Genomic DNA, 115,343 nt, shown 5'->3' with positions numbered 1-115,343 from the left:
TCAGTCACCCAGCCGTGACAAAAGCCCGGTTCGCTCGATATGGGTGGTCGGTAGCAGGCGTCCCGGGCGCAGCGTCTCCACTTGGTGTGCGGCGGTATGGAACTCATAGATCAACGCGTCGACCCGGTGCTGCGCGGTGAACGGCTTGTCGTGGTACGCAGGTGGCAGCGCAACCGCGCCGCGCCGCAGTCTCGCGAGTGCGACGTTTTCGTCGAGTGGCTGGTCACGCGTCGTGTAGGCCTGGTCGGTCACGACGAATACGATCAGCCGGTAGTAGCCGTCCGGTGCGAAAAACAGCCCCCGTATGTAGTCGGTGAAACTGAAGTCGACCGCATCGTCGGGCAGCCGGTAACGACGATCGGGGCCGAGCGGTCGGCCTTCCGTGTCGATCCCTTCGAGCCGGGTCACGATCGCAAAGCCACCGGGCGCCTGGTAGTAGCCGAGTTCCGGATACCCGGCGCGCAGCAGCGCATCACGCAGCGTCTCCGCGACGTCGTACAGCGACGCCCGGCCACCGTTCGAGAAGTCGTGGATCGCGTCGAGGCGTGCCAACGAGGACGGGTCCTCGGGGGGCCAGGGATAACTCGGCAAGGGTGCGGTGACCTCCGGGCTTTCGACAGCCGCGACCTGTGCCTCCTGCCGCTGGATAGCACCGGCTCCGGATTCACCCGACCTGAACGCCGGGCGTTGCATGATGCTCCCTTGGCCGAAGCCTGCGCCGGGCTGGAGGTTGCCGGCCGTGCCGCCGATCGCGATATCGGCCGACTTCACGCTTGGCTGCACGGGGATGGGCGTGGCGGCGGCCGGCTGGTCGCCCGAGGTGGTCTCGGGCACCGTGCCCGAAGATTCGCCCGGCACCTCTTCCCTTTCTTCGACCGGCTGCTCGACGGCAGCGCCGGTCGGCGCTGCCGGTGCCGGGGCTACCTCGGCCTGCGCCGGGCGTTCCGCAGTGGCATCGGCCTGTGGCGCCGGCTCGCTGCCGCTCGGTGGCGGTGCCTTTGAACAACCGCTCAAAACGCTGAGCAATATCGCAAGCCACAGCGCGTGCACCCTGTGCAACCTGGCCTTGCGCCACCGGCCTGTCACGCAGTCCATGACCGACACCTCGTCTGGTCTCCTGTCCCGGGACTTTTAATTCTACAAGGTGTTTTCAGTCTAGCTGTAACTGTCCGTGTGCTGTGGGTGGCGGTCGAAAGGCAGACCGCGACCGGTCGGGCCGCGGCCTGCTGGGGTTGGGTCCGCTAGGGACCCGTCCAGGGGGACGCCTGGATCCGCTACAGCCGGTCCGTCGGCCGCGATGCCGCTGGAGCGTGCACGCACATGGCAGTACACAGGGTGCAGGGCGTCCGGCGCGATGCGAATTGTCAATCGGCTGGGGCGCCCTGACGGGTGGACGGGCCCGTGCGTCGCCGGATATCCACCGAGCGGTTAGACTTGCCCCGATGCGACCTGGATCATCGTGCCGATTCAGGATGGCATTCGTGCCATCCGCCACTCAGTCGGTCCTGCCCCGTGAATGACGCGCAGGTCACTCCATCGACCCATCCGGGTCCCTGGCCGATGTTTGCCGGGCTGCTCCTGGCCCTGAGTTTGTTGCTGGGCGGTGTTGCGACCATCCATTTCTACGTCGACTATCGGGCCGAGAGCACGCGCCGTGATACCAACGAGTCGCTGAATGTCGAGCTCGCCCGACAGGTGTTGGTCGCCGATACGGCCGCGGTGACCACCGACCTGATGTTCCTCGGCCGCCTCCTCGAAGGGCTCAGTTTTGACCCCTTGGTCGCTGAAGGGCGCCGCCTCTACCTGGCCGAGGTGTTCGTCACCTTCGCTCGCGAGAAGCGATTGTACGACCAGATCCGCTTTCTGGATGCGCTGGGCCGGGAGGTGGTGCGGGTCAATCTGGTCGACGGCGACGCGGTGCTGGTGGACAGCGCCGACCTGCAGGACAAGTCGAGCCGTTACTATGTGAGGCAGGCGCTGCGGCTCGGCCCGGGGCAGGTCTATCTGTCTCCGTTCGACCTGAACGTCGAGGGCGGCAAGGTGCAGCGGCCGCTGAAACCGATGTTGCGTTTTGCGACGCCGGTGTTCGATGACAGCGGGCAGCGCCAGGGCCTGGTCGTGCTCAACTACCTCGGTGCACGCCTGCTCGAACGCTTCCGCCGTGCCACGGCGAATATCGCTGACCACGTCCAGCTGCTGAACGGTGACGGCTTCTGGTTGAGCAGCCCGCGGCCGGAGCAGGAATGGGGCTTCATGTTGGGCCGCGACGAGACCTTTGCGAGCCGCTTTCCGCTCGCCTGGCCGCGCATCCGCGGGATGCAGAGCGGTCAGTTCGTCACCCCGGAAGGGCTGTTCACCGTCGCCACGGTTTGGCCCGCCGCGAACGCCGCCGGGGCACTGCCGGCCGGTCGCGTCCCAACCGCCGGTGGCGAGGTCTGGAAGGTCGTCTCGTTCATCCGCCTTGACCCCGCGGCGCTCGGTCTGCGCAAGTTTCTCGGTCGTCATGCGGGACTGTATCTCGGACTGCTCGGACTGCTGGGAATCCTCGCCTTTCTGCTCGCCAGCGCCCAGGTACAGCGACGCACCGCGGAGACGCAGCGTGCCTACGAGCGGCGCTTTCGCCAGACCCTGGAAGACATCGGCCTGGCCGCGGTGATGGTCGATACGCGCGGACGTCTGACGTTCTGCAACCACTACCTGCTGGAACTCACCGGATGGCGACGCGACGAGGTCATTGGCAGCGACTGGCTGGAGCGGTTCGTTCCAGTCGAACAGCGCGCATTGGCTGCAACCGTGATCGAGCGCCTCAGTGGGAGCGGCGAGATCCCGCCGGCATTCGAAGGCGAGGTCTGTACCCGCTCTGGTGACCGCCGCTTGATCGCCTGGAATACCACGCCCGCGCGCGACGCCCGCGACAGGGTAATCGGCCTGACCGCCATTGGTGACGACATCACCGAGCGCCGTGTCGCCGAAGACCAGGTGCGCAAACTGTCGCAAGCGGTGGAGCAGAGCCCGGCGATCGTGTTGATCACCGATCGCAACGGATGCATCGAGTACGTCAATCCGAAGTTCACCCAGGTGACCGGCTACACATTTGACGAGGTGCACGGGCGCAACCCGCGCCTGCTCAAGTCCGGCGAGACAGGTCCGGAGGACTACCGGCGTCTTTGGGGCGCGCTCGCCGCCGGCGGGGAATGGCGCGGCGAGTTTCACAACCGGCGCAAGGATGGTTCGCTGTACTGGGAATCGGCGGTGATCTCGGCCCTGCGCGACGCCGACGGCAACGTCACGCATTTCCTGGCGGTAAAGGAGGATGTCACCGAACGCCGACGCCTGCAGGAAGAGGTCGACACCCGCAACCGCGAACTCGCGCGCACCCAGGCGTTGGCGGCGATGGGCCAGATGTCGACGATGCTGGCGCATGACCTGCGCAATCCGCTGTCGTCGGTGAAGATGGCAGTGCAGATCCTTGGCAAGCAGGCGCAGGGGCGTGAGGCGCAGGAACTCGCGACGATCGGCCAGGAGCAGGTCCGTTACATGGAGGACATCATCACCGACATGCTGGTCTATTCGCGTCCGGGCGAGCTCAACGTAACCTGGTTGAGTGCCGACAAGCTGATCGCTGCGGTGATCGGCACCGTGCGCCGTCGCATCATCGAGTACGAGGTGGAGGTAAACACCGACTGCGCACCGGGCCTGCCAACCTTCCCCGGCGACTCGTCCAAGCTGCGGCAACTGCTGTCCAACTTGCTGGTGAACGCGTTTCAGGCGGTGGCCGGCCTGCCGGTCGGTCAGCGCCGCGTCGTCGTCAGCGTGGAGTTGGCGATGGATGCCGACGGCCGGCGCGTCTGTTTTCGTGTCTGCGACAACGGCGAGGGCATCGAGCCGCAGGTACGTGGGCGCCTCTTCGAACCCTTTTTCACCACCCGCACCAAGGGCACCGGGCTGGGGTTGACCATAGTGCGCCAGATCGCGGAACTGCACGGCGGCACGGTCGAACTCGTGGAGAATCGGCCGAACGGCACCTGCGCGGTGCTAACCTTGCCGCTGATTCCGGTGCAAGACGCACCGCGACGCCAGTTGCAGAGGGACGGGGAAACGACCGCATGACCGGCGTATTGGTGGTCGACGACGACAAGGCGAGCGCGCGCACGCTACAGCTGCATCTTCGGGCCCAGGGCTACGAGACGGCCGTGGCTCATGATGCCGAAACCGGACTCGGCGCAGCCCGCGATCTGCAGCCGGAACTGGTGATCCTCGACATCCGGATGCCCGGGCGATCCGGACTCGAGATACTGCCGGAACTGAAGGCGCTCGACCCGTCTCCCCACGTGATCATGATCACCGCCTTCCACGACATGGATACGACCATCGAGGCGATGCAGCAGGGGGCGGAGGACTACATCCACAAGCCGGTGGATGTTGACGAGCTGGACGCCGCCGTCGAACGCATCCTCAATGCGGAGCGCACCGACCGTCTGGTGCCGGCCGATGACAGCGCCGCCGGCCGATTCCAGATGGTCGGTCGCAGCCGGGCCATGAAGGAGGTGTTCAAGACCATCGGCCTGGTTGCACGCAGCAACACCACGGTTCTGATCACCGGCGAGAGTGGCACCGGCAAGGAGCTGGTCGCGCGTGCGATCCACAACGCCAGTGCGCATGCCGACGGCCCCTTTGTCGCGGTCAATTGCGCTGCGGTGGTCGAGGCACTGCTGGAATCGGACATGTTCGGCCACGAAAAGGGGGCCTTCACCGGCGCGCTCGGGCGTCAACCCGGCAAGTTCGCGCTGGCCGAGGGGGGCACCATCTTCCTCGACGAGGTCGGCGAGATGTCATCGGCAATGCAGGCGAAGCTGCTGCGGGTCCTGCAGTACAAGGAGTTCACCCCGCTCGGTGCCCAGATCGCGCAGCGCACCGATGCCCGGATCATCGCGGCGACCAACGTCGATCTCGCCGACCGCGTCGCCGAGGGACTGTTTCGCGAGGATCTCTACTACCGGCTGCAGGTGATCAACGTCCATCTGCCACCGTTGCGCGACCGACCCGAGGATATCGACGGTCTCGTGCAGGCGCTGCTGTCGCGTATCAACCGCGACCTGCGCAGCGGGATCACGCACATCGATCAGGCGGTGCTCGACTGTTTTGTCGATTATCCATGGCCGGGCAATGTGCGCGAGCTGGAGAACGTCCTGTTGAAGACTGCTGCGCTCTCTTCCGGCAGCACACTGACCCTCGAACACCTGCCCGACGAGTTGCGCCACAGCTGTTCGGCGTCCGAGCTGCCGCCGGCCGCAGCAACGTCGCAGGGCCTGGCCAGTCTGGCGGAGATGACGCACGAACACGTCGCCCGGGTACTCGAGGCGACCGCCTGGCACCGCGGCGAGGCCTGCGAGATCCTCGGTGTCTCCCGCCCGCGACTGCGCCGCATGATCCGCGAATACGGACTGGTGCCGCCGGACGGTATCGACGACGACTAGCGCCCCGGCCGATAGAACGAATCGTTCAATCGGCCCTGCGGGCCCCGCGCGGATTGAATGCCCCGTTCAGTCACTGGAACCCGTGTTGCGACAAAAATGCTGGAGCTGCGTGCCGGCCGCCAAACAAAAAAATATTAAACAACAATCTTTTAATTTCACGAATTGATCTATGTCAGCCGGACAATTACGACGTTTGTTGTCGGTATGAATACTGCCTGCTCCTGAGATGCAGCGGTGCGCGCCGGTTCATCGCGGCGGTGCCAAACCAATCGGGAGCAAGAAAATGAACAAGCTGATAATCACCATCCTGCTGCTCGTCGCCTGGAGCAGCCTGCAGGCTGCCGTGACCACGACCGCGCCCTCGGGCAAAACGGGTTGCCTGAGTTGCCACGACGGCATCGAAGACATCCGCGCCAGCGACTCGCCGATGATGATTCAGATCAAGGCGATCGGTACCGGCAACGGCGATCCGGCCGGCTGCGTGACCTGTCATGGAGGCAACCCGAAGGGCACCGACGTCGAGACCGCGCACAAGGGTTCCCCGGAAGGCCTGAAGAATGGCAACGGCCCCCAGGACTTCTACCCCGATCCCGGTTCCGTATGGATCGCCGACCGCAGCTGCGGCCAGTGCCACATCGATTACGCCTACCGCGTCGAGCGTTCGCTGATGAACACCGAGGCCGGCAAGATCCAGGGCAATCTGCACACCTGGGGTATCGCCGAGGTGCAGAATCACAAGGTGCCCTGGGGCAACTACGACGTGAAGGACACCGACGGCCAGGTCCCGCAGGTCGGCAGCGCCGAGTACAAGGAGTACATGACGGCGATGATCGCCGCGCATGGCGACCAGTTCCCGACAGAGCTGACCCAGGTCCCGCAGCCGTCGGTCGAGGAGATCGAGAACGATCCCAAGCTGGCCGGTTTCACCTATCAGCGCCAGCAGTGCCAGCGCTGCCACGTCGGTATCAAGGGCCGCGAGAAGCGTGGCGACTACCGCGGCATGGGCTGCTCCTCGTGCCACATCCCCTATGGCAACGAGGGCTACTACGAGGGCAAGGATCCGACCATCAGCAAGGACCAACAGGGCCATATGCTGACCCACAAGATCCAGGCGACCCGCAAGTCGAAGATCAAACACGGCGATGTCGAGTATTCCGGTATCCCGGTCGAGACCTGCAACTCATGCCACAACCGCGGCAAGCGCATCGGGGTCACCTACCAGGGCCTGATGGAGTTCCCGTATGGCTCGCCGTACAACGCCCAGGGTGGCAAGCAGCCCAAGCTGCACACCAAGCAGTATCTGTTCATCTCGGACGACCTGCATCACCAGATCGATTCACGGCCTGAGAACCCGAAGGGCGGCCTGCTGTGCCAGGACTGCCACACCACCGTCGACATGCACGGTGACGGCAACATCTTCGGGACCACCCTTGCCCAGGTCGAGATCGAGTGCCAGGACTGCCACGGCACCACCGAACAGTTCCCCTGGGAGCTGCCGCTCGGTTACTCGGAGGAGTTCGCCAAAGACCTGCCGCAGACCGAACGTGGTCTGACCAACGACCTGCTGCCGGAGACCGCCGCCTTTGCGACGACCTACGACAAGCGCGAGGGTTACCTGAAGACCGCACGCGGCAACCCGTTCGGCAACGTCGTCAAGGACGGAAAGAAGGTCGTGATGCACTCGGCGACCGGCAACGACTTCGAGGTGCCGCTGCTCAAGCAGCTCAAGCTCGACGACAGCTGGAAGTCACCCGATGCGATGGTCGCGATGAATGCGGTGGCCAAGCATAACGAGAGCCTCGAGTGCTATGCCTGCCACGCGTCCTGGGTGCCGCAATGTTACGGCTGCCATGTCCAGGTCAACTATGGCAAGGACAAGGACGGCAAGCCGTACCAGGACACCGACTGGCTGGCCGGCGGCTCGATCCGTGACGAACACGGGCAGACCGCAGAGTCGCCACTCGGCACGCACGGCCTGAAGTCGCCCGGCAAGGTGTTCGAGACCCGCTCTTACCTGCGCTGGGAAGAGCCGGTGCTGGGCATCAACGGCGAGGGCCGCGTGACCCCGCTGATGCCGGGTTGCCAGATCGTGTACACGGTCATGGACCGCAACAACAAGGTGGTCGCACTGAACCAGCTCGGCAAGTCGCTCGACGAGCAGCAGGAGCTCGGCCAGGAACGCGTCCCCGATGCGATCGACATGGCCCCGGTGCAGCCGCACTCGGCACAGCGCAAGGCGCGTACCTGCGAGTCCTGCCACAACAATCCGAAGGCGCTGGGTTACGGCATCTCCGGCGGCGTGTTCCAGACCCGCTACCCGGTGGATATCGTCGAGGACCTGATCGACCAGAAGACCGGCCAGGTCATCCCGGGTCGTCACGTGATCCAGATCCCGAAGATCGCCGACCTGGACTACGACTGGTCGACCATCATCAAGGATGGTCAGCAGACCCAGACCGTCGGTACCCACTGGCCGCTGTCCCGCGCGCTGCCGCAGGCGATGCGTGACGGCATGGAGCGCACCGGTCTGTGTCTCGGCTGCCATCGCGAGATGACCAACGCCGAGCTGTGGGCCAAGGTATCCACCCCGGGTACCCTGACCGACGCCGAGCACATCGAGATGCTCAACAAGTTGCTGAAGACCTACGCAGCGTCGAAGAAGTAACATCCCCCGCGTGGTGTCCCCGGTAGACTGCCGGGGGCGCCCTTCCCCCCACCCAGAATCGTCACCATGACTGCATCCTTACGTCTGTTTGCCCTGCTGCCCGTGTTGGCCGTGGCCTGCGCCTGCAGCGACACGAATCCACCGGCGGTGACCGAAGGGTCGGCCGCCGACCCCCTCCCCCCGATCGAGATGACCCCGCCCGCGGTGCCGACCGCGGTGACCGGGGAAGAGACGCGCCAGGTTGACGCCCAGCCGGCCGGCCCGCACGGCCAGCATGATCCGCACGGTGCACTGAGTCCGGACCGCCTGGTCAAGGTCGCGCTGCAGCACGAGAGCGAAGGCCGGTTGGAGCTCGCGTTGAAGACCCTCGCCGAGGGTATCGACAAGTTCCCCGATGCGGCCGAGCTCTATGCGGTGCGCGCCAGCCTGCGCCTGCAGATGCAGCAGGTCAGCGCGGCGCTCGCCGACCTGGAAAAGGCCGCCGCGCTGGATCCCGACGACCCGCAGGTCCGGGTCAACCGTGCCCAGGCCTATCGTGCGTTCGGCCGTTATCAGGAGGCGATGCAGGACCTCGACGTTGCGGTCGAGCGGTCGCCCGACCTGCTGCCGGCACGTTTCAACCGCGGCGCGCTGCACTATGCGCTGAACGAGTTCGATGAGGCCCTTGTGGATTTCGACCATTGCGTCGCGGTCGACCCGCACGCGCCTGCACCCTATTTCAACCGCGCCTCCACCTACTGGGAGCTCGGACGTGGCGATGAGGCGGTAAAGGACCTCGAGCGCTTCGCCGAGATCGTCGACAACGCCGAGTGGAAGAGAACCGCCGAGGAGCTGTTGCTGAACTGGCGCGCGGCCCTTGCCAAGCCGGTTGCGGCGGCGAAGACGGAGTCATGAGACGGCTGGCCGCATTGCTGTTGTCGTTGAGCCTGGCCGGCCCCGCGGCGGCAGTGGGACCGATGGCGGACGGCTTTGCCGCCCTGCTCGACGAGGCGGAACTGGTATTCGCACCACCGGCTGGCTACGTCGAGCTGCCGCCGGGACGGACGCCGATGCTGGACTACGAACGGGCGCTGCGCAGCCCGAGCGGCGATCTCGAGATCCGTCTGGCGGTGCGGCCGCTGAAGCGGCTGCGCATCGACTATGACGACCCGCACGGTGCGGTGCCCGATCCAAACCATATCTTTCCACTGGTGTTCGAGTCGCTGGCCTCGCGACTGGCCGGCGGCGGGCATGCGCCGAGCAACCCCTATCCCGTGGAGCAGGCACAGGCCCGCTTCAACGCCGACTGGGCCGCGGCGGCGGTGTTCGACACGGTCACCGACTTCGCGACGCAGCACACCCAGGGCCTGTTGCTCGCCCTGCACCGCAACAAGGTCTCGGATGCCTACGTGGTCTTTCTGTTCGACGACTACGCCGCCGTCAAGCAGCAGCTCAACGCGGCGATGCAGACCCTGACCTTCGCCCCGCGCGCACCGCCACCGGACGGCTCCGGCTGATCGCCGCGCGGCCCGCACGTGCCGGATTGGCGATAATGGGCACGTGAGCGCCGATTTCCGACACAACCGCTTCCTGCAGCTGGTGCTGCTGTGGCTGCTCGGCCTGTGGCTGGTGACCGCGATCGAGCCGTTCAACCGACGTGACTGGCTGCTCGAAAACCTGCTGGTGTTCGTCTACGGCGCATTGTTGCTGCTGACCTATCGGCGCTTCGCGTTCTCCAATCTCTCGTACGGGCTGTTCGCGGTGTTCATGAGCCTGCACTTGGTCGGCGCGCATTACACCTATGCCGAGACCCCGTTCGGGTTCTGGCTGCAGGAGGCGCTGGAACTGTCGCGCAACCATTACGATCGCATCGTGCACTTCGCGTTCGGCCTGTTGCTCGCCTACCCGTTTCGCGAGCTTCAGCTGCGCGCCATGGGCATCCGTACCGCGTGGTCCTACGTAATGCCGGTCGTCACGGTGCTCGGCTTCAGCGGCTTCTACGAGGCGCTGGAAGGCATCGTTGCGGTGATCGTCAGCTCGGAATTGGGTGCCGCCTATCTCGGTACCCAGGGTGACGAGTGGGATGCGCAAAAGGACACCGCGCTGGCGTTTGGCGGCTCATTGATTGCGATGGCGATCACATGGGCGTCGGTGCGGCGCCGGCGCGCGGGCCAAATACCGGTACAATCTGTGCGCGATTGAACGCCCTCTGCCGGGGCGTGCACGGAGGCCGAGCGGCTGGTTGCGGCACGAGACCGCGGACCGAGAGCCGAGAGAGGACGGAATATAACAAGCAATAAGAGTTTTAGGGGGTCACAGTGCCGGAACCCGAGCAACACATCAGTTATGACAAGACGATCGACATCGTGCGCAGCGCCCTGCCGCGCATGTCCGAACTCAAGATTCCGATCACTCCTTCCAACTACGCCGTCTGGTACGAATACCTGAACGCATCCAACCAGCCGTTGCGCGCCGAGATGGATGCGTTGCTCAGTCGTGACCAGCCGATCACCGACGCCGAGATGCGTGCCCTCTACCAACGCTATCTGGAGGAGCGCAGCGACAATGTGAGGCTGGCCAAGGCGGCGCTGGGGCAGATGCTGCATGCCCTGATGATGCACATCAACCAGGCCGACGGTCACTTCAGCAGCCTTTCCGAGGAGCTCAACGACGTGGCCCACGGGCTCGAGGGTGATCTGTCCGCCGGGGACCTGAACCAGTTGATCGACCGCGCAGTGCGCGCGACCAACGTCGCGCTCGAACACGGCGCCGAACTCAAGCACAAATTCTCCGCGTTGGCCGCCGAGATGCAGGAGATGCGCAGCGAACTCGCGCGTTCGCAGGAAGAGGCGCGCAAGGACCCCTTGACCGGTCTGCACAACCGCCTGGCGTTCCAGGAGCAGTTGGCCGACCTGGTCGAGTCCGCCGCCCAGGACGATCACGCGCCCTGCCTGCTGTTGATCGACATCGACCTGTTCAAGCAGGTCAACGACAGCCACGGCCATCTGGCCGGCGATCACGTGTTGCAGCGCGTGGCCGCGGAGATCAGTGGCTGTGTGCGTGGCCGGGACCTGGTCGCCCGGCACGGTGGCGAGGAGTTCGCGGTGTTGCTGCGCGATACGCCGCGATCAGGCTGCCAGGCCGTCGGCGAGAACATCCGCCAGCACATCGAGCGCAGTCAGGTCGCGTTGCCCGGTGCCCAAGCGGCGTCCGCAGTGGTCTCGGTCACCCTGTCCATCGGCGGTGCCTGGTATCGCGAAGCGGAGTCGATTGCGGCGTTCGTCGACCGTGCCGACCGCGCGCTGTACCTGTCGAAACGTGCGGGTCGCAACCGGGTCTCGTGGGAAGGGCGGCGCAACGACAATTGAGTGCGACCAGCCCGCGCTAGGCGAGGTCGGTGTCGGCGAAGCTCTCGGTGCGATAGCGGAACACCTGGATGTGTTCCGACCAGTGATTCGCTGCGAGACCCGCCTTGCGCTTCAGCTGTGTCAGGAAGTCGACCGGATCGGGCAGGCCTTCCCAGACCGAAGGCAGGAAGGTCCCGCGGCTGCGTCCGTCACGCAGTATGAGTCCGTCCACGCCTGGCTGCAGTTGGCCGATCAGATCGGCCTCGTCGGTGAACTGCAGCGGTTCCGGCGGGCTCAGGATCGACAGGTGGATCTCGACCGCGGGCCACTCAGCGCGGCTCAGCGGCGCGAAGCGGGGGTCCCGGAAGGCCGCGGCAAATGCGTTTTCGGCCACGTCCACGACCAGCGGCTGGACTGCCTCCAGATGGCCGATGCAACCGCGCAGCTGGCCGCGCAGCTGCAAGGTGACGAAACTCGCGCGCATCGCCTTGAGGGCCGGGTGATACTCCGACGCGCTCACCACGAGCGGGCGTCCGGTCTGCAATCCGTGTTCGATGGAGCGCCGCGCGACGTCCAGCAGCGTCGCCCGATGCGCGTCGGCGAGCCGCGGCAGGGCCTCCTCAGTAGAACGCGTAGGCGCCATAACCCACCACCCGCGATCGGTCGCCCGAGGTATCGCCGGAATTGCGCAGATCGAGTGTGCGCACCCGCCAGCCATGCTGCAGTGCGGATTTCAACAGACCACGAATCGGATAGGCGCCGCAGGCGTCGTAGGGACCGATCGCATCGCCCTGCATCTCCTCGATGTGTGCGGTCGTCTCGCGGTCGCGCTGCTGGCAGCTGCGATAGTCGTGGTAGTGGCTGAGGTCGGAGCTGACGACGATCAGCGTGTCGTCGCGCTCCAGCCGCTCGATCACGCGACTGACCTCGGCGCTGTCGGCGTCGCCGACGATCAGGGGTACCAGCGTGAATGCGTCGAGCACGTCCTGCAGGAACGGCAGCTGCACCTCAAGCGCGTGTTCTTCGGCGAATGCCTGATCGAGCCGGCCGACCGCGGGCAGCCGTTCCAACTCGTCGAGCGCCGTGCGGTCGACCGGGATGTCACCCAGGGGCGTGCGGAATGCGTCGGCGCTGCTGGTCGCAATGCCGCGAAAGGCGACACGATGCGAAGGTGCCAGCACCGCGACGCGGCGAATCTGTGCGGCCCATGGGCGCAGGGTCGCGTAGGCACTCGCGGCAATCGGTCCCGAATAGCGATAGCCGGCGTGTGGCGCGATCAGCGCATGCGGCCGCTCGGTCTCGGCAGCGGTTGCGCCTGATATCAGGTCTTGCACGGCGCTGCGCAGTTCCCGCGGGCTCTCCGGGTAGAAAAGGCCGGCGACCGCCGGCGTCTTGACGTGCGTCATGGCTGCCGTCCTGCGCTTGGTCTAGAAACAATATTGAGGCAGCTTTCCTGCAGCGCCCGATGCATCAGGCCTTCGGCGGCGGGTACTGCCCTGCGCTCAACCAGTACATGGTCCACCTTAAGGCGGAAATCAAGCCGGGAGGTTGCGCGTGATCAAAGACACCGTGCCGGGCCGCTATTGGCACATGCTCGACGATGGCCGTATCCAGTGCGATCTGTGCCCGCGCTTCTGCCACCTGAAAAAGGACGGCCAGCGCGGCCTGTGTTTCGTGCGCGCGCGCCAGGGCGACCAGCTGGTACTGACGACCTATGGGCGTTCGAGCGGGTTCTGCATCGACCCGATCGAGAAGAAACCGCTGAATCACTTCCTGCCCGGCACGCCGGTGTTTTCGTTCGGCACGGCGGGTTGCAATCTGGCATGCAAGTTCTGCCAGAACTGGGACATCAGCAAGTCGCGTGAGATCGACACCCTGGCATCGAGCGCATCCCCGCAGACGATCGCCGAAACCGCGCAGCGTCTGGGCTGTCGCAGCATCGCGTACACCTACAACGATCCGGTGATCTTTCTGGAGTATGCCGTCGATACCGCGATCGCCGCTCGCGAGCACGGACTGAAATCGGTCGCCGTCACCGCCGGTTACATCTGTGAAGAGCCGCGTCGCGAGTTCTTTTCGTACATGGACGCGGCCAATGTCGACCTGAAGGCCTTCACCGAGGACTTCTATCACACCCTGACCGGCGCACACCTGCAACCGGTGCTCGATACCCTCGAGTACATCCACAACGAGACCGACTGCTGGCTCGAGGTCACGACGCTGCTGATCCCGGGGCATAACGATGGCGACCGCGAACTGCACGAGCTCGTCACGTGGTTCCGCGAGAAACTCGGCCCCGAGGTCCCGCTGCATTTTTCCGCATTCCATCCGGACTACAAGATGACCGATGTGCCACCCACGCCGCTGGCGACATTGCAGCGTGCGCGCCGGATCGCGCTGCAGGCCGGTCTGCACTATGTGTACGTCGGCAACGTACACGACAGCGACGCCGACAGCACCTACTGTCCGGGTTGCGGCCAGCGGGTGATCGAACGCGACTGGTATCGCCTCGGCGAATGGAAGCTGGACGCCGCCGGCCATTGCGCGCACTGTGGTCATCCGATCGCCGGCGTGTTCGAGGCGCAACCGGGCGATTGGGGCGCCCGCCGCCAACCGGTCTCGATGCACGAGGCCGTCGCGGGCACCGCCGACTGAGTGACGGCATCCGGCCGGGCCCGATAGCGGTCGGTTCCGGCCGATTTTTGCCGCGGCGCGTCATCTGATGACCGCCGTTCGCATGCTGTAGGCTCTTTCCTACGAAAAGCGCGGTATCATCCGCCGCGAAACAGACAACAATTGCTGAGTGCAGGAAAGTTGCAGGAGGTCAATTATGTACACAACAAAAGGCACCCTGTGTTGCATCGCGCTACTGCTTACCGGAGCCGTGGCGCACGCAGGTGGAGTTCGTATGTACGGCAGCGGCGAGGTTCCGCAGGCCAGTGAGGTTGCGGATATTCTGAGCGGAGGCGCTGAAATGTCGCGGCCCAAGATGCGCGGCATCAGTCTTGATTCGGCGGTTCAGCCCAAGGTGCAGCAGGGGCCGAATCTGGAAAAAGTCGCCCAGTCGAGCAGCACCGTGGTCGGGTTGCCGATCGAGTTTGCGTTCAACTCGGCCGACATCCTGCCGGCGAATGAACCGCAGTTGGATGCGGTGGCCGAGGGGATCAAGATGACCGACGGAATCCGCGTCATGGTCGAGGGGCATACCGACGCCTATGGGAATCCGTCCTATAATCAAAGATTGTCCCTCGAACGCGCGAAGGCGGTCCGCGACTACCTGGTGAAACGGCACGGCATCAATGCCGCGCTGTTGGTTGTCGAGGGGCGCGGCGCAAGGGATCCGATCAATGCGGCAGATCCGTTTGCCGCGGAGAACCGCCGCGTGCAGCTGCGCGCGGCCAACTAGAGGGTTCGTACTGCTTCCGGGAGCCGGAAGAAACGAATGGGTGCAGGGACAGCGCCTTAGAAACGACCAGGAAAAGTCAGGAAGCCCACAACACCAATACCGTCTGAATGAGGGAAGGACTATGAAGAACAAGATTCGTGTATTGTCTGCCGCCGTCATGGCTGCAGCCATCGGAATCGGCGGCGCCGGCTATGCGTTCGCCGAGTCGAACGTGATCGGTAGCGTCAAATCCGATGTGCGCGTCAACCGCGCCAACCAGAACCAGTCCGGCCTGCTGAACAAGCAGGAAGCGACGATCGGCGGCGTGAGTGACTCGAACGTCATCGGCAGCGTCGATTCCAAGACCCGTGTCAACAGCATCAACCAGAATCAGTCTGGCCTGTTGAACAAGCAGGAAGCCAATGTCGGCTCGGTCAAGGACTCGAACGTGATCGGCAGTGTCAAGTCCGACACCAGCGTCAACCGGCTGAACCAGAACCAGTCCGGCCTGCTCAACAAGCAGGAAGCCAACGTCGGTTCGGTCAAGGGTTCGAACGTGATCGGCAGCGTCAACACCAACACCCGCGTCAACAGCCTGAACCAGAACCAGTCCGGCCTGCTGAACAAGCAGGAGGCCAACATCGGTTCGGTCAAGGACTCGAACGTGATCGGGAGCGTGAATACGACGACGCGCGTCAACAGCGTCAACCAGAACCAGTCCGGTCTGCTGAACAAGCAGAAGATGAGCATCGGCTCGGTCGACTGATCGTCTGATGACTGCCCCGGGGCATCCGTCCCGGGGCGCCCAGGGCATCCACTGCCCTGCCCTACAAGGCCTCTGCGATGCCTATTCGCTGTTTCCCCTGGCTGTTGCTCTGTTGCCTCACGACGTCACATGCGGGCACCACCGAATATCGTGGCGACGTGGATGCCGTCGATTCGTCTTCGCCGTCCGGTGCTGCGGACAGCGGCCAGGTCCTGATCGAGGAGGCTGACCGGTTCGGCAATCAGCGCACGCTGCGCATCGGTCACCCGGGCGGAACGATCACCCGATCCAGACCGTGCACGATCGCTGAGCCCGGGCCGACGATGAACTGCACCGGTCAGGACCTGCGTGGTGTGCAGTGGAAGGATCTGGACCTCTCCGGCGGCCAGTTCGATGGTGCCGACCTGCGTGGTGCCTCGCTGCGCGGTTCCCGGCTGCAGGATGCGAGCTTCAACGATGCACAGTTGGATGGTGCCGACCTCAGTGGTGCCGACCTGAGCAACTGCGCGTTCAACAATGCCCACCTGCGCGGTACCCGTTTGAAGGACGCCAGGCTGAACAGTGCGTTGTTCATGGACGCGGATCTCGACGGAGCCGACCTCACCGGGGCGACGCTGGTCGATACAGAGTTCATGGCAGCGCGGATGGATGATGCGACCTGGATCGACGGGCGCCGTTGTGCCGCCGGCTCGGTCGGCGAGTGCCTGCACTGAATCCCCGCACGGCACTGAAGTTGCCTGCCGGGTAACATTCCGCTGCACCCTTCCCCGTCGGCTGGCGGGCCCGCGTCAGCGCTCGACAGCGGCGTCTGGCAGCGCCCCCGACGTCTGCGCCTGGTGGTCGCGTGCCAGCAGCAGGTAGACGGCCGGGACCACGAACAGCGTAAACAGCGTGCCGATGCCGAGCCCCGTGGTGATCACCAGGCCGATGTCGAAGCGGCTCACCGCGCCGGGGCCGCTGGCGGTCAACAGCGGGACCATCGCCACCAGCATCGCCACCGTGGTCATCAGGATCGGGCGCAGGCGGATCGTCGAGGCACGCTCGATCGCGGCGCGTTTGTCGAGCCCTTCCTCGATCTGCAGCTGGTTGGCGAATTCGACGATCAGGATGCCGTTCTTCGCGATCAGACCGATCAGCGTGATCAGACCGACCTGGGTGTAGATGTTGACCGTCGCGAATCCGAGCGTCAGGAAGGCGAGTGCGCCGGCGATCGACATCGGCACCGAGACCAGGATGATCAATGGGTCGCGCCAGCTCTCGAACTGGGCTGCGAGCACCAGGTAGATCACCAGCAGCGACATGAAGAAGGTCAGCACCAGGGCGCTGCCCTGCTGGGCGAACTGGCGCGTCGCTCCGGTGTAGTCGAACGTGAAGCCGCGCGGGAAGACCTCGCTCGCAATCCGTTCCATGGCCGCCATCGCCTGTCCTTCGGATACCCCTGGCGCCATCAGGCCTTCCACGGTGACCGAATTGAGCTGCTGGAACTGACTGCGCTTGCTCGGCTCGACAGTGCGCTCGATGCGCACCAGCGCCGACAACGGCACCTGTTCGCCGGTTGCGCTGCGGACGTAGTAGTCGCCGAGCATCTCGGGGTTCAGGCGGAACATGCGTTCGGCCTGCGGTATCACCTTGTAGCTGCGTCCTTCGAGGCTGAACCGGTTGACGTCGTTGCCGCCGAGCAGGGTTGCCAGGTTGCGGCCGATGTCGGCCATCGTGATGCCGAGATCGGCCGCGCGGTTGCGATCGATCACCAGGATCGCCTTAGGGCGCGAGAACTCGACCGCCTTGCGCAGGAACTGGAACTGGCCGCTGGCCATGCCCCGCCCTACCAACTGATCTGCGACCTCGTCGATGTCGCGGAAATCGCTGTCGCTCTGCACCACGAACTGGAACGGCAGGCCGCTGCTGCCCGGCAGACTGGGTCGCGGGAAGACCGCGATCTGCAGGCCGGCGATCTGGCTCAACAGGGCCTGCACATCGGGAAACACCTCCATCTGCGAACGTGCGCGCTTGGCCGGCTGGTCCATCTTGAAGCCGCCGAACACCACGTTGCCCTCGCCGCCAAAACCCAACAGCAGGAAACTTTCCTTGTACTCCGGGACCTTTTCGAAGGCCGAAATGATCTCGCGCGTGTACAGCTCGTCGTATTCCAGTGAGGCCGTCTGCGGCGCCACTGCCTGAAAGAACAGGATGCTCTGGTCCTCCGTCGGCGCGAGCTCCGCCTTGCTGGTCACGAACATGAAGTAGATGCTGGTCAGCACGCCGAGTGCGAACAACAGGGTCGCCGGGAGATAATTCAGCGCACCCCTGAGACGGCGGAGGTAAAAGTTCGACAGACCGTCGAAGAAGCGTTCGACCCAGTGTTCGAAGCGGCCCTGGTTGCCGGCCGGTTGCAGCACCTTCGACGACAGCATGGGCGACAGCGTCAACGCAACCACGCCCGAGATCAGCACCGCGCCGGCCAGCGAGAACGCGAATTCGGTGAACAGGGTGCCGACCAAGCCCCCCATGAAGCCGATCGGTGCGTACACGGCGACCAGCGTGGTCGTCATCGCGATGATCGGCAGGCCGAGTTCGCGTGCCCCGTCGATCGCCGCCTGGAAGCGTGATTTGCCCATCTCGATGTGTCGATGCACGTTTTCGACCACGACGATCGCGTCGTCCACCACGAGGCCGATCGCGAGCACCATCGCCAGCAGGGTCAGCAGGTTGATCGAGAATCCGGCCAGCAGCATCAGAAACGCGGCACCGACCAGCGACAGCGGCACCGCGACCCCGGGGACTATCGCCGCGCGCAGGGAGCCGAGCGACAGGAAGATCACCACCAGCACGATCAGCACCGCCTCGATCAGCGTCGTGAACACCTCGTCGATCGAGTCCTGGATGAACGCGCTCGCATCGTAGGGGATATGCGCCTCGAGACTGGAGGGCAGCTGGCTGCGGACACCGGCCATCGCCCTGTGGACCTCTTTGGCGACGGTCAGCGGGTTCGCTCCCGGCGCCTGCGACACGCCGACGAAGATCGCCGGTTTGCCCTTGTACCAGGTCGCCGAGTCGTAGTCCTCCGAGCCGAGTTCTACGCGCGCGATGTCACGCAGACGTACCAGGGTCGCACCGCTGCTGCGCACCACGAGGTTGCGGAAGTCCTCGACATCGGCCACGTCGGTGGTGGCGCTGAGATCGATCACGGTGTACTCGCCGCGTGCCTGGCCGATGCCTGACAGGAAGTTGTTGGCGCGCAATACCTCGGCGACCTCCTGCGCGGTCACCCCGAGCGCCGCCATTCGCCGTGGATCGAGCCAGACGCGCATCGCGAAGGTCTTGTTGCCTATCAGTTCCGCCTTGGCGACGCCGGGCAGCGCCTGCAGCTTCGGCTGTACCACGCGCAGCAGGTAATCGTTGATCTGCGACGACTGCATCGCGTCGCTATAAAAAGCGAGGTACATCAGCGCAGTACGGTCGCCCGTCTGCGAGGTGATCACCGGGTCCTGGGCGTCTTCCGGCAGCACGTTGCGGCGGCTGGCGACCTTCGCCTGGATCTCGGCGACGGCATCGTTTGGTGGATAGTTGAGGCGCATATGCGCCTCGATCACCGACTGGCCCTGTCGGCTGGTCGACGACAGGTAATCGATCCCCTGCGCCTCCGCGATCGCCTGCTGCAGCGGCGTCGTGATGAAGCCCTTGACCAGCTCGCTGCTCGCACCCGGATAGCTGGTGCTCACCGTGACCACGGTGTCCTGGGTCTTCGGGTACTGGCGGACCTCCAGCGAACCGATCGCGCGCAGCCCGACGACGAAGATCAGCAGGCTGACCACGCTGGCCAGGACCGGACGCTGGATATAGGTATCGGTTAAGCGCATCAGTCCGCCTTCGCCGCGACGGCCGCGGTCGGCGTCTCGACCTTCACCGCCTGGCCGCTGCGCAGCTTGTTGTGCCCGGCACTGACCACCTGCTCGCCGACCTGCAGACCGGACACCACGGCGACCCGCCCGTCGCGGGTTGCGCCGATCTCGACCTGCCGCCGGGTGGCCACCGTCGCGCCCTCCTTGTTCTCGATCACGAATACCGAGTCGCCGTATGGTGCGTAGCTGATGGCCGTGCTCGGTACCGTGATCACGTGCTCTTCTTGCGGCAAATTGACGCGAATATCCGCGAACATGCCAGGTCTGAGTTGGTTTGAGGCGTTCTCCAGTTCACCGCGCACGCGGAAGGTGCGGCTGCCGACATTGACCCCGGGGTCGATCGCGGTGATACGGCCGGCGAAGGTCTCATCCGTATACGCCTGCACCCGGATATCGATCGTCTGGCCGACGGCGACCCGCGCCAATTCGCGTTCCGGCAGCGTGAAATCAGCGAAGATGGGGTCGAGTTTTTCCAGTGGCACGATCGGGGCGCCGGGTGTCAGGTATTCGCCGAGGTCGACCCGGCGGATGCCAAGCCGGCCATCGAACGGCGCGCGAACGCTCTTCTTTGCGATCAGCGCTTGCTGTGCCGAGACCAGCGCCTCGGCGTTGTCCAGGGTCGCCCGCCCCTCGTCGTAGTCCGATTTGGAGACGGACTTCTCGCGCACCAGTTTGGCGACCCGTTCGAACTTGAGGCGCGCGAGGGTGCGCTCCGCGACCAGGCCACGCAGTTGGGCCTGATCGGTGTCGTCGTCGAGTTCGAGCAGCAGGTCGCCCTGCCTCACCTGCTCGCCCGAACTGAAGTGGATCGCGCTGATCTGTCCGCCGACCTCGCTGGTGACTTCGATCCCGGCGACCGCAGTCAGGCTTCCGACCACCTGCAGAAACGGCTGCCAGGTCTCCTGCTGGGCCGGCGTGACGGCGATCACCGGTGGTGGCGGTCCGCCGGCCTGGGCCGCGGCCATCTGCTGCATCGATTGCTGCTTCCAATAGAAGATGCCGCCGAACACCCCGCCGAGCAACAGGATGACCATCAGTATGCGCATGAACATGGGGCGTCCTCGTCCGTCTGCGCTCAGCTTTGCCGAAAGCGGGGTGGCGTGCACCCTGCGGAGTCCGGGGTTGAGCGCGCAAGGTAAACTAAACGGTGTAGTATACCTGAGCAGCGCCGCACGCCATCATTGATTTCCTGGCGATTGGCGCATCGACGGCAGGCGAGGGTATGCGGGCAGCAAAGATCAGCGAGCAGAAGCGCAGCGCCATTCTGGCGGCGGCGCTGGGAGAGTTCGAGGCGAACGGTTACCGAGCGACCAGCATGGACCGGATCGCGGCGCGCGCGCGCGTGTCGAAACGCACCGTTTACAACCATTTCGCGAGCAAACAGTCGCTGTTCGAGGCGATAGCTGCAGAACTGGTCGAGCGGGTGCAGCATGTCAGTGACCATGGCTACGATCCCGCCCAAGGGCTGTCCGACCAGTTGCGCGACATTGGCAAACAGGTCCTCGACATGCACGCCGCACCGTGTTTTCTGACGCTTGCGCGGGTCACCCTGGTCGAGCTGATCCGTTCTCCGGCGCTCGCGCAACGCACTTACCAGCTGTTCCGCGCGCGCCAGACCGGCCTGGCGAGCTGGCTCGCCGATGCGGCGCGTGACCACCGGCTGGCGGTCGACGACCCGGTGTGGGCCGCCGATCAGTTCATCGGCCTGTTGAATGCGTTTTCGCTGTGGCCGCAGATACTCGGCGGTCAACCCGTGCCTGACGACGCCGAACGGTCCCGGATTCTGGACACCACGATCCAGATGTTCCTTGCCACCCATGGAACGCGCTGAGCGGGCAGGGAGTCACTCCGTGCCCGGGTCGCCGTTCACGCACCCGGACACTCCGCGCGCCGCCGTCGATCGCCAACCGGTGGTTCGCCCGGCGTGCCTCTCCCGGTCCGTCCGTCGCCTGTCGCACTCAATTGTAAGTAAACGCTTACTTATGCCAATTCCAAGAGAAATCGATAGTCGTGAATCGCCGTCCCGCCGGAGGACGCGTTTCGTCCCGACCACCTGCCCGTCTAAGGGTGCAGGTCGTCGACGGGCATCCGATGTCGGCATTCGCAGCGCGCAACGCCGCCCGTCGCAGCGCGGTCCCCGACTCTTCATATAGTGGTTTCCGATGTTTAGAAATAAGTGAGCGCATACTTACAAAAACTGGTTTTGACACCGGGACCGGGCCGACGCCTGCCATGGACGGAGTTCGCGAAGCGTTTCGTTCGCAGGTTCGACAGCGGCGGGAAAGTTTTTCCGCAACCCACCGATAACCCAATTATCTGACCGGGTCCGGGGTCGATCCGCTGTGGGCGGTTTTCGCCAGGGTCTTTCGACGCAGCCGGTCGAGCCCCCGCCGATTGCGTAAGGAGCGAAGCGACAATGCCGCAAATCGATGTGCCGCGCGTACTGCAGGTAATGGTCAAAAACAATGCCTCCGACGTCTACATGTACACCGGGGCCAAGATCTCGCTGAAAACCCCGAAGGGATTCGCACAGCTGGGCGAACCGTTGGAGCCGGGCGACGCGGAACGTGCGATCCGCGAACTGCTGACCGACGACAAACTGAAACACTTCGAAGAGAACGGCGAGGTCGATTTCTCGCTGTCGTACCGTGGGATCGGGCGGTTCCGCGGCAACGCGTTTCGCCAGCGCGGCGAGGCCGCCGTGGTCCTGCGGCACATCAACACCACGGTGCCGACCATCGAGTCTCTGGCGATGCCGAAGATCCTCGAAGAGCTGGTGATGCATCGCAACGGCCTGATTCTCGTCGTCGGTGCGACGGGATCGGGTAAATCGACCACGCTGGCGGCGATGATCGACCATCGCAACGCAAGCTCAGGCGGTCATATCCTGACGCTGGAGGATCCGATCGAATTCGTCCACGACCACAAGAAATCGGTCGTCGCACAGCGTGAGATCGGTACCGATACCGCGTCATTCAGCACCGGTATGAAGGCGGCGCTGCGCGAAGCCCCGGACGTCATCCTGATGGGTGAGATCCGCGACCAGGACACGATGGAATTCGCGCTCAAGTTCTCCAATACCGGCCACCTGGCGCTGTCGACCCTGCACGCGAACAATGCGACGACCACGATGGAGCGTATCCTCGGCTTCTATCCGAAGGATGGCCTGGAGGCGCAGGCCAAGCGCATCGCCCAGAACCTGCGGGCCATCGTCTGTCAGCGGCTCGTGCCGGCGGCAAACGGGGGCAAGGTCGCGGCGGTCGAACTGCTGATCAACACCGCATACATCTCGGATTTGATAAGTAAAATGGAGGTCGGCAACATCAAGGATGCGATCGAGCGCGGTGGGCAGTACAAGATGCAGTCGTTCGACCAGCACCTGGTGCAGCTGTACAACGAAGGTCGCATCACCGCCGAGACCGCGGTCGAATTTGCCGATTCAGCCAGCAACGTCAAGATCAAGATCAAGACCTCGAACGCCGGCAAGAAGGCCTCTGCCGATGTCGACTGGGGGCACAACCTCTCGCTGGAACCGACCGAAGGCGACCAGGTCGACGAGGTCGTCGCCGACTTCGGCAAGTTGTAACCCCGCCGCCCGGCAAGTCCCGGCAGGGCGGCCGCCTGTCCACGCGGGGTTTTGCTCTGCGCGTCGGGTTGCTATCTTACGCCGCCCTGTTGTCGGCGGTTGCATAGCATGATTGGTCCGTATCGAACCCGTACCCTGGTCCTGACGGCCTGCGCGTGGCTGTTGTCCGGCGCGCTGCCCGCCAGCCCGCTTCAGGGCAGTGAATGGAAGCCGCTGCGCATCGATGACATCGGTGTACCCGATGAAACGGTCGCCTTCGTGCAGTTTCGCAGCAAGGGCCGCCTGGTGGGCCATGGCGGCTGCAATCGGCTGTTTGCCGAGTACGATGCAAATGCGGGCAACATCTTCGTAGGCCCGGTCGCGGCTTCGCGGATGGCGTGCGCCGAAAGCGTGATGCAGCGTGAGGTTGCGCTCGCCCAGGCCCTCGAGAACGCGCGCACCTATCTGCGCCAGCAGGCGCAACTGGTGCTGTTCGACGCTGCCGGCAAGCCGATCCTGGAGATGCGCCAGACCGACTGGGACTGAGCCGTGCGCTGTCGGTGAGGGGCGCGGCTATACTTGGCGCGTTGCCCGGGAGATGCGAGCTCGCATGCCAACACGCCAAAGCGCCAGCGGTACCCAGAGCCACCCGACGACTGCAGTCCAAGACGTCCCCGATCTGCGTGACTGGCCGTTCGAGCCGACGCTCGCCCAGTTGCGTGCCTATGTCCCGCCGCCGCGCAATCTGCTCATCCTGGATCAGCAACAGGAGGGTGCCTGCACCGGCTTTGGCCTGGCGGCGGTCATCAATCTGCTGAATCAGCGCCGTCGGAATCGTACCCGTGTCAGTCCGCGGATGCTGTACGAGATGGCGAAGCTGCATGACGAATGGCCAGGCGAGGATTACGCCGGCTCGAGCTGCCGCGGTGCGATCAAAGGCTGGTTCAACATGGGGGTGTGCAGCGCCGCCCAGTGGCCGTACACGCAGGGCAATCCCGGCAGCCTCACAGTCGATCGCGCCAAGCGGGCACGCGAAAACACCATCGGTGCCTATTACCGCGTACAGCCTCGGATAGCCGACTTCCACGCCGCAGTAAACGAGGCGGGCGCGATCTTCTGTTCAGCGCAGACCCATGCCGGCTGGATGCGACCCGACCGACGCACCGGGGTCATTCCGTTTATCAAGGGACAGCAGGGCGGCCATGCCTTTGCGATCGTCGGCTACAACAGCAAGGGATTCTGGTTGCAGAACTCGTGGGGCAAGGGTTGGGGCAAGGGTGGTCTCGGCCTATGGCAATACGAGGATTGGCTTGAAAACCTGATGGATGCCTGGGTGTTCAATGTGGCGCTTTCCACGCCCCAGATATGGCATCTCCCGCAGCCCAACGGACTCAATCGCAGTGGATTGTCGATCCGCCAGAGCCTTGCGCGCAGCGAGATCGCCGGACATTTCATCCATGTCGACGACGGGCGGTTTCAGACCCGGGGGCGTTATTGGAGCAACGCCGATGATGTGCGTACCACGGCCCGTCTGATTGCCGGCAGCAGCGACAAGTACCAGCATCTCCTGCTGTATGCGCACGGCGGACTGAACTCGCCGAAGGATTCGGCACACCGGATCGCGGCGATGAAGGGGACCTTCAAGCGTAATGGGATCTACCCGTATCACTTCATGTACGACACCGGGATCATAGAAGAGCTCAAGGATGTCGTGCTGCGGCGTCGCGATGCCGCAGCGGAACGTGCCGGTGCCCTCGGCGACTGGACCGACCGGATACTCGAATGGGTGACGCGGATTCCGGGGCGCGCCCTGTGGCGGGAAATGAAGGATGGCGCGCGGCTGCCGTTCCTGCCGAAGCACGCCGGTAGCGAGACACTTGCTATCTGGATGAACGAACTCGCGCGCAGGCGTGACACCCCACTGAAGATCCACCTTTGTGGGCACAGCACCGGCGCCATTCTGCTGGCGTGGCTGTTGGAGGCGCTCGAAGACCTTGCGCCGACGTTGCGCGTCGCGAGTTGCACGCTGTTTGCGCCGGCCGCCAGCGTGGGCCTGTTCGAGAGCCATTACTATCCCTACCTGATCACCGCGCCTGGCAGTTTCGGCATCGACCGCATGCAGGTGTTGAACCTCACCGAACGCCTGGAGCGCGACGATACGGTCGCTGGGGTGTATCGCAAGTCACTGCTGTATCTCGTGTCGCAGGCGTTCGAGGAGGCCCTCCCGGAGGACATCCTCGGTATGCAACGCGACATGCAAAAGCTGCAGCGTAAAGACAAGATGGACAGGATCACCGACCGGTTCAGCGTGCACTATTCGGACGGTTCGCCGAACGACATCACCGAGGCCACCTCGCACGGTGGCTTCGACAACGATGCGGCCAGCATGAACAGCTTGCTGCGCATCATCCTCGGCGCGGATCCGCTACCGGAGCACCGTTTCAGCAAAGCGTCGCTCGAATACTGAGCGGGGGAGCATCGATGGCCGATTTCGAACAGGCATATGCGGCCACGTCGGCGCATCAGGGCGGTTATGTCAAAGTTCCGATCGACCGTGGAGGTGAGACCTATCGCGGCATCGCCAGAGTTCACCACCCGGACTGGGACGGTTGGCGGCGCATCGACGCCATGCGTCGCAAGGCCGGGTTCCCGCGCAGTCTGGGCCGTAGCGCGCCGCTCCAGGTCGCGGTCCGAACCTTCTACCGACAGGCGTACTGGGATCGCTTTCAGGGCGATGCACTGCCCGACCAGGCGGTCGCGAACGAACTGTACGATACCGCGGTCAATATGGGACTTCGCCGGGCAGTACGCTTCCTGCAATCGTCACTCAATCTGCTCAACCACGATCAGCGCGACTACCCGGACCTGATCGTCGACGGCTGGTTCGGCGACAAGACGCTCGCGGCCCTGGACACATTGCTGGCCAACGACTGCAGCGGCGAAGCGCTGATCAAACTGATGAACATCCAGCAGGGTGCGCGCTACGTGGAGATCATGGCCGGTGATGCCACCCAGGAGCGCTTTGCGCGCGGCTGGACCGAGCGCGCATGAGCGGGTCATGCAACCAGCCCGCAGGGGCCTGGGAAGGGCAGGGTGCCCGTCCCGGACTGATATCAAGATTGAGTTGACGATACCCGGCGCCTTCCGGCGTTCCGGGTGACGCCTCGTTCGCGCGTACCCGATACACCCCGAAAGTCGGCGGTCTTCGCCGCGACGGTCCACGATAACCCCAGCCGCGAAGATCGCAGCATTCCTGAGTCGCTGCCAGGGGCGCCAGGTCGGCGCGATCCTTCCCCGAGAAACCATCCGCGCGAGCGCCGATTGCCGTTCGCGCCGCCTGTTGCACGGGCGCCCGAATCTGGTGCGACACCCGGTGCAGAGCGCACCAATGCAGAGCGGCAACGCGATGCACAACCGAGACAGTCGTTTCAATTGTTCGTGTACGCAGGCACTTAGCGAACTTGGCACAAGCGCTGCATTGACCTGCGCAGCCGTCGCTTCGCCGGGCCAGAGAAGGCTCCGAACGCTGTACATGAAGCACCAAACGATTTGGCAGTTTGCCAGCGCGGGTCGTCGGTCGTGTCGAATCCAATCCTTAGGGGAGTAAATCGAACAATGAATCTCGCTAAACAATTTCGTCGCTTGTCGCTCGCCGTCAGTGCGGCGGCTGCCTTCGGGGCCGCTGGCGTAGCGCAGGCCGCGGATACCATCAAGGTCGGCGTCCTGCATTCGCTTTCCGGGACCATGGCGATCTCGGAGACCACGCTCAAGGACACGATGCTGATGCTGATCGACGAGCAGAACAAAAAGGGTGGCCTGCTCGGCAAGAAGCTGGAGGCCGTCGTGGTCGACCCGGCATCGAACTGGCCACTGTTCGCCGAGAAGGCGCGTGAGCTGATCGAAAAGGAGAAGGTTGCCGCGGTATTCGGTTGCTGGACCTCGGTTTCGCGCAAGTCGGTGCTGCCGGTGTTCGAGGAACTGAACGGTCTGCTGTTCTATCCGGTGCAGTACGAGGGCGAGGAATCGTCGAAGAACGTGTTCTATACCGGCGCGGCGCCCAACCAGCAGGCGATTCCGGCAGTCGATTACCTGATGGACCAGGGCGTCAAGCGGTGGGTGCTCGCGGGCACCGACTATGTCTACCCGCGCACGACGAACAAGATCCTCGAGGCCTACCTGAAGGCCAAGGGCGTGGCCGAGGGTGACATCATGATCAACTACACGCCGTTCGGTCATTCGGACTGGCAGTCGATCGTCTCGGATATCAAGAAGTTTGGATCGGCCGGCAAGAAGACCGCGGTGGTCTCGACGATCAACGGCGATGCCAACGTCCCGTTCTACAAGGAACTGGGCAACCAGGGCATCTCGGCCGAGGACATCCCGGTGGTCGCATTTTCGGTCGGTGAAGAGGAGTTGTCCGGCATCGACACCAAGCCGCTGGTGGGTCACCTCGCCGCGTGGAACTATTTCATGAGCGTGGAGAATGACAGCAACGACGCATTCATCGAGGCCTGGCACAAGTTCATCAAGAACGAGGCACGCGTGACCAACGATCCGATGGAAGCGCATTACATCGGCTTCAACATGTGGGTGGAAGCCGTCAAGAAGGCCGGCACCACCGATCCCGAAGCGGTTGGAGACGCGATCATCGGTGTCGCAGTGCCCAACCTGTCCGGCGGCCTGTCGGCGATGATGCCCAACCATCACATCACCAAACCGGTGTTGATCGGTGAGATCCAGGACGACGGTCAGTTCCAGATCGTATCGCAGACGCCGGGTCTGGTGGTCGGCGATGCCTGGTCGGATTACCTTCCGGGTTCCAAAGACCTGATCGCAGACTGGCGTGCACCGTTGTCCTGCGGCAACTACAACGTCAAGACCGCCAAGTGTTCGGGTCAGAACTACTGAGTCCTGACTGATACCTAACGCTGTGCAAGCGCGTGGCACCGGTGACCCGTACACCGGTGCCACACCCCTTCAACCAAAGAAGACACGACTCATGTTGCGAATCCTCGTGACGCTGCTGTTGCTGTGCCTGACACCCGCGATGTTGGCCGCCGAGATCGAGTCGGGTGACGCCACGCTCGATGCAGCGTTTGAACAGTTGCTCGATCGCGATTTCGACGTCAAGTCGCAGGGGTTGACCAAGCTCGCCGAGAGCGGTCACCCGAAGGCCGGTGATCTGCTGCGCGGCATCCTCGAAGGCGAATTGCGCTACCTGAAGCAAAACAGCCGCCTCGTATGGATGCAGTCGCGCGACGACGGCGAACATGCTGTCGATGCGCTCAACGGTGAAGACTACGGTGTCGTTAGCTCGCGCAAATTCAAGAAGTTCGCGATCAACAACGCGATGCGCGGACAGATCCGCGCGATGGCCGCCCAGTTGGAGCTCTCCGACCCCGACCCGGTCGTGCGCCTGCGCGCAGTCAACGCGATCCTGGAGAACATCGAACCCCAGCATGCGACGCTGTTCAGCGGCCTGCTGGAGAAAGAGCAGGACAGCGCTGTGCGTGAGGCGATGACATCCGTGGTGGCATTGGCACGCCTCAGTGCAGCCGACCCGGATACGCGTCGCATGGCGATCGCCGAGGTGGCCGACAGCCTGGAGCCTGCGGTGCGCAACGGACTGGCACGTCTCGCGGCCAGCGACCCGGACAGCGCCGTGCGCGCAGAAGCCGCTTCTGCGCTACAGCATATCCAGGACAAGGTCGAGATGTACGGCTACGTCGAAACCCTGTTTTTCGGTCTCAGTGCGGGGTCCGTACTGGTCCTGGCGTCGATCGGTCTGGCGATAACCTTCGGTGTCATGGGTGTGATCAACATGGCGCACGGTGAGCTGATCATGCTAGGCGCCTACACCACCTATCTGATCCAGCAGGCCATGCCCGAGATGATCGGCCTTTCGATCGCGCTTGCGATCCCTGCGGCATTCGTCGTATCGGGCGTGGTGGGCATCGCGATCGAGCGCGGTGTCATCCGGTTTCTTTATGGACGCCCGCTCGAGACGCTGCTGGCGACCTTCGGCATCAGCCTGATCCTGCAACAACTGGTTCGCACGCTGATCTCGCCGCAGAACGTCCCGGTATCCAATCCCGATCTGCTCAGCGGGTTCTGGCAGATCAACAGCGTGTTGTCGCTGACTTACAACCGCATGTACATCTTCATCTTTTCCCTGCTGGTGTTTGCGGGGCTCTACGCGGTGCTGAAATACACGCGCCTGGGACTCGAGGTGCGGGCGGTCTCCCAGAACCGCGCGATGGCGCGCGCGATGGGCATACGCTCGGCGCGCGTCGATGCACTGACGTTCGGTCTCGGCTCGGGAATCGCCGGAATCGCCGGCGTGGCCCTGTCGCAGCTCACCAACGTGGGTCCGAACCTCGGTCAGGCATACATAGTGGACAGCTTCATGGTCGTGGTGTTCGGTGGTGTCGGCAACCTGTGGGGCACGCTGATCGGTGGTCTCGGCCTCGGGATAGCCAACAAGCTGATGGAACCCTGGGCCGGCGCGGTGTTGGCCAAGATCCTCGTGCTCGTCTTCATCATCCTGTTCATCCAGAAACGGCCGCGTGGACTGTTCCCGCAAAAGGGCCGCGCTGCGGAGGGTTGAGCGCATCCATGGCTATCTTCCGCATTCTCAAGGGTGATCGCGGCGGACAGGTGTTTCTGCTGATTTTGATTGCCACGATGATCGCAGTGCCGCTGATGAATGCATTGCCAAGCGATCATCCGCTGTATCTGTCGACCTACACGGTGACGCTGCTGGGCAAATATCTGACATACGCCCTGCTCGCCGTCGCAGTGGATCTCGTCTGGGGCTATCTCGGCATCCTCAGTCTCGGACATGCCGCGTTCTTCGCGCTCGGTGGCTACGCGATGGGTATGTACCTGATGCGCCAGATCGGCGAGCGGGGCGTGTACGGCAATCCCGTGTTGCCGGATTTCATGGTGTTTCTGAACTGGCCGGAGCTGCCGTGGTTCTGGCACGGCTTCGACCAGTTCTGGTTTGCCGCCCTGATGGTGTTCCTGGCGCCGGGACTGCTCGCTTTCGTGTTCGGATGGCTGGCATTCCGCTCCCGCGTCACCGGTGTGTACCTGTCGATCATCACCCAGGCGCTGACCTATGCGTTGATGTTGGCGTTCTTCCGCAACGAGATGGGCTTTGGCGGCAACAATGGTCTGACGGACTTCAAGGACCTGCTGAGCTTCAACCTGCAGGCCGACTCGACCCGCATCGGGCTGTTCATCGCCTCGGGCGTCGCCCTGGCGCTCGGCTACCTCGCCTGTCGGGCGCTGGTCAGGTCGCGGCTCGGACGGGTCGCGGTCGCGATCCGTGACACCGAAGACCGCACCCGCTTCATCGGATACAAGGTCGAGCACGTCAAGCTCGCGATCTTCACGTTCTCCGCGATGCTCGCCGGGCTCGCCGGTGCGCTGTACGTGCCGCAGGTCGGCATCATAAACCCCGGGGAGTTCGCTCCGCTGAACTCGATCGAGGTGGTGATCTGGGTCGCGATGGGTGGACGTGCGACCCTGTACGGTGCGGTACTCGGGGCGATTGGCGTGAACTATGCGAAGACTTGGTTCACAGCGGCATTCCCGGAAGTCTGGCTGTTCGCGCTCGGCGGGCTGTTCGTCCTGGTGACCCTGCTGTTGCCGCGCGGTGTCGCCGGGCTGTGGCGGCGACGCGAGGAGGGCGACGCATGAACGCCGTACGCGAGATGTTCCGTCGCGACCGGGTGTTCGACTTCATGGTGCCCAAGGTCGTCGAAGGGCTCGACCTGTCGCATGGTACCGTCCTGTACATGGAGGATGTCTCGGTCGCGTTCGATGGCTTCAAGGCGATCAACAATCTCAATTTCTATGTCAACGCCGGCGAACTGCGTTGCCTGATCGGACCGAACGGCGCGGGCAAGACGACGATGATGGACATCATCACCGGCAAGACGCGGCCGGACACCGGTACCTGTTGGTTCGGATCGCGCATGAACCTGCTGCAGATGGACGAGCCGGAGATCGCCCAGGCGGGCATCGGCCGCAAGTTCCAGAAGCCGACGGTGTTCGAACATCACAGTGTGTTCGAAAACCTCGAGCTGTCGATGGCCGGGCCGAAAGGCGTCTGGCGCACGCTGCGTGCGCGTCTCAACAGCGAAGAGCGTGAACGCATCGACGAGGTATCCGAATTGATCGGTCTGGCGGACCACGCGCAACGCGCGGCCGGCACGCTGTCGCACGGCCAGAAGCAGTGGCTCGAGATCGGCATGCTGCTGATGCAGAATCCGCTGTTGCTGCTGGTCGATGAGCCGGCCGCCGGGATGACCCACCAGGAGATGGACCGGACGGTTGAGCTGCTGGTCTCATTGGCCGGCGATCACTCGGTGGTGGTGGTCGAGCACGACATGGACTTCGTGCGCGCACTCAATTCTCGGGTCACTGTATTGCATCAGGGCAGCGTACTGGCCGAGGGCAGCATGGACCAGGTGCAGAACGACCCGAAGGTCATCGAGGTATATCTTGGCGAGTAGCCAACCGTACAGGGCGTTCGGATGCTGAAGATCGAACAACTCAATCAGTTTTACGGGCAGTCGCATACACTCTGGGATCTCGACCTGGAGGTACCCGATGGTCAGTGCACCGTACTGATGGGGCGCAACGGGGTCGGCAAGACCACGCTGCTCAAATGCATCATGGGACTGCTGCCGGTCAGGTCCGGTTCTCTGCAGTACGATGGCCAGGAGTTGACCCGGACCGCGGCTGAACAAAGGGCGGGCATCGGCATCGGCTACGTCCCGCAGGGCCGGCAGATCTTTCCGCTGATGAGCGTCGAAGAGAACCTGTTGATCGGGCTGCCCGCGCGCCGCGACGGGCAACGCAGGATCCCGGCATTCATCTTCGAGATGTTTCCGGTGTTGAAGGAGATGCTCGGCCGTCGTGGCGGCGACCTGTCCGGGGGGCAGCAGCAGCAGCTCGCAATCGGGCGCGCGCTGGTCACCGACCCGCGCCTGCTGATCCTCGATGAGCCGACAGAGGGCATCCAGCCGAACATCGTTGCCGAGATCGGCGCTATCGTCCGCAAGCTCAATCGCGAAATGGGACTGACGGTGTTGCTGGTCGAACAGAAACTGCCGTTTGCACGCAAGGTCGCGGATCGGTTCTGTCTGCTCGATCGCGGGCGGGCGGTGGCCACCGGCACGATGGACGCATTGAATGATGAACTGATACAGCAGTATCTGACTGTCTAGCACGAGCGAACGGGGCAAAACGATGCGAATACTCATGACCTTTCCAATAATGCTGCTGTCGACCATCGCGAGCGCGCACCCGTCCGCGTCGCCGCCTGTGCAACACGCCGCCGAACACCTGTGGCTGCTGCTTGCGGTCCCCTTGTTGCTGGGTTTGCCATTCCTGCTGCACCGCCGGTAATCTGCCAGCGCATGAGCGCCGTACCTAGCATTCGATCCGACCGTGGTTGGCGCGCCGCCCTGCGTCTCGGCTTCAGTCGGCGCGGCGCCCGCAGCGTTTTATCCGACCGCACCCGCAGCGGGCCCTTGTCGGTGCAGCGTCCGTTCTACCCGGAAGGCGATGTCTGCCATGTATACGTGCTGCACCCACCCGGGGGCGTAGTCGGTGGTGACTCGCTGGACATCGAGGTTCGGATGGCGATGCAGACGCATGCCTTGCTGACCACACCGGGCGCGACCAAGTTCTACCGCAGTGCCGGGGAATCCGCCCGCCAGACACAGCGGTTCAAGGTGCAGTCCGGTGCGACGCTGGAGTGGCTGCCGCAGGAGAACATCCTGTTCCCCGGTGCGCGAGCCGAACTGCGGACCGAGGTCGAGTTGTCGGGCGACGCGCGCCTGGTGTTGTGGGAGATCCTTTGCCTCGGGCGTCCGGCGATCAACGAGGGATTCGACAGTGGACAGGTGGACAGCCGCCTCAGCATCACCCGCGACGGCATGCCGTTGCTGATCGACAGGTTGCGTGCGGGACCCGAGAGCCGGCATCGTCGGTCGCTGATGGCCGGACACGCCGTTACCGGGACCTGTGTCATCAGCGGTGCCAGCGAGTCTCATCTGGGTGTTTGCCGCGCATTGCTGTCCGCGACTGATGAGCCTCACAGTGCCGCCACGCTGCTCGACGACCTGCTGGTGGTGCGCAGCCTCGGTGATTCGACCGAGCGGATACGGCGGCTGTTCGGTGAAATCTGGCAGGCGCTTCGGCAGGATCTGCTTGGCTGTCCGCCCAGCGTGCCGCGCATCTGGTCGACCTGAACAAGCAACCAAGGCAGAGCAAAATGGAACTGACACCAAGAGAAAAAGACAAGCTGCTGTTGTTCACCGCGGCGCTACTCGCGGAACGGCGCAAGGAACGCGGCCTGAAACTGAACTATCCGGAAGCGGTTGCCTACATCAGTGCCGCGATCATGGAAGGGGCCCGAGACGGTCGTTCGGTCGCCGAGCTGATGGATCATGGCCGTACGCTGTTGACCCGTGACGACGTCATGGATGGCATCGCGGAAATGATCCCGGAAGTACAGGTCGAGGCGACCTTTCCGGACGGTACCAAGCTGGTCACGGTGCACGACCCGATCGTTTGACCTATCGCCACCGCCACGCATGACGGAGGCGTCGACTATGGAGGCAGGGGCATGAATCCCGGTGAACTCATCGCTGCAAGCGGTGATATCGAACTGAATGTCGGACGTGACCGGGTCACGCTGACGGTGGCGAATACCGGCGACCGTCCGATCCAGGTCGGTTCCCATTACCACTTCTACGAGACCAACGAGGCATTGGCCTTCGAGCGCGACCGGGCGCGCGGTTTTCGCCTCGATATCCCGGCGGGTACCGCGGTGCGCTTCGAACCGGGCCAGACTCGCGAGGTGCAGCTGGTGGCCTATGCCGGTGACCGGCACGTCTACGGCTTTCGCGGTCACGTGATGGGTCCATTGGACAAAGGCAGGTAAGCGATGGCCAGGATAAGCCGGCAGGCCTATGCGGAAATGTACGGACCGACGGTTGGCGACCGGGTTCGTCTGGCCGACAGCGAGTTGTTCATCCAGGTGGAGGAAGATCGCACCGTCTACGGCGACGAGGTCAAGTTCGGTGGCGGCAAGGTGATCCGCGACGGCATGGGGCAGAGTCAGCAACCGTCCAGTCAGGTCGTAGATGTGGTGATCACCAATGCCCTGATCCTCGACCATTGGGGCGTCGTGAAGGCGGATGTCGGGATCAAGAACGGGCGCATCGTCGGCATCGGCAAGGCCGGTAACCCGGATGTGCAGGCCGGTGTCGATATCGTCATCGGCCCCGGCACCGAGGCGATCGCGGGGGAGGGTCAGATCCTGACCGCCGGCGGCATCGATTCGCATATCCATTTCATCTGTCCGCAGCAGGTGGACGATGCATTGATGTCCGGCATCACGACCATGCTCGGTGGTGGCACCGGGCCGGCGACCGGTACCAACGCGACCACCTGTACCCCGGGTCCCTGGAACATCCAACGCATGCTGCAGGCCGCCGACGGTCTTCCGATGAACCTCGGTTTCCTCGGCAAGGGCAATGCCTCGCGCCCGGGACCGCTGTCCGAACAGATCGCCGCCGGTGCGATCGGTCTGAAGCTGCACGAGGATTGGGGCACCACGCCAGCGGCGATCGACAACTGCCTGACGGTGGCCGAGAACTTCGACGTGCAGGTGGCGATCCATACCGACACGCTGAACGAATCCGGGTTCGTCGAGGACACGCTCGCGGCGATTGCCGGCCGGACCATCCATACCTACCACACCGAGGGGGCCGGCGGCGGGCATGCGCCTGACATCATCAAGGCTGCGGGCTATGCCAATGTGCTGCCCTCGTCGACCAATCCCACCCGGCCGTACACGGTGAACACCGTCGACGAGCACCTCGACATGCTGATGGTCTGCCACCACCTGTCGCCGTCGATCCCCGAAGACGTGGCGTTTGCCGAATCGCGTATCCGTCGCGAGACGATCGCCGCCGAAGACATCCTGCACGATCTGGGCGCCTTCTCGATGATCGCGTCGGATTCGCAGGCGATGGGGCGCGTCGGCGAGGTGATCACGCGCACCTGGCAGACGGCGCACAAGATGAAGGTGCAACGCGGCAGCCTGATGGGTGATCCGGCCGTTCACGACAACCTGCGTGCCCGGCGCTACATCGCGAAGTACACGATCAATCCGGCGATCGCGCACGGCATCTCGCACGAGGTCGGTTCGGTCGAGATCGGCAAGCTGGCGGATCTGGTGCTGTGGAAGCCGGCATTCTTCGGTGCCAAACCGAGCCTGGTGATCAAGGCGGGCATGATCGCCGCCGCGCCGATGGGCGATCCGAATGCCTCGATACCGACGCCGCAGCCGGTGCACTATCGACACATGTTCGGTGCGATCGGCGGTGCACGGCATGCGACGCGCATGACGTTTCTGTCGCAGACGGCGTACGAGGCGGATGTGCACCGCCATCTGGGTCTGGAGTCTCTGGTCGGTGTGGTACGCAACTGCCGCGGCGTGCAGAAGGCCGATATGGTGCTGAACGACTGGCGGCCGACGATCGAGGTCGATCCGCAGACCTACGAGGTACGTGCCGACGGCGAGCTGTTGACCTGCGAGCCGGCCGACGTACTGCCGATGGCACAACGATATTTCCTGTTCTGAGGGCATTGGGGATTTCTCGTGCGTGAGTTCATTCGGCGGGCCGAACAGGGCGAGTACGCGACCACGCTGACCTTGCCGCTGGAGAAACGTATCCGCAGCCGATTGCGGGTGACGCTGGACGACGGCAGCGATGCCGGTGTATTCCTGGAGCGCGGCGAGGTGCTGCGTGACGGTGATCTGCTGGCCACCGGCGACGGCTTCATCGTGTGTGTCCGCGCAGCGGCCGAACCGGTCTCGGAGGCACGCTGCGACGATCCGCTGCTGCTTGCGCGTGCCTGTTATCACCTCGGCAACCGACACGTCGAACTGCAGATCGGCGACGGCGTGCTGCGCTACCGACATGACCACGTGCTCGACGACATGCTGCGTGGTCTGGGTCTGAACCCGAGTTACGTCGAGGCGCCGTTCGAGCCAGAGCCCGGTGCCTATGGCGGCAGTGCACACGCGCACGCCCATGCCCACGCCGGGGATGCCGATCACGTGCACGCGGTTTCCGGGGCGGGTGATGGCGTCTGAGCCGCTGGCACGTCTGCGACTGTTGCAGCTGGCGAGCCCCGCGCTGCCGATCGGCGGCTTCACCTATTCCCAGGGACTGGAGTGGGCCGTCGAGGCCGGCTGGGTGGAAGACGTCGCGGCCCTGAACGACTGGCTGGTCGGCCTGCTGGACGACGGGTTGGCCCGGCTCGACCTGCCCCTGTTGGCGCGCCTGTACGACGCCTGCGAGGCAGGCAATCCGGATGCGATCGCGCGATGGGGGCGCCACCTGTATGCCTGTCGCGAGACCCGGGAGCTGCGGATCGAGGAGCGCAACCGGGCACGTGCCTTGCTCGCCCTGCTCCGCGATCTGGGCATTACCGAGGCTGTCGCATGGCGCGACTCGCTGGCGCATTGCCAGGCCGCGCCCTTTGCGTTGGCCGCGGTACGTTGGGGCATAGCGCGCGAGGACTGCCTGTTGGGGTATGCCTGGGGCTGGCTGGAAAACCAGGTGGCCGCCGCGGTAAAGCTGGTGCCCTTGGGCCAGACCGCGGGTCAGCGTGTGCAGCTCGATCTGGCGGATCGACTGGCGGCCGCGGTGCGCCGTGCGCAGTCGGTCGATGACGACGGCATCGGCGCCGGAGCGCCGGCGCTGGCGATTGCCAGCGCGCGTCACGAGACGCAGTACACACGGTTGTTCAGGTCCTGAGAAGGGGCTTTGAAACCACGACGGGGTAGGGAGATGAAGAGAAAGCGACCGGCATTGCGGGTTGGCGTGGGTGGACCGGTTGGGTCGGGTAAGACCGCCCTGCTGGAGGTGTTGTGCAAGGCGCTCCGCGATCGCTACGACATTGCGGTGGTGACCAACGATATCTACACCCAGGAAGATGCGCAGATCCTGATGCGGGCAGAGGCCCTGCCGTTCGAACGCATCGTCGGGGTCGAGACGGGCGGCTGTCCGCACACCGCGATCCGCGAGGATGCATCGATGAACCTCGCCGCCGTCGAGGACCTGCAGCACCGGTTTCCGGATCTCGATGTAGTGTTCATCGAAAGCGGCGGCGACAACCTTTCCGCGACCTTCAGCCCGGAACTGGCCGACCTGACGATCTACGTGATCGATGTCGCAGAGGGCGAGAAGATCCCGCGCAAGGGCGGACCGGGCATCACCCGGTCGGACCTCCTGGTGATCAACAAGATCGACCTTGCTCCCTACGTCGGCGCGTCACTCGATGTGATGGCGGCGGATACCGAGCGCATGCGCGGCGCGCGCCCCTGGGTGTTCGCCAACATGAAGACCCGTCAGGGCCTGGACGAGATCATCGCCTTCATCGAACGCGAGGGCATGCTGCAGGCCGCCAAGGCATCCTGAGCAGCATGCGGCCCTGTTCGTGCAGGGGTCAGGCGGCGCGGCGCGCCCTGCTGGACGGCGTCGGTGCGACGCCGGGTCTCGGCGTCAGCGGCACCACGTTGTCGCGCGGGACCACGCGACCCATGCGGCGCCAGGCCACGACGACCAGGCCGGACAATGCGGCGGCTGCGGCCCCGTCGAGCAGCGTGATGCCGCTCAGGAACACCATCACGATCGAGATCGCACCACTCATCAGGATGGCGGCGAGCGTCGGCAGTAAGAAGTTCACCACCAGTCCGTCGGCCAGGCTGCCGGTCCGTTCAGCCCTGGCGTACCAGTGTTTCAGCCAACGCAGCAACAGCACAGATGTGCCGATAAAGGCAATTCCGAGAAACAGCGACATACAGGGATTCCTGCTGGGGTCGCGGGTGCACGCAGCGGATGCCGCATTCTGCGACCGGGGGTGCCCCGCCGGCCTCCCCAATCACCCGGGGAGTCGGGTTGGAAGTAGGCTGCGGTCGAGCCGGTGTACGGGGCAGTTGGCATTTCGACCGCAGGTGGGTGCGCAAAGCATGGTGCGCGTTGCCACGCCTTGCAAGGGGGGGCAGAAAATATTCTTGCAGGTCGCCGTTCGAGGCGCCGCTCGCTGAAATCCGCGGCCGTACGGCCTTGCCGGCTTGCGGATTCTGCCCGGTATCGATTCGACCTCCGCGTACACATGGATCACCCGGTATCCACGCCTGCCGGCTGCCCGGCGCGGCTGTTAACATCCGCCGATGGACGTTTCACACATCATCGACGGGCTGAACGACGCACAGCGTTCGGCGGTTACCGCGCCGCTCGGGAGCACCCTGGTCCTGGCCGGGGCCGGCTCCGGCAAGACCCGGGTACTGGTGCACCGCATCGCCTGGCTGATCCAGGTCGAGGGCCTGTCGCCGTGGTCGATTCTCGCGGTGACCTTCACCAACAAGGCAGCCCGGGAGATGCGGCACCGGATTGAGGAGTTGCTCGGGCAACCGGTCGGCGGCATGTGGGTCGGGACTTTCCACGGGCTCGCACACCGGCTGCTGCGCGCGCATTGGCAGGAGGCGGGGCTGCCGCAGGGTTTCCAGATCCTCGACTCCGACGACCAGCAGCGCCTGGTCAAGCGTGTGATACGCGAAATGAACCTGGATGACGCGAAATGGCCGCCACGCCAGGTGCAGTGGTACATCAATCAGCAAAAGGACGAAGGATTGCGCTCCGACCACCTGGACCACGGTGGTGATCCCTATCAGCGCCAGATGATCGCGATCTACCGGGAATACGAGGCGGCATGCCAGCGTGGCGGCAGTGTCGATTTTGCCGAATTGTTGTTGCGTGCACACGAGCTGTGGCGTGACCGGCCGGACGTGCTGCAACATTATCGTGCGCGCTTCGGAGCGATCCTCGTCGACGAGTTCCAGGATACCAACAGTATCCAGTACGCCTGGCTTCGGCTGCTCGCCGGCAACGATGAAAAGCTGTTCGTGGTCGGTGACGACGACCAGTCGATCTACGGCTGGCGTGGTGCGCGGGTCGAGAACATCCAGGATTTCCAGCGCCACCACCCGGACGCCCAGGTGGTCCGTCTGGAACAGAATTACCGCTCCACGGGCAATATCCTGAACGCCGCCAACGCGGTGATCGCGAACAATCCGACGAGGCTCGGCAAGCGTCTGTGGACCGAGGACGGCGACGGTGCGCCGATCCGGGTCTATGCAGCCTTCAACGAGGTCGACGAGGCGCGGTTCGTGGTCGAGCGCATCCGGGCTGCCATCGAACACGGCAGTCGCCGCGCCGAGACCGCGATTCTGTACCGCACGACGGCACAGTCACGGTTGTTCGAGGAAGCCTTGATACAGGCAGGTATCCCGTACCGCGTCTACGGTGGGCTGCGCTTCTTCGAGCGTGCCGAGATCAAGGATGCGCTCGCCTATATGCGCCTGGTTGCGAACCGCCACGACGACCCGTCCTTCGAGCGCGCGGTGAACCAGCCACCGCGCGGCATAGGTCCGCGTACGCTCGACGCGGTGCGCGCGCATGCGCGCGACTTCGCTTGTTCCCTGTGGCAGGCGGCCGGCGACCTGTTGCGCGGTGGCGCGATGGCCGCCCGCGCCGCCAATGCGCTGCGCGGTTTCCTCGACCTGATCGAGGAGATCGACGCGAACAGCGCCGGTTCCGGCCTGCCGGAGCGCGCTGCATTCGTGATCGAGGCCTCGCACCTGCGCGAGCATTTCGAGAAGAGTCGGGACGGCAAGGGTCAGGACCGGCTGGAGAACCTCGACGAACTGGTCAATGCCTGTCGGCAATTCGAGCCGCCGGAAGACGACAGCGACCTCTCGGAACTTGACGCCTTCCTGGCGCACGCCGCGCTCGAGGCCGGCGACACGCAGGCCGAGGAATACGAGGACTGCGTGCAGCTGATGACGCTGCATTCGGCCAAAGGGCTGGAGTTTCCCCTGGTCTTTGTCGGTGGCATGGAAGAAGGGCTGTTCCCCCACAGCATGTCGGCCGAGGACCCCCAGCGACTCGAGGAGGAGCGCCGCCTGTGCTATGTCGGCATGACGCGCGCAATGTCGCAACTCTACCTGACGCACGCCGAGAGTCGGCGCCTGCACGGGTCCGAGAGCTATCCGCTGCCATCCCGGTTCCTGCGAGAGATCCCGGTCGAGCTGATCGAAGAGGTGCGGGCCCGGCCGCAGGTCAGCCGACCCTACAGCCCCGCCTCGGTCTCGCTTGCCGCAGCGCAAGATGCGACCGGTTTCCGACTCGGTCAACGCGTGTTGCACCCGAAGTTCGGTGAAGGCGTGATCCTGAACGCCGAAGGGCAGGGCAACGGGGCGCGCGTGCAGGTCAATTTCGAGCAGGCCGGTGCGAAATGGCTGGTGGTCGCATACGCCAACCTGAGTCCGGCATGAGCGCGGACCCGACGGATCTTGCGAGTGCGCCCTCGGTGAGTGGAACCGGGGCCGTTTTCCCGGTGCCGTCGTCGCTACCGTTGTCGCTGTACGTTCATATCCCCTGGTGCGTGCGCAAATGCCCCTACTGCGACTTCAATTCGCACGTGCCTCAGGTCGCCGTGGAACAGGAGGCGTACATCGACGCACTGCTGCGCGATCTCGACCAGGAAATGGCCCGCCAGCCGCTCGGTGAGATTCAGAGCGTGTTCATCGGCGGCGGTACGCCCAGCCTGTTTGACGGTGCAGCGATCGGCCGCCTGCTGGAAGGGATCGCGCGTCGGCTCACGTTGGTGGCCGACATCGAGATCACCCTGGAGGCCAATCCGGGGACCGTCGAGGTGGCGCGGTTTGTGGACTACCGGGCGGCCGGGGTAAATCGCCTGTCGATCGGCATGCAGAGCCTCGACGATCAGCGGCTCGCCGCACTGGGGCGGATTCACTCGGCGGCCGAGGCGCTCCATGCCTATCGGGTCGCACGCGACGTCGGGTTCGACAACGTCAACCTCGACCTGATGTTCGGTCTGCCGCGCCAGCGCGTCGCTGACGCGTTGTCGGACCTGGAGCAAGTGATCGCGCTGCAGCCCGAGCACCTGTCGTGGTACCAGCTCACGCTGGAACCGAACACCGCGTTTCACCATAAGCCGCCGCCGTTGCCCGATGACGACAGCCTGGCGGACATCATGGAGCTCGGGCAGCAGCGCCTGGAAGCGGCGGGGTATCGTCGTTACGAGGTCTCGGCCTACGCACGCGAAGGCCGACGCTGTACGCACAATGTCAATTACTGGCAGTTTGGCGATTACCTCGGTATCGGCGCCGGCGCCCACGGCAAACTCACGGCGACCGGTATGCGTGTGTGGCGTCGCGCCAAGCAGCGCCATCCCGCCGCCTACCTGGCGGCACAGGGAGGGCGCATCGTCTCGACCGAGGCCGAGGTGACCGGCAATGAGCTGGCGCTGGAGTTCCTGCTCAACGCGCTGCGCCTGAGCCAGGGCGTCCCGCGCGGCTACTTCGTGCAACGGACCGGTCTTGACCTGGCAGACCTCGCACCCGCTCTGGGCAGGGCACAGGCCCTTGGACTGCTCGATGCCGATCCGACGCGGTTGTGCGCGAGCGCGCTCGGGTTCCGCTTCCTCAACGACCTGCTCGGGCTTTTCCAGGCGGACTGAGAGATGAGCCCGGTCCTCAGCTATCAGCCGATCCGTTGCCCTTACTGCGGCGAATGGATCGAACTCACGGTCGACGGCTCGGCGGGCGAGCTGGACTATGTCGAGGACTGCAGCGTCTGCTGCCGGCCAATCGAGGTTGCCGTGCGCGCCAACGGTGATGACTGGGTCCTGGAGGTGAGGCGTGACGACGAGTGACTACCGGCCGATCGACTGCGACATGCACTCGATGCTCGAGCTGTTGGCGTTGCAGCGCAGCGCGGTGACCGTGCGCGCAGTCGACGAACATCAGGCGGCAATCGTGATCGAGGGCACGGTCAGCGACGTGTACACGCGAGACCGCGCCGAGTACCTCGAGCTGCGCGACGCGGCCGGCGACATTTTCGCTGTTCGCCTCGACCGGTTGCGCGCAATCTACGATGCAGCCGGCGTCCAGATCTGGCGTCAATAACCCGACAGAACGCATTAGGGTGGCTAGATATATGTTTTCAAAGGAAAAAACGTAGGAACTGGGGTCCCGGCGGGGGCCATTAAATTCTCGAAGACAAGTCGCAAAACCCTGTGATAGCTTGAACTCGGAACGACCGAAAAACCGACTTATGTCGGCCGGTCCGAGCTGAACTTTAGGGTGAATGCGATGGACAAGAAAAATACTGCCGAGATTGATTTTGACACCTGGTCTGCGGTTGCCCGTGATGACCCTGCCGCTTTCGAGGCAATGCGCCTAGAGGCGATCGAGGCGGTCATCGCCGGGGCGCCCGAGGCCAATCGGGAGCGCCTGCGCCGTCTGCAGTGGCGGATCGACCAGGAACGCCGGCTCGCGCGCACGCCGATGGGCGCCTGTCTGCGCATCTCGCGCATGATGTGGCGCGCGGTGCTGGGTCCCAACGGCCTCAACGATCGGTTTGCCGAGTTGCAGCACCTGTTCTACGGAACACCGATCGAACCGCCGGCGGCGCCCCCGGTGTCTGCCGAGGTCGTCGCGTTCGCACGCACCCGCGACTGACGTCCGGACTTGCGTTATTGCCGGTCGTGGATTAAATTACGCGGCCTTTCGCGGCGCTCGCCCGCGACCGAGCAATACCGCCCCGGCTGCAATGCGGCGTCGGGCGTTGGGAGTGAGACGAAAATGAAAGCGGATCTGCATCCGAACTACACTGACATCAAAGTCGTCTGCAGCTGTGGCAACAGCTTCAACACGCGCTCGACCATCGGTGGCGACACCCTGCAGGTCGAGGTATGTTCCGCATGCCACCCGTTCTACACGGGTCAGCAGAAGCTGATGGATACTGCGGGCCGGGTCGACCAGTTCCGGAAGCGTTTCCGTCGCTGAGCCGGTAACGGCCCGAACGGACACCGCAAGGCGCCCTCGTGGCGCCTTTTCTCGTTTTTCACGGGCCGAGCGCCCCGCCACGGGAGTCGAGCATGAACGAAGAACAGAACAACCAGGACGCCGATTTCGAGATCAACCAGGCGGCATTGGATTATCACGCCAACCCTCGGCCGGGAAAGATCAGTGTCGAGGTTTCGAAGTCCACCCGTACCCAACGCGACCTCGCGCTGGCATATACCCCGGGTGTCGCAGAGCCGGTGCGTCGCATCGCCGCCGATCCGGATGACGCCTATAAATACACCGCGAAAGGAAACCTCGTGGCCGTCATCACCGACGGCAGTGCGGTGCTCGGACTGGGCAATGTCGGATCGCTCGCGGGCAAGCCGGTCATGGAAGGCAAGGGCGTGCTGTTCAAACACTTCGCCGGAATCGATGTGTTCGACATCGAGGTCGATGCCCCCAATCCGCAGGATTTCATCGACACCGTGCAACGGATTGCCCCTACCTTTGGCGGCATCAATCTCGAAGACATCGCGGCACCGCACTGCTTCGAGATCGAGCAGGCATTGATTGAACTGCTCGACATCCCGGTATTTCACGACGATCAGCACGGCACGGCGATCATCATCGCAGCCGGTTTGTTGAATGCGCTGGAGCTACAGGACAAGCAGCTCGCAGATGCACGGATCGTCGTGCTCGGTGCCGGGGCTGCGGGTATCGCTGCCGTGCAGTTGTTGATTGCGCTGGGCGCCGGTCGCGACAATTTTCTGGTACTCGATCGCAAGGGAGTGATTCATCGGGGTCGGACCGACCTCAATCCGCACAAACTCGGCGTGGCCGTCGATACCGATGCCCGCACGCTTGACGACGCGATGCGCGGCGCCGATGTGTTCATCGGTGTGTCGGGTCCGGATCTGGTGACCCCTGCGATGTTGGCTTCCATGGCCGACCGGCCGATCGTGTTTGCGTTGTCCAATCCCGTTCCGGAGATTCGGCCCGAGGTCGCCCAACAGGTACGGTCCGACATGATCATGGCGACCGGACGCTCCGACTATCCCAACCAGGTAAACAACGTCCTCGGGTTTCCGTTTATCTTTCGTGGAGCGCTCGATGTGCGGGCCCGGCGGATCAACCGGGAAATGCAGATCGCAGCGGTGCATGCATTGAAGGATCTGACCCACCAGCCGGTTCCGCAGAACGTGCTCGATGCATACGGCCTGGAGGCATTGGCGTTCGGCACCGGTTACATCTTGCCCAAACCACTCGATCAGCGACTGAGGGATGTCATACCGCCTGCGGTGGCGCGCGCTGCGATCGATAGTGGCGTGGCACGTACCGCCTGGCCTGCGCACTATCCTGAAGCGGCCGTGTAACCCTCAGGTGCGTGACGGCATCGTGGATGCCGCCGGCAGACAGATGGCGAACAGCGATTGGGCATGGCGGTGGCACGCTGACGCACTGCCAGCATCCCCTGCCATGCGGCGGCCTGATGCGCCACCCCGCGGCGACCGTGATTGCATTCGGCACGCCCTTTCGAGTTTGCGCCATGGAGCCGCTGGCGCAGGTCGCCCTGATGGCATCGGATGTCTGCAAACCATCGCTACGCATTGACCGACGAAACCCCTCCGCACTCCCTTGGTGCGTCTCCCGGCATTCGCCGGCCCGGTGCTTGTTGCGTGCAGATCCGCGTGTGCGGGATCGGTGCGTGAGTTCCGGCGGTGCGGCATTTCCGCGAACCGGTTGCCTTGGCGTGTCGTACGGCATGCATCCAGGATCAATAACAAATCACCTTAGAATTCAGCATGTGCAGCGTTCGAAGTTCGCGGTGGACCGGCAATGATGCGACTTTCACAGTGATGTCGACCGCGTGGACCCTGGCGGGCAAATGCTTACCGTGACCGACGACATTTCCAATGATCGGTCGCGAATTGGCCTGTGCTAGGCTTGGGCATCCAGACTATTGTCAAGCCAGAGGTACGGGCAGATGTCGAACAGAAAAGCCACCCTCACGTTCAACGATACAGGCAAGTCCATCGATCTGGAGATTCTGTCCGGCACCGAAGGACCGGACACGATCGATATCACCAGCCTCTATGGACAGGCCAAGGTTTTTACCTACGACCCGGGCTTCGTTTCCACGGCGAGCTGCAACAGCTCGATCACCTATATCGATGGCAACGAAGGTGTGTTGCGGTATCGGGGTTATCCCATCGAACAGCTTGCAGCAAAGTCGACTTTCATCGAAGTCGCGTACCTTTTGCTTTACGGCGACCTTCCGAGTCGTGAACAGCTCGCACAGTTTCAGGACATCATCACGCACCACACGATGATCAATGAGTCCCTGCTGCGTTTCTTCCAAGGTTTTTATAACAATGCCCACCCAATGGCGATGATGGTCGGCGTTGTGGGGTCGTTGTCGGCTTTCTATCACGACTCAATGGATATCAGCGATCCTCGTCATCGCGAGATCAGTGCGCATCGCCTGATCGCGAAAATCCCGACGATTGCAGCTGCCTGCTACAAGCACAACATCGGCGAACCGGTAATCTATCCGCGCAACCATCTGAGCTATACCGCCAACTTTCTGCACATGATGTTCGCGACCCCGTGCGAAGAATACGAGGTAGAGCCGCTCGCAGAGCGCGCTATGGATCTATTGTTCATTCTGCATGCCGATCACGAGCAGAATGCTTCCACCTCCACCGTTCGGCTTGCGGGTAGCTCCGGTGCCAACCCTTTTGCCTGCATTGCCGCTGGTACAGCGTCATTGTGGGGACCGGCGCACGGCGGGGCCAACGAGGCCGTGCTCGACATGCTCGAAGAGATCGGTCATGTCGGCAACATCGAAAAGTATCTTGCCAAGGCCAAGGACAAGGACGACCCGTTCCGTCTGATGGGGTTCGGACATCGTGTTTACAAGAACTATGACCCGCGTGCCAAGATCATCCGCGAGGTCTGTTACCAGGTGCTTGAGAAACTGGCAGACAGCAACAATCCCTTGTTCGAGTTGGCCATGCGCCTGGAAGAGATCGCGTCCAAGGATGAGTACTTCCTGGAAAAGAAGCTCTATCCGAACGTCGACTTCTATTCAGGCATCATCTACCGGGCACTGGGGATACCCGACAGTATGTTCACCGTGATGTTCGCGATCGCACGAACGGCGGGTTGGGTGAGCCACTGGATGGAGATGCTCGATGACCCGAGACATCGGATAGGGCGTCCGCGGCAGCTGTACCAGGGTGCCACCAAGCGCGACTACGTGCCGCTTGCAGAGCGCTGATCAGTTGCCCTCGATGCCGATCAGCGCATCCAGCTGGTCGGCAGTCAGCGTTTCCAGCGGGCCGCCATCCACGGGGTCGCGCGGTGGGTCGCTACGGCTGCGGCGATCGATGATCACCAGTTCGATCGAGGCCTCGCCCGCCAGGAAGCGGACGGCCGGTTGAGCGAGCCGCCGCCCTCCGGAATAGTGCATCGTCACTTCGGCCTCCCTCCATGGGAGGTGCAACTCGTGCAGGTGCAATATCACCTGTTCCGGAGTGTCCGCTGATAAAAGGATCCGGACCCTGTCGAGCGGCCCATCGCCATGTACCAGCGACCCGAACAGGCGTGGTTCGAAAGGCTTCAGGCGGTGCATGGCCTCGCGTGCCGCCAGGCGCATGCGTCGCAGTTGTTCAGTTTGCTGTGGGCGAAACAGCTCGCGATATTCGCTAATACCGCGGAGCAGGTCCGCGCGTGGCGGCCGCCCATGCAATGGGTTGATTCCATGCTGGTCGGCCGCCCTGCGCAGTGCCTCGTCCAGATCGATGCCCTGGTCGACCACGAGAGTCGCCGTCGCGCGGATCCATTGCGCTTGATCCGTCGCTTTGCGCCGTCGTTTCAGAACAGGTCCTGGGTCGGCGGAGGTGCTTCCGTCGGAGCGATCACCGTGCCGTTGCCACCGACTGCCGCGTTCACCGTTCCCGGTGCATTTTCCGTACGAAACACCTCGAAAATGGCGTCATCGGTCGACGCGCTCGCGCGGGTCCCGGTGCGCGGATCGATGCGCACCGTGACGATGTCGGCCGGCACCTCGGGTTCAGTGTCCGGGATGTCCTTGAGTGCGACCTGCATGAAATCTATCCATGCCGGCAGGGCGGCTCTTCCGCCCACCTCGCCGCGGCCCAGCTTGCTGTTGTCGTCAAACCCTACCCAGGCATTGGCCACCAGCCGTTGGTTGAAGCCGTTGAACCAGGCGTCTCTCTGGTCATTGGTGGTACCCGTTTTGCCGGCGAGGTCTTTGCGTCCCAGAGCACGTGCCTTGGTCGCCGTGCCGCGACGAATCACGTCCTGCATCATCGAGTACATCAGGTATCGATTACGCTCGTCGAGCACACGCGGTGCGTGCGTCGAGGCGTCTTCCGCTGCCGGATCACAATCCTTGCACACGGTTATTGGATGTTCCTCGAAAACCGATCCGGCCCCATCCTGATCAATGCGCTCGATGAAGTAGGGTTCGACCCGGAAGCCCCCGTTTGCGAGCACTGCGTAGCCCTTGGCCATCTGCAGTGGGGTCACGTCCGCGCTACCCAGAGCCAGCGAAAGATTGTGCGGCAGCTCGGCAGGATCGAAACCAAACTTTGCGATGTGCTGGAGGGCGGCCTCGATGCCAATGCTGCGCAGCAGCCGGATCGACACCAGATTGCGTGACTTGGTCAATGCTTCGCGCAGTCTCGTGGGGCCGAAAAACTTGCCGGAGTAGTTCTCCGGTCGCCATGCGCCTTCCAGGCTGGGGTCCTCGAACACCACCGGCGCATCATTGATCAGTGTCGCCGGCGTGAAGCCATTCTCGAGTGCGGCGGAGTAGATGAACGCCTTGAAGCCCGAGCCCGGTTGGCGCTTTGCCTGGGTGACCCGGTTGAACTTGCTGGCATAGAAGTCGTATCCGCCGACCAGTGCCTTGATCGCGCCGCTGTTCGGATCCAGCGCCACCAGGCCACCGGACACGCGCGGCACCTGCGACAGGCGCCATACCGTGTTGTCCTTGACGGTAACGGCTTTCACCCGGACGATGTCGCCCACCGCAACGACGTCGGCGGGCTTTTTGGGCGCCGGCCCGCGTCGGTCGGTATCGATGAACGGTTGCGCCCATTTCATCTGGTCCCATTCGATCGCGCCCGACTCGCCGTCACCCAGGTAAATGGTGGCCTGCTTTTCGCCGACCTCGGTGACCAATGCCGCACGCAGATCACCGATCGTCGGCCGGTCGGCCAGAACCGCTTCACGCGCCTTGTCGTCCGACGGCAGGGCTTCGAGCTTCTGTTCCGGACCGTAATAGCCGTGGCGTTCGCTATAGGCGTCCAACGCGCCGCGCACCGCGCGGTTGGCCGCCGACTGCGCTTCTCCGGTCACCGTGGTCACGACCGTGTATCCTCCGGTGTACGCGTCCTGGCCGTATCGGCCGACCATGTCTGCGCGCACCATCTCGGCTACGTAAGGCGCCTCGACTTCGATGTTGGGTGCGTAGCGGCTCGCGGTCACCGGTTGCGAGGCTGCCTGGTCGTGTTCTGCTTGCGTGATGCGGCCCAGTTCCAGCATCCGTCCGAGCACGTAGTTACGGCGCTCTACCGCCCTCTGCGGGTTCGTGATCGGATTGAGGTCAGACGGTGCCTTCGGCAACCCGGCGATCATCGCCGTCTGGGCGAGATCGAGCTGATCGACCGTTTTGCCGTAATAGACCTGTGCGGCTGCCCCAACGCCGTAGGCGCGATGTCCAAGATAGATCTTGTTGAGGTAAAGCTCGAGAATCTCCTCCTTACTGAGTTCCTTCTCGATACGCAGCGCAAGAAAGATCTCGCTCAGTTTTCGCGTATAGGTTTTCTGGCTGCTCAGATAGAAGTTGCGCGCCACCTGCATGGTGATGGTGCTGCCGCCCTGCTTCTTCTCTCCGGTCAAGGCGAGCTGCACCCCGGCGCGCACCAGGCCACGAACGTCAACGCCGGGGTGGGTGAAAAAATTCGCGTCTTCCGCTGAAAGAAAGGCGTCGATCATGCGTTGAGGGAACTGCGCATACTCCAGCGGGTTGCGCCGCTGCTCACCGAACTCGGCGATCAGTCCTCCGTCATGGCTCAGTACTTTCAACGGTACCTGCAGGCGGACCTCGCGCAGGTTGTCGATGTCGGGCAACTCGGGTTCAAGGTAGAAGTAGGCTGCGCCGACGGCTATTGCGCCGACGACAGCGCCCAGCAGCACCAAAACCAAAACGTAGTTAACAGTTTTCAAAAACCACTTCATGCGGACGTTCTACGGCGCTCCAGTGTTCAGCGGAGGTGCCGCTAAACGATCCCAGACGGGCCGCTATACTAGCCCGAAAGGTGCAGGGATTGGCGGTTGTCATCGTAAAAATGACGGAATTGGTACACCTTCTCTCATGACAAGGTTCGCGTCTCGTCGCTGATCGACCGATCGGGTGACGATGCGCCAAACCGCAGCCATGGAGAACCACCGGTGGATTCTAATTCCTTGATTGGAAACAATAGCTTTATACTTGCGCAGGTTTGTTAAAGAAATTCCTCCGGGTTGCCGATAGCCGCAACGAACCCGGGCGGCAACGAACCCGGAAGGCACACCAAAGGAAGTCGGAAAGAGAGCGTCATGGGCCTATTTACCCGGAAAAAGGTGCCGCTCATCGGGCTGGATATCAGCTCGACGGCGGTGAAGCTGCTCGAATTGAGCCAGCATGGTGGCCGTGGGGGTGTGCGCTATCGCGTAGAGAGCTACGCGGTGGAACCGCTGCCTTCAACCGCGGTTGTTGAAAAGAACATTGCGGACGTGGAGGCGGTCGGCAAGGCCGTGCGCAACGTCGTTCGCAAAGCGGGTACGCGCAACAAGCGCGCAGCCGTTGCCGTTTCCGGCTCAGCGGTGATCACCAAGGTCATCTCGATGCCGGCGGCACTCTCCGACCGTGAGATGGAAAGTCAGATACAGCTCGAGGCGGACCAGTACATTCCGTATCCGCTGGAAGAGGTCAACATCGACTTCCAGGTGCTCGGGACCTCTGAGAAGAGCCCTGAACTGGTCGACGTACTGCTCGCGGCGTCGCGCAGTGAGAACGTCGACGATCGGGTCGCAGCCCTGGAATTGGCCGGCCTCACCTGTGAAATCGTCGATGTCGAAGCGTACGCGATGGAGAATGCGTGTACGCAGCTGGTGGATCAGTGGCCCGGTGCGGGCGACCACCAGACGATTGCGGTGGCCGACATCGGTGCGACCACGACGACGCTCAACGTGCTGCACAATGACCACATTATCTATACCCGCGAGCAGAATTTCGGCGGTCGCCAACTGACCGAGGAGATCCAGCGGCGCTACGGGTTGTCGGTGGAAGAGGCCGGCATGGCAAAACGCCAGGGTGGACTGCCGGACAACTACATTCCTGAGGTGCTCGAGCCGTTCAAGGAGGCAATGGCGCAGCAGGTCAACCGCTCGATTCAGTTCTTCTACTCAGCGAGTGCATTCAACAACGTCGATCTTGTCGTATTGGCGGGCGGTAGCTCGTCGGTGCCCGGAATCGACGATTTGATTCACGAACGCCTCGGCGTTGAGACGATCATTGCCAACCCGTTTGCGAACATGGCAGTGGCGTCCAGGGTAAAGCCGCAGGTACTCAGTAACGATGCGCCGGCATTGATGATTGCATGCGGCCTGGCACTGAGGAGTTTCGACTGACATGGCACGGATAAACCTTCTACCGTGGCGCGAGAAGCTGCGGAAGCAGCGGCAGCGCGACTTCGGATTCACCATCCTAGGGGCCCTGCTGCTGACGGTGCTCGGCATGGGGTATTGGCATTTCTATGCCGAGGGCCTGATCGATCATCAGCTGGACCGCAATCGCTTTCTCGAGAAAGAGATCGCCAAGGTCAACAAGCAGATCGAGGAGATCAAGAACCTGGAGAAGACCCGCCAGAAATTGATCGCACGCATGAAGGTGATCGAAGACCTGCAGGTCAGCCGCCCACAGATCGTGCATCTGTTCGACGAACTGGTGACCGTCGTGCCGGATGGCACCTTCCTCACCTCGCTCGCTCAGACAGGGCGCAAGGTACAGCTGATCGGACAGGCGCAATCGAACGCGCGCGTTTCGACCTATATGCGCAATATCGAGTCCAGCCCCTGGCTCAACAACCCGAAGCTGTTGATCATCGAAAACAAGGCCCCGGATAAATCCATTTCCCAGGGCAACTCGTTCCAGCTCGATCTCGTGCAGGTCGCACCGAAGCAGGAGGCCGTTCAATGAACCTCCAGGAACTCAATGAACTCGATTTCAGCAATCTGGGCGATTGGCCCGGGATCGTAAAGGCGGTTGTCGTCCTGATCCTGTGTGCGCTGGTCGGTGTAGGCTGGTATTTCTACGACATCGAAGACCAGTATGTGCAGCTGCAGAGGGTCGAGAAGACCGAGGTCGACCTGCGTGCAGACTTCGAGGCCAAGCAGGCAAAGGCCGCTAATCTGGAAGCTTACAGGACGCAACTCGCCGAGATGCAGGAGTCTTTCGGGGCGATGCTGCGCCAACTGCCGAACAAGACCGAGGTGGCGGACCTGCTCGTCGATGTGTCGCAGACGGGACTCGCGGCGGGCCTGGAATTCGAGCTGTTCCAGCCGCAGGGCGAGGTTCCGAAGGACTTCTATGCGGAATTACCCATCAAGATCCGCGTAGTCGGCAACTATCATGAATTCGGTGAGTTTGTCAGTGGTTTGGCCGCTTTACCGCGCATCGTGACGATCCACAACGTCAACATTCAGAAGAACGCGAAAGGATCCGATGATCTCGTCATGGAAGCCCTGGCGCGTACCTATCGTTACCTTGATGAGGCAGGTGGTTGAAGATGAGGAAGTTCATCCCATTGTTAGTGCCTCTGCTGCTGGCAGGATGTGTGAACAAAGACATGTCGGACCTGACGCAGTTCGTGGACGAGGTGAAGAGCAGGCCACCCTCGGGGATAGAGCCTATCCCGGAGGTCAAACAGGTCATCGGTTTCGTCTACACTGCGAAGAGCCGACGCGATCCGTTCACCCCGCCCGAAGAGGAGACGGCGGCAACCGAGACGGTGCTGGACAACGGCATCCGTCCCGATCCAGACCGGCGTAAAGAGGAGTTGGAGTCGTTCACCCTCGACTCGTTACGGATGGTCGGCACTCTGGAACAGGAACAGAGCACCTGGGGCCTGGTAAAGACCTCAGATGGCACCATACATCGCGTGGCGCCCGGCAATTTCATGGGCCAATACGACGGCAAGATCACGCGGATCAGTGAAGACAAGATTGAGCTGATTGAACTCGTACCCACCGGCTCGGGCTTTCTTGAGAAGGAAGCTGCTCTGGCCTTGGGCGGCGAATAGGAGACGGGACGATGTATAAAAAGGTAAAGGCGCTCAACACTGCACTGATCGGGGTGCTGCTCTGGGCTTTCTTGGGGGAGGCAATCGCTAACGAACTGCAGGATGTCAGCTTCTCGGCGCTACCCGGCAATCGTGTGGAGATCGTGCTGACGACCAGTGAGCCGGTCGCGGAACCTGCATCGTTCACGACCGACAACCCGGCACGCATCGCGATCGATCTGGTCGACACGACCAACGCGCTGGAACAGAAGGTGACACCGGTAGCCATCGGAATGGCTCGAAGCGTGACCGCAATCGCGGCCGGTGACCGTACCCGGGTGGTCATCAACCTGCTCGAGCAGGCCAGCCACACGGTGCGGGCCGAGGGCAACAAGGTCTACGTGAGTATCGGTGCCAGCAGCGGTGCGGGCACCATGTCACCGACGAGCGCACCAAGTGCGGTGATGACGGACAAGCGCAATACGTCGTCGCGCGCCGGTCTCGCATTGGAAAACGTCGATTTTCGCCGCGGCACACAGGGCGAGGGCCGGATCGAGATCGAGCTTTCGGACCCGTCGATCGTTGTCGATATGCGCCAGCAGGGCGACCAGGTGATCCTCGATTTCCTGAATGCGGACCTTCCTGAACAGCTGGCACGCACGCTTGATGTGCTCGATTTTGCGACCCCGGTCAAGGCCATCGAGACGCGCCCGGATGGCCGCAATGTGCGGATGACCATCTCGACGAGCGGCGAATTCGAGCATCTTGCCTACCAGGCGAACAACACCTACACGGTGGAATTTCGCGGTCTGACCAAGCAGGAAAAGGAGGCGCGCCGCAAGGAGCAGCAGATCTACGAGGGTGACCGCCTGTCCCTGAACTTCCAGGATATCGAGGTGCGTGCGGTACTGCAGCTCTTGGCCGATTTCACCGGTCTGAACATGGTGGTCAGCGATACGGTCAGCGGGCGCATCACGCTGCGGCTCAAGAATGTTCCTTGGGATCAGGCGATGGACATCATCCTGAAGACCAAAGGACTGTCGATGCGGCGCAACGACAACGTCGTGTTGGTCGCGCCGACCGAAGAGATCGCGGCGAGGGAGAAGCTGGAACTCGAGTCGCAGCAGCAGATTGCGGAGCTGGCCCCGTTGCGTTCTGAACTGATTCAGGTCAACTACGCGAAGGCTCAGGACCTGGCGGCCTTGCTGAAGTCGAGCGAAAACAAACTGATCTCGGAGCGCGGCAGCGTCTCGATCGACGAGCGGACCAATACCCTGCTGGTGCAGGACACCGCCGCCAAGCTCAGCGAGGTCCGGGCTTTGGTCGGCGAACTGGATATTCCGATTCGCCAGGTGCTGATCGAGTCGCGCATCGTGATTGCAAACAACGATTTCGCGCGCGATCTCGGCGTAAAACTTGGTGTGGGCGTGGCCGGTGATGGCGACAGCTGGCGTTGGAAAGTCGCGGGCGGGCTACCTGGCGATGTGGCCAGCCCCGAAGTGGGTTCCACGAGTTTCGAGATCCCGGCGGGTTCCGGAAACCAGGGCCTGCTCGTCAACCTGCCTCAGACCCTCGCATCCGGCAGTGGCGGAGCGGTCAACTTCCTGCTGGGCAAGATCGGGTCGTACCTGTTGCGTCTCGAATTGAGCGCGATGCAGCAGGAAGGCAAGGGAGAGATCATCTCCAGCCCGCGCGTCATCACCTCGGATCAAAACAAGGCGACGATCAAGCAGGGTGTGGAAATCCCCTACCAGGAGGCTTCCTCCAGTGGAGCGACCTCGGTGTCGTTCAAAGAGGCCGTGCTGAAGCTCGAGGTCACGCCGCATATCACGCCGGATGACCGCGTGATCATGGATCTCAAGGTGAACAAGGACAACCCGGACTTCACCCGTGCCGTGCTTGGTGTGCCCCCCGTGGATACGCGCGAGCTGGAGACCTCGGTGCTGGTCGACAACGGAGAAACCGTGGTGCTGGGCGGGGTGTTTGAGCGCACCAAGGCGAAGAATCGTGCCAGTGTGCCGTTCTTTGGCGATCTACCGTATGTCGGTTGGGCGTTCCAGCAAAACCAGATCCAGGACGAAAACAGCGAGTTGCTGATCTTCGTAACCCCGAAGATCCTCAAGGACACGCTCACCCTGCGTTGAGATCTAAACGACCGTGTGCGAGGCGAGCCTGGCTTCGCCCCGCACACGGTTTGCCGCTGAACGCGCCGGCAGTCCTCGCCTGAAACATCCACCAGCTTGTAACATTGGGCCTCATGGCCAAACCCAATCGCATTTTTCTGATCGGCCCAATGGGCGCCGGCAAGACGACTATTGGAAAGCAGCTTGCTCAGTCGCTGGGCATGACCTTCAGCGATTCCGATCAGGAGATCCAGCGGCGCACCGGTGTCGACATCCCGACCATCTTTGCTTACGAGGGCGAGGAGGGATTTCGAGTCCGCGAACAGCAGGTTATCGATGATCTGACCCAGATCGACAACCAGGTGCTGGCCACCGGTGGTGGCGCCGTGCTGCGCTCGGAAAACCGCCAGCACCTGGCGTCACGGGGTATCGTGTTTTTCCTCGAGTGTTCCCCGCGCCAGCAGTACGAACGCACCCACCGGGATCGCAACCGGCCGCTGTTGCAGACCGACGAACCCCTGCAGCGTCTCGAGGAGCTGATGCAGGTCCGTGAGCCGCTATATCGCAGTACGGCCGACTATACCGTGAGTACCGAGGGGCGTGGCGCCGTCGCGGTCGCCAACGAGATCCTGGACATCCTGCGCGGCTGACCGGCCGCATCCCGGGGGTGTAAACTCGCACCACCGTGTACCTAGTCTGCCGAGGAAACAGCCGCGAATGTCTGCCGTGCTGCGAACGCTGACGGTCGACCTGGGCGACCGCACCTACCCCATCTACATCGGTCAGGGTCTGATCGACGACCCGGAACTGTATCGCCGCCATATACATGGCACCCAAGTCATGTTGGTCAGCAACGAAACAGTCGCGCCACTGTACCTGGAGCGCGTTGCCGCGGCGCTGGCCGGTTTCAGGGTCGCTCAGGTGATTCTGCCGGACGGCGAGCAATACAAAACGCTCGGCGTGCTCGATCAGATCTACAGTGCCTTGCTTCGCAGCCGATTCGACCGTCGTTGTACCCTGGTGGCACTCGGCGGTGGCGTGGTCGGCGATATGGCGGGCTTCGCCGCGGCCAGCTATCAACGCGGGGTCAACTTTATCCAGGTGCCGACCACGCTGCTGTCTCAGGTCGATTCGTCGGTGGGCGGCAAGACGGGCGTCAATCACGCCCTGGGCAAAAACATGATCGGCGCATTCCACCAGCCGCAGTGCGTGATCGCCGATACTGTGACACTCGACACACTGCCCGATCGCGAGTTGTCGGCGGGGTTGGCCGAGGTGATCAAATATGGCTTGATCAACGACGACGAGTTCTTTGTCTGGCTGGAGGATCACATGCCGCGTCTGGTCGGGCGCGATGCCGATGCCATGGCCTACGCGATAGAGCGTTCATGTGCCGACAAGGCCGCAGTGGTCGCGGCGGACGAGCGCGAGTCCGGTATGCGGGCGCTGCTCAACCTGGGGCACACCTTCGGCCATGCGATCGAGACCGGAATGGGGTACGGGAGCTGGTTGCACGGCGAGGCAGTGGGTGCCGGGATCTGTATGGCGGCCGCGATGTCGCAGCGCCTCGGCTGGCTGGCACCGGCCGATCTGCATCGGATCGAGGCACTGGTGAAAGCCGCCGGCCTGCCGGTCAAAGGCCCGGACAATCTGTCGGCCGACCGCTTCCTCGAACTGATGGCGATAGACAAGAAGGTGATGGACGGTCAACTGCGGCTGGTGCTGCTGCGTGGAATCGGCCATGCGGTGATCAGCGGAGATTTCGACCAGGAAGCCCTGAAGCAGACGTTATATGCCGCTTGAGCCGATAGGCGACAACTACTTCGATACGGCACAGCGCGCCGAACGGCTGCAGCTGCTGCTGCACCTGCTGCGCAACACAGACGATGCGATCTACCTGCGCGCACCGTCCGGCGCCGGCAAGACCCGATTCGCGCACCGCTTGCTGGATATTCTCGGTAGCGATACGGCGACGGTGTGGATACGCGGCGGCACCGATACCGACCTCGTCGATGCGGCCGTGGATCAACTCGGACTGACAATCGGGGAGCTCGCAGACTGGCCGGGCCTGGTGTTTTCGGCACTTGGTGACCAGGATCTGCTCGTGGTGGTCGACGACGCTGACGTGCTGGCTCCACAGGCGATCGTGCAGCTCGCGGCATTGCATGCGCGCGGGGGACGGGTATTGCTGCTCGGGCACGGCGCACTCGCGCAACCGCAGGTCGATTGGGAGTTGCGCTACGTCGATCTTCCGGCGTTCGATCCCGACCAATCGATGGACTTTCTGCGCAGTTTCTCGGACGGCGACGCCGCGGCGGTCACCAACGATCTTGCTGCGGCCTTGCACCATGCTGCGCACGGCCTGCCGGGCCCGCTGCTGGACGGTCTGAACGAGGTCATGAAGCGCCGCGCGAACAAGACGACCGGCGATCGCGCGGCGGAGCCGCCGGCTGCCGTCCGCTCGCGGTGGCCGTGGGTCGCCGGCGGGGTCGTGGTCGTCCTTCTGCTCGCACTGTTGGTTTTCCAGGACCCGATCAACGCGCTGTTCGAACAAGGTCGGCAGGCGACAGGCGACACGCGCGAGGCAATGCTGTCACCGGGTTCCTCGGCCGAGGATGATTCGGCGCGTCCGCCGGCCTCACTCGCCGTGCCGGCGCCGTTGCCACCGATTACGCTGCCGGAACTCAGTTCGCGTCGTCCCCAACCGGAAGTGATCGAGCCTTCGTCTTTGGAAGAATCGATGCCGGAAAGCCCGAGCAAGCCGGGCGGCAGCACGCAGGCCGATGTGCCGACGACAAACCCTGAAACAGCGTCGCCGGTCGATCCAGCGGCGGCCACGTCGTCGCGCGACCCGGCATCGGCGCCCGGTCTGCCGGAGCCGGATGACCTGGCGACCGTCGGGCCGACGACGGCGGGCCCCGAGGAGGGGGCGGCGAACGCGATGCCGGCGATCGAATCGCCGGACCGGCCGCAGCTGCCCGGCGATACCGCCAGCGGGCCCCCTGATTCGCCCCCGGTATCGCCGTTGGCGGCTGCGCTGGCCGAATCGGAGGGCGTGGTGGTGGTCCCGCTGACCGAATACGCCACAGTCAGGCCGACGCCCGCGGAAAGCCCGCCACCGGAGACTGCCGACCCGCAATCGGCCCCGCAAAAGCCTGCCGCGGCTCCGGCCGGGAAGGTTGTCGCTCCTGAACCGGCGGCGTCGAAACCCGTTGTGGCCAGCGCGCCACCGACCGCAGCGAAACGGCCGTCGCCTGCGCCAGCCGGCGGAATGGGCTGGTTGCGCAGTCGCCGGCCCGCGCACTACACGTTGCAGCTGGTGGGTGCGCGCGATCGCGCATCGGTGGAGAAATTCATTCGCCGGTTCGGAATCGGGCAGCCGTACGCGATCTTCGAGCGCCAGCTCGATGGCCGCCCGTGGTATTCGCTGGTCGCCGGTGACTATCCGGATCGGGCCGCGGCGGTCTCGGCGCGGGAGCGCCTGGCGCCCGGGCTGGCGCGCTCCGGGGTCTGGCCCCGTACCTTCGAATCGATCCAGGGGTCGCTGTGATCGCGGCCATCGCGGCGAGCAAAATACTGGTTCGCATATTCTGATTCCATTATCCTAGCGGGTCCGGCCTGTCTGCCTGCTGCCTCCCGGCGTGCGTTAGCTAGCTGCACGCAGGGTCGGTGGACCAAATCCATGGCGTGAAATATGCAGGCCAATGCTGCGTGGGGAGCGATCGCCTCCGCGTCAGGCAATGAATCGGATCCGGGCCCGGCAGCGGGTGATTCCCGGGTGGTTTGATCGTGGTCGGGCCTCGCCGGCTGCAAAGAAAAACGATGAGGTGTGCGATGAGTTACGGTGCCTTGCCGCCGAAACACGGGTTGTACGACCCTGGTCATGAACATGACGCCTGCGGCGTCGGTTTCGTCGCGCATATCAAGGGTGAGAAACGCCATGGGATCGTCCGTCAGGGGTTGACGATTCTCGAGCGTCTGCACCATCGTGGTGCGGTTGGCGCCGACCCGCATGCCGGTGATGGTGCAGGGCTTCTGCTGCAACTGCCGGACGCGTTCTTCCGTGCCGTTGTCAGATTCGAGTTGCCGCCAGAGGGCGACTATGCGGTGGGAATGCTGTTCCTGCCGCGTGACGTGGCCGCGCGTTCCGAAGCGCAGAAAGTCGTAGAGGGCTACGTCGCCTTCGAAGGACAGCGCCTGCTCGGCTGGCGGGATGTTCCGGTCGACAATCAGGGGTTGGGGTACAGCGTGCTGCCGACCGAACCGGTGATCCGCCAGGTGTTCGTCGGCCGCGGCGATGGCTGCAATGACCAGCAGGCGTTCGAGCGGAAGCTGTTCGTGATCCGGAAACAGATCGAGAATCGCATCCGCGATTCGCTGCTCGACGGTAGAGAGGCGTTCTATTTCACGTCGTTTTCGTCGCGCACCGTGGTCTACAAGGGCATGCTGCTGGCCGGCCAGGTTGGCGAGTACTACCGCGATCTGAACGACGAACGAATGGTCTCGGCACTGGCGCTGGTGCATCAACGCTTCTCGACCAATACCTTTCCGACCTGGGACCTGGCGCATCCTTTCCGCATGATCGCGCACAACGGTGAGATCAATACACTGCGCGGCAACGTGAACTGGATGGCGGCGCGTCGCCAGTCGATGGCATCGGACATCCTCGGCAAAGACCTGGAGAAGATCTGGCCGCTGATCCCGGAGGGCCAATCGGATTCGGCGTGTTTCGACAACGCCCTCGAACTGCTGGTCGCCGGGGGCTACTCACTGGCCCACGCGATGATGATGCTGATCCCGGAGGCCTGGGCGGGCAATCCGCTGATGGACCCGGATCGCCGTGCGTTCTACCAATACCATGCGACGCTGATGGAGCCCTGGGACGGACCGGCCGCGGTCGCGTTCACCGACGGCCGGCAGATCGGCGCGACCCTGGACCGTAACGGGTTGCGCCCTGCACGGTACCTGGTCACCGACGACGATCTGGTGGTGATGGGGTCCGAGATGGGCGTGCTGCAGATCCCCGAGGAACGGATCATCAAGAAGTGGCGTCTGCAGCCGGGCAAGATGTTCCTGATCGACATGGAGCAGGGTCGGATCATTGACGACGAGGAGATCAAGGCGAGTCTGGCGACCGCCAAGCCTTATCAGGCCTGGATCGACAAAACCCATATCACGCTCCACGATCTGCCTTCCGTGGTCGGCGCGATGTCGCCCGATCCGGAAACCCTGCTCGATCGCCAGCAGGCGTTCGGCTATTCCCAGGAAGACGTCAAGTTCCTGTTGACCCCGATGATCCTCACGGGCCAGGAGGCGATCGGATCGATGGGGGCCGATAACCCGCCGGCCGTGCTGTCGAACAAGCCGAAACACCTGTCGAACTACTTCAAGCAGCTGTTCGCGCAAGTGACCAATCCGCCGATCGACCCGATCCGCGAAGAGATCGTGATGTCGCTGGTTTCGCTGATCGGCCCGCGACCCAATCTGCTGGGCCTGGACTCCGGCGGTGAAAACATGCGGCTGGAGGTCCCTCAACCGGTACTGACCAACGAAGACCTCGAGCGCATACGCAATATCGAGGACAGCTCGGATGGGGCGTTCCGCACCAAGACGCTGCGCCTGACGTTCCCGGCGAACGAAGGCGAGGCGGGCCTGGCGTGCGCCCTGGATGAGTTGTGCCACGCTGCCGAGCAGGCGGTGCGCGACGGCTTCAACATCCTGATCCTTTCCGATCGCCCGGTGGACGCGGACAATGTGCCGATCCCGGCACTGCTCGGGACCTCGGCAGTCCACCACCATCTGATCCGTCACGGCTTGCGTACCGAGTCCGGGCTGGTGGTCGAGACCGGTGCGGCGATCGAGGTGCATCATTTTGCGACCCTGGCGGGTTATGGCGCCGAGGCGATCAACCCCTACCTGGCGTTCGACACGGTACAGGCGATATTGCCATCGTTGCGCGACGCTCCGGACATCAAGGACGTGCCGGACCTCGAGGAGGCGCGCTATCGCTACGTGAAGGCGGTTGGCAAGGGTCTGCTCAAGGTGATGTCGAAGATGGGTATCTCGACCTACCAATCGTACTGCGGCGCGCAGATCTTCGATGCGGTCGGCCTGTCGTCGACCTTTGTCGACCGTTACTTCACCGGTACCTCGACCACGATCGAGGGCATCGGGCTCGAAGAAGTCGCGGCCGAGGCGGTGCGCCGGCACCGCGATGCCTACGGCGATGCGCAGATCTATCGCCGCCACCTCGACGTGGGCGGCGACTATGCGTTCCGCCTGCGCGGTGAAGGCCACGTCTGGACGCCGCACACGATCGGAAAGTTGCAGCACGCCGTGCGCAGCAACAATGCCAAGACGTTCGCGGAGTTTTCGCGCATCGTCAACGAGCAGAGCGAAAGTCTGCTGACGCTGCGCGGGCTGTTCGAGTTCCGATTTGCCAAGGATCCGTTACCGCTCGACGAGGTCGAGCCGGCCAAGGATATCGTCAAGCGCTTCGCCACCGGGGCCATGTCTTTCGGTTCGATTTCGTACGAGGCCCACTCGACCCTGGCCAGGGCGATGAACGCGATTGGCGGCAAGTCGAACACCGGGGAAGGAGGCGAGGAACCAGAACGCTTCAACCCGTTGCCGGACGGCTCGATGAATCCGGAACGCTCGGCGATCAAGCAGGTGGCCTCGGGTCGCTTCGGTGTGACCAATGAGTACCTGGTCAATGCCGACGACATCCAGATCAAGATGGCGCAGGGCGCCAAGCCCGGCGAGGGCGGCCAGCTGCCGGGCCACAAGGTCAATCAGCAGATTGCGCGGGTTCGCCACTCGACCCCGGGCGTGGGGCTGATTTCGCCACCGCCGCACCATGACATCTATTCGATCGAAGACCTCGCGCAACTGATTCACGATCTCAAGAACGTGAATCCGAACGCACGCATATCGGTCAAGCTTGTATCGGAAGTAGGGGTGGGCACGGTCGCAGCCGGCGTATCCAAGGCGCATGCGGACCACGTGACGATCGCTGGATACGATGGTGGCACCGGGGCGTCGCCGCTGACCTCGATCAAGCATGCCGGCTCACCATGGGAGATCGGCCTGGCCGAGACCCACCAGACGCTCGTGCTCAACCGCCTGCGCAGCCGCATTGCGGTACAGGCCGACGGCGGCATGCGCACCGGGCGCGATGTCGTGATCGCCGCGCTGCTCGGTGCCGACGAATTCGGTTTCGCGACAGCGCCGTTGATCGCCGAAGGCTGCATCATGATGCGCAAGTGCCATCTGAACACCTGCCCGGTCGGCGTCGCGACCCAGGATCCGGAGCTGCGCAAACGCTTCACCGGCAAGCCGGAACACGTGATCAACTATTTCTTCTTCGTCGCCGAAGAGGTCCGCCAGCTGATGTCCCAGCTCGGCTTCCGCACCGTCAATGACATGATCGGCCAGATGGACCGCCTCGACATGCGCAAGGCGGTCAATCATTGGAAGGCGCACGGTCTCGACTACAGCCGGCTGCTGACCAAGCCGCAGGCCGCAGAAGGCGATACGCTGTACTGCTCGGAGACACAGGATCACGGCCTCGACAAGGCGCTCGACAATCGCCTGATCGATCTCGCGAGCCCGGCCCTCGAAATGGGCGAGCAGGTGACGATCGATATCGACATCCAGAACGTCAACCGCACCTTCGGCGCCATGCTCTCCGGGCGGGTTGCTGAACGCTATGGTTTCGCCGGGCTGCCGGCGGACACGATCAAGATCAACGCCAAAGGCACCGCGGGGCAGTCGTTCGGCGCCTGGCTCGCGCACGGCGTGACGATCGAACTCGCCGGCGAGGGCAACGACTACGTCGGCAAGGGGCTCTCCGGCGGCAAGCTGATCATCTACCCGCCACACGAGTGCGGCATCGAGCGCGCCGAGGAGAACATCATTGTCGGTAACACGGTGCTGTATGGGGCAATCAAGGGCGAATGTTATTTCCGCGGAGTCGCGGGCGAACGTTTCGCAGTCCGCAATTCCGGGGCGACCGCGATCGTCGAGGGCGTAGGCGACCACGGTTGTGAATACATGACCGGGGGCATCGTGGTGGTTCTGGGTAGAACGGGCCGCAATTTCGCCGCCGGTATGTCGGGAGGGATCGCTTACGTGCTCGACGAGGACGAAAGCTTCGAGCAGCGCTGCAACCTGGCAATGGTCGAGTTGGAGCCGATCAAGGCGGAGGACGAAGCGCTGGAACGGTTGGCGCACCAGGGTGGCGACCTGGAAGCCCATGGTCGAGTGGACGTGTCGCACGACATGACGCGTTTCGATGCGATCCGGCTTCGTCAACTGGTCGAGGCACACCTGGCACATACCAAATCGGTCGTCGCGCAACGATTGCTGGCCGACTGGGATGCCAGTCTGCCCAGGTTCAAGAAGGTCATGCCGGTCGACTACCGGCGCGCGCTGACTGAAATGCAGGCGGAACAGCAGCAGAAGGCCAAGAGCGCCGCGTGACGAGGAAAGGCACGCCCGGAACACGGTGTCCGGGTGCCAGCGGAACACACAGCCCCCTTTCGCAGTGATTGTCCGACGGGCCACGGTAGGCCCGCCGGGTGACGCGCGGACGACACCGCGTCGCTTGACTGGGGGAGATGCAACGAGAGGGGGTGGAGCGAGGTCCACCTCGTCGGAGAACTGAAGAAATGGGCAAACCAACTGGCTTCAAAGAGATTGCGCGCCTGGACCGCAGTTATGCGCCGGTCGCCGACCGCATCACCCACTACGACGAGTTCACGATCGCACTGTCGGAAGAGCAAGTCAGCCAGCAGGGTGCGCGTTGCATGGATTGCGGGATTCCGTTCTGCCATGAAGGCTGCCCGGTAGACAACCTGATCCCGGATTGGAACGACCTGGTCTATCAGGGTGACTGGCGGGCGGCGATCGAGGTGTTGCACTCGACCAACAATTTCCCGGAGTTCACCGGTCGTATCTGTCCGGCCCCGTGCGAAGCCTCGTGTACGTTGAACATCGACGATGCACCGGTGACGATCAAGAACATCGAGCTGTCGATCGTCGAGAAGGCCTGGGAGCAGGGTTGGATCCAGCCGCAGATTGCACCGCACAAGACCGGTAAGCGCGTCGCGGTGGTCGGTTCGGGTCCGGCGGGCATGGCGGCCGCACAGCAGCTGGCACGTGCCGGCCACTCGATCTCCGTCTACGAGAAGCAAGACGGCATCGGTGGCCTGTTGCGGTACGGCATCCCGGATTTCAAGCTCGCCAAGCAGGTGATCAAGCGGCGCATGGGGCAGATGAAGGCGGAAGGGGTAAAGTTCCACGCGAACATCCACGTCGGTGGGCCCAATTTCCCGACCCAGCGTCTGCTCGACGAATATGACGCGGTCGTACTTGCTGGCGGATCGGAAAAGCCGCGCGATCTGCCGGCACCGGGGCGCGACCTCAACGGTATCCATTTCGCGATGGATTTTCTGCGCGCCAACAGCCGGGTCGTGCAGGGCGTGCCGGGTGCCGCGGAGCAGTTGATCGACGCGGCCGGCAAGCACGTCGTTGTGATCGGTGGTGGCGACACCGGATCGGACTGCATCGGCACCTCGAACCGTCACGGTGCGGCGTCGGTGACCCAGATCGAGATCCTCGACAAGCCACCGGCCAAAGAGGACAAGGGCCTGACCTGGCCGGACTGGCCGAACAGATTGCGTACCTCCTCGTCACAGGAGGAGGGCTGTGAACGCCTGTGGAACGTCACGACCAAGGCATTCCTCGGCGATGCGGACGGCAATCTGCGCGCACTGCGTTGCGCCCTGGTGCGTTGGGACCGGGACGACGAGGGGCGCTGGCAGATGTCCGAGGTGCCGGATTCCGAATTCGAACTCAAGGCCGATCTGGTCACCCTGGCGATGGGATTCGTCCACCCGGTGCACGAGGGCCTGCTCGCAGATCTCGGTGTGGCGCTGGATCCGCGCGGCAACGTTCAGGCTGCGATCGACGGCGCCGACGCCTACAAGACGTCGATCGAGGGCGTATTTTCCGCCGGCGATATGCGTCGCGGTCAGTCACTGGTGGTCTGGGCGATTCGCGAGGGTCGACAGTGTGCCAGGGCCGTCGACGAATACCTGATGGGGATGACGTCGCTGCCGCGCTGAATTCGATTCGACCGGTTGCCTGCGCGATGCCGAGCGGGCTTTGCAGGCGCCGTCGTTCGCATGAACGCGCGCTCCCTTGATATCCTTGGCGCTGTTTGCCTATCACCCGGTTGACACCGAATGTCTGAATTGAAGAACGATCGATTTCTGCGGGCGTTGCTCCGCGAGCCCGTCGATATGACCCCTGTCTGGATGATGCGCCAGGCCGGTCGTTACCTGCCCGAGTATCGCGCGACGCGCGAGAAGGCGGGCAGCTTCATGGACCTGTGCAAGAATCCGGAGCTCGCCTGCGAGGTGACGCTGCAGCCGCTGGACCGCTTTCCGCTGGATGCCGCGATCCTGTTCTCCGACATCCTGACGATTCCCGACGCGATGGGACTGGGCCTGTATTTTACCGAGGGCGAAGGTCCCCGCTTCGAGCGCCCGGTGCGTGACGCGGCGGCGATCCGTGCGCTCGGCGTGCCGGATCCGGAACAAGACCTGGGTTACGTGGTCGATGCGGTGCGCACCATCCGGCGCGAGCTCGCCGGACGGGTGCCGTTGATCGGTTTCTCCGGTAGTCCCTGGACGCTCGCGACCTACATGGTCGAGGGTGGCAGCACCAAGACCTTTGCCCGCTCCAAGGGGATGATGTACGACGAGCCGGGCCTGATGCACGAACTGCTCGCGAAGCTGGCTGACGCGGTGATCCTGTATCTCAATGCGCAGATCGCAGCCGGTGCCCAGGCAGTGATGATCTTCGATACCTGGGGCGGGACCCTGACACCGCGCGACTACCGCAGCTTTTCACTGGCCTACATGCAGCGCATCGTCGAGGGGCTGACCCGCGAAGCCGATGGCCGCAGGGTGCCGGTGATCCTGTTCACCAAGGGCGGTGGCCAGTGGTTGGAATGGATGGCCGATACCGGGAGTGATGCGCTAGGCCTCGACTGGACGCTCGATATCGGCGACGCGCGGGCACGCGTTGGCAGGCGGGTCGCCCTGCAGGGCAATCTCGATCCCTGTACGTTGTACGCCTCTCCGGATGCGATCCGACGTGCAGTCGGCGAGATCCTGGCGAGCTACGGTGCCGGTTCGGGTCACGTGTTCAACCTGGGCCACGGCATCCATCCGGCGATCCCCCCGGAACACGCGGCAGCGATGATCGACGCCGTGCACGAACAGAGTCGTCCCTACCACACCGCCACCTGAGCCGCGCGGATGTTGGGTCCGGCTCACCAGAGTGGTTTGCCGGCGGCCAGCAGTCGTTCGACGTGTTCGCGGAAAGCCGGCGGACCGTGGGCGCTGAACAGTTGTTCGCGCTGGTAGACGCCCTGCTCCTTGACCTGTTCGGAAAACAACAGGGGCCTACCCTGTTGTTGTGCGAAGCGCTTGAGCCAGTCGAGCGCGCGTGGTGGTATGCGGTGTCCGACCGGTACCGCGGCGTCCACCGGCAGTCCGTTCCAGCGCGTCCGGTTGAAGATCACGATGACCTTGGCACGGTCGGGTTTCATCCAGTCGGGTAGCGGACTGCCAGGCACCACCCAGCCACAGTTGAAATTGATACAAGGATCACGGGGACGGTTCGCATAGTCGTCGCAACCTTGGCCGGTGCTGTGTGGACAGGGGTGCCCGGGATAAACCGCGTGGCCGTTGATCACCATCTGTACCTAGCCGTCGCAACAGGCTGTGCAGGGTTGGCATTCGCGCCGGTTGGGATCGTTGCGTTGCGCTGAACGGGTCAAATCCGGTACACCGCCGTCGTCATGATCTTGGCCGTCGCCTGCATCAGGCGCCGCACCGGCGTCGGGAGGTCGATCCCACCGAAACGCCGGGCCTTCTGGCCGTGCTCGATCTCATCGGCCTTCATCTGCTCGAGTACTGCGCGGGTGCGCTGGTCGCCTTCGGGGATCTCGTTCAGGTGTTCGTCCAGGTGGCCCTCGACCTGTTTCTCGGTCTCCGCAACAAACCCAAGGCTCCACTTGTCCCCGGCGATGCCGGCGAGCGCGCCGATCGCGAACGAACCGGCATACCACAGCGGATTGAGCAGGCTGAGGCGTCCACCCAGCTCATCGACGCGCCGCTCGCACCAGTCGAGGTGGTCGTTTTCTTCGGCGGCGGAACGTTGCATGCTGTCGCGCACCGCCGGGTCTCGCGCGGTCAGCGCCTGTCCCTGATAGAGTGCCTGGGCGCATACCTCGCCGGTATGATTGATGCGCATGAGGCGCGCGATGTGATCGCGCTGGGCATCCGTCAATTCGGTCTCGGCGACGCCGTCACTTGGGTTGCGGCGCTCGGTCACCAATGGGCGTCCCATCAGGGTGCGCAGCGCCTGGTCGACGTTGATCAGGAGGCTGTCGGTCGCCGTGTATTCTCTGCTGCGCATCGCATGGGTCTCAGGCGTTCGGTTTGGGAGTTCGGTCGGTGGGCGGGCGTCGGGCCCTGAATCAACCGTGGATCGAAAGCGACGCTATCGCACCCGCACGGCTATTTCAATTGTTCGGCCAACAGCTCGACCGGGTGCAGCACGTGAACCGGCAACGGGTTTTCCCTCAGTCCGTCAGCCAGGTGCATCGCGCAGCCGATATTGCTGGTCAGCAACGATTCGCTGCCGAGCGCGACGAACTGCGCAAGCAGCGGCTTGCGCAGCTGTTGCGCGGTATGTGGATGCCTCAGCATGTAGTCTCCGGCGGCGCCGCAACACTGGCCTGCTTCGCCGAGCGCTTCGACCCGGAGTTGCGGAATCAATGCCAGTAACTCCCGTGCCCATTTTTCACCCCGGTAGACATTCTGAACGCTGCACGGTGTGTGCAGGGCCACGCTTCGATTGCTCGGCCGGAAGTCGTCTGCGCTGAGCCGGCCTTGCTCGATCAGGAACCGGTTGATGTCGTAGTGCGGCGCCGGCAGCGCCGGTGCGTAGTCGTCGAGGTGGATGCCACAACCGCTGGCGACGCTCACGATGGCATCGAAACCGCCGTCTAGGGCGCGTCGATTGCGTTCCGCGAGTTGTGCTGCGCGTCGGGTATCGCCGGCATGCTGAGCGAGGGCGCCGCAACACCCTGGCTCGGTGACGATGGAAACGGTGAATCCGACGCGTCGCAAAAGCGTCAGCGCCGCGCCCAGCGTACCCGGCTGCTGCGCGGAACCGGCGCAACCGACAAACAGCGCGATCCTCCCGCGCCGGGCTTCACCGAGGGGAGGGTAGTCGCCGGGTGCCGGTGCGGCCCCCCGAATGGGCAAAGCGCGGGCAAGGCGGTGCATGCGCTGCAGCGCACCGAACGGTCGTGACAGGCCAAGGGGCAACAGCCGGGCCAGCCGGGTTCCCAGCCGCATGACGCCTGGACGGTCTAGCCAGCGCAACGGAAACGGGACCTGATGTGGTGTCCTGGCGCGCACCGTGTCGATCAAGTGGCCGTAGCGTACCTTGGATGGGCAGACCCGTTCGCAGCGTCGGCATGCCAGGCAGCTGTCCAGGTGGCGCATCAACGGTGCATCGGCGCTCAGGCGGCCACCGACCAGTCCTTCGATCAATGCGATGCGGCCCCGTGGAGACTCGTTTTCGTTGGTACGCAGGCGGTAGGTTGGGCATTCCGGCAGACACAAGCCGCACTTTACGCAGCGATCCAGTTCCAGTTTGAGTCGTTGGTCGGGTTCAGGTCTCGGCATGCCCTATATAATGCGACCACGATTTGGGCCTTGTCTGGGTTCTTGCATGAGTTATTTCTCTCATCACGTGTTCTTTTGCACCAACAAGCGCGACGACGGCAGCCAGTGTTGCACTCAATGCGGTGCCCAGGAGGCCCGCGACTACGTCAAACAACGTTGCAAGGAGCTCGGGATCAGCGGACCGGGCAGGGTGCGCATAAACAATGCGGGATGTCTCGACCGCTGCGCGCTGGGGCCGGTGATCGTCGTGTACCCCGAAGCGGTCTGGTACACCTATGTGGACCGTCAGGACCTGGACGAGATCATCGACCGGCACTTGGTGAATGGCGAGATTGTCGAGCGCCTACAACTCGGCGCCTTGCCGCTCCCCTGAATGTGGTTCCTGGGCCACGGATGCGATCAAAGCACCGTGGAGGGGTTGACATGCATTTCATTATATACGAATATGCACACATACCGATTCAATTGGATCGGTTGTCCTCCATCCTCCTTTGGTGGTTATTATTGAGCGCGACATCCCCCGTCGCGCTTTTTTTTGCTTTGCGTTTGGAATGAAACGCTTGCCTGGTCGTTGATTCCTCGGTAACATGCGCGCCCTTTCGTGACACAGCGTAAACTCCTCGTCCGGAGCAGGATTCAATGAGCACCACGGTAAGCGCAAAGCCCGCCGAAGTCCGCCGGGAATGGTATCTCGTCGATGCTGAAGGCAAGACCCTCGGTCGCCTCGCGTCGGAGATCGCCCGCAGATTGAAAGGCAAACACAAGCCAATTTTCACGCCGCACGTCGACACTGGCGACTACATCGTGGTGGTCAACGCGGAAAAGGTCGCGGTCACCGGTAACAAGCTGAAAGACAAGATGTACCATCACGTTACCGGCTACGTCGGCAACCTGAAGTCGATCAGCCTGGAAAAACAGTTGCAGAAGGCACCGGAGCGTGTCATCGAGACCGCTGTGCGCGGGATGTTGCCGCGCAATCCGCTCGGGCGCGCAATGATGAAGAAACTGCGTATCTTTAGCGGGCCTGAGCACAAGCACCAGGCGCAGCAGCCGAAGCCGCTGGATATCTGAGGACGATTCTACACATGGCACAGCAGATGAATTACGGTACCGGCCGACGCAAGACCTCGACGGCTCGTGTATTTCTGAGCCGCGGCAACGGCGACATCACCGTCAACGGGCGCCCGCTGGACAAATTCTTCGGTCGCGAGACGGCCCGCATGGTGGTGCGCCAACCACTGGTGGTGACCGAGATGGCCGACAAGTTCGATGTCAACGTCACGGTTTCCGGCGGTGGGACCACCGGCCAGGCTGGCGCGATCCGTCACGGCATCGCGCGCGCGCTGGCGGAACACGACGAGAGCATGCGGTCGCCGTTGCGCCGGGCGGGCTTCCTGACCCGCGACGCGCGCATGGTCGAGCGTAAGAAGGTCGGACTGCATAAGGCGCGCAAGCGTCCGCAATACTCGAAGCGCTGATCCAGCCTGCGAGAAGATCGATCCCGGGGGCCCCGAGCCCCCGCTTCTATTGGGGCGTAGCTCAATTGGCAGAGCGACGGACTCTGACTCCGTAGGTTCGAGGTTCGACCCCTCGCGCCCCAGCCATTCGGTGAAATGACACATTGCCAGCCCTCCGCCGGAGCTGTGGTTGGGGTTTGCTCCATGGCGGGGCAGCGGTATCCGCAATGGACCGCGGCTCAATCGCTAAAGCCCTTTAGAATCCGACCGTAACTGTAAGCAAGAACGTAAGTTTCTGTTTTTCAGTCACTTGCAGAAATCGAAGGTGTTTCATTTTTGCAACGACGTCTCCCGGTGTGGATTTTTTACAAAAATTGCTTGCTTTGTCGCATGGGAACCACTAGTATTCTGCCTGCACAGCTATTTCTTTTTAACCAAACCTCTTTACGGGAGTCCTCAATGAACAAAAAGCTTATCGCTGCAGCCATCGTCGCTGCTGTCGTGGCTGCCCCGGCTGCTTTCGCCGATTCAGTCGTCTACGGTCGCGCGCACGTGTCCGTCGATATGAACGACGAAGAAAGCTTTGGTGACAAAGACAACTACGAAGTCAACAGCCGTTCGTCGCGCCTCGGCTTCAAGGGGTCGGAAGATCTGGGTAACGGCCTCAAGGCTATCTACCAGTTCGAGTTCGGTATCGACGTTGACGACAACGCGGGCATCAATGGCGGCCGCAATACCTTCGTCGGCCTGGCCGGCGACTGGGGTACCTTCCTCGTCGGCAAACACGACACCCCCCAGAAAGTCGCCTTCTATGCCGCCGGCAACGAGCGTCTGGGTGACTCGATTGTTGACCTCAACCTGAGGAACTGCGACTTCTCGCGCCAAGGCAGTGCTCCGATCGGAGTGTTTCACGAGTGCCGCGCAGATAACGCGATTGCCTATGTTTCTCCGAGCTTCGGCGGTTTCTCTGTTGCAGGTGCAGTTGTTCCGGGTGAAGCTACCGACGGCGACTCTGCCGACCTGAACGATGCCTACTCTGTTGGCGCCATGTTCAGCAGCAACGGCCTGAGGGCCAGCGTCGGCTACACTGATTACAACGATCTGCCGGGTGCGACGGATGTTGATGTTCTGCAGGTGGGTGCGAGCATGACCATGAATGCCTTTAGCATCGGAGCTCAGTACGAGACCTCGGATCTCGATGGCACCGATTATGACGCGTGGGCAGTGACCGGCAAGTTCACCTTCGGTAACAATGCTGTGAGCGTTCTGTACACTGACTCCGATATGGAAGACACCTACGATACCAGTGGTTGGGGTTTGGCCGCAGAGCATAATTTCAGCAAGCGTACCAAAGTCTACGCGGCTTATGCGTCGGCCGAGCAGGACAACGAAGGTGGCAGCAGCACCGACGACGACGTCTTCTCGCTGGGTATGATCCACGACTTCTGATTTCCGAATCAGACGGCAGTGATCTGGAACGGGGCCTTCGGGCCCCGTTTTTCTTAGTACCGCGATGGTGTTTCGACAGGCGAACTGGCAGCGAACTGCGCGACTGGGCGCGCGCCAGTCGCGATCGGGCCTGACGAGTGCTCAGGGCTGAACGATGCGCGGTCCGTCGGGCGTGCCGAGGATCAAGACGTCGGCCGGGCGGTGTGCAAAGATGCCGACAGTCACGACGCCGGCCAGCTGGTTGATCTGGGTCTCGAGCTTCATCGGCTCCATGATCTCCATGTCGTGCACGTCGAGGATGAGATTGCCGTTGTCGGTCACGAAACCTTCGCGCAGCACAGGCGTGCCGCCGAGTGCGACCAACTCGCGCGCGACATAGCTGCGAGCCATTGGTATCACCTCTACCGGCAACGGAAACTTTCCGAGGATGTCGACCAGCTTGCTTTCGTCGGCAATGCATACGAACTTTTTACTCGCCGCCGCGACGATTTTCTCCCGGGTCAATGCGCCACCGCCGCCCTTGATGAGCTGGAGTTGTCGGTTGGACTCGTCGGCGCCGTCCACATAGACCTCCAGGCCGCCGGTGGCGTTCAGGTCCAGAACCGGTATGCCAAGTTTCTTCATGCGTTCGGTCGAGGCCTCGGAGCTCGACACGGCGCCTTCGAAGCGACCTTTCACCGCCGCGAAGGCGTCGATAAAGTGATTGACCGTCGACCCGGTGCCGACACCGATGATGCCGCCCTGGGGCAAGAATTGGATGGCCGCCTCGGCTGCCTGTCGTTTCATTTCGTCTGCGTTCATATGTCTCCTCACGATTCAGGCCGGTTGCCTGTGCTTCATGCCGGCGGCAGACGTTATCACCGAAGCACGACGACGGGCCACTGCGATATCGACGTCGGGTGCGGGACCATGATGCTGTCGGGCCCGAAGTGAGGCAGCGCGCGATGCGGCACTGACATACACTAGGGTGTGCCGGTCGTACCGCGACTGGCGCGAGAACACCGCGACCCGGCGGTTGTCGCCGCGTGGCGTCACGTCTGACCCCCAACAACGAACATGTCAAGAAACTACATAGAACGAATACTCAGGGCGCGCGTCTACGACGTGGCGGTCGAGTCGCCCCTGCAGGTGGCAACGCGACTTTCGTCGCGGACCGGCAACCGGGTGTTGCTGAAGCGCGAGGACGAGCAGCAGGTGTTCTCGTTCAAACTGCGTGGCGCCTATAACAAGATTTACCAGCTTCCCGAGGAACTGCGCACTCGGGGCGTGGTGGCGGCATCGGCTGGCAATCATGCCCAAGGCGTCGCCCTCGCCGGTCAGCGCCTGGGCGTCAGCACCACCATTGTGATGCCAGTGACCACGCCGGGGATCAAAGTGGAAACGGTGCGTCGTCTCGGTGGCAAGGCGGTGCTGCAGGGAGATTCCTACGACGATGCCTACGCACACGCTATGCATCTTTCGAAGGAGCGTGAGCTGACATTCATCCATCCGTTTGATGATCCCGACGTGATTGCTGGCCAGGGCACGATCGGTATGGAGATCCTTCGCCAGCATGCCGACCCGATCCATGCGGTCTTCGTACCGGTTGGTGGTGGCGGCCTGATCGCCGGTGTCGCGGCGTACATCAAACACGTACGTCCCGACATCAAGGTGATCGGCGTCGAGCCCGATGATGCGCCGACTCTGGAGCGGGCGATGGCCGCGGGGAGGCGTGTGGTATTGCCGCGTGTCGGCCTTTTTGCAGACGGTGTCGCGGTGCGTCAGATCGGTAGTGAAACCTTTCGTATCGCGCGCAAGCTGGTCGACGAGGTGTTGTTGGTAAGCACCGACGAGATCTGTGCGGCGATCAAGGACGTATTTGACGACACCCGCAGTGTCGCCGAGCCGGCCGGTGCGCTGGCGATTGCGGGCATCAAGAAATATGTCGCGCGCGAAGGTGTTTCCGCACAGACGCTCATCGGTATCCTCAGCGGCGCCAACGTAAACTTCGATCGCCTACGGCATATCGCCGAGCGTGCGGAGGTGGGTGAGCAACGCGAGGCGTTGCTTGCGGTCCAGATACCCGAAAAGCCGGGTAGCTTCCTTGCCTTTTGCCGGGCCCTGGGTAAGCGCAGTATCACCGAGTTCAACTATCGGTACTCGGATCAGCAGCGTGCGCAGGTGTTTTGCGGGGTCGAACTGCGCAATGGTATGGCCGAGCGCAAAGAACTGCTCGCACAGTTGGTCGAACGGGGCTTCGAGGTCGTCGATCTGACCGACAACGAGACCGCGAAGCTGCACATCCGCTATATGGTGGGTGGCCATGCCCCTCAGGCGATAGACGAGAAGCTGTTCCGTTTCGAGTTCCCCGAACGCCCGGGCGCGCTGCTGGATTTTCTCAAAGGCCTGTCGCGCGGCTGGAATATCAGCCTGTTCCACTACCGGAATCACGGTGCCGCATACGGCAGGGTCCTGGTCGGGCTGCAGTTGGGCAGCAAGGCGGTTCGCGAGTTCCGGAGCTATCTGCAGACAAGCGGGTATGCCTACAGCGAGGAAACCGACAATCTCGCGTACAGGCTGTTCGCGAAGGGCGGATGACGCACCATAGCGTCGTCGACCGCAGGTAATTGCCGGTGTGATGCGGGACTGCGGAGCACACTAATACGAAAAGGCCCGACGGAATTGTCGGGCCTTTTCGTTCAGTTGACGATCAATCAACCTTTCCTACGCGGCGTAACCTTACGGGGCCTCGCCGCTACCTTCTTTTTTGCTGCGGCTTTCTTCCTGGGTGCAGCCTTTTTCTTGGCAGCGGCTTTCTTCCTTGGCGCTGCCTTTTTCTTGGCCGCCGCTTTCTTCTTCGCGGCTGCCTTCTTCTTCGGAGCTGCCTTCTTCTTCGCAGCTGCCTTTTTCTTCGGAGCTGCCTTCTTCTTCGCAGCTGCCTTCTTCTTCGGAGCTGCCTTCTTCTTCGCAGCTGCCTTCTTCTTCGGTGCTGCTTTCTTCTTCGCAGCGACCTTCTTCCTGGTTGCCGTAGTCTTCTTCTTAACTACGGACTTCTTCTTGGCGGATGCCTTCTTCTTGACTGCCATATACCCCCTCCGGTTGAACAGGTGCCATAGACCATGGCTTGAGTATAAACAAGGAAAACAAAAATACTAGTTTGTCAACGGCTGTATCGACGTTTGCATTCAAGGCTTTAGAAAAATATTTGCTCTGCGCTTTATCGCGCATTGCGTTTCGCACGATGTATAGCGTGTGAAACGCATGTGACGACGTTTTCCAACCGGGTCTCTACAAGCGACTGCTTGGTTCTGTTTGATTGAATGGAAGTTGCGTTCGGTGCTTCAAGAAAGCGTTCGGCTTTCCTTGTTGACCGAGTAAATCGAACGTTCAGTGACGACCGCATCGAGCGGAACATCCCACGCGTTGATCTGAATGCGATCGACCCGTTGAAGTTCGAGTGCCAAGCCCAGCAGATAGGGACGCCGAACGTGACGCAAGCGGCGTACGAAGGCAAAACTGCGGTCGTAGTACCCGCCACCCATGCCGAGTCGGTGGCATTGATCGTCGAAGCCGAGCAAGGGAACGATCACCAGGTCGAGTTGCCGCGCGCTGTGATGTCGGCAGCGGCGCAGCCCGGGCTCGGGTATGTCGAACCGGTTACGGACCAGTCGATCGCCGGGTTGCCACTGACAGAACCACAGCCGTCCCGACAGGAAAGGGTGCAGGACCGGCAGGAAACAGCGCTTCCCCTTACGTGCTGCGGTGCGTAGCAGTGGCATCGGGTCGAGTTCGCCTTTGCTTCCGACATAGGCCGCAACGCGCTTGGCGCGCCGAAACGCCGGGTGTCTGGCGATTCGATCCAGTGCGCGCGAGGTGGCTTCGCTGCGCGTCTGTTCGGAAATGGCTTGGCGCAGCTGTCGCAGGCGCCGGCGCAGGGCGTGTTGGTCGGCCATGATTTCGCTCGATTTCGACCCTCTGTATGGGGCGGCGGTCATTGGTCGGGGGTGCTTTCATTGTATCGAGTCGGCAGACGGTGCCGGTCCCTGCTGAAAGCATCACAGCGGAATCGCAAAGAGGGCGGTCGCGCGGAGGACGGTAGGAGCGGCATCCCCCGCAAGTGCCGGTGCCTGCCGTAATCCTTGAACCGTGAGGTTCAAGTGGGACCGAAGCGGTGCCTCAGGCTTTCCGCTGCGAGGCGGACATGCACACTGGCTGCCGTAACCCGGCCCCGGGGTGCGTAAGCATAGGCTCAAGGGAACATCGGGCCGGCTGCCGAACACCACAGGGGATGCCTGGCTAAAGACTAAACCCGAATCGGTCAGAGTTCCAGCTGTGTGCTGTCGTTGAGCGCGATCTCGATTCGTTCGCGCAGGGCGCGGATGCGCTTGTTGGACGAGCTGGCGGCCGAATCCTGCTCGGATTTTTCCTGGAGGAGTTCGTGTGCGAGGTTCAGCGCGACCATCACCGCAATTCGGTCCGTACCTATGACCTTCCCCGTGCCGCGGACTTCGCGCATGCGTGTGTCGAGAAAACGTGCTGCGGATATCAGTTCGTCTTCGGTCCCGGGTTCACACGCGATTCGGTATTCCTTGCCGAGGATGCTCACCGCCACGGGCTGGTTGGGATTGCTCACGCCTCGTCCTCCAGGCGCTTGAGGCGCTCGATCATGTCCTCGACGCGATGTTTGGCCTGGTCGTTGCGGGTCACAAGCTGGTCGCGTTCGGCCAGCAGTTCCTGTTCACGGGCACGCAGCGTCTTGTTTTCGTCCTTGAGGTGCGTGCAGGCGCGGATCAACTCTTCGACCCGCACTTCGAGCGCACGCAGATCCTGCTCGAGGACACCTTGTTTTTCGTTGGTCGCCATAGCTGCACTGAATATAGTTTCGCGCGCTCAGTCGGGTCAATGGTGGCGCATGATAGGATGCGCCTGTTTTCGGACATCAACTGCGATCTGGCGAATGTCGGCTATCGACGACGAACGGCTTCCCGAGTACTTCGACCTTCAGGCGGCGCTGCGCCGGTGCGGCGTTGCGCAGGGGCCCGCCGAAGTGCAGGGATTCGCACTCGGGCTGCAGTGTGGGCAGGTGAGCGAACCGCGACGCGTGTGGCGTGAGGAACTGTATTCTGACCTGGATCCCGCCGACGTGCTTGCCGAAGAATGCCGCAGGGCCCTGGACCGGGTGTTCGACGCGGCTTTTCAGGACACATCGGACACGCCTTTCGAACTCACGCTGCTGTTGCCACGAGACATCGAGGTCAACAGCGTGCGGTTGGGTGCCCTGCGCGACTGGTGCCAGGGCTTTCTGTACGGCTTCGGGCTGGGTGGTGAGCGGCTGCGGCACGGTTTGTCAGCGCAGACCCAGGAACTGCTGCACGACATCACGGAATTCACCCGGGTTGATACCGAGAATGTCGACAACAGCGAACAGGACCAGGCATCACTGATCGAGGTCGAAGAGTATCTGCGCGAGGCGGTTTTGCTGATTCGGGACGATACGCAACTCGAGCGGGGCGGCGATGAACCCAAGTGAATTCAAACGTCGGCGGCGGCAGCTGATGCGGATGATGGGTAACGACAGCGTGGCCATCCTGCCGACCGCCCGCGAAGTGATCCGCAACCGGGACGTCCACTACGAATTCCGACCGGACAGCGATTTCTACTATCTCACCGGCTTTCCGGAACCCGAAGCAGTCCTCGTCTTGGTGCCCGGACGTCCGCAGGGCGAGTTCATCCTGTTTTGCCGCGAGAAGGATCCGACCAAGGAACTGTGGGACGGGTACCGTGCCGGGCTGGAGGGGGCGGTGGCCGAATACGGTGCCGACGATGCCTTTCCGATCACCGATCTGGACGACATCCTGCCGGGCCTGCTCGAAGAACGCGAGCGTGTGTTCTTTGAGATGGGATCCGACCCAGGGCTCGACAAACGCGTATCGGATTGGGTCGGACAGGTGCGCGCGCGGGCGCGTGCCGGGGTCCATGGTCCGATCGAGTTCCTCGCGCTCGATCATTTTCTGCACGATATGCGCCTCTACAAGAGTCGCTCCGAAGTGGCGACGATGCGCCGTGCGGCCCGCCTATCGGCGGGGGCGCACTGTGAACTGATGCGCCGCTGCCAGCCCGGCATGTACGAATATCAGCTGGCCGCGCTGTTCAGTCACCACTGTCGGATGGCGGGTGCGGCGCATCTGGCATACCCGTCGATCGTCGGCGGCGGCAACAACGCCTGCGTGCTGCACTACGTCGAAAACCGCGACACCTTGCAGTCCGGTGATCTGGTGCTGATCGATGCCGGTTGCGAGGTGGATTGCTACGCGTCCGACATCACCCGGACCTTTCCGGTCAGCGGCCGTTTCAGCGATGCGCAGCGCAGCCTCTACGAGCTGGTGCTCGAGGCGCAGCTCGCGGCGATCGACAAGGTACGTGCGGGCAATCATTGGAACGATCCGCATCAGGCTGCGGTACGGGTACTCACCAAGGGTCTGTTGAAGCTCGGCCTGCTGCGCGGCACCCTGGCGAAGGCGCTGAAGGCGCAGGCGTATACGCGCTTCTACATGCATCGGACCGGTCATTGGCTGGGCATGGACGTGCACGATGTGGGTGACTACAAGGTCGACGGGCACTGGCGCGAGCTTGAACCCGGGATGGTGCTGACCATCGAGCCGGGTCTGTATATCCCCCACGGCAGCAAGGGGGTGGCAAAGAAATGGCAGGGAATCGGCATCCGCATCGAGGACGATGTCCTGGTGACCTCCGGTGACCCTGACGTCCTGACCCGTGATGTGCCGAAATCGGTCGAACAGTTAGAGTCCATGATGGCCCAATGAGCGGCGCGCGGCGTTACGATCTGATCGTCGTGGGTGGCGGCATGGTAGGCGCCAGCCTGGCGATCGCGCTCGCCGGGCGCGGGCTGCGCGTCGCGCTGATCGAGGCGCATGCGCTCGGCGGCGACACGCCGCCCTGTTATGACGATCGGGCGATTGCGCTTGCCTACGGCACGCGACGTATTTTCGAAGCGATCGACGTGTGGCCGGCGCTGCATGACCGGGTTCAGGCGATCCGGCACATCCATGTCTCGGATCGCGGGCACTTCGGCATCACGCGTCTGCATGCCGACGACGAGGGGGTGCCGGCGCTCGGGTACGTGGCGACCGCGCGGGAACTCGGCGGCGTGTTGCTGCAGCGCCTGGCCCTCGATGATGCGCTCGAGGTATTCGCGCCGGCGCGAGTCGTCCGTTTCGAGGACCACAGCGAGCAGGTCAGTGTCGAGATAGAGACCGGCGGCGTGGTCAGGACACTGGAGTGTGGTCTGTTGGTCGCGGCCGATGGCGGCAATTCAATGATTCGGGAACAGCTCGCGCTGCCGGTCGTGCGCTGGCAATATGGCCAGTCGGCTGTGGTCAGCAACGTCACGCCGGGCCGCGCACACGGCGATGTGGCCTATGAACGGTTCACCGAAACCGGGCCGCTCGCTATGCTGCCGATGACCGAGCAGCGCTGCGCAGTGGTGTGGACAGTGCGCAACGAGGATGTCGAGGCGGTATTGGCACTCGATGATGGCCAGTTTCTCGATGCCCTACAGATGCGGTTCGGGCAGCGCCTCGGACGCTTTCGGCGTGTCGGGCGACGCGCGGCGTATCCTCTGCAGCTGTTGCGGGCGCGGCGATCGGTACGTGGACGGGTAGCGGTGATCGGCAATGCGGCACACACTCTGCATCCCATCGCCGGACAGGGCTTCAATCTCGGGATCCGTGATGTCGCCGCATTGGCCGAGGTGGTCGATGCGGCGAAGCGGGCGGGGGGCGACGTCGGGAGTCCGGCGGTGCTGAAGCGCTACGCGAGTTGGCGGGATGCAGAGCAACGCCATGTCGCGCTGGCCACCGACGGGCTCGCACGCTTGTTCAGCAATCCGCTGTCGGCGGTCCGCTGGGGCCGCAATCTGGGATTGCTGGCGATGGAGTTGCTGCCTGGCCTGAAGCACCCACTGGCACGTGGAGCTATGGGGATTCTGGGGCGCCAGCCGCGGCTCGCCCGGGGGGTACGGCTTGACTGAACACGCGCACGAGGTCGTCGTGGTCGGCGGCGGCATGGTCGGCGCTGCACTCGCGCTGGCGCTGGCGCAACGCGATTTCGGCGTCTGCCTGATCGAGGCGCGGCGTCCCGACCTCAGCTGGGATTCACAGACCTACGACCTCCGTGTCTCGGCGGTCACCCGCGCTTCCCAGCGATTGCTCGACAACCTCGGCGTCTGGACGTCGATCCGTGACGATCGATGCACCGCCTACGATGCGATGCAGGTCTGGGACCGGGCGGGGTTCGGCGAGATTCATTTCGATGCCGCCGACCTGGGTGAGCCCGACCTCGGGCACATCGTCGAGAATCGGGTGATCGTGCGTGCCCTGTGGCTCGCATTGGTCGATGCCGGGGTGGAGATCATTGCGCCGGGTCGCGTGCGCAGCGTTCATGTTGGAAGCGAAGCCAGCGAGATCGAGCTGCAAGACCGCACGCGCCTGCAGGCCGGACTGCTGGTCGGTGCAGACGGCGCACATTCTCAGATCCGCGAACTGGTCGGCATTGCGTCAAGGAGTGAGCCCTACGACCAACACGCGGTGGTTGCGACCGTGCGTGCCGAGTTCGGCAACCAGGCGACGGCGTGGCAGCGGTTCATGCGCGATGGGCCGCTAGCATTGTTGCCGATCGAGCGCGACCTGTTCTCGATCGTCTGGTCGACGATGCCCGATGAGGCGGCGCGATTGTGCACCGTCGACGAGACGGCGTTCGCTGTACAGTTGACCGAGGCCAGTGAAGCGCGTCTCGGCCGACTCGAGCTCGTCGGTGGCCGTGCGGCATTCCCTCTGCGTCTGCAGCATGCCGAGCAGTACGTGATGCCCGGCGTCGCGTTGGTCGGCGATGCCGCGCACGTGATCCACCCGTTGGCCGGTCAGGGTGTGAATCTCGGCTTTCTCGACGCCGGTTCCCTGGTCGATGCGTTGCAGGTCGGCCGTGCGCGCGGCCGCAGGCCGGGTACCCTGCGCGATCTGCGCGCCTACGAGCGCGGCCGCAAGGGGCACAACACCGCCACGCAGCTGGTTATGGATGGGTTCAAGCACCTGTTCGGAAGCGATGCCGGGATGCTCGCGCTGGCCCGCAATCTGGGGCTCGGTGTCGCCGGGCGCGTGCCGATACTGCGCCGGACCTTCGAACGGGTGGCGTTGGGATACGGACTCGAGCTGCCGTCATTGTGCCGGCCGGCCGGCTGACTGCCGTCGCGCGACCTGTCCGTCCCGTCACCGATTCCCGCCCCGCTGACGCGGGGTCGATAGCGATGCCGGTTGACAGGCGTCACAACATGAATAAAATCACGAATCATTCTCATTACAGAATGTATCGAGGTTCGTCATGCTGCGTCGTATGCTCCCACTGCTGTTGATCTCGTTGTCGGTCGCCTTGCCCGTTTCCGCGGCCGACGAGGTCGTCGTGTACTCGGCTCGCAATGAGCACCTGATCAAGCCGTTGTTCGATCGTTACACCGCGGAGACCGGTGTACCGATTCGCTTCATCACCGACAAGGAGGGACCGCTGCTGCAGCGTCTCAAGGCCGAGGGTGCGCGCACACCGGCCGACATGCTGATCACCGTCGACGCCGGCAACCTGTGGCATGCGGCTGAGACCGGCGTCTTGGCCGAGATCGATTCGCCGGTGCTCGACGCGAACGTGCCGTCCAATCTGCGCGATCCCAAGGGGCGCTGGTTCGGCCTGTCAGAGCGTGCACGCACCATCGTCTACAGCACCGAGCGGGTCCAGCCGGGGATGTTGAGCAGCTATGAGGACCTGGCCGACCCCAAGTGGAAAGGGAGGCTGTGTCTGCGCACATCGAAGAAGGTCTACAACCAGTCATTGGTCGCCACGCTGATCGCGCGCCTCGGTGAGCAGAATGCCGAGCAGATCGTGCGTGGCTGGGTCACCAATCTCGCGACCGCACCGTTTGCCAACGACACCAAGGCGATGCAGGCGGTCGCTGCCGGACAGTGCGATGTCACCGTGGTCAACACCTATTACTTCGGCCGACTGCAGAAGGAGAATCCGGACATCAAGCTGGCGATATTCTGGCCCAACCAGGACAGCAGTGGCGTGCACATCAATGTCTCTGGTGCCGGTGTGACCCGGCACGCAAAACACCCCGACGAGGCGCGGCGTCTACTGGAGTGGCTGTCATCCGAAGAGGCGCAGGCGGATTTCGCCGGGTTGAACATGGAGTACCCGGTCAATTCCAAGGTCGCAGTGGACCCCCTGGTCGCGTCATGGGGTAGCTTCAAGGCCGACGCGCTGCACGTGAATGAGGCCGGACGGCTGCAGGCGGATGCGATTCGGCTGATGGACCGCGCCGGATATCGCTGAGCGGTCGCGTTTCGCGACAAGACGATCGTATGGCTCACACCGCCTTGCCCAGTGACATCGACCGACGGGCGTCCGCCCGTTGGCGTGGCGCTCCCGATGCGCCGTGGCGTTGGGCGAGCCGCCTGCTTGCGGTGTCGGTGCTGGTGCCGCTGGCGGTGATACTCGGCTCCTGGCTGTATTTCGATCCGCAGATCTGGGTGCACCTCGGCGGCACCATCCTGCCGCAGTTGCTGGGCAACACCTTTCTTCTGTTGGTCGGGGTGGCCACCGGTACCTTGTTGCTCGGTGTTTCGCTCGCGTGGCTGACCGCGGCCTGCGAGTTTCCGGGTCGCCGGATCCTCGATTGGGCATTGATGATGCCGTTTGCACTGCCTGCCTACGTGCTGGCGTTCGTGTTCGTCGGGGTCATGGATTTCTCCGGGCCGGTCCAGTCCGGCCTGCGCGCCCTGTTCGGTCTCTCGCCGGCCTGGTCGTTCGAGGTACGCACCACCTTTGGCGTCGTCCTGGTGATGACGCTGGTGCTGTATCCCTATGTCTACATGCTCGCGCGTGTCTCTTTTCTGGGCCAGGGACAGAGTGCCTACGAGGCGGCCCGCAGTCTCGGGCTGGGGCCCTGGGGGGCATTCTTCCGGGTGTCGCTGCCGATGGCCCGCCCGGGGATCATCGCCGGTCTGAGCCTCGCGCTGATGGAGGCCCTGGCCGACTTCGGCGCCGTCGCGGTATTCAACTTCGATACCTTCACCACGGCGATCTACAAGGCCTGGTTCGGTTTCTTCGACCTGCAGAGCGCCGCCCAGCTTGCCTCGATCCTGCTGCTCATCGTGCTGGCCGCGCTGGTCGTAGAGCGTCGTTACCGATACCGCGCACGTTTCACCGACACCGCGCGCAGCGGGTCACATCGGCGCATCGTTCTACGCGGCGGTGCGGCCCTATCGGCCAGTGCGTTCGCCTGGGGCATCTTTCTCGTCGCGTTCGTCGCGCCGGTCGTGCGCCTGGTCAGCTGGGCCTGGGGCGCGCTGGACGACCTCGACCTGCGTTATCTGGACCTGTTCACGCATACCTTCTTCCTCGGTGCGATGGCGGGTGTACTGACAGTCTTTGCCGCGTTCGTGCTGGCCTATGCCAATCGTTACCACGCGGACACCAGCACCGCGCTCAGCGTGCGCATCGGTACCCTTGGGTATGCACTCCCGGGATCGGTGCTCGCGGTCGGCGTGATGCTGTCGCTGACCTGGTTCGACCACCGTGTCGCGGACGCGGTCGAGTGGCTGACCGGTGCCGAGACGGGCCTGATGTTGTCCGGGACGGTGCTTGCGCTGTTGATGGCCTATTTCGCCCGCTTCCTCGCTGTTGCCTATGGCCCGGTCGACAGCGGTCTCGAGCGCATCCGGCCGAGCATTCGGGACGCCGCACGCAGCCTCGGCGCCGGGCAATGGGAGACGGTGCGACGGGTGTACCTGCCGATGTTGCGTCCCGGGTTGCTGACTGCGGGTTTGTTGGTGCTGGTCGACGTGATGAAGGAGATGCCCGCAACCTTGTTGCTGCGGCCGTTCGGATGGGACACGCTCGCGGTGCGCATCTACGAACTGACCTCGGAAGGCGAATGGGAGCGGGCCGCACTGCCGGCGGTCGCGCTGCTGGCGGTCGGGCTGTTGCCGGTCATACTGCTGGTGCGTCGTTCCGCCCGCTGAGCGTGTCAGCCGTGCGCGGGCGATGGCGATCTCAGTCCGGTATGTCCAGATCGTAACGTTCGGCGAGATATTCCAGGGTCGCGATCAGGCCGAATTGCTCCGCCGACGCGATGGCATCGATCGTGAACAGCGAACGCATGATCGGAAAGGTGGCGTCGATCACCCGGGACAGATACCCGGCAGCCAGTGCACCGGAGCGCGGTTGCATCGTCCGATGTGTCAGGCGGAATGAGTACTTGCGCGCCAATGATGGTCGCTGCGTACTCAGCAGCGTCTTTGCGCGATACTTCCACGGGCGGGGCCCATCCAGCGCAAAACCGTAATCGCTGGGATAGGCGGCCAGGCGGGCATTGACGCGCGCGATCATGCGCCCCTGCAGGCGACCGAGATCCTTGTAACGAATCGGAATCTTGGACGTGTTCGAGATCGCCGCGTGTTCCAGGTAGGGAAAGAACATCGGCCCGAATCGCTGGTTTAGCTGGGCATCGCGGCCGGTCCAGAAGCGTCCGCGGAACTTCGGATACAGTTGTTCGACCTGCGATCGGTCGAGCGCGTCGGTATCCACGCCGATTGCCTCACGCATCGCCGCCTGCATGGCCGCGACGTAGCGCGATTCGTCGAAGCGTTCCGTGAAGGCCCGCGGGTCGTAACGCGAATAGAAGGTGTTGACGACGGCGGCGGTACTCGACGGCCGGTCCGGCATGTAGAAGAAGTTGCGGTAGATCTCGCCCAGCGAGCCGTTGAGTGGCACCTGTCCGGCGGCGTGCCGCTTGAGCCGGTCCAGCCTGTCTGCTCCGAAGTCGAACAATCCCGACTCGATCTTCCAGCCATCGAACGCGAACAGGTTGCTTTCCATCTCCTTGGGAAAGTCCTCCGGCGAAACCGCGGGTGCAGTGCTCTTGTCGATGTGTTCGAGTGGCAGGCTCTCGTTGCGTGCGATCAGGCGGGCGATCTCGACGTCTTCGTCGTTGGCGTGTCCGTACACGAACAGCGTCGGCCGGGCACCGTGTTTCATCAGCATCGCCAGCATCAGCCGCGAGTCGAAGCCGCCTGAAAACGACAGGCGAAGGCGTTCGTCGAACTGTCGTGCGATGGGCTCGAATACCCGGTCAAGCCGGTGCACGCAGGTGTCGGCGATTTGATCCAGCGGCACCTCGGGTCCGACAGGTTCATTGCCGATCGGGCTGGCGAGGTCGATCCGGTTCACCTCCCGGTAGACCACCAGCACGGCGTTCGCCGGCAAGGTGTTCACGTCTTCGAGCAAGGTCCTGCTGCCGAACACCGAGCCATTGATGACGTACTCGTAGCACGCCTGGGTGTCGAGCCTGTTCGACGGACGCATCTCCAGCATCGCCAGGAACGAGTTCGACCACAGCGTCCTGTCTCTGTTCACGTACATCTTGCTCGCGCCAAGCCCATCGCCGAACAGATACAGGCGCCCGGCCTTGCAGATGCAGACGGTATGGATGCCGACCATTCCTCCCCAGTCGTGACTGTCCACGCGAAAGTCGTTGAGCAGCCCGGGTAGGCAGGCCGGCGCGGCCTCACCGCGGTAGATCAATGTGCCGTGAACGATGATGAAGTCGCCGTTTGCGGCGAAGTAAGACGCGGGTTCCTCCCCACGGAGATCGGTGTACCAGCAGATGCGATAGGCGCCGACGGTCTCGCTGCGCCGGTTCTCTAGGTGATGCCTGTGCGCGTTGTGATTGAATGCGTCCAGCGTTTCCGGGGGGCTGTCGTGCTTGAAAAGGACGAAGAAACTCATGTCGCCGGTGGTCGAGCCAGTGGTCGCCGCATTATAGCCTGCCCTCTATGGCGCACCGCGTGCCCGTACGGACCAGCCCGGGGGTCGTCGATCTTTTGGGCCGGTCGATTGTTGCGTCATCGGCGGTATCATGCCGGGAATCTTCGGCCAATATTTACAGCACATGCTGCGTCGCCTGTTCGCCAACTACCTGGTCCTGACCGGTGTGCTTGCGCACATCGCGCTTGCCGGCGTGGTGCTGTTGTGGGTCTACGGCCAGGTCGATGAGTCCGGTGTCATCGACGAAGCGCGCCGCGCCGTGCTTGGGTCCCTGGACGGTGTACAGGTCACCGAACTGGCGCCCGGCGAACCGGGCGCGGTAAATCCTGCGCTGTTGGAGCTGCCGGCCGGCGTCTGGCACAAGCTCAATTCGACCGGCGCGTTCGAGCGCCAGGCGCACGGGGGCGCCGCGTTCGATTCGCTGCGTGGCAGGATCACGCTGTTCGGCAGCGATACGCACCGCCGGAACTGGGACAACAGCGTACGTTTCTTCGATGTCTCGGCGCTACGCTGGTCGCAGTCCTACCCGGCCGACGATCCCTCGACCTATCGCGTCAACGCAGACGGCCTGGCAGTCGCCGGCGACGGCGGCAACGAGCATCCCTGGGCGATGCACACCTTCGATGCGGTCGAATACGACCCGCTCATGGATCGTCTGATCGTCGCGAGCTACCCGGCACATATGAAACCCGACAAGCCGTGGGGCTTCGACAAGGCGTTCTGGCGGCAGATCAAGCGTCACCCGACCTGGTTCTACTATATTGGCGAGGACCGTTGGGAACCGATGGCCGGGAAGGCGGTGCTGTTGTTCCCCTACGCCGCAGCGTTCGACCCGCGGCGCAACGAGATGATCGGAGTGACCGAGAACACCTTTTATGCGCTGAGCGGACTGCCGCCCCGCTGGCAGGCGATCGGCAAGGGACCACCCAACGCCTGGCATACCTCAGCCACCTTTGACAGTGACCTCGATGCGGTCGTCATGTACGGCACCAACCGGCGTGCGAACACGGTCTGGCAGTACCGGCGTGGAGAAGAGCGGGCGCGCAAGATGCCCACCCCGGGGGATCGTCCACCGGGCGGCGAATCGGTACCGCTCGTCTACCACCCGGGCCTGCAGAAGGTGGTCGCGCTGGTCGTCAACCGCCGCACCAAGCGCACCGAGACGTGGTTGTACGCGACCGCTGCGGACGCATGGACGCGAGTAGGCGCCGCCGATCTACCCTTCGATATCGGTATGAACTACGACATGGCCTACGATCAGCGCCACGACCTGTTGTGGCTGGTGGCGAATCTGCCGGGTGATCCGGTCGCGGTGTGGGCGCTGCGACTCCAGCGCTGAGTGGCCGTATCAGAGCGTCGGCAGACACAGCGGCCCGGCGCCGTACTCGATAGGTCCGATGTCGGTCGGGGCGTGGCGGGGGTTCCCGCAGAAGTCGAGTTCCCTGCGCGGATCGTTGTTGCCCTGGTCGATGACCCGTTCGACCGCGGTAACCCTCAGGTCGCCGGACAGCGGCGCCTGGTAATAGTCGGCGCTGCTGCAGCCACCGAACACGCGCGCAAACCAGCTGCATGACCGGGCACCGAGGTTGTTGTCCGCGGAGTGGTGGCCGCCATCACGGTCGGCGATGCGGCCGTCCAGGATATTGTTGTGAATCGACGCGGTACTGGTTGCAAAACGCACATCGATACCGGTCGTGCCGATCAACGCGTTGTTGTAGATCTGTGTCCGTGCGGCCTTGTTGAGGTAGATGCCTACGTCCAGCGGGCAGCGTGCAATGATGTTGTTGCGCATGATGCCGGCGGTGTGTTCCGTTCGGTTGCTGCGTTGGCGGCTGATGTTCGCGCCGGATCCGCCGCCGCCGAACGACAAGCCGACACGCACGCCGCCCTCCGGAGGCAGCCTCCAGTGGCACACGACGAGGTTGCGTTCGAATACACCGTCGCTCGAGTTGGATTTCATGAATGCCGCGTAGCTGATGCGGTTGCTCTGGCCCTTGGCGAAATCCGCGATGAAGTTGGCGCTCACCACCCACCCGTTGCCGGCGTTGATATTCAGCAGGGTGACCGGATTGCCGGTCTTGCGCACACGGGTGTTGTAGACATTGTTGTTGTGCACCAGGCCAAAATCGGGGAAGCGGTCACCTTCGGCGTCGAACAGGCCGTTGACCTTGAGCGGGGCATTGAAATCGACCAGCTCATTGTTGCGCAGCACCGTGCCGACGGCGTCCCCGACCACATGGAACGCGTGCTCGCAGCGTGAGTCATTCCCACAGGCGCCGTGGATACTGAGATTCTCAAACACCCAGTAGGGGCGGTCGACGTAGAAACCCTCGAGGGTGTCCAGTTCGATCCGCACGTCACCCGGGTGTTCGGCGCGCACCACGATCGGCCGGCCGGGCAGGCCGGCGCTGCCGAGGCCGATGGCCCGCCGCCTGACGTGGTAGGTTCCCGGGGCGAGCGTGATGATCTGGCCCGGTTTTGCCCGCTTCAGCGCGTTGAGCAGGCCCTTGGCGTCACGCACGGGCACCAGTTCGTCATCCGGTCCCAGCAGGAACGGACCCTGTGCGGCCTGCTGCGGGATACCCAACTCGTCGTACGGCACGCGCATGAAGCCCTCGGCCTGCGGACCTTGTGCCGGCCATTCGTCCGGTCCGGGGAAATCGGGCAGGGTGACGGTCCGCTTGGCCGCGCGGCTGGCCGGCTGCAGGCCGGTCACACGGATTGTCGCGTCGATCAACGCCGTCGCGGTGGGATGGCTGTCCCCGAAACGCTGTTTCGCCTTGTGCAGCAGATCGCCGAGGCCGTAATCCGGAAACAGCAGCATCCAGGCGAGCAGTACCGCCGCGGCGGCAGCATGCGCCGCCAGGCCGGACAGAAGCAGATAGGTTCGCAGGCCGCGGCTGCCGGGGTGCGTGAATGCCATAAGGTTCCAGGGGCCGCCGGGATTGAGTTGGCAAGCCGGGCATCACTATATATAGTCGCCAATCCAATCCCAAGTCCTGCGGGAGAGGCTGCCGTCGATCTGGATCGGATCCGGCAGGGCCGAAGGCGCAAATCCCGCCCGGAATCGCTCAGGCAAAAGGACCGCAGGACCGAAACCCGCAGGGGTGGTTTCGGATTGGCTCTGGAGAGCGGCACCCGCAGACGGTGCCCACCGACGGGGCAGGGGGCGCGCGGCGCCCGCAAACTCTCAGGTATCTGGACAGAGGGGCGGTATGGTCTTCGCGGCAGCGGATGCCATACCGCCCCTTTGTTTTGTCGCAACAACCGGAGTCGGTGATGGACAAGAAGACGGTACTCAACGAGATCCACCGCGAAATGGGTGCGCGCATGGTGCCGTTCGGCGGCTGGGACATGCCGGTGCATTACGGTTCGCAGATCGAGGAGCACCACGCGGTGCGTCAGGATGCCGGGATGTTCGATGTGTGCCACATGACGGTGGTCGACCTGCGCGGTGCAGGCGTGCGGTCCTTCCTGAGTCGGCTGCTGGCAAACGATGTCGGCAAGCTGCAGTCACCCGGCAGGGCGTTGTACTCGTGCATGCTCCGTCCAGACGGCGGCGTGATCGACGATCTGATCGTCTACTTTCTAACTGAAGACTGGTTCCGTCTGGTGGTGAATGCCGCGACCACGGACAAGGACCTCGCCTGGATCACCGAGCAGGCCACCGGCTTCGATGTGGAGGTCGAGGCGCGCTTCGACCTCGGCATGATCGCGGTGCAGGGGCCGAATGCGCCTGCCAAGGCGCAGGCGTTGTTGCCCGAGGGCCTCGGCGCTGCGGCGATGGGCCTGAAGCCGTTCAACGCGGTGTACCAGGATGCATGGTTCGTCGGCAGGACCGGCTACACGGGAGAGGACGGATTCGAGATCATGCTGCCTGAGGGTCAGGTTGCGGATCTCTGGCGCGCCTTGGCGGGCGCGGGTGTGCGTCCATGTGGACTGGGTGCGCGCGACACGCTGCGCCTAGAGGCCGGGATGAACCTGTACGGCAACGACATGGACGAGCAGCATTCGCCGCTGGTATCCGGCCTCGGTTGGACCGTGGCGTTCGATCCGCCCGGGCGCGATTTCATCGGGCGTGCGGCGCTGGAGCGGCAGAAGCACGCCGGCGACCTGCCCCGGTTCATCGGTCTGGTGCTCGAGGGTAAGGGTGTGTTGCGCGACCATCAGAAGCTGCGCGACGGGGATCGCGAAGTCGGTGAGATCACCTCCGGCGGATTTTCCCCCACGCTGCAGCGGTCGATCGCGATGGCGCGCGTCGCGCGCGACGCGGGTGACGACCTGAGCGTCGACATCCGCGGCAGATTGCTCCCGGTGCGACGCGTGAAGATGCCGTTCGCACGCAACGGCAAGGCCTGTATCGAATTGTGAGGGTGCACCCGGTGTGCATTCTGTGAGGCCGCCTGAGGGCGGTGATTGGATGAAACCCGAGGGGGAGCATCATGAGTAACGAAGTCCCGACCGATCTCAAGTACACCAAGTCGCACGAATGGGTGCGCATGGACGACGAAGGCATCGCCACCGTCGGCATCACCGACCATGCGCAGGAATTGCTCGGCGATCTGGTGTTCGTCGAATTGCCCGAGGTGGGTAGCGAACTGGGAGCTGGCGCGGAGTGCGCGGTGGTCGAGTCGGTCAAGGCGGCGTCGGATGTGTACAGCCCGTTGACCGGCGAGGTCGTCGAGGTCAATGAGGTGCTCGCCGAGGCGCCGGAGACCATCAACCAGGACGCCTACGAAGATGGCTGGATCTTTCGTATGCGGATCGCCGATCCCGCTGAACTGGAGGCGATGATGGATGCCGACAGCTACGCGGAGCACGCCGAGAGCGACGAACACTGAGGACGCAGTCCCGTCCTTCCCCGAAAAATCACGGATCCCTGTCATGCCGTTTATTCCCCACACCGAAGACGATGTCCGGCGCATGCTCGACGCGATAGGCGTCGACAGCATCGACCAGTTGTTCGACGAGATCCCGGAAGACCTGCGTGCCGGGGCGCTGCGATATGTTCCGGAAGGGCTTTCCGAGATGGAGGTCAGTGCACTGATGCACACCCGCGCCCGCACCGACGGCCAGCCTGCGTGTTTCATCGGTGCCGGTGCCTACGATCATCATATCCCCGCAGCGGTCTGGCAGATTGCCACACGCGGCGAGTTCTACAGCGCTTACACCCCTTATCAGGCGGAGGCCAGCCAGGGTACCTTGCAGCTGTTGTACGAATTCCAGTCGATGATGACCAGTCTGATGGCGATGGACGTCTCGAATGCATCGTTGTACGACGGTGCATCCGCATTGGCAGAGGCGGTGCTGATGGCGGTGCGGGTGAACCGGAAGTCGAAGTCGCACCGCATATTGATGCCCCGCACCCTGCCGCCGGTGTATCGGAAGACGGTGCACACTATCGTGCGCAATCAACAGATCGAGTTGGTCGAGGTCGGGTTTGATCCGGTCACCGGAACGACCGACATGGCGGCGTTGACGGCACACGCCGGCGAGGATTTCGCTGCGCTGGTGATCCCCCAGCCGAATTTTTTTGGCGCGCTGGAGGATGTCGATGCATTGACCAATTTCGCGCACGCGAACGGGATCTTGGCGGTTGGGGTCGTGAACCCACTGGCAATGGCCGTACTCAAGCCACCGGGAGAATGGGGTGACGATGGTGTGGATATCGCCTGTGGCGAAGGTCAGCCGCTCGGCGTACCGTTGTCATCCGGCGGCCCCTACTTCGGTTTCATGTGCTGCAAGCAGGCGATGGTGCGGCAGATGCCGGGGAGGATCATCGGCAAGACCGTCGACCTGGAGGGTAAAGAGGGCTTTACGCTGACGTTGCAGGCACGCGAACAGCATATCCGGCGTTCCAAGGCGACCTCGAACATCTGCACCAACCAGGGATTGCTGGTCACCGCGGCGACCATTCACATGGCGCTGCTGGGTGGCGAGGGGTTGGCGCGGGTCGCGGCGGCCTGCCATGCCAACACCCTTGCGTTGCGCGAGCGGCTGCTGGCGATCGATGGCGTGGAGCCGGTATTCGAGGGTCCGGTGTTTCACGAAACCGTGCTGCGTCTCGCCGCCCCGGTGGCCGAGGTGTTGCGATCGCTCGCTGCGCACAATGTACTCGGCGGCTATCCGCTCGCCGACGACTACCCGGAGCTCGGCAGTGCGCTGCTGGTCTGCGCGACCGAGACGCGCACCGCGGCGGATATCGATGAGTACGTGGCCAAGCTCACCCGCGTGATGGCGGCCCGCACCCAGGCCAAGTGTCCGGTGGAACCAAAATTCAACTGAACCGACTTCGGTGCACCGCATATGCGCGGTGCATCCACGAATCAACAGGAGAACACGAATGGCACAGGTAACCTTGCATGGCTCCCCGTTCAACACCAACGGTGATCTGCCGGCGGTCGGTAGCACCGCACCGGACTTCAAGTTGGTCGATGCGGCACTGAATGACGTCAGCCTGGCCGATTTCGCAGGTAAGAAGAAACTGATCAGCATCGTGCCGAGCCTGGACACGCCGACCTGCGCGACCTCGACCAAGGTGTTCAACCAGCGTCTCGGCAGCCGTAGCGACGTGGTGGTGCTGGTCGTGTCGGCCGATCTGCCGTTTGCGCAGGGCCGCTTCTGCCAGGCCGAGGGCACCGCGGACGTCAAGACCCTGTCGATGATGCGCTCGCGCAATTTCGCCAAGGACTACGGCATTCTGCTGGTGGACGGGCCCCTGGCCGGCATCACCGCGCGCGGCGCACTGGTGCTGGATGCCGACAACAAGGTGGTCTATGCGCAACTGGTCGGCGAGATCGGCGACGAGCCGGACTACGACGCCGCGATTGCCGCGCTCGGCTGACATGCTGATCCACGAACAGTCACGTCCCGGGCGGCGTGCCTATGCACAGGCGCCCAAGGACAAGCCGGAACTGGAAGGCATCCCCGAAACGCTGCGTCGCAGTGCCGTCCCGGCGCTGCCCGAGGTGTCGGAGATGCAGACCGTGCGCCACTACACGCGCCTGTCGCAGAAGAACTTCTCGATCGACACCCAGTTCTATCCGCTCGGATCGTGCACGATGAAGTACAACCCGCGTGCGTGCAATTCACTGGCGATGCTGCCCGGCCTGCTGGCACGCCACCCGCACGCGCCGGATTCGCACAGCCAGGGTTTCCTTGCGTGCATGCACGAACTGCAGGAGATCCTGAAAGACGTCACCGGGATGAAGGCGGTGTCTCTGTCGCCCGCCGCGGGTGCGCAGGGCGAGTTCGCCGGCGTCGCGATGATTCGCGCCTATCACGAGGCGCGCGGCGACAGTGCGCGCAGCGAGATCATAGTGCCGGATGCCGCTCACGGTACCAACCCGGCGACGGCGGTGATGTGCGGTTACAAGGTGCGTGAGATCCCAACGCTCGACGACGGCGATGTCGATCTGCAGGCACTCGGTGCCGCGTTGGGGCCACAGACCGCCGGCATCATGCTGACCAATCCGTCCACGCTCGGGGTGTTCGAGCGGCGGATCACCGAGATCGCGCGGATGGTGCATGCGGCGGGCGGCCTGCTGTACTACGACGGTGCCAACCTGAACGCGATTCTCGGCAAGGTGCGTCCGGGCGACATGGGATTCGACGTGATCCATATGAACCTGCACAAGACGTTCTCCACGCCGCATGGTGGCGGCGGACCGGGTGCCGGACCGGTCGGGGTCAGCGAGCGCCTGGTGCCGTATCTGCCGGTACCGATGGTCGGGTTCGACGGCCATGACTACCACTGGCTGACCGAGCGGGACTGTCCGCAGAGTATCGGCCGGCTGTCGGCGTTTGCCGGCAATGCCGGGGTGTTGCTGCGCGCCTACGTGTATGCGCGCATGCTCGGACGGGAGGGGATGGCCAGGGTCGCGGAGTACGCGACCTTGAACGCGAACTACCTGGCCAAGCGACTCAGCGACGCCGGTTTTGAACTGGCCTATCCGGAGCGCCGCGCAACGCACGAGTTCATCGTCACGTTGAGACGTCAGGCCAAGGAGCTGGATATCAGCGCGATGGACTTCGCAAAACGGCTGCTCGACCTCGGCTACCACGCACCCACCACGTACTTTCCGCTACTGGTCCCGGAATGCCTGCTGATCGAGCCCACCGAGACCGAGGCGCCGGACGCGCTGGATGGTTTCGTCGACGCCATGGTGCGCATCCAGACGGAAGCGGAGAACAGTCCGGAAGTCGTCAAGTCCGCGCCACACACGCTACCCGTGCGGCGGCTCGACGACGTGCGCGCAGCGCGTGAGCTGGACCTGCGGTGGCAGCCTGCGGGAACCTGATTGCGCCGTGTCGGCGTTTAACACGACCAGCGGCCTGGTCCGGATCGTCCGGGCATTCCGCTATTCGTTACAGGGACTCGGGGCCTGCTATCGGCACGAAGCGGCGTTCCGCCAGGAGGTGCTGGCGGCGTTGTTGATCGTCCCGCTCGGTCTGTGGTTGGGCCGCGATGGCGGCGAACGTGCGTTGTTGGTCGGCAGCTGGTGTCTGGTGATGGTCGTAGAGTTGCTCAATTCGGCGGTCGAGGCGACTGTCGATCGGTTCGGCCCTGATCATCACGAACTGTCGGGGCGTGCCAAGGACATCGGTTCGGCCGCGGTGTTGTTGACGATCGTGCTCGCTGCCGTGGTCTGGCTGCTGGTGTTGCTGCCCGACCATCCCTAGACAAAAAACCCCGCTGTATGAAGCGGGGTTTGCTTGCTCTTTGGCGAAACGCTCAGTTGTACAGGTACTTCGGGTTGCCGGTCCCGGTCTGTCCGAGCGCCTGCTCCTTGCCGAGCTTGCCCTGTGCCTCGGCCTTGTTCGCCAACTCGATCGCGCTGCCGAAGTTTCCGGCGGCAATCGCGTCTTCGGCCTGTTTGATGATCTTGCCGGTGTCGCGCCACTCGCCGCCGACCGCGTTGGCCTCTTGCTGCGCAGCCTTGGCCGCAGCGATGGCCGCTTCGGCACCCGCCTTGTCCGCTGCGAAGGCGGTTCCCGCCAGCGCCAGGGCACCGATCAGCGCGCCCAACATCATGCTTTTCTTCGACATGGGGTTCCTCCACCTCTCTATTTCGTTTTGTCTATCCGGCGGACCCGTGGGTGGTCCGCGACCGGCCTGCCGGGTAGCGGCTTGGCCAGATGAAGCCTGCATACGGTACCATCTCGGCGGATCCGGTGCACCAGGCGCCGCTGCCCATTTACCCCTCCCGATCCAGGGGCGTTTTCAGCAATAAACATAAGGTTTTCCATCGATGTCAGCACTGATCTGCGGTTCGATCGCATTCGACACCATCATGGTGTTTCAGGACCAGTTCAAGAATCACATCCTTCCCGACCAGGTCCATATCCTAAATGTGTCGTTTCTGGTCCCGGAGATGCGCCGCAACTTCGGCGGCTGCGCTGGCAACATCGCGTTCAATCTGCAGATGCTCGGTGGTGACGGGCTGCCAATGGGGACCGTGGGCAGCGATTTCGCACCCTATGCCGAGTGGTTGGATCGCCACGCCATCCGACGCGACGGGCTGCGGGAGGTCGCCGACAGCTACACCGCACAGGCCTACATCACCACCGACCAGGACGACAACCAGATCACGGCATTTCACCCCGGGGCGATGAACTTCGCGCATCAAAACCGGGTGACCGACATCGACGGGATCACCCTGGGCATGGTCTCCCCCGACGGCCGGCAGGGGATGATCGAACACGCCACGCAATTCGCCGAGGCCGGGATTCCGTTCGTGTTCGACCCGGGCCAGGGGATGCCGATGTTCGATGCGGACGATCTCAACCGGTTCGTGGCGCAGGCCACCTGGCTGGCGTTCAACGACTACGAAGCCAAGCTGATGCAGGAGCGCACCGGTCGCTCGCCACAGCAGCTGGCGCGCGAGGTTTCGGCTGTGATCGTGACGCGTGGCGGAAAGGGTTCCACGATCTACGCCGAAGGGCGCGAGATCGAGGTGCCGTCCGCCCCGGTGGACCGTCTGCTCGACCCGACCGGCTGTGGCGATGCCTATCGCGGCGGCCTGCTGTACGGGCTGCAGAACGATCTCGACTGGGAGATCACAGGTCGTATCGCTTCGCTGATGGGCGCGATCAAGATCGAGCATCCCGGGACCCAGAACCATGCGTTCGAACGCGCGGATTTCGATGCGCGTTTCCGCGAGGCCTTCGGGTTCTCGCTGTAGAAACCGCGTTCGAATGGCACGCAAGACTCACCGCTGACCGGGAGAGGTCGTATGACGCAGACGAGTTGCACACCGACTTTGGATGAGCTGTTGGGCTACGAGGCGGCCGTCGAGCGGCTGGTCGCTGCCGCGAAGCCCGTGGCACGCACGCAGGTCGTCGGCCTGCGCGAGGCGTTGGGCAGGGTGCTCGCCGAACCGGTGATCAGCTCGTTCGACGTCCCGGGGTGGGATTACAGCGCAATGGACGGCTACGCGGTGCGGACCGCGGAGTGTGCCGTACCCGGTGACGGATTGCGTGTCTCGCAGCGCATCCCTGCCGGCACGGTGCCGCCGCCACTCGAACAGGGCAGTGCGGCGCGCATCTTTACCGGGGCGCCGATTCCGGCGGGTGCCGACGCGGTGGTGATGCAAGAGGTCTGCACGGCGCAGGGCGACAGCGTGCGCGTCGAGGTACCCGTCGCGCCCGGCGAAAACATTCGGCGGCGTGGCGAAGATGTACGCGCCGGTGCCGAGTTGATCCCGGCGGGAACACGTCTGCAGCCGCAGCATATCGGTCTGGCGGCATCGCTGGGCGTGGCCGAACTCAGCGTGGTGCAGGGCCCCCGGGTGGCGCTGTTCGCCAGTGGCGACGAGTTGGTGATGCCGGGTGATCCCCTGCCTCCCGGCAAGATCTACAACTCCAACCTGTTCACCGCGAGCGGCTTGTTGCGGGCGCTGGGGTGCGAGGTGATCGAGCTGGGGATCGTCGAGGACAGCCTCGCCGCGACTCAGGCCGCGTTGGCCGCCGGCGCGGCGCAGGCCGATCTGGTGCTGGCCTCGGGGGGTGTGTCGGTGGGAGAGGAGGATCATGTCAAGCCCGCGGTCGAGGCCCTCGGTAGCCTGGACATGTGGCGGATCGCCATCCGTCCCGGCAAGCCGGTCGCGTTCGGTCACGTCGACGGCACCCCGTTCATCGGTTCGCCGGGCAATCCGGTGTCGATGTTCGTCACCTTCCTGCTGTTCGTACGGCCCTTCCTGCTGCGCATGCAGGGACGATCGGACTGGCAGCTGCAACCGCTGCGTGCGGTCGCCGATTTCGAATGGCCGAAGCCGGACAAGCGCCGCGAGTTCCAACGCGCGCGCCTGGCACACGACGCCGACGGCGTGCCGCGCGTGACCGTCCATCCGAGTCGCTCGTCGGGAGTGCTGAGTTCGGTCACCTGGGCCAACGGTCTGGTTGTGATCCCCGAAGGGCGTAAACTGCAGCGCGGTGATACGGTCGCTTTTCTACCCTTCTGCGAGTTGCTGACATGATTCGGGTTTTGTATTTCGCGAGCCTGCGCGAACGTCTTGGGCAGGGTGTCGAGACGCTGTCCGATCACCCGGCGGATATTGCCGGCCTGCGCGCGGAGCTGGCCGCGCGCGGGGGCGTCTGGAGCGAGGTGTTCGCCACCGACCAGCGCGTGCTCGCGGCCGTCAACCAGGAGATGGCGGATGCCGGCCAGCGCCTGCGCGATGGCGACGAGGTGGGGTTCTTTCCGCCGGTCACCGGCGGTTGAGCGATCTGGAGGCGACATGGGCATCGATATCGAGATACGCGTGCAGGAAGGTCCGTTGGATGCGCTCGCCGAGATCCCGCCGGTGTATCACGGGCGAACGACGGTCGGTGGCGTGGTCAGCTTCATCGGTCTGATGCGGGATTTCAACCAGGGCGACAAGGTGCTCAGCATGACCCTGGAGCACTACCCCGGGATGACCGAAAAGGCGCTGGCCGCGATCGTCGACGAGGCCGCAAAACGTTGGGACCTGGAGGCCGTGAGGGTGGTCCACAGGGTCGGCGAGATCCACCCCCAGGACGCGATCGTCTTGGTCAGTGTCGCCAGTGCGCACCGCGGCGAGGCGTTTCGTGCCTGCGAATATGTCATCGACTATCTGAAGACCCGCGCGCCGTTCTGGAAGCGCGAGCAGACGGCGGATGGAGATTCGCGATGGGTCGACGCCAGGGCCAGCGATGAGCACGCGGCAGCCGGCTGGAAGCGCCGTTAGGCATCGCTGCCGGGGTTTGACCGCATAGCATTCGAGCAGCCGGACCGGAGTAGTAGATGGCCTGGATCACCCGCAAGAAGGTCTGCCGCACCTGTGGCGGTACCGATATGACCCGCTACCCGCGCAGTTTCTGGATGCGCCTGTTCAAGGGCAGCCAGTTGATGCGCTGTCGCCAGTGCCGCTCAACCATCCTCCTGCTGCGCACCGTCGACAGTGGCGATCAGGGGCCCGCTGACGGCGCTTGAGGCGAGTCCCGGGTCCGGCCACCGCACCGCACTCGCGAGACGCTGGCCGAGGCCGTCGAGGGGTTCACCGAGTTCGCCCACCACCGCGATACTGCCCCAGTGGGTCGGCAGGACCTGCCCGACGAAACGTGTCGATTCCACCTGAATGATGTCGTCGGTCATCTCGCCCGGCATGAAGAATACCGTCACCGGACCCATCTGGCCGGGCAGTACCAGATGTACGCCGTTGCGGTGGCGCATCAGGCACTCGGCGGCGAAATTGACCTGACCGATATCGCCGGCCAACTCGGCACCGAAGCGCTGGAATACCCACTTGACCCGCTCGCGCGAAACCGCGTGCGCGGTACGCAGATGGCTGGCCTCGTCATCGATGTGATTGAGCACCGCCTGGGCCAGGCTCTCATCGCTCCGCTGTACGGCGGTGGTCCACAGGGATGCCATGCTCGCACCGATCAGCAGCAGCACGCTGGCCGCCGCCGCGTACCACCAGCGACTGTTGGCGGCATTGCGTCGTTCAAGGCGCGCCGCGAGCCGGATGCGGTCGTCCAACCCGGCGGGAGGCGTCGGCTCGAGCAGCACGCTGCGCAGTGCGGCCTCCTGGGCGCGCACCTCACGGGCGAATGACGCGCACCCCGCACAGTTGTCCTCGTGATCCAGCAGCACGCTGTCGTGGGTCGTCGGGTCGGCCATCAGCTGGCGACGGAAGTCCAGGCAGTTCATTGGCTTGCCTCCACGTTGGCCGGTTCGCCGAGGCGCTCGCGCAGGGCCTTTCTGGCGCGGAACAGGCGCGTCAGCACGGTGTTGGTGTTCAGCCCCAGCATGCTGCCGATCTCGTTGCAGCTGAAGCCACCAATCACCTGCAACAGCAGCGGGTCGCGGTAATCGGGATCCAGGCGCGCCAGCGCCCGGCGCATTGCAAATGCCTCGGTACTGGTGTCGTAACCTTGCACCGCCACCTCGGGAAGAGTGAATGGATCGCGGAATTCCGGTCGCTGGCGTTCGTACAGCCGCGCGTGCTCGTTGCGCAATATCGTGTAGAACCAGGCGCGCACCGCACGCTGGTCGCGCAGATCCGCCTGCGAGCGCCAGCCTCGCAGCAGGGTCTCCTGTACCAGGTCCTCGGCGGTGTCCGGGTTGTGGCACAGGCCCATTGCATAGCGAAACAATTCCGGGGCCAGCGCACCGACCAGGGTGTCGAATTCTGAACGTAGCTTTGCCATCACCCGAGTAGACCGTACGGCGACGCGGAATATTTCGCGACCGTGGTCGGCTGGTGCGCCGCCGCCGTCGGACCCAGAGGCTCAGGGCTTGATGTACACGTAGCCGCGCGACTGCAGGGTGGCGAGCCGCATCAAGCCACTGCGCACGATGTCCCCGGGATCGACCCTGTAGAGGTGACGGTCCGGGTCGATTGCGTGGCGGCGCAGCGTGTTTCCGCAGACCTCGAAGCGTACGCCCTGGGCGCGCAGGCGGTCGATATGTGCACGCATCTCCGGAACAGCATTCCCATAGCGCAGACCGCTGACCTTCGATTTCGCCTCTGGCAGGAGCAGCAACGAGACGCCTTCACCGTGCACCACCGCACGCAGGTCCCAGTCGCCCGGGCCGAGCGCGTTGATCAGGTTCTGCAGGCTGCGCAATGCCGCAGACTGCCGTTCCGGTTCGCCCTCGCTGATGTGGTAGACGATGCGCTGCGGGGTGCTTACCGGTGCTGCCGTGGCAGCACCGGGGCACGCCGTCAGGCCAACCAAGCCTGCAAACAGCAATGTCCAGCCGATATTCACCCTTGCTTCGCGCAAGCTGCGACGGCGTTCGATGGTCATCGTCATACCCGGATGTACGACCAGCCCTCGCGCTGCCGTTTGACGACATGACTGACTCCGGAGTCGATGACCTCCGCATCCGGTACCAGCTGTACCTCGATTCCCTGTTCCACCCGCAGCCGGTCGATCGTGTTCTTGCATGCGACGAACGTCAGATTCGAGAACTTCTGCGCCAATTCGTGTACACGTTCCTGGTGCTGCGACAGGCGCTGTCGCAAAAGATTCAGGCCGTCGCTGTGGCTGACCACCTCGACGCGCAGCGCGCGCCCGTCGTGCTGATAGGCGAGTAGCATCTGCTCGACCTCGTCGAGCAATTCACCCGCGACCAGCTGGTCGGCACTGGTGAGGTGAAACACGATGCGGGTCTCTTCGTTGACGGCGACAGCGGGCGCCTGGCCGCGACCATCCGGGTCGAGCACCGCGAAACGCTCCACCGCATCCGGGGCGGCCGGCAGGCGATCGTGCAGCAACCAGCCGCTGATGGTGCCAACACACAGCAAGGCGAGCGCCGCGGCTACCGCCGGCCAGCCCATTGGCGTCTTGGCGGCCACGCGTCGGCGCGGTGTCGGTGGATGGGCGTAGGCGAGCCGCAGCTGGGCCTTCAACTGGCCGAGTTCGCATGCCTGGCGGGCCAGCTCGGGATCAGCGCGTAGCGCATCCAACAGTTCGGCCTGCTGGTCGGCGCTCAATTCACCATCGACAAACGCGTTCAACTCCAGTTCATCGGTGCCTCTCATTGCGGCCTCCTCAGCGGTACTACGTCGGCACGTCCTACGCCCTGCTGTTCCAAGATCTCGCGAAGACGGGCGCGCGCCCGCGACAGTCGACTCATCACCGTGCCGACCGGGACGCCGAGAATTCCCGCGGTATCCGCGTAACTGAACTCCGCGACGTCGACCAGGGTCAGCACCTGGCGCTGCTCGTCCTTCAGTTGCTCGATCGCTGCGCGTGTACGCTCGATCAGCTGGTGGCGGTCGGCCGCGTGCTCAGGGCTGTCCTCGCCGGCCAGGGTGTCCGCCTCCAGACCGGTGTCGGGTGAAACCCGGCGAAACTGGTCGCGGTAGAGGTTGGCCAGGATCTGCGTCAACCAGACCGAAAGACGGGCTTCGTCGCGCAGCCGGTCGCTGGCGGCCAACGCCCTGGTCAGGGTCTCCTGGACAAGGTCGTCCGCGAGGTAGCGGTCGTGGCACCAGGCCCAGGCGATCCTGTACAGACGCTCGCGCTCGGCGCAGATCTGGCGTCGCAGTCTGCGCCGACGACCGAAACCGCCGAACAGGGTGCCTTGGTGCTCGCTCATGTGCCGATAGACGCGGTCATCGTGGGTTTATTCCGCGCCCGCTGTTTCATCGGCCAGCCGCCGCTGCAGCGCGTCGATCGAGTCGATCGGCGTCTCGCACCGGGTGCCGCGGCAGCAATAGGCGACCGTCCGTCCGGGAAGGGCCCGTTTCGCCGCCAGTCCGGCGGGCAGTTCGCCGGCATCGTCGGGGACCACAAAGGCGGTACGGTGGGCGGCGTAGCGGGCAGCGATAGCGCGATGCCAGGTCTCGGTGTCTGCCGGCGTGCCGCGGATGATCCAGTGTTCGCCCGGTTCGAGGTAGTGCCGAAGCCCACCGAGCAGTCCGATGTGCGCATAGGGTGCGCCTTCCACCACCGACCAAGCGGCGCGCAGCGCGCGATCGGCGCTTTGCTGCAGGGCGGGATCGCCACACAGCTCGGCCAGCCCCTGCAGGGCCTCGATCGCGACCGCGTTGCCGCTCGGTGTCGCGTCGTCGGACAGCGGCCGCGGCCGGTGCACCAGGCGTTCATGGTCGTCGGAAGTAAAAAAGAACCCCCCTTGCTCAAGGTCCTCGAAATGCCTGCGCAACCGATCCGCCAGCTGCAGCGCGAATGCGAGCCAGTCGCTGTTCCAGCGCACCTGCAGCAATTCAAGAATCGCGTCGATCAGGTAGGCGTGATCGTCGAGATAGGCATTGAGCTGGGCGCGACCGTCGCGGCTGGTCGCCAGGAGCCGCCCGTCACGCCAATGGTGCGCCATCAGGTAGCCGAGCGCGCGTTCTGCGGAATCGATCCAGTCCGGTCGCTCGAGGCGTCGCCCGGCTGCGGCCATGCCCTTGATCGCCAGGGCGTTCCAGCTGGTGAGGATCTTTTCGTCACAGCCGGGCCGGACCCGTTCGACACGGGTCGCGAGCAGCTTGTCCCGTGCGCTGCGCAACAGGCGGCCCACATCGCGCGCGGCGAGCCCGGTCGCTTGTTCGATCTGCGCGGTATCTCTGAACGTGTGCAGGTGCCAATGGCCCTCGAAGTTCGCGGCGCGGTCGAGCCCGAAGCGCGCTGCGAACACCCGGTATTCGTCCGCGTCCAGGATCGCCACGACCTCGGCCGGGGTCCAGACGTAGTAGCGGCCCTCCCTGCCGTCGCTGTCGGCATCGAGGCTGGCGTAGTAACCGCCCAGCGGCGACTGCATCTCGTCGATCAGCCACTGCGCGGTTCGCTCGCAGACGTGTTTGAACAGCGGGCGGCAACCGCTCGCGGCCCATGCCTCGGCGTACAAGGCCAGCAACTGGCCGTTGTCGTACAGCATCTTCTCGAAATGCGGGATCATCCACTGTTCGTCGACTGAATAGCGAAAGAAGCCGCCGCCGAGGTGGTCATTGATGCCGCCCTCGGCCATCCGCTGCAGCGTGTGCAGCGCCATATCCAGCGCCACCTGTTCACCATGCCGGGCGCCCTGGTGCAGCAGGAAGCGCAGCGTGGTCGGGTGGGGAAACTTCGGCGCGCCGCCGAAGCCGCCATGCCGGGCGTCGTATTGTTCGGCGAGTTGATGCACCGCCGTGGCGATCGGCCGTGCGTCCGGTTCACCTTCCGGCCGCACGGCGTCGATCTGCAGCAGCGCCTCGCGCAGGTGCTGGTTCTGCTCGTCGATGGCGTCGCGTTGCCTGCGATAGGCGCCCTCCACCTGGCGCAGCAGGTCGCGGAACGCCGGCAGGCCATGCCTCGGCTGCGGCGGGAAATAGGTGCCGGCGAAGAACGGCGTCTGGTCGTCCGGCGACAGGAACACGGTCAGAGGCCAGCCGCCGGGGCGGCGTGCCAGCAACTGGTGTGCGGTCTGGTAGATCCGATCGAGATCGGGACGTTCCTCGCGGTCGACCTTGATGTTCACGTACAGTGCGTTCATCACCTCCGCGGTCTGGGGATCCTCGAACGATTCGTGTGCCATCACGTGACACCAATGACACGCCGAATAGCCGATCGACAACAGAATCGGCCTGTCTTCGCGCCGCGCGCGCTCGAGTGCCTCGTCACACCACGGCCACCAGTCGACCGGATTGGCGGCATGCTGTTGCAGATAGGGGCTGGTGGAATCGTGCAGACGATTGATGCTCATGGCGGTCCCTGGTCGATTCGGGCGCCCGCCTGGATTCGGGCGCTTTCGATCCCCGAGCATACCGTCGGTGGGTCGGTGGTTCCCATGTTGTGCCCGAGGTCAAGCCGGGTTACACGCCCGGCATGGCAGAATCGTCAGACCTTTACCCTGAGGAATCAGCAAATGAGACACTTGGCGATCCTGTTGGGCGGCATCTCGATATTCGCGGCCGCCCAGTACGCCCAGACCGAACCGGCCGCTCCGGCCGGTGACCAGCGTGGCCGCTACGAGGGGGTGGTCGGCTCCGCGACCTCGGTCTGGGTGGTCGATACGCACACCGGCCGGGTACGCAAATGCACCCAGGAATTCGCCGACCAGACGCCGTCCTGCTCAGCGCTGTCCAACTGAGCCCCGCGGCCGCGGTCGGCGCACGGCTCAGCGGCGCCCGGTGATAGAGCCGAGGATGCCGCGGATGATCTGCCGGCCGAGCGTCGAGCCGAGCGAACGCGCTATCGATTTGGCCAGCGCCTCGCCGACGCTCTGCCGGTTGCCGCTGCGCCGGCGTTCCGCCTGCTCGTCCTTCTCGGCCTGCCGACGACGCTCCTCTTCGGCCTTGGCGCGCTCCGCCGCTTCCGCTTCGCGCTGCCTTTGGGCGGCGAGTTCCGCTTCACGTTTCTGCAACATCTCGTAGGCGGATTCGCGATCGACCGGTTGTGCATAGGCGCTGTACAGCGGGGAGCGTTTGATCAGCTCGTCACGGCGCATGTTGTCGATCGGACCGAACTGGGAGCGCGGTGGCGCGATCAGCGTGCGCTCGACGATGCTCGGCACGCCCTTCGCATCGAGGGTCGAGACCAGCGCCTCGCCGACCCCCAGTTGCCCGATCACCTCTTCGGTATCGAACGCGGGATTCGCGCGAAACGTCTCGGCCGCGGCGCGCAGTGACTTGCGGTCGTTCGGGGTATAGGCGCGTAGCGCATGCTGGATGCGATTGCCCAGCTGGCCTATCACCTCGTCGGGGACATCGCTCGGGTACTGGGTGATGAAGAACACCCCGACGCCCTTCGAGCGTATCAAACGGACCACCTGGGTGATGCGTTCGAGCAGCGCCTTCGGGGCCTTGTCGAACAGCAGATGTGCCTCGTCGAAGAAGAACACCAGCCGGGGACGGTCGGCATCGCCGCGCTCCGGGAGTTCCTCCATCAGCTCGGACAGCAGCCAGAGCAGGAAGGTGGCGTAGATGCGGGGCGAGTGATACAGGGTCGTCGCGTCGAGGATGCTGATCACGCCGCGGCCCGAGAAATCGCTCTGCATCAGGTGCTCGACACGGATGGCCGGTTCGCCGAAGAACACCTCGCCGCCGGCCTCCTCGAGCACCAGCAGGCGGCGCAGGATGGCGGTCACACTCGCACTCGAGATGCGTCCGTAGTCGCGTTCGAGTTCGCGCGCATGGTCGGACACCCAGTTGAGCATGGCGCGCAGATCCTTCATGTCCAGCAACAGCAGGCCCTGGTCGTCGGCGACGCTGAACGCGACCTGAAGAACGCCCTCCTGGGTCTCGTTGAGTTCGAGCAGGTTGCTGAGCAGGATCGGTCCCAGCTCCGACACCGTGGTGCGTACCGGGTGCCCCTGCTTACCGTAGACGTCCCAGAATATCGTGGGACTGGGTTCGAAAGGCGGCGCGTCGATGCCGATGAACTTCAGTCGTTCGTCGATCTTCGGGTGCGCCTTGCCCGGTCCGGCGAGGCCTGAAAGGTCGCCCTTCACGTCCGCGGTGAACACCGGTACGCCAAGCCGTGAAAAGGACTCCGCCAGCACCTGCAGGGTCACCGTCTTGCCGGTACCCGTGGCCCCGGTTATCAAGCCGTGGCGGTTGGCCATGCCGGCATCCAGCAGTACCTGTTTTTCGCCCGTGCCGCCGAGCAGGATATGGGTGTCCGCCATCGATCTCTCCGTCGTTTTGCGCGCACTTTACCGCGAAACAGGGATCGCCCGCATGCCGGGGCCATGGAGTCGACAGGTGCCGCGCACCTACGCTGGCGGAGGGTTTACACTGCGCACTCGGTCGTCGTCAGCAACGCCCCGGCGCGTGCCTGGCGACCGGGGTGGTGCCAAGGCGGCGGTACCGGGTCGGGACCTAGCGGAGACGAGCGTATGCGTTGGAGAGGCAGACGGCAGAGCGGCAACATCGAGGACCGGCGCGGGAGCTCGCCCGGCGGATTCGGTGGCTTGGGTGGGCTCGGCGGCTCGAGCGGGTCGGGCGGTGGGCTGTTGCGACTGTTGCCCGCGGTGTTCCGCCTGTTGGGCGTCAAGGGCACGATCTTCGTGGTGTTGGCGTTTGCCGCTTACAGCTACTACAGCGGGGGTGGCCTCGGCGATCTTCTCGGCGGCATGCAGTCCGGTGCGCCTGCCTCCTCGTCGAGTGCGCCGTCGGGCGAGGTCGAGCAGACCGCTCAGGAAAAAGAACTGGTCGAGTTCGTCTCGGTCGTGTTGGCGGACACCGAGGAGACATGGAACACGCTGTTCAAGGCCGGTGGCGAGGAGTATCGAGAACCGCGTCTGGTGCTGTACCGCGGGGCGGTGAACTCGGCATGCGGTCTCGGCCAGGCGGCGATGGGCCCGTTCTACTGTCCCGGTGACCAGAAGGTCTACCTCGATCTGAGCTTCTTCGACGATCTCAAGCGCCGCCATGATGCGCCTGGCGACTTCGCACAGGCCTACGTGATTGCCCACGAGATCGGACACCATGTGCAGACATTGCTCGGCATATCGAGCGAGGTGCAGAAGGCGAAGCGCGGTCTGGACGAGGCCGGGGTCAACCAGCTGTCCGTGAAGCAGGAACTCCAGGCGGACTGTTTCGCCGGCATCTGGGGTCACCATGCGAGCCGCACCCGTCAGCTGCTCGAAAAGGGCGATATCGAAGAAGGCCTGAACGCCGCCAGCGCGATCGGTGACGATCGGCTGCAGCGCCAGTCACGCGGTTTCGTCTCACCGGAGTCGTTCACGCATGGCAGCTCGGCGCAGCGCGTGAAGTGGTTCAAGACGGGGCTTGAAAAAGGCACGCTCGCTGCGTGCAACACCTTCGCCGCGGGGGCACTTTGAAACAATCGGCTGGCCACCGGGACCGACCGCGATGAGTGAAGTGCTGCGCTTGGCGAAAAACCAGGATCGACGGCTGCGTGCCGGTCATCTGTGGATCTATTCGAACGAGGTGGATAACGATGCGACGCCGCTCAAGTCGTTTGCGCCGGGACAGGTGGTGGACATCGAAAACGCGGCCGGCCGCTGGCTGGGGCGGGGATACGTCAATCCGAATTCGCTGATCTGTGGACGCCTGGTCACCCGCGATGCCGCCGTGGCCATCGACGTGTCGCTGTTCATCCACCGGATCAAGGTCGCGCTCTCGATGCGCGAACGCATGTACGCCACACCCTTCTATCGCCTGGTGTTCGGCGAGGCCGATGGCCTGCCTGGCGTGGTGGTGGACCGCTATGGCGACTATCTCGCGTTGCAGTTGTCGACCGCCGGCATGGACGCGCAGCGTGAAGGCCTGATCGCTGCCCTGATCGAGGTGCTCAAGCCGTCGGGCATCGCCTTGCGCAACGACTCGGCGGTGCGTGAACTGGAAGGTCTGGAGCGCTACGTCGAGGTGGCACATGGCGTGGTCCCGGATGCCGTGCCGGTCGAGGAGGGTGGTTGCCGATTCGAGGTCTCGCTGACGGCCGGTCAGAAGACCGGTTGGTTCTTCGATCAGGCGGCCAACCGCGACCAGTTCGTGCGCTACGTGGCAGGTCGGCGCGTGCTGGACATGTTCAGTTATGTCGGTGCCTGGTCGGTGCGTGCCGCCGTGTCCGGTGCCGATCAGGTCACCGCGGTCGACGTCTCGGAAAGCGCGCTACAACAGACCGAGCACAATGCGCGTCTGAATGCCGTAGACGACCGGCTGAGGTGCCTGCGTGGCGATGCGTTTCAGGTATTGCGCGAGCTGCGCACGCAGCGCGAGCGATTCGACGTCGTGGTGCTCGACCCGCCGGCGTTCATCAAGCGCAAAAAGGATATGAAACAGGGGGTGCTGGCGTATCGCCGGCTCAACGAGGCGGCGCTTGGATTGCTCGCGCGGGACGGAATTCTAGTAACGGCGTCGTGTTCTTTTCACATGCACCGGGATCAGCTGTTGCTGGCCATACAGCAGGCGGCCAGGCATAGCGATCGCAGCCTTCAGTTGCTGCAACAAGGTCAACAGAGTCTTGATCATCCCATCCACCCCGCGATTCCGGAAACGGCCTACCTCAAGGCGTTTTTCATGCGCGTTCTACCCACGCTCTGATTCGCCTTCTGGCCCGGCCGGCCAGAAAGCCTCGGTTCAGGACGACATGCGCCGGCTGGCGAGCAGGCGGATCTCGCTGCGCACGCGTTCACGTTCACCTTCGCTCAGCGTCATCCAGATCTCGGCTACCTCGCGAGCGTCGTCGGTCAACGGCGTGGCCTTTTCGTCACCGAACATCAGCCAGGCAGGGTTGACGTCGAGGACTGCAGCGATCTCGTCAATCTTGCGCGGGCGCAGGCTTTTGCCGTTCTCGATCTTCTGGATCACTGCCTGGTTCGTACCCGCCTGGACCGCCAGTTGTTCCTGGGTCCAGCCCATCTGCCGGCGCCGGTAGCGTAGTCGCTCACCCAGCGTACGCAAATGATGCGGGATTACCTTCGTTCCATTCATGCCTACGAGCCTCATAGCCAACTCTCACCTGTCAGGGTTGTTGGATTGTGTTGTGCAGTTGCTAACGGCGGTGCCGGTGGAAACTTGAGAATTCGGAGAAAGTCAGGAATTTAGGGCAGGTTGTCCCGAATCGGACGATTCACGGTCAGTCTTGGTACAGGCTGCAGGCATCGATCCGGCGTTCGATTTCCGCCATCATCTGCTGGTAGGCGGGGCTTCCGACGTGCTCGAAGCGCGCGGCGAAGTCCTCGCTGCGCATGTGCTCGGGCAGGTCCTTGGCAGGCGGCATCAGGTCGCCGTCGACCACGCCGCTGGCGATCCGCCGTTGCACGCGGCGCGCATCCTCGGTGGAACCGGCCGCCAGTGCGCCGAAGCGGGTGCCCGCGCGGTCGGCGGCTATGTCGGTGAAGCTGAACCCGGATCCGCGGTCGGTGTCGGCGAGTTCTTTGAACAGGCCTATCGCGTCCGACAAGGTGCTGTCGCTGCGTGCAGCCAACGCGGCGGACGTCAGGAAGTGCTGGGCGAAATCCCGCCGCCCCTGCAGTTTCGACCGGAAACGTTGTGGTCTACGTGCCGCGTCGGGAACGAGCTGCGCCAGGTCGCGCCGGCTCGCCCAGGTGCCGAGCACGGTCAGCAACGCGACATTCTCCGCCACCGGGTCACGATCGGAGGATCGCGCCTGTGCCAGCGCGAACAGCGGCACCAGCCACTCGACCAGCGGGGTATCGCGCCCGAAGCCCTGGTCCTGCAGTTCGACCAGGAGATCGTGATAGAGGCGCAGCGCGGCGTGGTCGGAGCCGGTCAGCAGGGCATTGCGTACCTCACCATCGGCGCCACTGTCATCGCCATATACCAGGCGCAGATACCCGGTGGTCACCTGCAGTCCGCGCACCGCCGCGGTGGCCGGTTCGATACCGGTGCGTGCGAGCAAAGCACGCAGCCCGTATGCCGCCAGCCGGTCGGCCATCGCCGGCGGCAGGGTGACGCGACCGATCCGCAACCGGTCGACCCGCGGCGGACTGCCGCCCGCATCGATTGCGCCAGTGATGTTCAGCACATGCTGCCAGGGATCGTGAGGCACCGGGATGCTGACCGAGAAGTCGATGCGGTCCGCGGACAGGGTTAGTTGCGCGTTACCGGAGATCCAGCGACGCACCAGATAGTCGACCGCGAGGTCGAGGTCACGAGCAGCGATCTCGACCGTATGGCCGTCGCTGGCGGACAGCCGTTGTTGCCCGCTGCCCTTCAGCAGTGCTTCGGCGCGCGCCAACTCATGGTGTGACAGCGCGGGTCCGCGGTCGACCAGCGGGACCCGGTCCAGTACCAACCAGGCGACCGCCGCGATTGCCAGCACGCCCAACAACACCAGCAGCGACAACAACTTCGACAGTGCGCGCATACATAACTCCTCAGCGGCCGGACAAGCCTACTCAGGGTGCCGCAGGCTGTCCACGAAAGTGACGCCCCGGGTTGTCGAGCCCGCCAGCTGATACACTCGCGCGCCATGGTTTACCCGGACTTCGATCCCGTCGCACTGCAGCTCGGACCGGTGGCGATCCGCTGGTACGGGCTCATGTACCTTGTTGGTTTTGCCGCCGCCTGGTGGCTGGGGCGGCGGCGTGCGCGTCGTGTCGATTCCCCGGTCGATGTCGCGCAGTTCGACGACCTGCTGTTCTATGCCGCACTGGGAGTCATCCTCGGCGGGCGCATCGGCTACACGCTGTTCTACGACTTCTCCAACTGGCTGGCCGACCCGCTGCAGATCCTGCGCATCTGGGAAGGCGGGATGTCGTTTCATGGCGGTTTGCTGGGCGTGCTGCTGGCAGTGGCCTTGTACGCGCGCCGCATCGGACGCCGGTTTTTCTCGCTGACCGATTTCATCGCACCGCTGGTGCCCCTGGGCCTTTTCACCGGGCGTCTCGGCAACTTCATCAATGGCGAACTGTGGGGCGCGCCGAGCGACGTACCCTGGGCGATGCAGGTGCCCTGTGTCAGCCATCCGGGTCTGTGCTGGGACAAGCTGGCGCTGGCACCGGGCAGTCTTCTGTCGCCGCCGCTGCATCCCACGCAGCTGTACGAGGTGGCACTCGAAGGTATCGCCCTATTCGCGATCCTGTGGTGGTTCAGTGCCCGGCCGCGGCCTACGATGGCGGTGTCCGGCCTTTTTCTGATCGGTTACGGCCTGTTCCGATTCCTCGTGGAGTTCGTGCGTATGCCGGATGCGCACCTCGGCTACCTCGCATTCGGATGGGTTACCATGGGTCAGCTGCTGTCTGCGCCGATGCTGCTCGCCGGCGGCGTCCTGATCTATCTCGCCTATGCGACCCAGAGTAGGGCATGAAACAGTATCTCGACCTGTTGTATCGCGTTCGCCAGTTCGGCGACTTCAAGGGCGACCGCACCGGTACCGGTACCTGGTCGCTGTTCGGACACCAGATGCGATTCGACCTGCGCCAGGGGTTTCCGCTGGTGACGACGAAAAAGATCCACCTCAAGTCCGTGGTCTACGAATTGCTGTGGTTTCTCCAGGGCGACACCAATGTGCGCTACCTGCAGGATCACGGCGTGCGTATCTGGGACGAGTGGGCCGACGGGCAGGGTGAACTCGGTCCGGTGTACGGCTACCAATGGCGTTCCTGGCCGACCCCGGACGGTCGCCACATCGACCAGATCAGCCAGGTGGTCGAACAGATCAGGGTCAATCCGAATTCGCGGCGTATGATCGTGAGTGCCTGGAACCCGGCCGACCTGCCTGACGAGCACATCTCGCCGCAGGACAATGTCGCGGCCGGCCGCATGGCGCTGGCGCCTTGTCATGCGTTCTTTCAGTTTTACGTCTGCGACGGGCGGCTGTCCTGCCATCTCTACCAGCGCAGCGCCGACATCTTCCTCGGTGTCCCCTTCAATATCGCCAGCTATGCGCTGTTGACGATGATGATCGCGCAGGTATGCGGGCTCGAACTGGGCGAGTTCATCCACACGCTCGGTGACGCCCACCTGTACACCAACCACCTCGAGCAGGCCGACGAGCAGCTGCGTCGCACGCCCTACGAACTGCCCAGCCTGTCGCTGAATCCGGATATCCGGGACCTGTTCGCGTTCCGTTACGAAGACATCGCGCTGTCGAACTACCAGTGTCACCCTCACATCAAGGCGCCGATCGCCGTCTGACGGGCCGTGTTGCAATGCAGCATTTTTTCTGACGCAGATCAAATCATTCGCCACCACCGACTTGTATTTTGGGACAGATTCAGTATATAAGTAGTTAACAAAATACTTGTTTAGAGGATCTGGCGATGAGTGGCGAATTGCAGGTTGATGGCCGCGAGCTCCTGGCCCTGTCGGAAGAGGCCCCCGATCAGGTCGAAGCGATCATCGAGATGATGATCGATGCCGACGAGGAACTGTTCGCGGACGACGACGAAGAGGAATAACCTCTCGGCTTCGGCCCGCCGTGCCGGGCGCGGCGGGCCTTTGAACGCGGCCGCGGTGTCTTAGCTGATACCATCGGCCGATGTCTGTTCTACCCAATCTATCGATCATCGCGGCGCTCTCAGAGAACCGCGTGATTGGCCGCGACAATCAGCTGCCTTGGCGGCTGCCGGCCGATCTGGCTCACTTCAAGCGTCTGACGATCGGCAAGCCCATCCTGATGGGCCGGCGCACCTGGGAATCGCTGCCGGGACTGCTGCCGCATCGGACGCATATCGTCGTGACCCGGGACCCCGACTACGTGGCACAAGGCGCCCTGGTGGTGCATTCGCTCGAGCAGGCGATTGCGGTCGCAGGCGACGCCGACGAACTGATGGTGGTCGGCGGTGCCCAGCTGTATACCCAGGCCGTGCCGATCGCGTCGAGAATGTACCTGACGCTGGTCCACGAACGCGTTGCCGGCGACACCTACTTTCCCGAATATCCCGCGTGTGAATGGCGCGAGATCGCGCGCGAGCCCCACGCGGCAGACGAGCGCAACCCGCATGCCTACAGTTTCGTCACCCTTCAACGACGGGGTGAGCCTGCGGTCAGTCGGCGCGTTGCGCCTTGAGTTCGCGGTTTTCGTCCTGCAGCTTCTTGTAGGCCCGGGCGAGTGCGCGCACCTTTGCGGGATCGTCGGGTAGCGTACGCGATTTTCCAGCCAGCGCATCGACGATGCCCTGTTCCGCCGCGTCGAGCCATTGTTCGATGACGGCTTCCGGTATCGCGTACTCGCGCGCTGCCGTAGCCGCGCTCATCCGGCCCGCCAATGCCTCCTTGATCACTGCAAGCTTGCGCTCCACGGTCCAGTAGTCCTTGTCGATCACGGCATCGTCCGGCGATCCCTCATCGTCTGCCTGGGCCGGACGACGCCGCAAGCGCGCCAGCAGGGTCGACAGCCGGCTGCGTTTGTCGAAGAAAATGACCAGCAGCCCCGGCAGCAGCAGCAGGTCGAACAACAGCGCACTCACCAGCCCGATCGTCGTCAACAGTCCGAAGTTGCGGGTCGGAATGAAATCCGACAACAACAGGATCATGAACTGGGCACTGAGAATGATCGTCGTCGTCACCACTGCACGGCCCGCACTGCGGTAGGTGCGCGCCAATGCGACGACCGGCGAAATGCCGGCGTCTACGCGCCGCTTGAAGCCGTGGTAGACGTGGATCGTATCGTCGACCGCGATGCCGATCGCGACGCTGGCGATCATCGCGGTGGCCATGTCCAACCAGATACCGGTGATCCCCATGACCACGAACACCAGATAGATCGGCGACAGGTTCGGAAGCATACACAACAACGCGGCACCGAAAGATCGCAGGAAGTACAACATGAACAGGAAGATCAGTACCAAGGCACCCCACAGGCTGTACACCTGTCCAGATACCAGCAGGTCCTCCATGTCGGCGAACAGGCGTCCGTCTCCGGCGATCTCCCACTGCAGGCGATCGGTGACGTGCTCGCCGAGATAGGTGCGCGTGCGCTCGAGGAACTGCGCAATCGCGTTGGCGCTGTGCACGTTGAGATTCAGGACGATGTGCGAATGCTGAAAATCGCGATCGACGAAGTCGTAGATGTCCTCGCCGTCATAGATCAACAGGTATTGCGTGATCAGGCGCGCATCATCCGGCAGGACGCGCTTGTTCGGATCTTCGGCATGAAAGCCCCAGTTCATCTCCTCGACGAAATCCGGCAGGCCGAAACTCCGGTCCACCTCGGGCTGGGCCTCCGCCCAGGTCTGGAAGTCGCGCATGGTGCGCAACGCCGCGGGGTCCTTCAGCCCGTCGCGTCCGTCGCTGTCGAACAGCACCGAAACCGTGGTGGTGCCGACCAGCTTGGCGTCGATATAGCGGGTGTCCCGGCGGATTGGGTGATCGAAGTCGAAGAACTCCTGCAGGTTGGTCTCGACCACGACCTTGCCGATCTGCGGGGCGCCGGCGGCGAGCGCGGCCAGAACGGTCACGGTCACCAGGACCGGGTGTCGGATGCCGGTGCGGTACAGTGCGCCGACGATCTGGTCGACCAGTCGCGCACCACCGCGTGTGTGCGCCCAGTGACGTTTGTCCCAGCGTGCAACGATGTTGGGCAGGATCCGGTACACCACCAGGTAGACCAGCAGTGTGCCGGCCGCCGAGATCAGGCCGAACATCCTGATCGGCACGATCGGGCTGGTGGCCAGCGATGCCAGACCGCCGGCGGTGGTCAGTGCAGCGAACAGCGCCGGGCGATCGACCTCGGATACGGCGCGGGTGACGCGTTCGGTTCCACTGAGGCCGCGTTTGGACGCGTGCAGCAGCGCATTGAACAGATGCACCAGGGCGGCGACGGTCAATGCCGAGAGCAATGGAGGGATGATGCTCGATACCAACGTGAACGGCTGGTCGAACAACACATAGATGGCGACCGTGGAATTGACCACGACGCCGATCGCGACGCCGGCAAGCATCACCGCGAGCCAGCGCCGGAACAGCCACCAGATCAATAGCATTCCGACGGTCACGGTAGCCGGTATGAAGATCATGTTGTCGCGCAGCATGGAGCGTAGCTCGGCGACATCGACCGGGATCTGGCCGGCCACCGCGGTCAGGTATCCCCTGAGCTTTACCTCGTCGACCGTGGCGAGGATCTGTTCCTCGAGCGCGAGACGTTCGACACTGTTGTCGGCCTTGTGCGGGATCGCCACCATCGCGATCGCCGAGCCGTCGAGCGCCGCCAATGCGCCGCGGCTCAGGTGATCCGCGACCACGCGGGCGAGGCGTTCGGCCGGACGCGTTTCGTCGAGTCGCGAGATATCGATCAACGGCTCCACGATGAAGTCGTCCTGTGTCCCGCTGATGTGGTCCTGGTTGGTGACAGAGACCACGTCGTCGATACGTTCCAGCTTCAGCAACCGGCGACCGAGTTCGTCATAGGCGTTGAGAAAACCGTCCGAGTACAACGCGACGCCCTCGAACAGCAATACGAACACCTGGTCATTCGGAAAGCGTGTGCGCAGTTCACGATCGATGACCACGGCCGGCTCGTCGTCCGGGAAATACACCTCCGGCGCATTGTTGATGTTGAGTTTCAACAACAGCGTGGACGGCAGCACGGTGAACAGGATCAGGAAAAGCAGGCTGAGATAGTGGCGCCAGGGCAATGCCTGCAGGCGACCGGTCAGCGACGAATCCTTCGCGGTGACGAGATTGAGCTGAACGCAGTCCTCGCCGGCATAACGGGTTCGGAATGCCGTGCATTCGGCCACCAGCGGCAGGTCGTCCGCGCGTCGAAGCACCAGGCGCGCTCGCGGTGGCGCCTTGTCGGTTCCCGCGGCCCGCTTGGCCGCATCGAGGTGTTCGCGCAGAAGCTCGTGATCGCGTTCCTCGACCAGGTCGAGCAACGGGATCGCCTGCAGTTCGTCGAGCGACTTGTAGCCCACGCGCGCCAGGAATACCGGGTTCGCGTAGACGAAGAATCCCTCGTGGACGATCGCGGCGGCGCGCGGCGAGTTTTCCAGCTGGGGCGGCCGGGGCGTTGCTTCTTCAGTCACACGGAAAACCCGCGAGCGTCAAAACTTGGCCCGCCAACCCAGGTTGATCGACGAGTGGTCCTCATGGAATCCGCTCAGCGTCTGGTCGTCGCCGTCGAAATAGTGCGCCGCCAGGTAGAACTCGTGCGGCTCGGCACCGAGGAATGCGATCTCCGGATTCAGGTAGATGTCCTTCTGGTCGAGGCCGACGTAAAAGTCCAGACTTGCGCGCCAGCGTTGCCGGTCGAATGGAATGTCGATCTCGCCGTTGACGTTGTAGATCTCCTCGCGATCGAGGATCCGTGGGGCGTCGATCAGCTGCATGCCCATCAACTGCAGGTTGACCCGCGTATCCCCGTCGCCAGGGTGGAATTCGACGCCTCCACCCCAGGCGACGGCCGGTGTGGTGGTATAGGAAAGGTCGCTGCGCGTCACCGGGTTGTCGCTGCTGTACAGCGCCTCGACGCGCCAGGTCGCGCCCGCCGCGTCGATCGCCGCGTCGAGCCCGTAGGCCCAGGAGCGCGGGTACACCGCCTCGAACCTGCCCGGTCCCGCGGCGCGGAAGTACGGCGTCGACTGGCGGGTGTTGGCGAGTGTCATGCCGATATCCGCGAACGAATGCGTGCGCGTGAAGCGCATGCCGAATCCGCCGTCGCCACCGGGTGCGCGGGCATCGATCCGGGCACCCTGTACCGCTGCCGGCGGGAGGTCGTCGGGATCGATGCCGAGAATCCGTCCGGTGGTGCCGTTGATCGGATACCAGACGCTGTCTTTGTCCGGTAGCTCCGCGGCGCGGAAATCGACCAGCCAGACGAGGTCGAGCTTGCCGCCGCCGACCAGCGTCTCAGCGCGCAGCACCGGGTTGGCGCGGCGCCGGTCCGCGAGGTCGTCGAGCACTCCGCGGGTCAGGTCGGCGGTGCT

107 protein-coding genes, 1 tRNA gene, 1 other RNA gene, 1 pseudogene and 2 riboswitches (1 of these 112 cut by a window edge) are annotated in these 115,343 nt (G+C 63.7%); of the genes and pseudogenes, 79 read left to right on the top strand and 31 right to left on the bottom strand.

Annotated elements, in window-relative coordinates; genetic code table 11:
- A complete protein-coding gene (locus tag H6955_14965; GenBank protein ID MCP5314856.1) occupies positions 1-1,095 on the bottom strand; it encodes a hypothetical protein in 1,095 nt (364 codons plus the stop codon).
- A 417-nt stretch (positions 1,096-1,512) separates the two neighbouring features.
- Here H6955_14965 and H6955_14960 point away from each other — a divergent pair, with 417 nt between their 5' ends.
- The 7 genes from H6955_14960 to H6955_14930 all read left to right on the top strand — a co-directional run bounded on the left by H6955_14960 (position 1,513) and on the right by H6955_14930 (position 11,489).
- The gene (locus tag H6955_14960) at positions 1,513-4,110 is read left to right on the top strand and encodes a PAS domain S-box protein (protein ID MCP5314855.1); all 2,598 of its coding nucleotides are present in this window, start codon (positions 1,513-1,515) and stop codon (positions 4,108-4,110) included.
- Entirely contained in the window at positions 4,107-5,477 is a 1,371-nt protein-coding gene (locus tag H6955_14955) for a sigma-54-dependent Fis family transcriptional regulator (protein MCP5314854.1), read from the top strand. Before H6955_14960 ends, H6955_14955 begins: the two co-directional genes overlap by 4 nt.
- Positions 5,478-5,760: 283 nt before the next feature.
- Positions 5,761-8,142 (top strand): cytochrome C, encoded by a 2,382-nt coding sequence (locus H6955_14950; protein MCP5314853.1) that lies wholly within the window; start codon positions 5,761-5,763, stop codon positions 8,140-8,142.
- A 66-nt stretch (positions 8,143-8,208) separates the two neighbouring features.
- Positions 8,209-9,036, top strand: coding sequence for a tetratricopeptide repeat protein (locus H6955_14945; protein MCP5314852.1), 828 nt, complete (start codon positions 8,209-8,211; stop codon positions 9,034-9,036).
- Positions 9,033-9,638 (top strand): hypothetical protein, encoded by a 606-nt coding sequence (locus tag H6955_14940; GenBank protein MCP5314851.1) that lies wholly within the window; start codon positions 9,033-9,035, stop codon positions 9,636-9,638. Before H6955_14945 ends, H6955_14940 begins: the two co-directional genes overlap by 4 nt.
- 73 nt (positions 9,639-9,711) lie before the next feature.
- Positions 9,712-10,323, top strand: coding sequence for a DUF2238 domain-containing protein (locus H6955_14935; GenBank protein MCP5314850.1), 612 nt, complete (start codon positions 9,712-9,714; stop codon positions 10,321-10,323).
- 116 nt (positions 10,324-10,439) lie between these two features.
- On the top strand, positions 10,440-11,489 hold the full coding sequence (locus H6955_14930; protein ID MCP5314849.1) for a GGDEF domain-containing protein: 1,050 nt from the start codon (positions 10,440-10,442) through the stop codon (positions 11,487-11,489).
- A gap of 16 nt (positions 11,490-11,505) precedes the next feature.
- On the opposite strand, the gene amrA is transcribed toward H6955_14930, so the two are convergent.
- Together amrA and amrB are read right to left on the bottom strand one after the other, a co-directional pair.
- Positions 11,506-12,111, bottom strand: a complete 606-nt coding sequence (amrA, locus tag H6955_14925; protein MCP5314848.1) for an AmmeMemoRadiSam system protein A — start codon at positions 12,109-12,111, stop codon at positions 11,506-11,508.
- A complete protein-coding gene (gene amrB, locus H6955_14920; GenBank protein MCP5314847.1) occupies positions 12,089-12,874 on the bottom strand; it encodes an AmmeMemoRadiSam system protein B in 786 nt (261 codons plus the stop codon). The genes amrA and amrB overlap by 23 nt, the downstream gene beginning before the upstream one ends.
- A 184-nt stretch (positions 12,875-13,058) precedes the next feature.
- Between amrB and amrS the strand changes: the two genes are divergently transcribed.
- The 4 genes from amrS (at position 13,059) to H6955_14900 (ending at position 16,332) form a co-directional block, all read left to right on the top strand.
- Complete coding sequence (gene amrS, locus H6955_14915) at positions 13,059-14,123, top strand: AmmeMemoRadiSam system radical SAM enzyme (protein MCP5314846.1); 1,065 nt, start codon at positions 13,059-13,061, stop codon at positions 14,121-14,123.
- Positions 14,124-14,271: 148 nt separating this feature from the next.
- Positions 14,272-14,874, top strand: coding sequence for an OmpA family protein (locus H6955_14910; GenBank protein ID MCP5314845.1), 603 nt, complete (start codon positions 14,272-14,274; stop codon positions 14,872-14,874).
- A gap of 121 nt (positions 14,875-14,995) precedes the next feature.
- Positions 14,996-15,619, top strand: coding sequence for a hypothetical protein (locus H6955_14905; GenBank protein ID MCP5314844.1), 624 nt, complete (start codon positions 14,996-14,998; stop codon positions 15,617-15,619).
- A gap of 77 nt (positions 15,620-15,696) precedes the next feature.
- Positions 15,697-16,332, top strand: coding sequence for a pentapeptide repeat-containing protein (locus H6955_14900; GenBank protein ID MCP5314843.1), 636 nt, complete (start codon positions 15,697-15,699; stop codon positions 16,330-16,332).
- A gap of 75 nt (positions 16,333-16,407) precedes the next feature.
- Here H6955_14900 and H6955_14895 read toward each other — a convergent pair whose 3' ends face one another.
- Entirely contained in the window at positions 16,408-19,479 is a 3,072-nt protein-coding gene (locus H6955_14895; GenBank protein MCP5314842.1) for an efflux RND transporter permease subunit, read from the bottom strand.
- Complete coding sequence (locus H6955_14890; GenBank protein ID MCP5314841.1) at positions 19,479-20,573, bottom strand: efflux RND transporter periplasmic adaptor subunit; 1,095 nt, start codon at positions 20,571-20,573, stop codon at positions 19,479-19,481. Before H6955_14890 ends, H6955_14895 begins: the two co-directional genes overlap by 1 nt.
- A 170-nt stretch (positions 20,574-20,743) precedes the next feature.
- Between H6955_14890 and H6955_14885 the strand changes: the two genes are divergently transcribed.
- The 18 genes from H6955_14885 (at position 20,744) to ureG (ending at position 37,602) form a co-directional block, all read left to right on the top strand.
- Positions 20,744-21,352, top strand: a complete 609-nt coding sequence (locus H6955_14885; GenBank protein MCP5314840.1) for a TetR/AcrR family transcriptional regulator — start codon at positions 20,744-20,746, stop codon at positions 21,350-21,352.
- A gap of 585 nt (positions 21,353-21,937) precedes the next feature.
- Positions 21,938-23,107, top strand: coding sequence for a PilT/PilU family type 4a pilus ATPase (locus tag H6955_14880; protein ID MCP5314839.1), 1,170 nt, complete (start codon positions 21,938-21,940; stop codon positions 23,105-23,107).
- Positions 23,108-23,215: 108 nt separating this feature from the next.
- Complete coding sequence (locus tag H6955_14875) at positions 23,216-23,632, top strand: META domain-containing protein (protein MCP5314838.1); 417 nt, start codon at positions 23,216-23,218, stop codon at positions 23,630-23,632.
- Between the two features lie 64 nt (positions 23,633-23,696).
- Positions 23,697-25,553, top strand: coding sequence for a C1 family peptidase (locus H6955_14870; GenBank protein MCP5314837.1), 1,857 nt, complete (start codon positions 23,697-23,699; stop codon positions 25,551-25,553).
- 14 nt (positions 25,554-25,567) lie between these two features.
- Entirely contained in the window at positions 25,568-26,137 is a 570-nt protein-coding gene (locus tag H6955_14865) for a hypothetical protein (protein ID MCP5314836.1), read from the top strand.
- A 564-nt stretch (positions 26,138-26,701) separates the two neighbouring features.
- Positions 26,702-27,994, top strand: a complete 1,293-nt coding sequence (urtA, locus tag H6955_14860) for an urea ABC transporter substrate-binding protein (GenBank protein ID MCP5314835.1) — start codon at positions 26,702-26,704, stop codon at positions 27,992-27,994.
- A 139-nt stretch (positions 27,995-28,133) separates the two neighbouring features.
- The gene (urtB, locus tag H6955_14855; protein MCP5314834.1) at positions 28,134-29,693 is read left to right on the top strand and encodes an urea ABC transporter permease subunit UrtB; all 1,560 of its coding nucleotides are present in this window, start codon (positions 28,134-28,136) and stop codon (positions 29,691-29,693) included.
- A gap of 8 nt (positions 29,694-29,701) precedes the next feature.
- A complete protein-coding gene (gene urtC / locus H6955_14850) occupies positions 29,702-30,790 on the top strand; it encodes an urea ABC transporter permease subunit UrtC (GenBank protein MCP5314833.1) in 1,089 nt (362 codons plus the stop codon).
- On the top strand, positions 30,787-31,608 hold the full coding sequence (gene urtD / locus H6955_14845) for an urea ABC transporter ATP-binding protein UrtD (GenBank protein MCP5314832.1): 822 nt from the start codon (positions 30,787-30,789) through the stop codon (positions 31,606-31,608). Before urtC ends, urtD begins: the two co-directional genes overlap by 4 nt.
- 21 nt (positions 31,609-31,629) lie before the next feature.
- Positions 31,630-32,325, top strand: a complete 696-nt coding sequence (gene urtE / locus H6955_14840) for an urea ABC transporter ATP-binding subunit UrtE (GenBank protein ID MCP5314831.1) — start codon at positions 31,630-31,632, stop codon at positions 32,323-32,325.
- A 34-nt stretch (positions 32,326-32,359) separates the two neighbouring features.
- Positions 32,360-32,506: a hypothetical protein gene (locus tag H6955_14835; GenBank protein ID MCP5314830.1), complete on the top strand. Its 147-nt coding sequence runs from the start codon at positions 32,360-32,362 to the stop codon at positions 32,504-32,506.
- A gap of 11 nt (positions 32,507-32,517) precedes the next feature.
- Complete coding sequence (locus H6955_14830) at positions 32,518-33,354, top strand: urease accessory protein UreD (protein MCP5314829.1); 837 nt, start codon at positions 32,518-32,520, stop codon at positions 33,352-33,354.
- Positions 33,355-33,377: 23 nt separating this feature from the next.
- Entirely contained in the window at positions 33,378-33,680 is a 303-nt protein-coding gene (gene ureA / locus H6955_14825) for an urease subunit gamma (protein ID MCP5314828.1), read from the top strand.
- Positions 33,681-33,731: 51 nt separating this feature from the next.
- Positions 33,732-34,049, top strand: coding sequence for an urease subunit beta (locus tag H6955_14820; GenBank protein MCP5314827.1), 318 nt, complete (start codon positions 33,732-33,734; stop codon positions 34,047-34,049).
- 3 nt (positions 34,050-34,052) lie between these two features.
- Positions 34,053-35,756 (top strand): urease subunit alpha, encoded by a 1,704-nt coding sequence (gene ureC / locus H6955_14815; protein ID MCP5314826.1) that lies wholly within the window; start codon positions 34,053-34,055, stop codon positions 35,754-35,756.
- An 18-nt stretch (positions 35,757-35,774) separates the two neighbouring features.
- The gene (gene ureE, locus H6955_14810) at positions 35,775-36,272 is read left to right on the top strand and encodes an urease accessory protein UreE (GenBank protein ID MCP5314825.1); all 498 of its coding nucleotides are present in this window, start codon (positions 35,775-35,777) and stop codon (positions 36,270-36,272) included.
- Entirely contained in the window at positions 36,262-36,939 is a 678-nt protein-coding gene (locus H6955_14805; protein ID MCP5314824.1) for an urease accessory protein UreF, read from the top strand. Before ureE ends, H6955_14805 begins: the two co-directional genes overlap by 11 nt.
- A 33-nt stretch (positions 36,940-36,972) precedes the next feature.
- Positions 36,973-37,602, top strand: coding sequence for an urease accessory protein UreG (gene ureG / locus H6955_14800; protein ID MCP5314823.1), 630 nt, complete (start codon positions 36,973-36,975; stop codon positions 37,600-37,602).
- 28 nt (positions 37,603-37,630) lie between these two features.
- On the opposite strand, the gene H6955_14795 is transcribed toward ureG, so the two are convergent.
- Positions 37,631-37,984 (bottom strand): hypothetical protein, encoded by a 354-nt coding sequence (locus H6955_14795; GenBank protein MCP5314822.1) that lies wholly within the window; start codon positions 37,982-37,984, stop codon positions 37,631-37,633.
- 373 nt (positions 37,985-38,357) lie between these two features.
- Here H6955_14795 and uvrD point away from each other — a divergent pair, with 373 nt between their 5' ends.
- From uvrD to H6955_14755, 8 genes are all read left to right on the top strand, one after another.
- Entirely contained in the window at positions 38,358-40,520 is a 2,163-nt protein-coding gene (uvrD, locus tag H6955_14790) for a DNA helicase II (GenBank protein ID MCP5314821.1), read from the top strand.
- Positions 40,517-41,728, top strand: coding sequence for a radical SAM family heme chaperone HemW (gene hemW, locus H6955_14785; protein ID MCP5314820.1), 1,212 nt, complete (start codon positions 40,517-40,519; stop codon positions 41,726-41,728). The genes uvrD and hemW overlap by 4 nt, the downstream gene beginning before the upstream one ends.
- 3 nt (positions 41,729-41,731) lie before the next feature.
- The gene (locus tag H6955_14780) at positions 41,732-41,923 is read left to right on the top strand and encodes a CPXCG motif-containing cysteine-rich protein (GenBank protein ID MCP5314819.1); all 192 of its coding nucleotides are present in this window, start codon (positions 41,732-41,734) and stop codon (positions 41,921-41,923) included.
- Positions 41,910-42,176 carry a hypothetical protein gene (locus H6955_14775; protein ID MCP5314818.1) on the top strand — a complete coding sequence of 89 codons (267 nt, stop codon included), beginning with the start codon at positions 41,910-41,912 and terminating at the stop codon, positions 42,174-42,176. The genes H6955_14780 and H6955_14775 overlap by 14 nt, the downstream gene beginning before the upstream one ends.
- 186 nt (positions 42,177-42,362) lie before the next feature.
- Complete coding sequence (locus H6955_14770) at positions 42,363-42,731, top strand: DUF3135 domain-containing protein (GenBank protein ID MCP5314817.1); 369 nt, start codon at positions 42,363-42,365, stop codon at positions 42,729-42,731.
- 123 nt (positions 42,732-42,854) lie between these two features.
- Positions 42,855-43,058, top strand: a complete 204-nt coding sequence (gene rpmE, locus H6955_14765; GenBank protein ID MCP5314816.1) for a 50S ribosomal protein L31 — start codon at positions 42,855-42,857, stop codon at positions 43,056-43,058.
- A gap of 92 nt (positions 43,059-43,150) precedes the next feature.
- The gene (locus H6955_14760; protein MCP5314815.1) at positions 43,151-44,431 is read left to right on the top strand and encodes a malate dehydrogenase; all 1,281 of its coding nucleotides are present in this window, start codon (positions 43,151-43,153) and stop codon (positions 44,429-44,431) included.
- A gap of 611 nt (positions 44,432-45,042) precedes the next feature.
- Positions 45,043-46,338, top strand: coding sequence for a citrate synthase (locus H6955_14755; GenBank protein ID MCP5314814.1), 1,296 nt, complete (start codon positions 45,043-45,045; stop codon positions 46,336-46,338).
- Here the strand turns inward: H6955_14755 and H6955_14750 are convergent, their stop codons facing one another.
- Complete coding sequence (locus H6955_14750) at positions 46,339-46,878, bottom strand: hypothetical protein (protein ID MCP5314813.1); 540 nt, start codon at positions 46,876-46,878, stop codon at positions 46,339-46,341.
- Positions 46,879-46,934: 56 nt separating this feature from the next.
- Positions 46,935-49,328, bottom strand: coding sequence for a penicillin-binding protein 1A (locus H6955_14745; GenBank protein ID MCP5314812.1), 2,394 nt, complete (start codon positions 49,326-49,328; stop codon positions 46,935-46,937).
- A 360-nt stretch (positions 49,329-49,688) separates the two neighbouring features.
- Here H6955_14745 and H6955_14740 point away from each other — a divergent pair, with 360 nt between their 5' ends.
- From H6955_14740 to hemE, 11 genes are all read left to right on the top strand, one after another.
- Positions 49,689-50,762: a pilus assembly protein PilM gene (locus tag H6955_14740; protein ID MCP5314811.1), complete on the top strand. Its 1,074-nt coding sequence runs from the start codon at positions 49,689-49,691 to the stop codon at positions 50,760-50,762.
- A gap of 1 nt (position 50,763) precedes the next feature.
- A complete protein-coding gene (locus H6955_14735) occupies positions 50,764-51,330 on the top strand; it encodes a PilN domain-containing protein (GenBank protein MCP5314810.1) in 567 nt (188 codons plus the stop codon).
- A complete protein-coding gene (locus tag H6955_14730) occupies positions 51,327-51,917 on the top strand; it encodes a type 4a pilus biogenesis protein PilO (GenBank protein ID MCP5314809.1) in 591 nt (196 codons plus the stop codon). Before H6955_14735 ends, H6955_14730 begins: the two co-directional genes overlap by 4 nt.
- 2 nt (positions 51,918-51,919) lie before the next feature.
- Positions 51,920-52,432, top strand: a complete 513-nt coding sequence (locus H6955_14725) for a pilus assembly protein PilP (protein ID MCP5314808.1) — start codon at positions 51,920-51,922, stop codon at positions 52,430-52,432.
- Between the two features lie 11 nt (positions 52,433-52,443).
- Positions 52,444-54,555 (top strand): type IV pilus secretin PilQ, encoded by a 2,112-nt coding sequence (locus H6955_14720; protein MCP5314807.1) that lies wholly within the window; start codon positions 52,444-52,446, stop codon positions 54,553-54,555.
- A 113-nt stretch (positions 54,556-54,668) separates the two neighbouring features.
- Positions 54,669-55,184 carry a shikimate kinase AroK gene (gene aroK, locus H6955_14715; GenBank protein MCP5314806.1) on the top strand — a complete coding sequence of 172 codons (516 nt, stop codon included), beginning with the start codon at positions 54,669-54,671 and terminating at the stop codon, positions 55,182-55,184.
- A 67-nt stretch (positions 55,185-55,251) separates the two neighbouring features.
- On the top strand, positions 55,252-56,337 hold the full coding sequence (aroB, locus tag H6955_14710; protein ID MCP5314805.1) for a 3-dehydroquinate synthase: 1,086 nt from the start codon (positions 55,252-55,254) through the stop codon (positions 56,335-56,337).
- Positions 56,327-58,084, top strand: a complete 1,758-nt coding sequence (locus H6955_14705; protein MCP5314804.1) for an SPOR domain-containing protein — start codon at positions 56,327-56,329, stop codon at positions 58,082-58,084. Before aroB ends, H6955_14705 begins: the two co-directional genes overlap by 11 nt.
- A gap of 284 nt (positions 58,085-58,368) precedes the next feature.
- The gene (gene gltB / locus H6955_14700) at positions 58,369-63,018 is read left to right on the top strand and encodes a glutamate synthase large subunit (protein ID MCP5314803.1); all 4,650 of its coding nucleotides are present in this window, start codon (positions 58,369-58,371) and stop codon (positions 63,016-63,018) included.
- Between the two features lie 188 nt (positions 63,019-63,206).
- Entirely contained in the window at positions 63,207-64,664 is a 1,458-nt protein-coding gene (locus H6955_14695) for a glutamate synthase subunit beta (protein MCP5314802.1), read from the top strand.
- Positions 64,665-64,784: 120 nt separating this feature from the next.
- On the top strand, positions 64,785-65,855 hold the full coding sequence (hemE, locus tag H6955_14690; protein MCP5314801.1) for a uroporphyrinogen decarboxylase: 1,071 nt from the start codon (positions 64,785-64,787) through the stop codon (positions 65,853-65,855).
- Positions 65,856-65,878: 23 nt separating this feature from the next.
- Here the strand turns inward: hemE and H6955_14685 are convergent.
- From H6955_14685 to H6955_14675, 3 genes and pseudogenes are all read right to left on the bottom strand, one after another.
- Positions 65,879-66,388: pseudogene (locus tag H6955_14685) on the bottom strand (hypothetical protein).
- Positions 66,385-67,029, bottom strand: coding sequence for a 2-polyprenyl-3-methyl-6-methoxy-1,4-benzoquinone monooxygenase (coq7, locus tag H6955_14680; protein MCP5314800.1), 645 nt, complete (start codon positions 67,027-67,029; stop codon positions 66,385-66,387). Before coq7 ends, H6955_14685 begins: the two are co-directional and overlap by 4 nt.
- A 101-nt stretch (positions 67,030-67,130) precedes the next feature.
- Positions 67,131-68,309 carry a (Fe-S)-binding protein gene (locus tag H6955_14675; GenBank protein MCP5314799.1) on the bottom strand — a complete coding sequence of 393 codons (1,179 nt, stop codon included), beginning with the start codon at positions 68,307-68,309 and terminating at the stop codon, positions 67,131-67,133.
- A 46-nt stretch (positions 68,310-68,355) separates the two neighbouring features.
- Between H6955_14675 and H6955_14670 the strand changes: the two genes are divergently transcribed.
- The 5 genes from H6955_14670 to H6955_14650 all read left to right on the top strand — a co-directional run bounded on the left by H6955_14670 (position 68,356) and on the right by H6955_14650 (position 71,215).
- Complete coding sequence (locus H6955_14670; GenBank protein MCP5314798.1) at positions 68,356-68,682, top strand: NAD(P)H-dependent oxidoreductase subunit E; 327 nt, start codon at positions 68,356-68,358, stop codon at positions 68,680-68,682.
- 266 nt (positions 68,683-68,948) lie between these two features.
- On the top strand, positions 68,949-69,380 hold the full coding sequence (gene rplM, locus H6955_14665) for a 50S ribosomal protein L13 (protein MCP5314797.1): 432 nt from the start codon (positions 68,949-68,951) through the stop codon (positions 69,378-69,380).
- Between the two features lie 14 nt (positions 69,381-69,394).
- On the top strand, positions 69,395-69,787 hold the full coding sequence (gene rpsI, locus H6955_14660) for a 30S ribosomal protein S9 (GenBank protein ID MCP5314796.1): 393 nt from the start codon (positions 69,395-69,397) through the stop codon (positions 69,785-69,787).
- Between the two features lie 50 nt (positions 69,788-69,837).
- Positions 69,838-69,913, top strand: a tRNA-Gln gene (locus tag H6955_14655).
- A 312-nt stretch (positions 69,914-70,225) separates the two neighbouring features.
- Positions 70,226-71,215, top strand: a complete 990-nt coding sequence (locus tag H6955_14650) for a porin (protein MCP5314795.1) — start codon at positions 70,226-70,228, stop codon at positions 71,213-71,215.
- 141 nt (positions 71,216-71,356) lie between these two features.
- On the opposite strand, the gene rpiA is transcribed toward H6955_14650, so the two are convergent.
- Positions 71,357-72,016 carry a ribose-5-phosphate isomerase RpiA gene (rpiA, locus tag H6955_14645; GenBank protein MCP5314794.1) on the bottom strand — a complete coding sequence of 220 codons (660 nt, stop codon included), beginning with the start codon at positions 72,014-72,016 and terminating at the stop codon, positions 71,357-71,359.
- A 255-nt stretch (positions 72,017-72,271) separates the two neighbouring features.
- On the opposite strand from rpiA, the gene ilvA reads away from it, so the two are divergent.
- A complete protein-coding gene (gene ilvA, locus H6955_14640) occupies positions 72,272-73,792 on the top strand; it encodes a threonine ammonia-lyase, biosynthetic (GenBank protein ID MCP5314793.1) in 1,521 nt (506 codons plus the stop codon).
- Between the two features lie 116 nt (positions 73,793-73,908).
- Here the strand turns inward: ilvA and H6955_14635 are convergent, their stop codons facing one another.
- The 5 genes from H6955_14635 to H6955_14615 form a co-directional block, all read right to left on the bottom strand.
- A complete protein-coding gene (locus tag H6955_14635; GenBank protein ID MCP5314792.1) occupies positions 73,909-74,280 on the bottom strand; it encodes a hypothetical protein in 372 nt (123 codons plus the stop codon).
- Positions 74,281-74,535: 255 nt separating this feature from the next.
- Positions 74,536-75,147 (bottom strand): 5-formyltetrahydrofolate cyclo-ligase, encoded by a 612-nt coding sequence (locus H6955_14630; GenBank protein MCP5314791.1) that lies wholly within the window; start codon positions 75,145-75,147, stop codon positions 74,536-74,538.
- Positions 75,148-75,298: 151 nt separating this feature from the next.
- Positions 75,299-75,485, bottom strand: a non-coding RNA gene (gene ssrS, locus H6955_14625) — 6S RNA.
- A gap of 27 nt (positions 75,486-75,512) precedes the next feature.
- Positions 75,513-75,827: a cell division protein ZapA gene (locus H6955_14620; protein ID MCP5314790.1), complete on the bottom strand. Its 315-nt coding sequence runs from the start codon at positions 75,825-75,827 to the stop codon at positions 75,513-75,515.
- Entirely contained in the window at positions 75,824-76,057 is a 234-nt protein-coding gene (locus tag H6955_14615; GenBank protein MCP5314789.1) for a TIGR02449 family protein, read from the bottom strand. Before H6955_14615 ends, H6955_14620 begins: the two co-directional genes overlap by 4 nt.
- Before the next feature lie 94 nt (positions 76,058-76,151).
- Here H6955_14615 and H6955_14610 point away from each other — a divergent pair, with 94 nt between their 5' ends.
- The 6 genes from H6955_14610 (at position 76,152) to H6955_14585 (ending at position 83,280) form a co-directional block, all read left to right on the top strand.
- Positions 76,152-76,724: a UPF0149 family protein gene (locus tag H6955_14610; protein ID MCP5314788.1), complete on the top strand. Its 573-nt coding sequence runs from the start codon at positions 76,152-76,154 to the stop codon at positions 76,722-76,724.
- Entirely contained in the window at positions 76,711-78,018 is a 1,308-nt protein-coding gene (locus tag H6955_14605) for an aminopeptidase P N-terminal domain-containing protein (protein ID MCP5314787.1), read from the top strand. Before H6955_14610 ends, H6955_14605 begins: the two co-directional genes overlap by 14 nt.
- The gene (gene ubiH / locus H6955_14600) at positions 78,015-79,244 is read left to right on the top strand and encodes a 2-octaprenyl-6-methoxyphenyl hydroxylase (protein MCP5314786.1); all 1,230 of its coding nucleotides are present in this window, start codon (positions 78,015-78,017) and stop codon (positions 79,242-79,244) included. Before H6955_14605 ends, ubiH begins: the two co-directional genes overlap by 4 nt.
- Positions 79,245-79,278: 34 nt before the next feature.
- Positions 79,279-80,451: a UbiH/UbiF/VisC/COQ6 family ubiquinone biosynthesis hydroxylase gene (locus H6955_14595; GenBank protein ID MCP5314785.1), complete on the top strand. Its 1,173-nt coding sequence runs from the start codon at positions 79,279-79,281 to the stop codon at positions 80,449-80,451.
- Between the two features lie 139 nt (positions 80,452-80,590).
- A complete protein-coding gene (locus H6955_14590) occupies positions 80,591-81,589 on the top strand; it encodes an extracellular solute-binding protein (protein MCP5314784.1) in 999 nt (332 codons plus the stop codon).
- Positions 81,590-81,618: 29 nt separating this feature from the next.
- Positions 81,619-83,280 (top strand): iron ABC transporter permease, encoded by a 1,662-nt coding sequence (locus tag H6955_14585; GenBank protein MCP5314783.1) that lies wholly within the window; start codon positions 81,619-81,621, stop codon positions 83,278-83,280.
- A gap of 31 nt (positions 83,281-83,311) precedes the next feature.
- On the opposite strand, the gene H6955_14580 is transcribed toward H6955_14585, so the two are convergent.
- Positions 83,312-85,045, bottom strand: coding sequence for a hypothetical protein (locus tag H6955_14580; protein ID MCP5314782.1), 1,734 nt, complete (start codon positions 85,043-85,045; stop codon positions 83,312-83,314).
- A 130-nt stretch (positions 85,046-85,175) separates the two neighbouring features.
- Between H6955_14580 and H6955_14575 the strand changes: the two genes are divergently transcribed.
- Positions 85,176-86,423, top strand: coding sequence for a hypothetical protein (locus tag H6955_14575; GenBank protein ID MCP5314781.1), 1,248 nt, complete (start codon positions 85,176-85,178; stop codon positions 86,421-86,423).
- Positions 86,424-86,432: 9 nt separating this feature from the next.
- Here H6955_14575 and H6955_14570 read toward each other — a convergent pair whose 3' ends face one another.
- On the bottom strand, positions 86,433-88,007 hold the full coding sequence (locus H6955_14570) for a hypothetical protein (protein MCP5314780.1): 1,575 nt from the start codon (positions 88,005-88,007) through the stop codon (positions 86,433-86,435).
- A gap of 69 nt (positions 88,008-88,076) precedes the next feature.
- Positions 88,077-88,181, top strand: a riboswitch (glycine riboswitch).
- Between the two features lie 17 nt (positions 88,182-88,198).
- A riboswitch (glycine riboswitch) is annotated at positions 88,199-88,300 on the top strand.
- A gap of 63 nt (positions 88,301-88,363) precedes the next feature.
- Between H6955_14570 and gcvT the strand changes: the two genes are divergently transcribed.
- The 6 genes from gcvT (at position 88,364) to H6955_14540 (ending at position 93,766) form a co-directional block, all read left to right on the top strand.
- Positions 88,364-89,455 (top strand): glycine cleavage system aminomethyltransferase GcvT, encoded by a 1,092-nt coding sequence (gcvT, locus tag H6955_14565; protein ID MCP5314779.1) that lies wholly within the window; start codon positions 88,364-88,366, stop codon positions 89,453-89,455.
- Positions 89,456-89,526: 71 nt separating this feature from the next.
- A complete protein-coding gene (gene gcvH, locus H6955_14560; GenBank protein MCP5314778.1) occupies positions 89,527-89,925 on the top strand; it encodes a glycine cleavage system protein GcvH in 399 nt (132 codons plus the stop codon).
- Positions 89,926-89,968: 43 nt separating this feature from the next.
- Positions 89,969-91,369 carry an aminomethyl-transferring glycine dehydrogenase subunit GcvPA gene (gcvPA, locus tag H6955_14555; GenBank protein ID MCP5314777.1) on the top strand — a complete coding sequence of 467 codons (1,401 nt, stop codon included), beginning with the start codon at positions 89,969-89,971 and terminating at the stop codon, positions 91,367-91,369.
- Between the two features lie 58 nt (positions 91,370-91,427).
- Positions 91,428-91,928, top strand: coding sequence for a thiol peroxidase (gene tpx, locus H6955_14550; protein ID MCP5314776.1), 501 nt, complete (start codon positions 91,428-91,430; stop codon positions 91,926-91,928).
- Position 91,929: 1 nt separating this feature from the next.
- Positions 91,930-93,384, top strand: a complete 1,455-nt coding sequence (gcvPB, locus tag H6955_14545; GenBank protein MCP5314775.1) for an aminomethyl-transferring glycine dehydrogenase subunit GcvPB — start codon at positions 91,930-91,932, stop codon at positions 93,382-93,384.
- A gap of 7 nt (positions 93,385-93,391) precedes the next feature.
- The gene (locus tag H6955_14540) at positions 93,392-93,766 is read left to right on the top strand and encodes a diacylglycerol kinase (GenBank protein ID MCP5314774.1); all 375 of its coding nucleotides are present in this window, start codon (positions 93,392-93,394) and stop codon (positions 93,764-93,766) included.
- 52 nt (positions 93,767-93,818) lie between these two features.
- On the opposite strand, the gene H6955_14535 is transcribed toward H6955_14540, so the two are convergent.
- A complete protein-coding gene (locus H6955_14535; protein ID MCP5314773.1) occupies positions 93,819-94,133 on the bottom strand; it encodes a SoxXA-binding protein in 315 nt (104 codons plus the stop codon).
- Between the two features lie 202 nt (positions 94,134-94,335).
- On the opposite strand from H6955_14535, the gene H6955_14530 reads away from it, so the two are divergent.
- Genes H6955_14530 through H6955_14510 form a run of 5 tightly spaced genes read left to right on the top strand, consistent with a single transcriptional unit; the run spans position 94,336 to position 97,538 of the window.
- Positions 94,336-95,268: a carbohydrate kinase family protein gene (locus H6955_14530; GenBank protein ID MCP5314772.1), complete on the top strand. Its 933-nt coding sequence runs from the start codon at positions 94,336-94,338 to the stop codon at positions 95,266-95,268.
- 51 nt (positions 95,269-95,319) lie between these two features.
- Positions 95,320-96,561, top strand: a complete 1,242-nt coding sequence (locus tag H6955_14525) for a molybdopterin molybdotransferase MoeA (protein ID MCP5314771.1) — start codon at positions 95,320-95,322, stop codon at positions 96,559-96,561.
- On the top strand, positions 96,558-96,806 hold the full coding sequence (locus tag H6955_14520) for a MoaD/ThiS family protein (GenBank protein ID MCP5314770.1): 249 nt from the start codon (positions 96,558-96,560) through the stop codon (positions 96,804-96,806). The genes H6955_14525 and H6955_14520 overlap by 4 nt, the downstream gene beginning before the upstream one ends.
- Before the next feature lie 16 nt (positions 96,807-96,822).
- Positions 96,823-97,293 carry a molybdopterin synthase catalytic subunit MoaE gene (moaE, locus tag H6955_14515; protein MCP5314769.1) on the top strand — a complete coding sequence of 157 codons (471 nt, stop codon included), beginning with the start codon at positions 96,823-96,825 and terminating at the stop codon, positions 97,291-97,293.
- Between the two features lie 56 nt (positions 97,294-97,349).
- On the top strand, positions 97,350-97,538 hold the full coding sequence (locus H6955_14510; protein MCP5314768.1) for a hypothetical protein: 189 nt from the start codon (positions 97,350-97,352) through the stop codon (positions 97,536-97,538).
- On the opposite strand, the gene H6955_14505 is transcribed toward H6955_14510, so the two are convergent.
- The 6 genes from H6955_14505 to H6955_14480 form a co-directional block, all read right to left on the bottom strand.
- The gene (locus tag H6955_14505) at positions 97,476-98,258 is read right to left on the bottom strand and encodes a DUF3379 family protein (protein ID MCP5314767.1); all 783 of its coding nucleotides are present in this window, start codon (positions 98,256-98,258) and stop codon (positions 97,476-97,478) included. The genes H6955_14510 and H6955_14505 overlap by 63 nt on opposite strands.
- Positions 98,255-98,758, bottom strand: coding sequence for a sigma-70 family RNA polymerase sigma factor (locus tag H6955_14500; GenBank protein MCP5314766.1), 504 nt, complete (start codon positions 98,756-98,758; stop codon positions 98,255-98,257). Before H6955_14500 ends, H6955_14505 begins: the two co-directional genes overlap by 4 nt.
- Positions 98,759-98,839: 81 nt before the next feature.
- A complete protein-coding gene (locus tag H6955_14495; protein MCP5314765.1) occupies positions 98,840-99,361 on the bottom strand; it encodes a DsrE family protein in 522 nt (173 codons plus the stop codon).
- A 2-nt stretch (positions 99,362-99,363) separates the two neighbouring features.
- On the bottom strand, positions 99,364-100,098 hold the full coding sequence (locus H6955_14490; protein ID MCP5314764.1) for a hypothetical protein: 735 nt from the start codon (positions 100,096-100,098) through the stop codon (positions 99,364-99,366).
- Positions 100,095-100,658, bottom strand: a complete 564-nt coding sequence (locus H6955_14485; GenBank protein ID MCP5314763.1) for an RNA polymerase sigma factor — start codon at positions 100,656-100,658, stop codon at positions 100,095-100,097. The genes H6955_14490 and H6955_14485 overlap by 4 nt, the downstream gene beginning before the upstream one ends.
- 27 nt (positions 100,659-100,685) lie before the next feature.
- Entirely contained in the window at positions 100,686-102,746 is a 2,061-nt protein-coding gene (locus H6955_14480; GenBank protein ID MCP5314762.1) for a thioredoxin domain-containing protein, read from the bottom strand.
- A 162-nt stretch (positions 102,747-102,908) separates the two neighbouring features.
- On the opposite strand from H6955_14480, the gene H6955_14475 reads away from it, so the two are divergent.
- Positions 102,909-103,133, top strand: a complete 225-nt coding sequence (locus tag H6955_14475; protein ID MCP5314761.1) for a hypothetical protein — start codon at positions 102,909-102,911, stop codon at positions 103,131-103,133.
- A 27-nt stretch (positions 103,134-103,160) separates the two neighbouring features.
- Here H6955_14475 and H6955_14470 read toward each other — a convergent pair whose 3' ends face one another.
- A complete protein-coding gene (locus H6955_14470) occupies positions 103,161-104,669 on the bottom strand; it encodes a DUF853 family protein (protein MCP5314760.1) in 1,509 nt (502 codons plus the stop codon).
- A gap of 210 nt (positions 104,670-104,879) precedes the next feature.
- Between H6955_14470 and H6955_14465 the strand changes: the two genes are divergently transcribed.
- Both H6955_14465 and H6955_14460 read left to right on the top strand, forming a co-directional pair.
- Entirely contained in the window at positions 104,880-105,827 is a 948-nt protein-coding gene (locus tag H6955_14465) for a zinc metallopeptidase (GenBank protein ID MCP5314759.1), read from the top strand.
- A 31-nt stretch (positions 105,828-105,858) separates the two neighbouring features.
- On the top strand, positions 105,859-107,052 hold the full coding sequence (locus H6955_14460) for a class I SAM-dependent rRNA methyltransferase (GenBank protein ID MCP5314758.1): 1,194 nt from the start codon (positions 105,859-105,861) through the stop codon (positions 107,050-107,052).
- Between the two features lie 36 nt (positions 107,053-107,088).
- Here H6955_14460 and H6955_14455 read toward each other — a convergent pair whose 3' ends face one another.
- The gene (locus tag H6955_14455) at positions 107,089-107,442 is read right to left on the bottom strand and encodes a helix-turn-helix domain-containing protein (protein MCP5314757.1); all 354 of its coding nucleotides are present in this window, start codon (positions 107,440-107,442) and stop codon (positions 107,089-107,091) included.
- Positions 107,443-107,587: 145 nt separating this feature from the next.
- Positions 107,588-108,841, bottom strand: a complete 1,254-nt coding sequence (locus H6955_14450; protein MCP5314756.1) for a hypothetical protein — start codon at positions 108,839-108,841, stop codon at positions 107,588-107,590.
- A 105-nt stretch (positions 108,842-108,946) separates the two neighbouring features.
- Here H6955_14450 and H6955_14445 point away from each other — a divergent pair, with 105 nt between their 5' ends.
- From H6955_14445 to folA, 4 genes are all read left to right on the top strand, one after another.
- Positions 108,947-109,783 carry a prolipoprotein diacylglyceryl transferase gene (locus H6955_14445; GenBank protein MCP5314755.1) on the top strand — a complete coding sequence of 279 codons (837 nt, stop codon included), beginning with the start codon at positions 108,947-108,949 and terminating at the stop codon, positions 109,781-109,783.
- A complete protein-coding gene (locus tag H6955_14440) occupies positions 109,780-110,613 on the top strand; it encodes a thymidylate synthase (GenBank protein MCP5314754.1) in 834 nt (277 codons plus the stop codon). Before H6955_14445 ends, H6955_14440 begins: the two co-directional genes overlap by 4 nt.
- A gap of 125 nt (positions 110,614-110,738) precedes the next feature.
- Positions 110,739-110,876 (top strand): hypothetical protein, encoded by a 138-nt coding sequence (locus H6955_14435; GenBank protein ID MCP5314753.1) that lies wholly within the window; start codon positions 110,739-110,741, stop codon positions 110,874-110,876.
- Between the two features lie 80 nt (positions 110,877-110,956).
- The gene (gene folA, locus H6955_14430) at positions 110,957-111,487 is read left to right on the top strand and encodes a type 3 dihydrofolate reductase (protein ID MCP5314752.1); all 531 of its coding nucleotides are present in this window, start codon (positions 110,957-110,959) and stop codon (positions 111,485-111,487) included.
- Here the strand turns inward: folA and H6955_14425 are convergent.
- Together H6955_14425 and H6955_14420 are read right to left on the bottom strand one after the other, a co-directional pair.
- Positions 111,465-114,443 carry an MMPL family transporter gene (locus H6955_14425; protein ID MCP5314751.1) on the bottom strand — a complete coding sequence of 993 codons (2,979 nt, stop codon included), beginning with the start codon at positions 114,441-114,443 and terminating at the stop codon, positions 111,465-111,467. The two genes, folA and H6955_14425, sit on opposite strands and share 23 nt — an antisense overlap.
- Positions 114,444-114,461: 18 nt before the next feature.
- Positions 114,462-115,343, bottom strand: the 3' portion of a protein-coding gene (locus H6955_14420; GenBank protein ID MCP5314750.1) for a hypothetical protein. It continues 621 nt past the right edge of the window; only the last 882 of its 1,503 coding nucleotides appear in the window; its start codon lies beyond the right edge, outside the window; its stop codon occupies positions 114,462-114,464.

This window comes from Chromatiaceae bacterium, from assembly GCA_024235395.1.
Lineage (GTDB): Bacteria > Pseudomonadota > Gammaproteobacteria > Chromatiales > Chromatiaceae > Thiosocius.
Note: the sequence above shows the minus strand (reverse complement) of the source record. Positions and strands in the feature narration are given on the sequence as shown.

Coding starts and splice junctions, on each gene's coding strand:
- uvrD (MCP5314821.1), top strand. CDS start 38,358: ATGGACGTTTCACACATCATCGACGGGCTGAACGACGCACAGCGTTCG.
- H6955_14635 (MCP5314792.1), bottom strand. CDS start 74,280: ATGGCAGTCAAGAAGAAGGCATCCGCCAAGAAGAAGTCCGTAGTTAAG.
- aroK (MCP5314806.1), top strand. CDS start 54,669: ATGGCCAAACCCAATCGCATTTTTCTGATCGGCCCAATGGGCGCCGGC.
- H6955_14510 (MCP5314768.1), top strand. CDS start 97,350: ATGGCCTGGATCACCCGCAAGAAGGTCTGCCGCACCTGTGGCGGTACC.
- H6955_14870 (MCP5314837.1), top strand. CDS start 23,697: ATGCCAACACGCCAAAGCGCCAGCGGTACCCAGAGCCACCCGACGACT.
- H6955_14805 (MCP5314824.1), top strand. CDS start 36,262: ATGGCGTCTGAGCCGCTGGCACGTCTGCGACTGTTGCAGCTGGCGAGC.
- H6955_14945 (MCP5314852.1), top strand. CDS start 8,209: ATGACTGCATCCTTACGTCTGTTTGCCCTGCTGCCCGTGTTGGCCGTG.
- H6955_14495 (MCP5314765.1), bottom strand. CDS start 99,361: ATGACCATCGAACGCCGTCGCAGCTTGCGCGAAGCAAGGGTGAATATC.
- tpx (MCP5314776.1), top strand. CDS start 91,428: ATGGCACAGGTAACCTTGCATGGCTCCCCGTTCAACACCAACGGTGAT.
- H6955_14965 (MCP5314856.1), bottom strand. CDS start 1,095: ATGGACTGCGTGACAGGCCGGTGGCGCAAGGCCAGGTTGCACAGGGTG.
- urtE (MCP5314831.1), top strand. CDS start 31,630: ATGCTGAAGATCGAACAACTCAATCAGTTTTACGGGCAGTCGCATACA.
- H6955_14875 (MCP5314838.1), top strand. CDS start 23,216: ATGATTGGTCCGTATCGAACCCGTACCCTGGTCCTGACGGCCTGCGCG.
- H6955_14865 (MCP5314836.1), top strand. CDS start 25,568: ATGGCCGATTTCGAACAGGCATATGCGGCCACGTCGGCGCATCAGGGC.
- H6955_14500 (MCP5314766.1), bottom strand. CDS start 98,758: ATGGCAAAGCTACGTTCAGAATTCGACACCCTGGTCGGTGCGCTGGCC.
- H6955_14630 (MCP5314791.1), bottom strand. CDS start 75,147: ATGGCCGACCAACACGCCCTGCGCCGGCGCCTGCGACAGCTGCGCCAA.
- H6955_14650 (MCP5314795.1), top strand. CDS start 70,226: ATGAACAAAAAGCTTATCGCTGCAGCCATCGTCGCTGCTGTCGTGGCT.
- H6955_14535 (MCP5314773.1), bottom strand. CDS start 94,133: ATGTCGAAGAAAAGCATGATGTTGGGCGCGCTGATCGGTGCCCTGGCG.
- H6955_14445 (MCP5314755.1), top strand. CDS start 108,947: ATGGTTTACCCGGACTTCGATCCCGTCGCACTGCAGCTCGGACCGGTG.
- coq7 (MCP5314800.1), bottom strand. CDS start 67,029: ATGCGCAGCAGAGAATACACGGCGACCGACAGCCTCCTGATCAACGTC.
- H6955_14480 (MCP5314762.1), bottom strand. CDS start 102,746: ATGAGCATCAATCGTCTGCACGATTCCACCAGCCCCTATCTGCAACAG.
- H6955_14675 (MCP5314799.1), bottom strand. CDS start 68,309: ATGCCGAGACCTGAACCCGACCAACGACTCAAACTGGAACTGGATCGC.
- rpiA (MCP5314794.1), bottom strand. CDS start 72,016: ATGAACGCAGACGAAATGAAACGACAGGCAGCCGAGGCGGCCATCCAA.
- ureG (MCP5314823.1), top strand. CDS start 36,973: ATGAAGAGAAAGCGACCGGCATTGCGGGTTGGCGTGGGTGGACCGGTT.
- H6955_14610 (MCP5314788.1), top strand. CDS start 76,152: ATGTCGGCTATCGACGACGAACGGCTTCCCGAGTACTTCGACCTTCAG.
- H6955_14530 (MCP5314772.1), top strand. CDS start 94,336: ATGTCAGCACTGATCTGCGGTTCGATCGCATTCGACACCATCATGGTG.
- amrB (MCP5314847.1), bottom strand. CDS start 12,874: ATGACGCACGTCAAGACGCCGGCGGTCGCCGGCCTTTTCTACCCGGAG.
- H6955_14465 (MCP5314759.1), top strand. CDS start 104,880: ATGCGTTGGAGAGGCAGACGGCAGAGCGGCAACATCGAGGACCGGCGC.
- H6955_14730 (MCP5314809.1), top strand. CDS start 51,327: ATGAACCTCCAGGAACTCAATGAACTCGATTTCAGCAATCTGGGCGAT.
- H6955_14605 (MCP5314787.1), top strand. CDS start 76,711: ATGAACCCAAGTGAATTCAAACGTCGGCGGCGGCAGCTGATGCGGATG.
- H6955_14455 (MCP5314757.1), bottom strand. CDS start 107,442: ATGAATGGAACGAAGGTAATCCCGCATCATTTGCGTACGCTGGGTGAG.
- H6955_14470 (MCP5314760.1), bottom strand. CDS start 104,669: ATGGCGGACACCCATATCCTGCTCGGCGGCACGGGCGAAAAACAGGTA.
- H6955_14890 (MCP5314841.1), bottom strand. CDS start 20,573: ATGTTCATGCGCATACTGATGGTCATCCTGTTGCTCGGCGGGGTGTTC.
- H6955_14830 (MCP5314829.1), top strand. CDS start 32,518: ATGAGCGCCGTACCTAGCATTCGATCCGACCGTGGTTGGCGCGCCGCC.
- H6955_14895 (MCP5314842.1), bottom strand. CDS start 19,479: ATGCGCTTAACCGATACCTATATCCAGCGTCCGGTCCTGGCCAGCGTG.
- H6955_14900 (MCP5314843.1), top strand. CDS start 15,697: ATGCCTATTCGCTGTTTCCCCTGGCTGTTGCTCTGTTGCCTCACGACG.
- H6955_14615 (MCP5314789.1), bottom strand. CDS start 76,057: ATGGCGACCAACGAAAAACAAGGTGTCCTCGAGCAGGATCTGCGTGCG.
- moaE (MCP5314769.1), top strand. CDS start 96,823: ATGGGCATCGATATCGAGATACGCGTGCAGGAAGGTCCGTTGGATGCG.
- ubiH (MCP5314786.1), top strand. CDS start 78,015: ATGAGCGGCGCGCGGCGTTACGATCTGATCGTCGTGGGTGGCGGCATG.
- gcvH (MCP5314778.1), top strand. CDS start 89,527: ATGAGTAACGAAGTCCCGACCGATCTCAAGTACACCAAGTCGCACGAA.
- H6955_14440 (MCP5314754.1), top strand. CDS start 109,780: ATGAAACAGTATCTCGACCTGTTGTATCGCGTTCGCCAGTTCGGCGAC.
- H6955_14475 (MCP5314761.1), top strand. CDS start 102,909: ATGAGACACTTGGCGATCCTGTTGGGCGGCATCTCGATATTCGCGGCC.
- H6955_14905 (MCP5314844.1), top strand. CDS start 14,996: ATGAAGAACAAGATTCGTGTATTGTCTGCCGCCGTCATGGCTGCAGCC.
- hemE (MCP5314801.1), top strand. CDS start 64,785: ATGTCTGAATTGAAGAACGATCGATTTCTGCGGGCGTTGCTCCGCGAG.
- H6955_14435 (MCP5314753.1), top strand. CDS start 110,739: ATGAGTGGCGAATTGCAGGTTGATGGCCGCGAGCTCCTGGCCCTGTCG.
- gcvPA (MCP5314777.1), top strand. CDS start 89,969: ATGCCGTTTATTCCCCACACCGAAGACGATGTCCGGCGCATGCTCGAC.
- H6955_14725 (MCP5314808.1), top strand. CDS start 51,920: ATGAGGAAGTTCATCCCATTGTTAGTGCCTCTGCTGCTGGCAGGATGT.
- H6955_14755 (MCP5314814.1), top strand. CDS start 45,043: ATGTCGAACAGAAAAGCCACCCTCACGTTCAACGATACAGGCAAGTCC.
- ureA (MCP5314828.1), top strand. CDS start 33,378: ATGGAACTGACACCAAGAGAAAAAGACAAGCTGCTGTTGTTCACCGCG.
- urtA (MCP5314835.1), top strand. CDS start 26,702: ATGAATCTCGCTAAACAATTTCGTCGCTTGTCGCTCGCCGTCAGTGCG.
- H6955_14570 (MCP5314780.1), bottom strand. CDS start 88,007: ATGGCATTCACGCACCCCGGCAGCCGCGGCCTGCGAACCTATCTGCTT.
- gcvPB (MCP5314775.1), top strand. CDS start 91,930: ATGCTGATCCACGAACAGTCACGTCCCGGGCGGCGTGCCTATGCACAG.
- H6955_14585 (MCP5314783.1), top strand. CDS start 81,619: ATGGCTCACACCGCCTTGCCCAGTGACATCGACCGACGGGCGTCCGCC.
- hemW (MCP5314820.1), top strand. CDS start 40,517: ATGAGCGCGGACCCGACGGATCTTGCGAGTGCGCCCTCGGTGAGTGGA.
- H6955_14940 (MCP5314851.1), top strand. CDS start 9,033: ATGAGACGGCTGGCCGCATTGCTGTTGTCGTTGAGCCTGGCCGGCCCC.
- H6955_14720 (MCP5314807.1), top strand. CDS start 52,444: ATGTATAAAAAGGTAAAGGCGCTCAACACTGCACTGATCGGGGTGCTG.
- H6955_14880 (MCP5314839.1), top strand. CDS start 21,938: ATGCCGCAAATCGATGTGCCGCGCGTACTGCAGGTAATGGTCAAAAAC.
- H6955_14780 (MCP5314819.1), top strand. CDS start 41,732: ATGAGCCCGGTCCTCAGCTATCAGCCGATCCGTTGCCCTTACTGCGGC.
- H6955_14740 (MCP5314811.1), top strand. CDS start 49,689: ATGGGCCTATTTACCCGGAAAAAGGTGCCGCTCATCGGGCTGGATATC.
- H6955_14450 (MCP5314756.1), bottom strand. CDS start 108,841: ATGCGCGCACTGTCGAAGTTGTTGTCGCTGCTGGTGTTGTTGGGCGTG.
- H6955_14525 (MCP5314771.1), top strand. CDS start 95,320: ATGACGCAGACGAGTTGCACACCGACTTTGGATGAGCTGTTGGGCTAC.
- gltB (MCP5314803.1), top strand. CDS start 58,369: ATGAGTTACGGTGCCTTGCCGCCGAAACACGGGTTGTACGACCCTGGT.
- amrA (MCP5314848.1), bottom strand. CDS start 12,111: ATGGCGCCTACGCGTTCTACTGAGGAGGCCCTGCCGCGGCTCGCCGAC.
- ilvA (MCP5314793.1), top strand. CDS start 72,272: ATGTCAAGAAACTACATAGAACGAATACTCAGGGCGCGCGTCTACGAC.
- H6955_14795 (MCP5314822.1), bottom strand. CDS start 37,984: ATGTCGCTGTTTCTCGGAATTGCCTTTATCGGCACATCTGTGCTGTTG.
- H6955_14835 (MCP5314830.1), top strand. CDS start 32,360: ATGACCTTTCCAATAATGCTGCTGTCGACCATCGCGAGCGCGCACCCG.
- H6955_14580 (MCP5314782.1), bottom strand. CDS start 85,045: ATGAGTTTCTTCGTCCTTTTCAAGCACGACAGCCCCCCGGAAACGCTG.
- H6955_14670 (MCP5314798.1), top strand. CDS start 68,356: ATGAGTTATTTCTCTCATCACGTGTTCTTTTGCACCAACAAGCGCGAC.
- H6955_14760 (MCP5314815.1), top strand. CDS start 43,151: ATGAACGAAGAACAGAACAACCAGGACGCCGATTTCGAGATCAACCAG.
- H6955_14575 (MCP5314781.1), top strand. CDS start 85,176: ATGCCGGGAATCTTCGGCCAATATTTACAGCACATGCTGCGTCGCCTG.
- H6955_14885 (MCP5314840.1), top strand. CDS start 20,744: ATGCGGGCAGCAAAGATCAGCGAGCAGAAGCGCAGCGCCATTCTGGCG.
- H6955_14490 (MCP5314764.1), bottom strand. CDS start 100,098: ATGAGAGGCACCGATGAACTGGAGTTGAACGCGTTTGTCGATGGTGAA.
- H6955_14770 (MCP5314817.1), top strand. CDS start 42,363: ATGGACAAGAAAAATACTGCCGAGATTGATTTTGACACCTGGTCTGCG.
- H6955_14950 (MCP5314853.1), top strand. CDS start 5,761: ATGAACAAGCTGATAATCACCATCCTGCTGCTCGTCGCCTGGAGCAGC.
- H6955_14705 (MCP5314804.1), top strand. CDS start 56,327: ATGCCGCTTGAGCCGATAGGCGACAACTACTTCGATACGGCACAGCGC.
- H6955_14695 (MCP5314802.1), top strand. CDS start 63,207: ATGGGCAAACCAACTGGCTTCAAAGAGATTGCGCGCCTGGACCGCAGT.
- rpsI (MCP5314796.1), top strand. CDS start 69,395: ATGGCACAGCAGATGAATTACGGTACCGGCCGACGCAAGACCTCGACG.
- rpmE (MCP5314816.1), top strand. CDS start 42,855: ATGAAAGCGGATCTGCATCCGAACTACACTGACATCAAAGTCGTCTGC.
- H6955_14485 (MCP5314763.1), bottom strand. CDS start 100,658: ATGAGCGAGCACCAAGGCACCCTGTTCGGCGGTTTCGGTCGTCGGCGC.
- amrS (MCP5314846.1), top strand. CDS start 13,059: ATGCTCGACGATGGCCGTATCCAGTGCGATCTGTGCCCGCGCTTCTGC.
- H6955_14735 (MCP5314810.1), top strand. CDS start 50,764: ATGGCACGGATAAACCTTCTACCGTGGCGCGAGAAGCTGCGGAAGCAG.
- rplM (MCP5314797.1), top strand. CDS start 68,949: ATGAGCACCACGGTAAGCGCAAAGCCCGCCGAAGTCCGCCGGGAATGG.
- folA (MCP5314752.1), top strand. CDS start 110,957: ATGTCTGTTCTACCCAATCTATCGATCATCGCGGCGCTCTCAGAGAAC.
- ureC (MCP5314826.1), top strand. CDS start 34,053: ATGGCCAGGATAAGCCGGCAGGCCTATGCGGAAATGTACGGACCGACG.
- H6955_14595 (MCP5314785.1), top strand. CDS start 79,279: ATGGTCGGCGCTGCACTCGCGCTGGCGCTGGCGCAACGCGATTTCGGC.
- gcvT (MCP5314779.1), top strand. CDS start 88,364: ATGGACAAGAAGACGGTACTCAACGAGATCCACCGCGAAATGGGTGCG.
- H6955_14955 (MCP5314854.1), top strand. CDS start 4,107: ATGACCGGCGTATTGGTGGTCGACGACGACAAGGCGAGCGCGCGCACG.
- H6955_14820 (MCP5314827.1), top strand. CDS start 33,732: ATGAATCCCGGTGAACTCATCGCTGCAAGCGGTGATATCGAACTGAAT.
- aroB (MCP5314805.1), top strand. CDS start 55,252: ATGTCTGCCGTGCTGCGAACGCTGACGGTCGACCTGGGCGACCGCACC.
- urtC (MCP5314833.1), top strand. CDS start 29,702: ATGGCTATCTTCCGCATTCTCAAGGGTGATCGCGGCGGACAGGTGTTT.
- H6955_14505 (MCP5314767.1), bottom strand. CDS start 98,258: ATGAACTGCCTGGACTTCCGTCGCCAGCTGATGGCCGACCCGACGACC.
- urtB (MCP5314834.1), top strand. CDS start 28,134: ATGTTGGCCGCCGAGATCGAGTCGGGTGACGCCACGCTCGATGCAGCG.
- H6955_14590 (MCP5314784.1), top strand. CDS start 80,591: ATGCTGCGTCGTATGCTCCCACTGCTGTTGATCTCGTTGTCGGTCGCC.
- H6955_14745 (MCP5314812.1), bottom strand. CDS start 49,328: ATGAAGTGGTTTTTGAAAACTGTTAACTACGTTTTGGTTTTGGTGCTG.
- H6955_14460 (MCP5314758.1), top strand. CDS start 105,859: ATGAGTGAAGTGCTGCGCTTGGCGAAAAACCAGGATCGACGGCTGCGT.
- urtD (MCP5314832.1), top strand. CDS start 30,787: ATGAACGCCGTACGCGAGATGTTCCGTCGCGACCGGGTGTTCGACTTC.
- H6955_14520 (MCP5314770.1), top strand. CDS start 96,558: ATGATTCGGGTTTTGTATTTCGCGAGCCTGCGCGAACGTCTTGGGCAG.